This is a genomic window from Subsaximicrobium wynnwilliamsii, assembly GCF_007997225.1.
Lineage (GTDB): Bacteria > Bacteroidota > Bacteroidia > Flavobacteriales > Flavobacteriaceae > Psychroserpens > Psychroserpens wynnwilliamsii.
In genome coordinates, this window is the sequence record NZ_VORM01000001.1 from 1 (window position 1) to 115,343 (window position 115,343).

Genomic DNA, 115,343 nt, shown 5'->3' on the forward strand with positions numbered 1-115,343 from the left:
CAACAAAAACAACAAAAAAACCTGTAAAGAACTTCGCCAACGTTACCGTTTTTAGCGGCTGCAAATATACGCACCTTTCTTTCCATTATCCAAACTTTACAAGGTGTTATTTCTGGTTTTTTTTGCAACTAAACGCCTTCAGTCACGAAACCAAATGTTTAGGGCGAAAAAAAACTATCCTCTCGATAGCATAAGCTCTTTTTTATCTGTCCAGAACGAATTCTATAGCGCGATATAGCCTGAAAAGTTTCAGGGCATTAATTTCTTATACATCTGTATATTTCGTGTAATCCTTCCAAAACACATTGCAATTGAAAAATAGTCTAGCGTTTTTTCCGAAGTAAAAACTTTGCATGCACACTGCTCAACTCAAATGCAGACTTAATCGCGTACACTATATTATAAGGTAAATAGATTACTCACAAAACTTGAGAGCTTCAACTGTTCTCTCAATCTCAAATTGGCTGGTCTGTCTAAAGAAAGAAATTCCAAACAATACCAAACCTTATATTAAAGTCTCTATACGGATAGTTTGGAGCCGCGAAATAATCGTAGCCGGTAAAAGCCGCATTAACATGCTCTGCTTTAAGGAATATTCTGGTTTGTCTCACTTTGGCATTGACAAAAACATCCAATCTTGGGAAGTTGCCCAACTTGGTATTGTTTTGCACATAAAATTCAGCCAACAACGGATCGTAGGCGTTTGCATTAAATTCTGTAAAGTAATTAAAGGTAATGCCGGTTTGGAGGAAGAGCGCGTCATTCTTAAACAAACCATCGGAATAATACAGGCTATTTCTTAAAATCAAATCTGGCACATTGATCACGCCTTCAACACCACCAACCTGTTGATACATCACTTTATTGTCTAAGCTGAATTTACCAATCTCAAATTGGCGACCGGCGGAGAATTTCAGGTAACTTATGGCCTGTGCTTCTTGAAAGGGCTTTACCCCAGCATTTTCTTCAGAAAAAGCAAAATAGGTGTAGTCATTATATACTGTATAGTCCAATGAAAAATCTGCAATCTTATTTAGATTCAGGTCGAGCCCTATTTGGGAGGTCTTCTCATTGCTGAATCTATCCTTATTATACCAATTATAATTTATATAGTTACTTTGATACAATAAGGTATTAAAATTGGATGCCGCAGAAGCCGAACTGAAATTAGCTATAATCTCATTGTCTTCATCGAATTGGTAGGAAGCCTCCGCCTCAAATTGATATCCAGAGAATTCTCCCGAAACTATGGTCGATGCCTTTGTCCATAAATTCACATCGCCAAATTGTTTTTTATAGCTACCTTCTAGAGCGATCGTATTAGTCACTATTCGATTTATGATATACTCATTATCGATTATGGTTGAAAAGTCATATCCGTAATTTAATTTATTGTAGGTCACTCCAAAAGACACTTCACCTATAACACTTTTCCATAGAGCCGCCAGGTTTGCCTCAAAATTCTCTAGGGTGACGCGGTCCTTGATTCTCCTACTAAAAGCGGGTCCAAAATAATCGTCCCTCAAACTTTGATTGAATTGGTAATATTTATCTTCAAAAGAAACTCTGTTTTTCAAGATCAAAGTGCCTGAAGTAGAATCTGCTTCCCGAATTAGTGCATAACTGTGGTTCAAATAAAAACGTTTCCCCTCTAGAATATTATCTGCATTTTGAATGGCAGGATCAAATACCGATCGGTCCAAAAATTCATCACTACCAGAGGTAAATTGCTCAACGTCAAAATCTGTTAGGCCACCACTCTCATTATTGAGCAAATCTTGAAACGTGATATGCCCTTTAAGATGATAACGTTCATCTTTAGTGTGATAATTAGAAGTAAGCCGCAGATTACCTGTACTTGTTAAACTATTTTGGTAATTACCCAAAGACCGCATGCCTTTATAGGCTACCGACATATTGAACTGCCTCGAGGTGTTGATGGTAAAAAACGCGTCTAATATTTGACCTTGCTCAAATACGGTTTTGAAAAAAAGCTCTGAGAACGGAGTTGGAACTTCATAATAATCGATATCCTCAACCTCCATATAATTGTAATGTCTCGCCCTCGCGCCAAAAACTGGCAACAGTTTCGAATTACGATCTAACTTGAGTGCATTATAAGTTTGACCCGCATTAGCGAAGGGGATCAATCCAAACTCATCCCTTCTCAGGTAATTGAATTTGTAATCCTTTTTAATGGTTAATGAGGTGTCAACAATGGTGGTGTCGTTTTCTATTGAAATGATTTTATAATAAAATATACTTATGGAATCCTTTAGACCAAAGTTCTTTTGTCTTTTAACCTTTGAGCTATCTTTTGAAATGCCAGAAGGGAAACTTTGATTGTTATTTTTTTTTAATGTTTGGCAGTTCAAGGTTCCGAAACATGATAGAATAAAGAATGTAATAAAAATAGGATTTCGCATTTCAAGATATCATTCAATTCACGAAATTAAATATTAAATTAAGAAAGCGAACTTAATTAACTAATTTTTTAAATCCTCCTTTCAGGTCGTATATAATTATTTTGAGTCAAACACTTAGTATCTGGTTTGTTTCTCTATGGTAAACAGGTTTTGCCTTTACCATTCTTTCGATTGTTTTATGGAAAATGCTTTCCTTAAACTAAGAGCGATTTATTCTAAAACAAAATTCATCAAAATAAGTGTATATGCCATTTGCCGACATGGGTCAGTATTGCCCTTAGACATGACTTCAATTGCATGATCACGAGACGTAGCTCTTTTAAGTTCCTACTGTTGTCTTTGCATTTATGTTCAATCTTTTACAGCTTCTTTAAAGGCTCGTAGACTCTCCATCTATCAGTGACTATATGTGCTGTCGTGCTTATGTGCTCTTCGAATATCGCCGTTAATGATTTTGCAGAGTAGTCATCAATGCATTTGACATAAACCCGCTTTACCTGATGCCTCTCGCTAAAGACCACTGATATGACCGCTTTTTTTTTGGAGTCGTAACTCCTTCCCTGCTTCCCCTGTTCTTTTCCACAAACAGTGAATACGTCAACATGGACTAGGTCCAACAAATGATGGTTCTGACTGCTCTTCATGACACTTCTGACTTTTTGCATAAAATAACAGGCTGTTCCCTGAGAGATGTCAAAGCGTTTTCCCATTTGTATGCTCGAGACACTTTTACTGCTGGTACTTATTTAGAATACGACGCGGAATGTTTTGTGAAGTCCGAACTTGACATTGTGAAACAGCGTATTTTCGGTTGAACTCTCGACATGTTTGCAACCACAGCATTGGTATTTATTTCCAGTTTTTCACAGCCCCTGATGTGTCCATATTTCGTGCAGGTAATGCCATATTGCCATTTTATCTTTGCTAGTTAAGCCTTGAATGAATAATCGTTAGGTAGTTCTTTTATAAAGTTCAGTATACTTTGTCCTGAGAATTGTTCCCTAAGGCTTATTTTTATTCACGACAGAATTTAAGCAACTAAATAAATATGTTTTTTTAAAAGGATTTGTTTTAAGAATGAGTAGCATAATTTACAATTATTCTTTTAAAACCTTAATAAATCTCGATTTGGTATCATGCAAAATGTTGATGAGGTACATTCCATTCGCCAAACTTTTCAAATTAATAAAATCTACGTTACTTCTAGTTATGATTATATTTCCCGACAAACCGAAAACCTCAATTTTATCAATTTTCTTATAAGAACTAAAATATAGATAATCTTTTGTAGGGTTTGGGTAATACGTTAAATTAACTAAATCATTTTTAACTAAAGATAATGACTGAGAACAGTTTTCAGAAATAGAGTTTATATTCTCAATAATTCCTGAACTACTATTTAACGAAATATTCTCAAAACCGCTAAAACTCTCAGAATACCTATGGGCTCTAAAAGATCCATTTCCAATAGGCTCTGTAAATTGATCAAATTCTGAATTGTTACCAGCCGGAATTATATAAACCCAGACAACATTGCCTGAATTATCAATTTCTGAAAGTCTTCCATTATCAGATTCATTGATTAAAGCGTTCCCGTTAGACATAATTTGCACCCCACATTGAGCACCAGCATGCATAACTTCATTCATAATAGTCCCGTTCCAAGACCAAAAATAATCTTCAGGAAGAAATTTACCAGAATTAAGGCTATAGAAACCATTGGTATCGTTTTGGTCAATGATATGAACAGAAGAAGCTGTTAAATTTGAGCCGTAACCATCATTACTAAATACGGACATTTTACCTTGATTGGGGCCTTCAGTAATCCATTTTATATCATGTTGTCTACCTAGCTTTTTATTGTCAATTGTACCCATATCGTATACCTCTGGATTTCCCCATCTCCAGAGAAAATCACCGCCTTTTCCATAAATTCCGCCAGAGTGTGTTGCTGCTTCGGCAGTAGTCGTGCTGTGGTCAATTATAAATACTTCGCTCAGATGTCTTGCAGAAACCGCTATTTGATCTAAATCCTCATTATAATCAATAGCATTTGCATGTATAGGATTCGAACCGTGACCACCATCATAATTCATGTCTAATAATTGTACATTATCAGCAACGATTCCATAATTGGGCTTAGTGCTATCAAAATCCTGAACTAAATGATCAAAAAGTTTCCATTCCCAAACTATGTTAGCGGAGTTAGTCCCTACGGGTTCAATCTCTAAAATTCTTTCTAGTAGTAAAACATCATTAGGATATGAAGTATCCATTCCCTCAGCAAACATCTCGTTATTAGTGTATCCATCTCTAACTAAGACCAAAAAATTACCGTTTGGTAAAGGTTCTATATCATGATGTATACGAAAACCTAATAAAGCTTCGTAATCAATACTCCATAACACGTTATTATCCCAATCCCTTAGCTCAGCATAAAGGTCATTGGATTGCAACAATGTTCCATCCTCTAAAAAATAACAATTTCTACTGCCTTCTCCGAAAAAATTCCACTGATTAACCACCTCTCCGCAGTTATCAATTAAAAAGGCTCTATTATCAGAAGAAGGTTTAAACAGCGTATAGCCCTCTGATTTATTTTCATTAATTTCATTAAACACCAAGCCAACGGTCTCTTGAGAAATGGCACTTCCTGAAATAACAGCAAATAATATAAGTACTAACTTTTTCATAATCTTTTTAAATTAAAGTAATTGATAGAATTTTTATTCCCTTAGCAAATCTTAAAGTCTATTTAATTGCTAAAGAATTATCCCTATAAAGCTTTCACAATAGAGTAAAAAAGAAGATTCTATCCCCAACACTATCAAAAAATATTTTATAGGTTTCTTATTGCGTAACGGTAAAATCTTTCTTCCTATTTGTGCTCAATATATTTACAATACTTCACACCTCAAAAAAAGCTGTAATTTATCTCTTTATCACTATTTTTTTAATTGCAGATTGGTTAACACCCTTAATTTCCAGCAAGTAAATTGCTTCGGGCAAGTGGGATGTATTTAGCATGTAACTTCCTGATAAGAATTCGCTTGATTCCAGCGCTATTTCTGATATCAATCGACCCTGTATATCAAATAGGGACATATCCACCCTACCTGATTGTTTAATGGTAGAAAGACTTATATTAACATAATCCCCTGCAGGGTTTGGCCAAATATTAAAATCAGTAAAATCTTCATTGCCTGAACTTAAAGTCACATTGTTTCCTGTCAATATAAGTGAAAAATCTTGAGATTGGGGATCAAATGGCCCACCCACATTACCTCTAAGTGTACCTTTATGTGTTACTGTTAATGTGTAACTGCCAGCTTCGGGAGCCTCAATATCAATCCTCTCTATATTATCCACGAAATTATCGCCTGTATTGGTGTTAGAGAAACCTCCAGTTTGAGAATATTCTAACTTATAAGGGAAAAAAGTTTCTCCATTTCTAGTAATCCGTAAATCTAAGTCGTTAATTAACTTCGGCGAGAAACTATTCAACTCGTCAATGACGGCAGCCCCAGGCATATCTGTCCAACATATAGTAGCACTCAGCCTTTGTCCAGCTTGAGCGAAAAAAGTAAATGAAAATTCATCATTATTATATAAATTTAACTCTTCAATTTGAGATGCCCCTAAAGTTGAACTAGTAATAACATTCGCAGCCCCAAAAGCATTTAGAAACCCCCATCCAAATACAGGATCTGGACCACTTCTCATATTATCATCAATGGCGGTATGACATACCAGCCCTTTAATTGTCGACGCAAGCATATATTGCGAATATAACTGTTGATAGTACTCTTGAATAAGAACTAATGTACCAGTCACATTAGGAGCAGACATGGAGGTTCCTGTGTAAGTAGCGTATTCATCATTAGCAATAGGAGAAAACAAATTAGTTCCATCTCCAGCTATATCCGGTTTAATTCTTAAATCATCAGTTGGACCCTGACTACTCGAATTGTTAATAACCAAGTTAGTTAACTCATTTGTAAATGGAGCTATCGATGGATTGGCGTTTGCTATAACTAAATTATTCTTGGCATTTTTATCTGTCGTCAATTTATCAAAGCCGGCAAATAGACCACCTGGATAAGATTGGGTTCCAGAATTTCCGGCAGATGTTACCATTAGGTACTGAGGATTATTTTTGATTATCATATCAATATTTGCAGCACTAGAATTATACGCTCCCATAAGCCAAGAAGGCAATAAATCCTCGTTATTTTGAAGAATTGGCGTACCATAAGAATGATTTGATAAAATTATCGGTGCATCAATATCATTAATTGCGAGTAAGATTTCTGAATTATCATTGGTCCAATTATATGACTTAATCAAAACATCGGGCGCCATACCCTTGGCTTCTGAAACTACTCCTTTGGCACTAATTGTACCAGCAACATGGGTACCATGATTACTAAACCCTGTATCACCATCAACAACAACATTATCAATAATAGTTATTCTACTAGCCGTTTCGTTAGAGTTCGAAAACTCAGGGTGTGAAGCTTGAACTGGACCGCCATCCCATACGCCAACAGTCATACCACTCCCGGTAAGATTTAGATTTAATACTCCACCCGGTTGAAGTGTATTAGTTTTTGTTGCCATTGCTGCGTTATCGTTGGAGGTTGACACGTAAATTGGCTTATTATCGTAAATATCTCTAATTTCCATCACTCGACCTTTAGAATCTACGAATCGCCTCTTTGTGTCTGGATTATTAATGAGATAAGTAGAAATACGAGTTTCTATACGTGACTCTTCAATTAATAATTTTTCTAAAAGAATTTTATTTTCTTTGGAGAGGTTTTCTATTGTTTTGTCAGTCCTGTTTTGAGCAAAGAATGTTAAGCTCAAGAACAGAAACATAAATAGGGTGATATTTTTAATTTTCATAACAATACTTTTTTATACTAAAAGCCATCTTGATAGAAAACAAGATGGCTGTAGCAATTAATAAAAATTTGGAAATTGTTTCAATTTTTCTAATCTATTGTAAATTCAGATTGACCTGAGTCTCCTGCGACTACACCAGATACAAGAACAGTGCCACCGACACTGATGTTATAGTCACTTCCAGCATCGCCTATTCCATCTCCATAAGAGTCGTAAACCACTATTCCATAATCTCCAGAAGCCAAACAGAAGTCATACGACACCGTTTGCCCGTTATCTGCAGGCCTATTAAACGGGCCAAAAGACTCAATAATAGTAGGTGCTCCAGATAGATCATACAGCTCCCATCTTGTTTCGTCAGGATATATATCTAAGGTCAAGCTGAATGTAACAATTGTTTCCAAGCAACTCTCGGTTACACGGAGTTCAAATGCATCACTGAAGTCTAAACCCACCTCTTTCTCAAAATTAATCACTAATGACTGAGCAACAAATTGAAGGTTGTCGTCATCAGTAATAGAGACTGAAAAAGTTCCTACGTTACTACCTCCAGGGATCGTAACAGAAGCAGGAACGGTATAGGAAGTAGCTAAAGAAGATCCGCCATCAATAGCAAGACCATAGGTACGATCAGCCGAACTGGTTTCACTTGCATACACCTTGACTTCAAAAGATTGAGTAGCATTATTTTCTACAGTAACTCTCATAGGATTCATGATTTCAAAACCTACATAATTAGAGAGCTCAGTTTGAGTAGCATCATCTGTCTCGCAATTTGTGAAAAGCGCCACAAGACAGATAAACATAAAAATTCTAAAATATTTTCTCATAATCTAATTAATTATTTTGATCGTTAATACTTGGATTATTATTTATCTCTATTTGAGGGATTTGAAAACTTGCCTCATCTGAATCATAGGCATAAGATTCACCAGCTCTAAACACATGGTTAGTGCCTCTTTGAACTGTAGCCTGATTACGCTTCATTGCAAAATAACTCTTCCCTTCGCCCCAAAGCTCTATTTTAGTTTGAAGATATATTTCATCTAATAGAGCCTGCCCAGAAAGACCTGAAAGGTATGTTGCCGCTTCAGCAGAACCACCTAATCTAATTTCCAGCAAATCTGTTAAGCGACCTAGAGCCGTAGATTCATCACCAATTCTTGCGGCAGCTTCAGCACTCAATAAGTAAAACTCTTCAACTCTCATAAATAGCAAGTCAGTAGATATTACAAACTGTCCCCCTGGTGTTCTACCTGGATCAAAAAACTTATTAATTGGCTGTAAAGCAGCAAAGCCTTGTCCAAATTGTGTTTTTCTTATATCATTTGCAGGTATGTCAGCGAATAGATCATTGTCGATAGATTTAGCGTCTCCTGCCCATGCATAACTATAGGTAAAATAATCCATTTGACCCCACCAATCAATTAATTGGTGACCTAAATCAGTAGTCAAATCAAATCCCCAAATCCAGCTCGGTGTATTTATATCATTAAAACCAGAACCTGTACCAGGAAAAGCCAATTGACCCCGAGTCAATAACGGGACACCAGAATTGATGACTGCATCAGACTGAATTTTTGCGTCAATATAATTACCCATAGCGGCATAAGTATAAGCTAACAAGCCTTGGGCTACAGTCTTATTTATCTGACTTTTTTGCGTTCTAACATAACCGTCTAAAAAAGTAATAGACTGTGTTAAATCGCTCACAATAAGCTCATAAATACGTGAGGCCTCGACCTTACCAAACTCTGAAACATCTCCATCATAAAAAGGCAGAATAGGTTGCATAGGATCATAACTCGGCTGAAAAAATTGAGCTAAATTGAAATAAGCATACGCTCTGTAAGCTTTAGCCTGACCAATGATACGGCGTGTATTTTCATTTTCTGGAACAGCATCATTACCACCACTCGATAGTATTACTGTGTTAGCCGATTTAATTATTCTATAATAATAATCCCAAAGAAGTTGATTCTCTTGTCTTGTGAAATCAGTTGTTGCGAGCAAATTCGCTGTACCATTATACCAGCCGAATGAACTAGAAGCCAAAGCGCAGTCTCCAGTTACAATATCTGATAAAATATCAACTCCCTTTTGCCCAATATCGTAGTGACGATTAGCGCCAACACCTAAAGTACCTCTAGGTTCTACCATAAAATTGGCTATTCCATCAAGACTCCCTTCAACAAGAGCAGGGTTATTATCAACAGCACCTGCAATATCATCGTTTGTAAGAACATTAGTGTTTCTTACAGGATCTAAAAAATCTTCACTACAGCTAAAAATAGCGGCTGTGAATATCAATACATAAATTACATGTTTTTTCATATTATTTTTTTTTAAAATTCAACTTTTGCACCTAAGCTAAAGGTTGTTACTGGAGTATACGCTCCCGAATTAGTAGTTGCAATTGCCGTAGTAGGGTTAAGACCTCGTCTAGCAGACAACATCATTAGATTATCACCAGCAACAAACAATCTAAATGTAGACAGTCCAATTGCATCAATAGCAGCTTTTGGCAATGTATAACCCAAATTAATGTTATTTAAAGCAAAGAAGTCTGACCTGGTTAAAAACCGCGTGGAAAAAGCGTTTTGTTGGGCATCAGTGCCAAATTGAGCTGAAGTCCTTGGTACATCGGTAATGTCCCCAGGTTGCTGCCACGCATTTCTTATATCAGTATGGAAATTGTCTGCACCCACAAGATCATTACCCATTAATACTGAGTACCCTGCATCATAAGTGTATCCTCCTAAACTATAGCTAAATTGCGCTGAGACATCGAAGTTTTTGACTCCTAGATTTAATCTAAATCCCCCTCTTATTTTAGGAATAGCAGATTTCCCAACAAATCTTTGGGTAGCATTGGCATAAGTATCTGTAACAGTGCGGCCTATTTGAGCACCAGGATTTTCGTCTTGATAGGTAAATAAGTTTGATATTTGTGTGTCACCAGCGTTGAATATACCATCATTATTGATATCATCATAATAGAGATTCCAAAGTGCCGCACCATTTCCTGGATCTACACCTGCCCATTCTCTCATAAACCAGTCAAATATAGATTTCCCTTTGGCCAAGTTATTATTATCATCAAAAACCAATGGCTCTGATTGACCTCGTCCTGTAGGCATTCTAGTGATCTCATTATCAAAAATTTCACCATTTACATTAACCGATAACCTTAAATTCTCATTTTCGATAATTTTCCCTACGACATTAAATTCAATCCCTCGGTTAGTCAACTCTCCATCATTGTATTGAAAGAGCGAAGATCCGATAGAAGGAAACAAATTTTCTGTGAAAAATAGATTCGTAGTCCTCTTATCATAAAGATCAACATCAACATTCAATCGATTTCCCAACCATGAACTTTCAAATCCAACTTGAGCAATATTAGATGTTTCCCAAGTTAAGTCAGGATTAGCCAATGTTGCGCTTTCTGTAAAACTATAACTACCATCTGATGTTGAGTTAATTAGTTGGATTTGATATCCGTATTGTAGACTTGTACCTTGATCACCAATTGCCCCATAACTAGCTTTTAATTTTAAGAAATCTAAAAAGCGTATATCCGACATAAAATCTTCTTTCGTAACAATCCACCCTAAACCAACAGAACCAAAAGTTCCCCATTTATTATTCTTAAAACGAGAGGACCCATCACGTCTAATTGAACCCGTAACATAATACTTGTTATCGTAATTATAGTTCAATTGCGAAAAGTAACTATCTAAAGTCCACCCTTGAGTAAATGATGAAGCTCTTCCAAATGGAAATGTGTACTGATTTAAATCCAATGTATTTGGTAAAATTGCTGTCTGAGATCCAGCAGCAATAGTTTTAAATCTATCTTCCGTAGACTCATGAGCAACAAAAAATTCCACACTATGCTGACCAAATGATTGGTTATAGCGAAGTAATTGTAAGAAATTTTGATTGGTGCTTAAATCATCGTCCAAAAACAGATTTCCACCTGTAGCGGCAGCTCCTCCATAAAAAGAATTTCCACGACTTGCATTTTTAGCAGACTGAAATTGACCGCTATATCTCATCTCAAAATTTAACCAATCTGTCATTTTTACTCCTACATTAAAATTACCTAATAACGTCGTTATATCTGATTGAGATAAATCATAAGTTGCAACACCAACAGCATTTGTATTAGTCCATGCCCTTCTTCCTAAACCATAATCATACTGAGAACCCCCGAATATAGGGTCAGATACGAGGCTACCATCCTGATCTCTCAGAAACACATCATATATGGCCGGAGTAGTATTTACTAATGCGAATATATTGCCAGAACTTCCAGTATCGCCTTCGGCATCAGAAGAATTTCTAGAACGTGCTCCAGTATACGCCATATTAGCACCAACTGTTAACCATTCTGTTGGTTTGTGCTCTAAATTAAGCCTAGTGGAATATCTCGTATATCTAGAATTCAAGGCATACCCCTCATCATCAAGATAACCTATAGACCCAGCAAATTTTGTTTTTTCATCACCACCGCTAAATTGAACATTCGCTTCTGTTCTTTTACCAGTACCGAACGCCGCATCACCAAACGTAGTAGGTGTGAACCTTCGCTGAACATTAGGATCAAATCTACCTGTTGCAGGATTTATTAACTGATTACCTGGCACATTCCAAATATTGTATAGACTATTTATACCCACACCGCTACCATCTGCACTATATATATTTGAACTGGCATATTGCGCAGGGTTCGATAACCCATTTAAAGTAGCATTATTTCTTAAAGCTCGCCAAGAAATCTCTACATATTCCTCTGGCGACTCAATTATGTCATACTGAGGCAAAACTAATGAAGTTACACTTGTAGTAAAATCTGCGCTTATCCTAGAAGTACCAGCTTTACCTTGCTTTGTTGTAATAAGGATAACCCCGTTAGCACCTCTCGACCCATAAATTGAGGTAGCCGCCGCATCTTTTAGCACAACCATTGATTCAATATCAGCGGGATTAATAGCATTTAAATTGATACCAACCTCTTCACGACTATTATTTGTAAGTGGCGCACCATCTACAACATATAGAGGCAGCTGATTACCATTAACCGAGCCAAAACCTCTAATTCTCACTTCAGCCGTTGAACCTGGCGCACCAGACCTTTGGACAATATTAACCCCAGCGATCTCACCTCTCAAGGCTTGGGTAACATTAGAAACAATCTTGTTTTCTATTTCTTCAATATCTACAATGGAAGCTGTTCCTGTAAAGGCTTCTTTAGTGGTACTACTATAACCTACTACAACAACTTCTTCCAATGCATTGTCAAACTCCAAGGCGACATCATATACATTAGATGCACCCATTGTAATTTCGGCAGTTTTAGTTCCTACATAAGAAAAAACCAAAACATCCCCAGTATTGGCAGTGATGGAATATCTACCATCAAAATCCGTTTGCACCCCTCTTGTGGTGCCTTTAACAATTACTGATGCTCCTGGCAACGGCAAACCGTCTTCAGAAGTTGTAACTGTTCCTGTGACCGTCTTCTCTTGTGCGTAAGAGAAAGACATCACGCACGCCATAAATAGCGTCATTAACCATGTTAATTTTAATTTCATAAATCAATTATTTGAGTTAGTCTGGCGTAAAAATCATAATAAAAACTTAAAGTGACAAACTTTAATGCCAAAACTTTATTAAAATAGTTTGTTTTGAACACTATTTGGATGCCAGAGATTTGATTTGTGAATAAACGCAAAGGAAATCTCCATATTAAAATCTTAAATTTGTCGAAATTTCAACATATTGAAACTTTCTCCCAATTTTTCTGGAAATGCGCTTGAATGTGGCACAGATGAAGCCGGTCGTGGCTGTCTGGCCGGACCTGTTACCGCTGCTGCAGTTATTTTACCCAATACGTTTACCAATGAACTATTGAACGATTCGAAATTGCTTTCAGTAAAAAACAGAGACCTGCTGAAACCGATCATTGAAGCGCAGGCCCTATGCTTCGCTTACTTTCATATCTACCCAGATACAATAGATGCCATCAATATCCTGAATGCTTCCATTTTGGCAATGCACAAATCTTTGGCACTGTTGCAACCCCAAGCGCAATTCATCATCGTGGATGGGAACCGCTTCAAGTCATTCGGCGAAATTCCGCATCAAACCATTATAAAAGGGGACAGTAAATACCTATCCATAGCAGCAGCCTCAATACTTGCCAAAACCAATCGTGACGCCTATATGGCCGCCATCCATGAAGAATTCCCCATGTACAACTGGAAACAGAACAAGGGCTACCCCACAAAAGAGCATCGAGCAGCCATTCGCAAATTTGGCATCACAAAATATCACCGGAAGTCCTTTAGATTATTACCAGAAGAATTTAAATTAGAACGCTAACTTTCTATATTTGCAAAAACCCCCTGCATGAGAACATATTGGTTGCCATTGTTATGCCTACTCTTACTATTTAGCTGCAAAGATGACCGCAGTTCTAACGCAACGCTATTATCCAAGATTCCTGAAAACGCCGAAATCGTACTTAAAGCCAATAATTTAGATGGTTTTAAAAGCGTCATCCAAAACAATCAGCTTTTAAAAGAACTGAAAACGCTCGCAACTTTTCAAGACCTAGAACAGCAATTGAAACCCTTGGAGTACATCAATACTGCCAATCCTGTTTATATCGCCTTGGCAAAAGATGATAACGATAGTTTGGAGATTAGCGTCATTACTAAATATGATCCACAAATCATCCAATTTGATTCCGTTCCCAATATTATGGTGGAGCGCTTTGAGAGCAAAGACGAGTCCGTTCAAAAAATAAGCTTAAACAACACCATTTATTATAGTGCTTATAAAGACAGCATCCTTTTTCTGTCAAATCGATTGTATTTGGTGGAGCAGTCTTTTGACACCAAACCCATAGCTTCAGAATTACAACGCATCTACGAAACCTCCAACAGCGAGAAATCGGTTTCCGTTTTAATCAACCATAAACGTTTCGTCCAGAACCTTTTCATATCGACCAACGCGCATTTCAACGCCCAGCAGTTTACCAATTACAGTTTGCTGGACGCCGATATATCACAAAATGACATCATCATCAATGGCATCACTACTGCCAGGGATTCCTCAAAAAGTCTAATCAACATATTCAAGGGAAGCATTCCGCAGGAACATTTAATGCCAACGGTATTGCCTTCCAGCACCCAAGGGTTCTCTAGTTTTACTACAGACCAGATTAAAAAGCTGAAAACAAACCTACAGCTATTCAAAAACACAGATAGCATTGTTGAGATGGATCGGCTTTTTGATAATGTGATTGAGTTTGGCCAGGCAGAAATTGAAAATACTTCAGTCTTTTTGATGCGATCCATCGACCCAAGCATTACCATAGAAGAGTTAGCATCCCAAGATGTTAGCAGCAGCTATAGAACCGTTGATATTTATAGTCATAATGCTCCCGAAGCACTTTTCTCTACCTTTTCTCCTTTGGTCCCTAATTTAAGGACCTCCTATTTTATCAATTTGGATGACTTTTTTATTTTCGCGGAAAGCAGTGCCACCCTAGAAAACATCATCGCCGATTACCAAAACGGAAACATACTTGCTGAAGACGAACCCTACAAGGACATGATGAAACACCTCAGTGATGAATCTTCCCTGTTGTTCTACGGAAATTCTAAAAAACTGCAGGCCATTCTTGAGGAAAACATTGCAGGTGCGACAGACTTGAACCTTGACGCTTACAAAACAGCTGCCATACAATATATATATGACAGCGATTTTGCACATGTCAATGCTATTCTAGAAACCCATAAGAGCAGAGGCGCTAGCAAATCGGTTTCCGAAACTGTAAATGTCACTATAGATGCCAATTTGAGCGCGGCTCCACAATTGGCCAAAAACCATACTAATAACCAAATGGATGTCGCGATACAAGATATCAACAACAACCTTTACCTCATCTCAAACACTGGCAAGGTCTTTTGGAAGAAGCAATTATCTGGCAAAATTTTAGGTAAGATTGAGCAAATTGACATGTATAAAAACGGACGCTTGCAATTGGCCTTTGCCACGGCAAACCGAGTTTACGTTTTAGATCGAGATGGCAAGGATGTTGCGCCCTTCCCTTTGAAATTCAATGATGAGATTACGCAACCACTTTCAGTCTTTGATTATGACAATAAGCGCAATTACCGTTTAGTGGTCACCCAAAATAAAGCCTTACTCATGTATGACCAACTCGGGCAAGCGGTGACAGGATTTAATTTCTCTCCCGCAAACAACAGCATAAGCTCCCAGCCCAAACATTTTAGAGTAGGCCGCAAGGATTATATTGTATTTACTGAAGGCGACCACCTCGAAATTTTAGACCGTGTGGGCAAGCCCCGCATCAAGGTTAAGGAAAAGATCAGTTTTTCTGGCAATGAGGTTTACCTTTACAACGATCATTTTACTACGACAAACACCAGCGGTGAATTGCTGGAAGTGAATCAAAATGGCCGTGTGAAGCATGAGAATCTCAACCTCAATGCCAATCATAAAATAGCAACCACCAGCAAAACACTCGCTGCCATCTCAGATAATAATCTTACCATCAAATCGAAGACCATTGCTTTAGATTTTGGAAATTATACTGAACCTTCCATTTTCTATATCGACGATAAGATTTACGTGAGCATTACCGATCTACAGGCTAAAAAAGTCTATTTATTTGACAGCCAAGCCAAGCCCACCGCTAATTTTCCAATCTATGGCAATTCAAAAATTGAGCTGGCCAATATGGATGGCGATTCCAACTTGGAGGTACTCACCAAAGGCAGTGACAATAGTGTGATCATCTATAAAATCAATTAATCAAGACGATCTAAGCGCAGTACTATAAAACCTCAATCCTATTTTTTCTTCGGACGAAACCCAAAACAATTCAACTGTATTCTTTCAAAATGCTACTCAGTAATCCGCCCATAATGTTGTAGTATTGTGAACCTAATTCTTAGCCAAATAAAACATGATCAAACGCAATAAAGCCTCCATATCCAAATGCATCTTGCATAAAGTGGGCAATAAATTCAACAGCACCAAGAATGCTTTTTCTGAGCAACCCATAGATTTTGATGAGGAAAGCTATGATATCCTTGTGCCTTACCTCTTAAGACCATTTGGTAATCTGTCCGAAACTTACCGCTTTAACCACCACTCCAACGTTGACCTCAACGAGATCAATAGTTATGCCTCCCAATTGCTCAAGGACGACTCTGAATTTGTGGACATCTCCAAACACATCGTGACGCACCTATTTGAGCAATCCAACTCCTCACAGATCAAGATTGGCGATGTGATTATCTGTATGGTGCACGATTTGCAATATGAAGATTACGAGACCGATGCCATTGGTATTTTTAAAATTGAGAACAAGACCCACTTTTTTCAGACCTATTTGGAAAACAACAGTTACGACATCATTGCCCAGAAAGGCATTGGCACCAAAAAAGTGGACAAAGGCTGTTTGATACTGAATGCAGCCGATGGTGAAGGGAAAATCGTTTTAAGCGTTGACAACAACAACTACGACGCCCAATATTGGATCAAGAGCTTTTTGAACGTTAAATATCCCGACGATTCCAACGAGCATACCAAAAACTACATCGAGATGTGCCGAGACTTCTCAAAAGATGTGATGCAAGCCCAATTTGGCGGACAAGAGAAAAGCAACTTTCTCGCCAAGACCGTAGACTTTTTCAAGGAAAACGAGATTGCCAATATTGAAACCTTCAAGGAAGAGATCATAGCCGATGAAGATCGCATCCAATTGTTCGAAGATTACAAGAAGGTCTATGAAACCGATCATAATGTATTGATCAGAAATCAATTTGATGTTTCTGATATTGTCCTGAAAAAGCAAAAACAAAAAATAAAGACCGAAATCAAACTAGACACCAACATACAAATCAAACTCGATGTGGATGCGCCAGATGCTTCGGAAGAATTTTTAGAACGCGGTTACGACGAGGTCAAAAAGATGCATTTCTATAAGGTATTCTTCAATGAGGAAAACTAGAGGGTTTTCGATTGACGATTGACGATTTACGATTTGCCCCTAAATCCCAAAAGGAAACTTTTGCTTGCGTCATTGTATTTGGAATTTGGTCCCGATAAATATCGGGATGGAATTTGGAATTTTAAAATAGAACATTTTTCTATCTGAAGAATAATGCTTATTTTCAAGGGGAAACTCAATACCCATTGGAATTTAAGATATTATGAGCAGAGGATTTGTAAAGGAAGATGATCAGGAGGAGATTCCCATGGTGCCACCGAGAGCCGATTTGCCAGAAGGGCTCAAAAACTACGTGACCCAAACCGGGATGGATCAACTTTTAGCCGAAAAGGAAGCACTACTAAGCGAGATAAAAGCACTGGATAGCACGAATGAAAAAGATAAGCGCATTGCGCACAATCTTATAAACTCAAAATTAGACCTCTTAAACGAGCGGATTGTATCTGCAACAATTATTGACCTCAGTGCTCAGCCACAAGAGGAAGTTCGGTTTGGAGCGAGCATCACACTAAAAATAGGCAGTAACAGCAAGACGCAACAATTTCAAATCGTAGGTGTGGATGAAGCCGATATTGCCAAGGGTAAAATCTCCTTTGTTTCGCCCATTGCGAAAGCATTAGTTAACAAAAAAGTTGGAGATACCGCCGTTTTAAAGCGTCCCTCGGGAGATCTTCGCTATGAAATTCTAGGCATCAGTTATGAAGACTGATTGAAATTTACAACCCGTTCAGTATTTTAGATCATTATTGTCCGACAAAGACTTAAGACCCTGCCGGCAGGCAGGCATAAGACTTGATTCGTAAAAATTTGAGAATTAAGCCCATCTGATTTTCAATTTCAATTTCTAAACTTAAAATATCTTTTAGAGCTTTGAATTGATTTATAAGAAAACCGAAGCGAAAAAAAACATGATTTTGGGCTTTGTATTCTTCCGAAGCCTTGCCGGATTCATTTTAGTTCCCGTAGGCAACAACTCACTCTAAGAATTATTCCCTTCAAATAAAACCATAAAATGCTTCAGCAATTTCGCTTTGACTTCAGTTTCAGAAATTCTTTCAACGCCTAATTCTACATTTAGTGATGTTACTGCCTTGCCTTTAATTCCGCAGGGTACAATATTGTCAAAATAACCTAGATCGGCATTGACGTTGAGCGCAAAACCATGCATGGTCACCCACCTACTGGCACGCACGCCTAAGGCGCAAATCTTCCGAGCAAAAGGGGTGCCTACGCCCAACCAAACTCCGGTTTCTCCAGGGCTTCGCTCGGTTTCGAGTCCATATTCCGCCAAGGTCAAAATGATCATTTCCTCTAAAAGGCGCAGGTATTTATGGATGTCGGTAAAAAAATTATCGAGATCCAAAATGGGATAACCCACAATTTGACCGGGGCCATGATAAGTGATATCACCCCCGCGGTTTATCTTATAAAAGGTCGCACCTTTCTGCTCCAATTGCGCTTCATTTAGCAACAAGTTGGACATTTCGCCACTTTTACCCAAAGTGTAGACATGCGGATGTTCTACAAACAAGAAATAATTAGTGGTTTGCATAGCTGTGGCTTCCCGCCTATTCTTGATCTTTACATCCAAAATGCTTTGAAACAGCTGTTCTTGATAATCCCAAGTATCTTTAAAATCCTTGGTTCCTAAATCTTCTATGTTGATTTGTTTATTCACTTTTATTTATCTTCTAGTACCACTTCAAAATCCAAGATTTCTGGTGTTCTCAAAACCGACATAAAACTCAGGTCCATAATTACAGTCTTGCGATCTTCGCTAAACGTGACGTCTTCTTTGGAAACCGATTTAATGGCTCGTGGAAAGTGGTAATTCAATTTATATCTCGAAGACCCAAACATCATTGCGCTATCGCCAAGGCTATCCATCGCTTGTTGGTGCTTCTGTTGATCCACAATTTTAGCGCTTCTTTTGAAAGTCTTACCGTCAAAGGCGTAACTCACTTCTGTACTGGCATCGCCACCTAGAGTATTGAAGGGACTGCCAGCGCCGTTGCCATCTTGATTGACCTCTGTATTCATGCTACTCATGGCATTTAAGCCCTTAAACATCTTCTGTATTTCGCCAATTTTTTTAAATTCAGTAGACATATCGAATAGCATTTTTTTGGTCTCAGGATTTATGCTGATGTGCATCTTGAAGTCCTCCAAGGCTTTCAACTTTTCCTGATCCTCTGTTGGTAATTTTGAGATGCTGTCTTTTTTTTCCTCTAATAATTGCTTAAGCACAATGGTAGAATCCATTGTTTTGTCCAAACCTTTCTTCTCGCCTTCAGCACCCATGTTTGCTGCCATTTCCATAATCGCAGAAGCATCTACTGAAAATGTCATGCTGCCCGATCCGTCTTCATTGATATAGACATCTTCAGAAAATTCACAGCTCGTAAACAACAGGGAAAGCGAAACTACTAACAGCGTCAAAAATCTGTTCATGTCTTTTTCGTATTTAAAGTTGGAAAATTATTCAGGTTCACAAAGGTAAAGATTTTATCTCTCCTGAAGATTGAAATTAAAGCGGATCCCTCATTTTCAGTTCCTAAAAAAGTTTTAGTTTAGTGGCATGAAAACTTGGTTCATCATAATGTGCTTCTGTTGCTTCGGAAACTTGCTATACGCACAACATTGTTTCAATGGTTATATCGATAATGAGCGCTGGCACAATGAGGTATATCTTTCTGTAATTGATGATTATAGAACCTTGAAAGGCATCAATGATGAGCAGATCATTTCTAAAGCCATTTCTAACGCGCAAGGCTACTTCGAATTTCATGGGAACCAATTGGAAGGCAGCAATAAAATCTACAAGCTCCACGTTGATAATTGCTCCGATGGCGATCATGAGGCCAACCATTTTGAAGGCTACTGCAAAGACAGCAAGGATATCCTGTTCATCGCCAAAAGCGGGGATACCATCAACTTTCCGCTTGGTTTTGAAGATCAGGTGTTTTGTAATGTGAAATCTACAAATGCGAAAACCTCGGCCTTTATCAAGATCGACTCCTTAAAGGAAGACATGCGTTTTGATTATGCTGAATACCGAAGCAAGGCCAACCGAAATCTCAACAACAACAAATGGTTCAAGGCACTTCATGAGTATGGAAAATCACTGAAGGAACCTCTGGCAGAACTTTATATTTACGCTTACCTCTCTGACCGAAGCAATAACCTCCACGGTTATTATTTGGAAGACCTAAAGGTTAACACCTATTACGAGCATTTGTTAGAACGCCTTAAAACGGCCTATCCCAATTCTAGCTACACCAAGCAATACGAAGCAGAATTGAACGCAGACAAGTACATCATCTCTGCCATAAGTTCAGAAAAACCCGCGTTTAAATGGATGTATCTGGTTTTGGGATTGCTGCTGCTTTCCCTAATTACAAATGCCTATTTCTTGTATTCAGCAAAAAAAATAAAACCTAAATCCAAAACCGACGTTAAAGAACAACTCACCCCACAGGAGCTTAATGTTTTGGACCTTTTACTTAAGGAATACTCCAATAAAGCCATTGCCGATACGCTCTTTGTGAGCGTCTCTACCATTAAAACCCACATCAACAACATTTACAAGAAACTAAATGTCAACTCCAGGGATAAGGTTAAATCACTGTTTAATAGTGAATTAACAAAATAAATCGTGGTACTAGTCCCTATTTCCAACCTCGTTATTTAGGCATTTAGAAAGATTATGGTCAGATTTGTCTTTCTATAAACCACAAACCCTTCAAAGATGAATGCAATAAAAAACAATTTGAAAGCAGTAAGCACTTCACTCGTATTGGTATGCCTATTCATGAGTAGCATGATGATGGCACAAACCGAAACCATTGAAAAAGCAGCAACTAATGATGTATTGGGAGTATTAAGTTTTGAAAACGAGACCATTGATTACGGCACCATCCAACAAAACGCCGATGGCGTTCGCATTTTTAAATTCACAAATACTGGCGAAGCGCCCATTGTGATTAGCAAAGTAAAAAGCTCATGTGGCTGCACGGTACCAACTTATCCAAAAACTGCGATTCTTCCCGGTGAGACTTCAGAAATCAGCGTAAAATATGCCACCAATCGCATTGGAGCTTTCAAAAAAACAATAACAATTACGTCTAACGCCTCCGAAGCCAATAAAATATTGAGAATCAAAGGCAATGTATTGAAAAGCGATAGCTAATCATAAAATGCAATGACATCAATTCGGGACCGACAAGTTGGGAACGATTAATAGCAGTTTGATTATTAGATCTTCAAAATTTTGAAATTTCAGAATGGCGAAGGTCTTTTTTTCGTTTATAAAAATGCAATAGCTACTGTAAACTCAAACTTGATAAGGTTTAAATGCTTTTTATTAAGACGCTCAGCAGCGATTTTACAGCCATACAAAACGCTCCGTAAATTGACAAAACATCTGTTTATCAATTAGTTGAAAACATGCTTTAGTCCTTTTACCTAGTGATCATAACTGCAGTCGGGCTGGTCTTGATCATCAATCGAACAGTCGCTATAAAAAAGGGCTTCGATAATTACTTCAAAAACTGTAATTTCGTAACTTCAAAAAACATATAGCATGCAGCTTTCAGAAGTAGAATTGGTACGACGCGAGAAACTCGCCAAATTGAGGGAATTGGGTATAAATCCTTATCCCGCAGAATCCTTTGAGGTGGATCATACCGCCGCACAAATAAAGGAGCATTACGAAGAGGGCAAGAAAACAATCATCGCAGGAAGATTGATGACCCGTCGCATACAGGGTAACGCGAGTTTTGCGGAGTTGCAAGATAGCACTGGTCGCATCCAAGTGTATTTTAATCGGGACGAAATCTGCACCGGAGAGGATAAAAGCAAATACAACGAAATTTATAAAAAATTGCTAGATATTGGCGATTTCATTGGTATAGAAGGCGAACTTTTCACCACCAAAGTAGGCGAAAAAACGGTAATGGTCAAAGACTTTACCTTGTTGAGTAAAGCATTAAAGCCTTTGCCACAGCCAAGAGTGGATGCCGAGGGCAAGGTGCATGATGCCTTTACCGATCCAGAACAACGCTACCGCCAACGATATGCTGATTTGGTGGTCAATCCCAAAGTTAAGGATGTATTTATTAAGCGTAGCAAGCTGTTCACTGCCATGCGCGACTTTTTTAATGATTCGGGCTACTTTGAGGTTGAAACTCCTATTCTTCAGCCCATTCCGGGAGGCGCAGCAGCAAAACCTTTTGTGACTCACCATAACAGTTTGGACATTCCCTTATATATGAGAATTGCCAATGAACTTTATCTAAAACGCCTCATTGTGGGCGGATTTGAAGGCGTGTACGAATTCTCCAAAAACTTTAGGAACGAAGGGATGGACCGCACCCATAATCCGGAATTTACCGCCATGGAAATCTACGTGGCTTACAAAGATTACAATTGGATGATGGATTTTTGCGAGCGTTTGTTAGAGCATTGCGCCATGGCAGTTAACGGCACCACCAAAGCCACTTATGGCGAGCATCATATCGATTTCAAGGCACCTTACGCACGAGTGACCATGGCCGATTCCATCAAGCACTTCACAGGCTTTGAGATCACAGGTAAAACCGAGGCCGAAATACGCCAAGCGGCCAAAGACATGAACATCAGCGTTGATGACACCATGGGCAAAGGCAAATTGATTGATGAGATCTTCGGAGAAAAATGCGAAGGCAACTACATACAGCCTACTTTCATAACCGATTATCCCAAGGAAATGAGCCCCTTGTGCAAGGAACACCGTGAAAACCCAGAACTGACCGAACGTTTTGAACTCATGGTCTGCGGTAAGGAAATCGCGAACGCCTATTCAGAATTGAACGACCCTATTGATCAACGTGAACGTTTTGAAGCCCAATTGAAACTTGCCGCAAAAGGTGACGACGAAGCCACTGCATTTATAGATGAAGATTTTTTACGTGCCTTAGAATACGGGATGCCACCATCATCGGGCATGGGCATTGGCATGGATCGCTTGATTATGTTCTTGACCAATAACCAAAGTATCCAGGAAGTTTTGTTCTTTCCGCAGATGCGTCCAGAAAAGAAACAAGTGGAATTGAGCGAGAACGAGAAAGAAGTCTTTCAACTTTTGAAAGGGAATTCACCCATGGACTTGAATGCCTTAAAAGCAGAATCTGGATTGAGCAATAAAAAATGGGACAAGACCATCAAAGGATTGACCGCTAAAAAAGTGGTCAACGTTGCCAAGAACGATGAAGGTTTGTTCGTTGAAATGCTCTAACCAAATTAGTTTTTTTAAAAAGCAAAAAGCATAATTTCATGGAAGTTATGCTTTTTTTTAGGCCTTCAATCTAGTTAAAATCATCTTAAAACCAGGCTAAAAGTTCCGTTATGCGCTAAGTTTAAGTATTTTCATGGCATCATTTTAAAAACCAATCATCTTGAAAAAACTTTCCATTAAACTGCTCTTTGCAGTTTCCGTATGCGTTATGGTATCTTGTAATACCACAAAAAAAGCAGCAGCATCTGCTGAGGCTGAAAAATCCAAATCAGATTCTGAGAAAAAAGCCGGCAAGGATGACCCCAAACCTTATGATAAGGTCATCACAAAAGAAGCTATAAGTGACTCTGGTTTATTTACCGTTCACAAGCTGGATGAAAAATACTTTTACGAAATTCCAGATTCGCTATTTGACCGAGAGATGCTCATGGTCACAAGAATCGCCAAAACCGCGAGTGGACTAGGCTTTGGTGGTGGAAAACAGAACGAGCAAGTGCTGCGTTGGCAAAAAATGGATAAAAAAGTAGTCTTGAGAGTGGTTTCCTATAATGTGGTGGCTTCCGATTCATTACCAATTAGTGAAGCCGTGGCCAACTCTAATTTTGAGCCCGTACTTTATACGTTTCCGATAGAAGCCTTCAGCAAGGATAGCACAAGCACTGTAATAGACGCAACGCCTTTATTCGAAAAAGATGTGCAATCCCTTGGCTTGCCTTCCTTCCGAAGAAAACCTTATAAAGTCACAAAATTGGAAAGTGACAAATCCTTTATCGAGGCTATTAAGAGTTACCCCCGCAATATCGAGGCTAGAAGCGTAAAGACCTATGCTGCCGGAGAACCTCCTTCCAATTCGAGTACGGGAACCATCTCCATAGAAATCAACAATTCCATGATTTTGTTGCCAGACAGCCCAATGAAGCGTCGTTATTTTGATGAGCGCGTGGGCTGGTTTACAAGTAGCCAAACCGATTATGGGCTAGAAGCCCAAAGAAGCAAAGAACTTGAATACTTAGACCGCTGGAGATTGGAGGTCAAGGATGAAGATATTGAGAAATTCAACCGCGGGGAGCTTGTAGTGCCTAAAAAACAAATTGTCTATTACATTGACAGAGCAACACCTTACAAATGGCGCGAATACATCAAACAAGGGATTGAAGATTGGCAAGTCGCCTTTGAGGCTGCAGGCTTTAAGGAGGCCATAATCGCCAAAGATCCACCAAGCGCTGAGGAAGATCCAGAATGGAGCCCAGAAGATGTGCGCTACTCGGTAGTGCGATATTTAGCCTCACCAATTCCCAATGCCAATGGGCCTCATGTGAGCGATCCAAGAACTGGTGAGATTTTGGAAAGTGACATTAACTGGTACCACAACGTGATGACTTTATTACGTGGTTGGTTTTTTGTGCAAACCGCAGCAATCAATACCGAAGCCCAGAGTCCGGAATTTAGAGACGATGTCATGGGGAGACTCATCCGTTTTGTGTCTTCGCACGAAGTTGGGCACACTTTAGGCTTACCACATAACATGGGAAGTAGTGTTGCCTATCCCGTGGAAAGCTTACGTGATGCCGAGTTTACCAAGAAAAACGGAACTGCGCCCTCTATCATGGATTATGCACGTTTCAATTACGTCGCCCAACCTGGAGATGAAGGTGTTGCCTTAATGCCAGATATTGGCACTTATGATAAATACGCCATTTCTTGGGGTTACAGACCAATTTTCGATAAAACCGCGGAAGAAGAAAAACCCATTTTGAACGAATGGATCATGAAGCATGCCGGCGACCCAATGTACCGATTTGGGCATCAACAAGCAGGCGATGTGGTAGATCCAAGTTCACAAACCGAAGATTTAGGAGATGACGCCATGTTGGCCAGTTCTTACGGCATAAAAAACCTGAAACGCATTGTGCCCAACCTAATTACTTGGACTACAGAAGACGGCGAAGATTATGACGATCTTGAGTACATGTACGGACAGGTCGTTGCCCAGTTCAATCGCTATATGGGCCATGTCTCCAACAATATTGGTGGTGTTTATGAAATATACAAGACTGCCGATCAAGAAGGTGCGGTTTATACGCCAGTTGCCAAGGAAAAACAAGCAGAAGCAATGCAGTTCATTCAGGATAACTTATTTACAACTCCAGAATGGCTCTTGGATGAAACTATTTTCAACCGGATTGAATTTTCAGGTTCTGTAGAACGCGTTCGCGGATTGCAAGAACGCACACTTAACAACATCCTCGATTTAGGAAAAATGCAGCGTTTGACTGAAGCTGAAACTTTTAATGGCGAAGATGCCTATGCTTTGACCGATATGATGAGCGACTTGCGAAATGGCGTTTGGAGCGAATTGCAAAGCGGAAAAACCATCGATACTTACAGACGCAACCTGCAACGCGCTTATATTGATCGCATGGCATTTTTAATGACTGCCAAAGACAAAAGCGGACGCTCAAACAGCACTTATGTAAAAGCTACGGCGGTCAACGCTAGCCAATCGGATATTAGACCGATTGTGAGAGCCGAACTAAAATCCTTAAGCAGGTCGTTGAAAGCGGCTAGAGGCGCAGATACGATGAGTAAAATTCACATTGCCGATGCCCTTGAACGTGTTGATATGATTTTGAATCCCAATGGATAGAAGGATTGACGATTGACGATTGACGATTGACGATTGACGAATTTTAAGAACATCATGATAATATAAAAGCCCCAACTTAATTTGGGGCTTTTTATTTAGAAAATTTTTTTGAATGTCTTCGGAATAGCAAACACGATTCTACTTTCAAAACCATAAGAAACTGAAGATAACTTCTAATATACGGCATTGGTTTTCATCGAGTAGCACAAGCGCACCATTGCCTATTCAAGCCTTGGCCAATAGTCTAAGATGCCTGCAACAAATAATTTGTTCGTGGATAGCATTTGTAGATAGCATGTAAAACCAGCGTCGTTTTGCTTTCTTTCCAACCTTCGAGGCTGGATGGGGTGGTTTTGGCAAACACCTAACTCATTCTAACAAAATCTCATCCTAAGCAATCGTGCATCAATTTAGAAGTTTTGCTTAATTTCACAAGGTTTTCGTAAGCACCACTTTTTCTTTCTCCTTTTTTACCAAGACTTCAAAAAACTCTTTCAGAAAAGGATAATAGGTAGATGCCACTATTGGGGTGTTCAAGTCATAATCCACAGCGATCTGTATGGCATTTGCATCACTTTGAATGAGATACTTGAAAGTACCTAGATCATTTGGGAGCTCAAGCACCACAGATTCTGGCAAACTTTCTACTTGATACCCTTCAGGGATGAGAATATTGATTTTATAGGCGGAACCCGAAGGGTACCCAAAATCTACAGGGAATTCCCTGGATTCGAGTTTAAACGGATTTTCATTTTGTGTGAAAAAGAGCATTGGCGACAGGAACAATTTATCGCCTATCACTTCCAATTGATTATCTGTAGAAAAAGAATATGCCAAAATCAACGGTTTTGACAACTCCAAGTCATTGGTAGCTTCAAACCCCGATACCTCAATCCCACCATAGTCATTCTCAAGGGACTCCAAAAACTCATCTCTGTTTTTGTCCAGTAATGACATTCTATAATTTACGGCATCGTGATTTGTTTTAAACGTTCTGATCTTGCCTGTAATTGTGCCATCGCCTTCTAGGCTTACGTTCATGAATGTTTTGGTTTCAGCCTTCAACTTAGGGTAAAGATCCACCAATGCACTACTGCCATGCTCTCTAATAATTCGACCTTCCCAATTCAATGTTCTAAATGGTAGAATATTTGGGGTACTATACATGGAAGTGGCATCGAACAAAACCACTTGATTCTCTAACTCTATGGCACTAATCACATAGTTATAACCTTCTCTGGTCGGGAACAAAGGCACACCGTTATTTCTCGAACTCACTAAAACAGGGTTGGCTTTAAGCCCTGCATATCTGAGCATAGCGGTAAGCATTAAGTTTATTTCGGCTACATTGCCAACATGGTCTTTATAGGCACTCCTAACGCCAACATCTGTGTATTTGCCATAGTAACCGTTCCATTTAACATTGGCCTTTACATGATTGAAAATGAGTGCGGCTTTTTCCATGGGCACGCTTGTGTTGGCTAACAATGCATCCAAATCTTTTTCGAAGTAATTCGATTTGTCTAGTTCACCCCCAAAATTATCACTTTTATAAATCGTTTTTACAACATCATCCCAGGTAGTGGAGTAATACGAAATGGGATCATTTGGGAATTTGGTCCAGGATAATTCATATTTTACAGAGGCGCGGTAATTATCTATATTGTTCACATAAGGCTCATCTCTAAGCGCAGGTACATTATCCAATTCATACTTGGATGTGGTAATACTATATTGTTTTTTGGAATAGCTCATTCTAGAACTCACGACCGCACCGCTAGTTCTTGTTCTATTCGCGAAATTAATGGTTCCTGTTTTCCTTCCAGATTTTGGGGATACCGGCAAATAGCCTTTTGTATTTAGTTTATAGCTGAAGTATTCGGGCGATTCAAAGCTCATTTCCAACTTTTTGATCGGCACTTCGGCCTGCAACTCAAATTCATCAATGCTTGATATAAATGGGGATATGATATCGTATTTATATTCAATCACACAACCCGCTTTGATATCTGGCAAAGTGAAAGCCACTTCTTTAGTGTATTTGGATTTTTCATTTTCGAAGATCCCATCTTTTCTAAGTTTGGTATCTTCAACCTTACCATCAACCAAATCGTAGGTGTACCCTTTTAAACTCTCATACTTCTCCCTAGAAGAGCCATCTTCATGGAGCCAGAACTTTTTAGTGGCAAAATCGAAACCTTCTTGATTGTAAATTTTTATGCGTTCGTGAATTTCGGTCTTGAGAGAGAAACCTTCGTCCTGCATATAAGTGAAATAGGTTCTTCTGTACTTGTATAAATAGGTGGCACTTGCTGAAGAGTCATTGGGGTTGAATTGCTCCTCTAACTCCGCTTTGCTTACTTCGCCAAATTCATAATCTTGCGAATAGGTCATCGATCCTAAGAGAAAAATGATAATGCAGGTTATTTTTTTCATGGTTGATTGGTTTTAATAAGTGCCATTTTTGCATGGTCTTGATTGGTTATTTCTTTATAGAAATTTCTGAACTCTTTATAATCTTCTTTGGGAAAGTCACCATCGTTCCTGGTAAACTCACGTTTGTAGAGCAAGGTGCTGTCATTTACCTTTACAATTTTGCGCTTGTAGCTTCCAAACTTAGTACTGAGGTTCTCATCTTTTGGCAAGGCTTCAATAGTATAACCTTTAGGCAAATGCAGTTCTATTTCATCAACATCCTTAAAGCCTCTTTTTAATTTCAATGGTAGCATTCTATTGCGGTACCTGTCTGGCACATAATCAAATCGGTTAACCGCGTTCACAACCACCAGCATGCGCTCACCTGAAAGGTTGCCATAGTTGGTGGCTTTGAAGCTAAGATCCTCAGTGAAGGTCACGCTTTGTTTATCGTTGCCAATTTCAACCGCTTCTATGCTCATGTTATTGATATAAGACCAGCGCGCTTTATAAGCCTTCTCTAGCTCCCTCTCTGTTGAAGACGCCAGCAAATACTTCTTGTCGTATTGAATGCCCCTAGAAACACTGTTCAAACTTACATCGATGCTGCCATCCTGAAAAATCTTACAAGTGCTTTTAGTGGTTTGTGTGTTCTCTTTGGCAGTGTACTTCTTGGTGTGTTGAATTTCGCCGCCACTGGGAGTCACGACCAAAACATCACGGTCATCTGTAAAATCACCAATAAAACCAAATGGCAATTTTTGACTTGTACATTCCAGCCAAATGGTTTCATCCTCGTTTGGAATATTCAAAATAACATGGTTCCCTTGTAGGGATGCAAAATCATCTTGTATGTTTTTTTGGGAATTACCGGCAAAAACCACCGTGTAATATGAGGTAACGCCAACCACATTGAGCAGCGCCATTGTGTAATTGGTAAGCGCCTTACAATCGCCATAACTCAACCGGTCCACCTCGGCAGCGCTGAAGGGCTTCCATCCACCAATACCTACTTGCACGCTAATGTACCTGGTTTTGTTTTGCACATATTCATAGACCTTCTTTGCCTTTTCAATAGGATCGGTCACATTTTCAATAAGGGCATTGACTTCTAATATGGTTTTTTCAGGAAGTTCATGCGTACCATCAAGCAAGTCTTTATACATCCATTTACCAAAATCACTCCAGTTTTCAACACTGCCCGCTACACCTTTTAGATTGAATGTTTTTGTGGCAAACATGATTTTGGGCACCAAATCAGCAAGTAAGGGACTGTGATCCTCGGGCCGTATGGCCTCAATATGTTCGACTGAAAAATTATAACTGGCATCCTCGTGATGTTCTGTAAACGCATGAGCTTCAGCATTGAGAATTTTATAGCGTATAGCCAACTGCGAGGGATTGCTCAAGGAATACGTGCTTTTTTCAACACTCAAATGATAATCTGCCAAAGGATAAAACCAAGGAATAAAGGCTGTGTTTTTGGTCTCGGTTTCGTAAGTCAATTCAACCGTGTAAGGATAGGTAATAGCTGTGTATTCCAAATATTTCACTCGGGAATCGCCATATAAAGTGCCGCCATCAACTGCACTCACATCGTTAAAATCCCGGGTTTTTATTTTGTTGATTTCCTTTCCAAAGGCATCATATATTAAAACCTCGAGATCATTGATTTCCAAATCATCATCGTAATGCACAAAGGCATCAACGTGGCGATCTCCGTTCTTATTCAAGACGGTAATAATGCGTTTTACATTAATTATCATCTCATCGGAAGCCCTTAAATTGACCTTAACCTCGTTCAATCTAATGACCGCGTTGGCGTTTTGTTTGAGTTCTGAAGGAATCGAGAACGATTGGAGCAGCGCTTTGTCTTGTGCCATTGAATAAAATGACGCAAAAACAAGGCATAGTAGTAGGCTATACTTTGTGAGCATTTAGCTATTTTAGAGGATTAATGACTCAAAAATAGAGCTATTTGCATAAGAACCAAATTTTAAGCTTCTTAAAATTGTCTGGAGTTCTATAGCATCACGCAACAACTAATGATTGGTTTTAGATCTATTGAGCCTGCTAAAACTCCAAATAAAGTCCTAAGACTTCAAAGTATATAACCAATGCCCAATTAAGAAAATAGTAGATCCTGGAGTTTAAACGTACCTAAAATTAAAGTCTAAGCTGTAAATCAATACGCTCGGGGCAAGCCCACAAGGTATGAATTGAAATATGGCCTCTGTAGTTCGAGGCAAGCCTCGTAGCATAAAACACTCAGGAGGGATTCAAATTTCAGCACATCATGACTGAAGGTCGTTGCGTCTCTGGAATGGTCTATGTGATAGCATTCGTTAATTGAAGACATAACCAAGCAACCAATACAAAATAATGAAAACGAAAATAACGCCTATGCAGCCGCATCTCCCACCTCCTATTTTTTTTGCTCCCCAAAACGCGCCAATAAATCTTAAAATCTTGTTCATGCCAACCTTTAATTTAGGAGTTAAATTTAGTGCTTTATAAGTATTGAATACTACCAATATTCGATACAGACACTAATTAATCGAATAATTACAATGCTACAACACATCGAGCGATTACCTTTAATCGTTTAACCATTGTTTGATGTATTGGAACTTTTTCTATTAACTCAAAAAAACCCGCAATCCCAAAACTTAGGGATTGTGGGTTTTTAACGAATTGGACCTTTCAAACCAAGCACGCATCAAAATAAAAAAATCATGTATATGATCACACCTTCAGCGATACCGGTAATGATGCTCATCCCCAAAATATCCTTGATCTTACTCTTTAAAAAGAACACGATACTCAAAATGGCCATGATGGCTGCCAATAAAATTTCTAGCGCATCAATTTTGGTTAGCAAATAAGTAATCCCAGTAAAAGCTGCTGTAATCCCTGCAGTGATGAGGCAGAATTTAATAATTTCAGCTTTGTTATAATTGCCTTCCTTAAAGCCAGTCTTTAAGTCCCGAAGGATGGACAGAATAAAAAGCAGAGGCACAACCGACAAAAACGGAGCGAAAATCACCTTGATGCCCTTGACAATGGTCAAATCATAATATAAGAAAAACGCAATGGCAGTGAATGCCAATAAGCCAGTGACAATGATAGACTGAAATGTAAACAAGAGCTCACGTTTGTTGGCATTACTCTTTGGTTTTGGAGGTTCGATAATTGGATTCATGATTTTTAGATTTTAATTTGTATTAGTTTAGACTCTTAATTTTGGCTTTAATACTTTATAATTCAGGCCAATTGATCCTTTTCATGCTTTAAGGATTTAATCGCTCCCGAAATCTTTCGGGATTGGTACTATAAGCGACCTGTACCAGACAAAGTGGAAGCAAGCAGTCCTGATTCTTATATAAACACATGGATCGCCAATGCAAGCAGCACGCCACTTAAGACACCATTGACCCGTAAATTATTGTACAGCATAAAGTTGAGCACATAGCTGCTAATGGTCGTGGAATTGATGAGATGAGCAAAAATGAGATGGTCTTCCAGTGTTTGATGGGTCAACCACTCTATTAGCTGCATGACTCCCAAGCCAATCGCAATAGTGGCTATCAGCAAAATGGTTGCGGGCTTTTGGTGTTTTTGCTTGTAAGCATCTGTGTTTTTTGGCAAAAAATGTTCAATGACTAAAAAGCGCACAAACAACAATAAGGGAATGGGAAACACAATGGAAGCAATAATCTTGATCACATCTTTTAGATTATTGATCTCATCAAACCCCAAGAATACCAGATAAACAAACACCAGCACCGAAATACCAGTAGTAACCAAAAAAGCGCTATTGACCTGCTTGAGTTTCATCTTATCTGGCAAAAGCCAACCCATTTTGCATGGTGTTGTGAGATAAAAATGTGACGCATTGGTTGTAGCTTTCAATACATTCCCTTTGGATGGTTTTTGAAAACACCGTTATGGCCATCAATGCCATAAAAAATGCTGAAATCTTGATCATTCGTATCATATCATTTTGTTTTGATTAGGGTACAAATGTGAGAAGATTCAGTAAGAGTGCGAATCCAAATAATCGCATTTACTGACGATATAATTTAACTATTTAGTATATATTTTGCTTTTATCAGTATATTCAGTCAAATTTAAATGACGATATTTTGACAGACCTCAGCGCCATAATTGCCACATTTTCTTCGGAAGACTTGCAGCACTTCACAACTTATTTAGAAAAAAAGAACAAACGCCGCGACACCAAGAACATTGAATTGTTTCGTTTATTGGCTGAAGACAAGCTGAGCTCAAATGCAATTTGCGAACGTTTATATAAAGACAATAACAAAGTGGCCTACCATGCACTGCGCAAACGCCTTTACCAATCGCTCATCGATTTTATTGCCAATCGGAATCTGGAAGAAGAGAATTCCGTCGATATGCAGATCATCAAATACATTCTTGCAGCTCGTACTTTCTTGACCCATAAAGAATCAAAAATGGCCTATCAGGTTTTGGATAAGGCTGAAATGTTAGCACAAGAGCATCAGCTTTTTCCTATTTTGAACGAGATCTATCACACGCAAATCCAATATGCCTACTTAGAGCCTTCCGCAGATTTGGCGGCACTGATTTCTAAATTCCGAAGCAATCAAAAGCATCAGTTTATTGAGGAAGAATTAAACTTGGTCTATGCGAAAATAAGGCAAACACTTAATGCCATGGTTTATAGAGGAGCGGTTTTAGACTTTGAAACCATTCTGAAAGATGCGTTAACCGAGCATCACATCGACATTTCTGAAGCATTGTCCTTCAAATCCCTATACCAATTGATGACGATTGTAAGTCTTTCAGCATTTGTGACCAATGATTATCTCAAGATTGAATCGTTTTTATTGGATACTTATGACAAACTCAAAGACCATAAAACGAAAGACAAACAGCTGTTTTATCATATTCAAGTGGTCTATATCATTGCCAATACGCTGTTTCGAAACAAAAAATTCAGCGCTTCCTTGCAATTTTTGGAGCAGATGAAAAGCTTGATGCTTAAAAATCGCAAAAAACACTTCAACAGCTTCAAACCGAAATATGATTTGTTGACTGCCCTAAACCTCAACTACTCCAACAGACCAGAAGAAGCCATCTCACTTTTGAACGCAGTTAAGGACACTAAACATGCCGACAGCGAATCCCTTTTGGATATTAACCTGGCTTTGGTCATGTTTTACATGCAAAGCACCGACCTAAAAAAAGCCAAGCACTTGTTCTCAAAGTTTTACCATACAGATAAGTACTACAGTGAAAAAGCGGGACAAGAGTGGACTATTAAAAAGAACCTCGCCGAAATAATTCTATTCATGGAAATGGGCGAACTTGACCTGGTTGAATCGCGACTGCGCAGTTTTAAACGTTCCTTTTATCCGTATTTGAAAGCCATTGACCAAGAACGGGTAATTACCTATTTAAATCTGATAGCAGCGTATTATAAAGAACCCGAAAAAGTACGCTCTAAAGCCTTTGCAAACAAATTAGAACAATCTTTTGATTGGGTTGACAGCAGGCAGGAAGACATCTTTGTGATGAGTTTTTACGCTTGGCTCAAAAGCAAGATGGAATCGCGACCGCTTTATGAAACGACCTTAGACTTGGTGAAATCTGCACAGCTTATTTGAGGGGTTTGGGTTCATGTTCAAATTCAAGTTCACTTTTGAAGTTCAGAGTACTAATTTAAAAGGACCAATGCACCATGCAGCAGCTGGGATTATGATCTTGAAATTCAAATCACTCAACCAGCTCAAACAACTTTAATCCCAAAACCTCATCCCTACTCCCTCATGCCGCTTACTCCCTCAAAGCTAAAATAGGATCCTCGAAGTCCAAATCTTGATTTTCACGGCGCAATGCTTTTTTTATGCTAAAAAGTATTATTTTAGTGCTTTGTAAAAAATCCTTGACATGAAAAAATATCTTAGTCTCTGTTTGATTGCTTTCGCACTTTGTATTAGCACTCAAGATATGATGGCTCAAAATCGAATTGAAATCGATAGAGCTGCAAACCAAAAAACCAAAACCTTAAGAAAGACGCTTAAGTTTGACAGCACTAAAATGGAAGATGTCTATGAGGCCTATAAAGCCTACGAACTCATTTATCAAAACATCGATAACAATCTTGAGAAAAATACAGAGCGTTTAAAAGAAATAAACAACAGGCTTGATGAGAAACTCAAAGGCATCTTAACAGAAGAGCAATTTGAACTTTATCTAAACACCTATAGATCCTCTTAAAACTAGTTGTTATAATTTATAAAAAAATCCGGCAGAGGTCTTATTAACCTTCTACCGGATTTTTTTTACTTATAAGTTTCAACTTTTACAATGTCGAGGCTACTTTTTCTACTGCTTTTATGGTAGCGTCCAAATCTTCGTAAGACAAGGCATCGTTCAAAAAGTAGCTTTCAAATGCCGATGGCGGCAAATAAACACCTTCAGCCAACATGCCGTGAAAAAATTGCTTGAAACGCTCGTTGTTACCCAAAGCTGCTGTTTTGAAATCAACCACCTCTCCTATGGTAAAATGAATGGAAATCATGGAACCTTCCCTATTGATGACGTGCGGAATCTTATGTTTGTTCAAGGCCTTAGCACAGCCTTTATGCAGGTATTCTGTTTTATCGGCAAGTCTTTTAAAAAGTTCTTGGTCTTCAGCAATCGTTTCTAACATAGCCAACCCTGCGGCCATGGCCAATGGATTTCCGCTGAGTGTCCCCCCTTGATAAACACTGCCCAAAGGTGCCAAATGTTGCATGATCTCATCTCGGGCTGCAAAAGCGCCCACTGGTAAACCACCACCTATGACTTTTCCGAAGCATACAATATCGGCGTTGACGCCATAAAGTTCCTGCACGCCGCCTTTTGCCAATCTAAAGCCCGTCATGACCTCATCAAATACAAGTAATATATTATGTGCATCACAAAGCGTTCTCAATTGCTTCAAAAAATTCTTTTTTGGCGGAATACAGCCCATATTACCAGCAACAGGCTCTATGATGATACAGGAAATCTCATTCGCATTGGCTTCAATTAGCGTTTTGACACTATCAATGTCGTTATAAATGGCCATGAGCGTATCCTTTGCGGTGTTTTGGGTCACACCAGGACTATTTGGGCTGCCAAAAGTGACTGCACCACTGCCGGCTTCTATCAAAAATGAATCACTGTGACCATGATAACAACCTGCGAATTTGATGATTTTGTCCCGATCTGTAAAACCTCTCGCCAAGCGCACGGCACTCATGCAGGCTTCAGTCCCAGAATTCACAAATCTTATTTTATCAATGTTTGGGACCATCTCAACCGCCAATTTGGCGATTTTGGTTTCAATTTCAGTAGGCATTCCGTAAGAAGTACCATCCTTTGCTTTGGCGATCACCGCATTGACCACCGGCTCAAAGGCGTGCCCTAAAATCATGGGACCCCAAGAACTGATGTAATCAATATAGCGATTACCGTCCTCATCAAAAACATAGGCACCCTTAGCCGATTTGGCAAAAATAGGTGTGCCGCCAACCGCCTTGAAGGCTCTAACAGGGGAATTCACACCTCCTGGGATGTATTTTTCGGCTTCCTTGAATAAGGCACTACTGCGTTGGTATAACATATTGTATTTTTTAAATTCTATAGTTTATTTTGTGTGAGACTCCAGATACTTCGGAAGGCTTTTTGAACTAAAATCAGAACTTGACTGAAACCAAAGGACTGGCGATGAGCCCTCTTAAATCAAATTTGCAAATTGATATATTTGGTGTTTTTCATTTTCAATCCTGAAAGGGCTCCGCTCGAAGCAAACCTATCTAAAAAAACACAAGCTTTACTTTATGATCAAAATCTGACCTAAACTGATATCGTTATTTTTTAATTTATTGAGACGCTTAAGCAGTTCAACTGTGGTATTGTAACGTTTTGAAAGCCCATACAAAGTATCGCCTTTAACCACTTCATGACTAATATTAGAGGTGGCAATGACCTCTCGTTTTTGATCCAAAACCAAATCATCGTACTCATAAAGCTTATAGCGCTCTATCAAACTAATCAATTTCTCTGGATATTTTCTATCGGTTGCATAACCGGCAGCCCTCAAACCTTTTGCCCAACCCTCATAATCGTCTTGACGTAAATCGAATAATTTAGAGTAACGCCCGCGGGAAGTCAGAAAAATGGAATGGTCTTCAAAAGAGCTAATGGCATAATCGTATTTGCGAAAGCACTCTTGGTGCCTATCGTCGTCATGATAGATTTCTTTACCGGTCCATCCATGACACTTGATGCCAAAATGATTGTTGCCTTCCACAGATAAGCGCCCCTTACCAGAACCCGATTCCAAAATGCCCTGTGCTAAAGTAATACTGGCAGGAATTTTATACTTGCGCATCTCAATCATGGCAATGTCGCTAAAATTGCCAATGTATTCTTCAGTGGCATTTGCATAGACTTTTTTAGGAAGCTCGGGAACATTTGGTCTTACTTCAATCTCTTGTTCCACAGGTCTTTTTGAAGGCTCAATGACCACACGCTCGGTTTTGGGTTTCGAATTGCGTTTTTTGGTCACGATGCGTTTTTTAGAGCCACAGCTCAACACAAACAAACCTAATAATAAAAGTATAAGTAGTTTTTTCATCTCTATTTTTAAACGAGCAAAGACCTATTTTGTTGTTTCAATCTCATGTTCATCCCTTCGATACCTTGGAGTCCCCCTGTGTGAATCACTAATATTCTGGAGGTCTTACTAAAAAAGCCCTGCTGTATCATGTCATAAATTCCAAAAAGCATCTTTCCAGTGTAAATGGGATCTAAAGGCACATTGTATTTAAACTTGAAATCATTGATGAATTGAATCAACTCATCGCTCACTTTTCCGTAGCCACCAAAATGATGGCCGTCCATTAATTCCCAATGCTTTGAATGTGCAAATTTAGTGATTTCTTCTGTTAAAAAACCACCTTTCAAGGCAGGAAAACCAAGAACTTTTTGATGTGGCAACGCCGAATTGATGAGTCCTGAAATGGTGCCTCCCGTTCCCACAGAGCAGCATATAAAATCGAATTGGGCATCGGCCTCGGTTAAGATCTCCTCACAGCCTTTTATGGCCAGCGCATTGGTGCCTCCTTCTGGAATAAGATAGAACTGGCCATATTGAGATTTCAGCGCTTCCAAAAAGGAGTCTTCATTTTTTCTTCGGAAGTCACTTCGGCTCACAAACTTCAGTAGCATGCCGCAATCGGCTGCAAATTTAAGTGTAGGATTTGATGCCACTTCAGTAACCAACTCCTCGCCCCTTATGATACCAATGGTCTTGAATCCAAATTTTTTACCTGCAGCGGCCACCGCAGCAATATGGTTTGAAAATGCACCGCCAAAAGTAAGCAAGCTGTGCTGTTTCGTTTCCTGCGCCTTGAGAAGATTGTATTTTAACTTGCGGTATTTGTTGCCAGAAATGTAGGGATGGATCTTATATTCTGGTTTTATGGATAGCTGCTCGCTAATTCTAATATTTTTTTGATCCTTAAATTCCAACATTTTTTACTGTATCTTTTTATGGGACTAAAGCACAACACAAACCCGCTAGCAAAATTAACAATTAGGATTCAATTGGATAGCGTGTTTCTTAAATTCATCGGCTTCAGATAAACTTTATGAACCGCCAAAAGGGCCTAGATTTCAAATAATCAAGGTTCCCATCATTGGCATAAGCTTCCTTTTCAAATGAAATGCTTCTGTAAGCCTGGCTCCAATTCCGAAGAAAAAGCAATCGCAAAAAAAATTCCATCACGTAAATTATAAAAAAGGGAAGTATTAAGAGTTCCAACTGTTGTTGCAAGTGAATGCGTTCATGGTTCATAAATACGGCATCGCTTTTCAAATACTTATATTTGAGTACAATAAACGGACAGAGCGTTATGCCCAAATAACCTTTGGGCAGCATTGATTTAGAAACCACAACCTTCATATACACATCATAAAATTCCTTTCAATTTACGTTATCTTTGTGATATGAAGAAGATCATTCCTCTAGAAGACGGCGATTTTTATCTCACACCCGAGGGTTACCGTTGCTTTACCGAGCAGTACCACCTCAAACGCGGTTACTGTTGTGAAAGCGGTTGTAGACATTGCCCATACGGTTTCAATAAAAATAAATTTAAAACTGACTAATGCATACGTCCAGATTACATTTTAAAGATCAAGTACAAGAAGGCATCCCAACGCGGTTACCCGATGCGAGGCCCTATGATGACTCCATCAACCATGCGCCAATACGTAAAGCTATTTTAACTGCTGAAGAAAAGAAACTGGCGCTTCGTAATGCCCTGCGTTATTTCGAAAAACAGCAGCATGAAACCTTGTTGCCAGAATTTAAAGCAGAGTTGGATACCTACGGAAGGATTTACATGTATCGATTTCGCCCCGATTATAAAATGTATGCCAGACCCATTGAAGCGTATCCGGCTAAATCAAGACACGCCGCAGCCATCATGCTCATGATTCAAAACAATCTGGATCCTGAGGTGGCACAGCATCCGCATGAATTGATCACTTATGGTGGCAATGGTGCGGTATTTCAAAATTGGGGCCAGTATCGCTTGACCATGCAGTATTTATCTGAAATGAATGACGAACAAACCTTGGCCATGTATTCTGGTCATCCCATGGGATTGTTCCCTAGCCATAAAGATGCGCCTAGGGTGGTTGTGACCAACGGGATGATGATCCCAAATTACTCCAAGCCCGATGATTGGGAAAAATTCAATGCGCTTGGCGTTACCCAATACGGACAAATGACCGCTGGCAGTTATATGTATATTGGTCCGCAAGGGATCGTGCATGGCACCACCATTACGGTTTTGAATGCCTTTAGAAAATTAAATAAAAGCCCGAAAGGGCATCTCTTTGTGACCTCCGGTTTAGGTGGTATGTCTGGGGCGCAACCCAAGGCAGGAAGTATCGCCGGCTGCATTACCGTTTGCGCAGAAGTGAACCCTAAAATCACTCAAGTGCGCCTTGACCAGGGTTGGATCGATGAAAAAATCACCGACTTGAATGCACTTGTCACACGGGTTAAAAAAGCCAAAAACCACAAAGAAACGGTTTCACTGGCCTATTTGGGCAATATTGTAAACGTTTGGGAGAAATTTAGCGAGGCAAACCTACACATCGATATTGGGAGCGACCAGACCTCACTTCACAACCCTTGGGCTGGTGGTTATTATCCCGCAGCGCTCTCTTTTGAGGAAGCTAATATTATGATGGCTCAAGATCCTGAGCAGTTTAAAATTAAAGTTCAGGAAAGTTTGCGCCGTCAAGTGGCAGCGATTAACAAACATACCGCAAAAGGAACCTATTTTTTTGACTACGGAAACGCCTTTCTCTTGGAGGCATCCCGAGCTGGCGCAAGGGTTTATAAGGATTCGAACGAAAAATTTGTCGATAAAGACACGCTGGTTTCACTTGGAGAATCGACTGAGCACTGGGCATACCCTTCATACGTTCAAGACATCATGGGCCCAATGTGTTTTGATTATGGATTTGGCCCCTTCCGTTGGGTTTGCGCTTCAGGAAAACCGGAAGACCTTGCCAAAACCGATGCCATTGCCTGTGAGGTATTGGAAACGATCAAGAAGAATTCCCCTGAGGAAATCCAACAACAAATGACCGATAATATCCAATGGATCAAGGGCGCACAAGAGAACAAGCTGGTTGTTGGCTCCCAAGCGCGTATTTTATATGCCGATGCAGAAGGTCGCCTAAAAATTGCGGAAGCGTTCAATAATGCCATAAAAAATTCCGAAATTGGGATGGTCATATTGGGACGTGACCATCACGATGTATCTGGTACTGACTCACCCTATCGCGAAACCAGCAATATTTATGATGGATCACAGTTTACAGCAGATATGGCCATTCAAAATGTAATTGGCGATAGCTTTAGAGGCGCCACTTGGGTAAGCATTCACAACGGTGGCGGTGTAGGCTGGGGCGAAGTTATTAATGGTGGTTTCGGTATGGTTCTTGATGGGACTGATGATGCGGATCGACGCTTAAAATCCATGTTATTTTGGGACGTCAACAATGGCATTTCCAGACGCAGTTGGGCCAGAAATGAGCCTGCAGTTTTTGCCATAAAACGTGCGATGACCCGTGAACCACTTCTAAAAGTTACGCTACCAAACAGCGTCGACGAAAAATTACTGGACGCGTTATAACACACAAATAAAAAAGAAAAAGAAATGAAAAAGTTAATCAAATTCTTACCTGTGGTAATGATTGCAGCCGTTCTTACGTCCTGCAACTCGGTAAAGGTCGCTGCCGATTACGATAAACAAGTCGACTTCAATACCTACAAAACTTTCGCTTTTTTTAAGACCGGAATCGATAAAGCCGAAATCAGCGATTTAGATAAACGCCGCATCCTGCGCGCAATTGAGGCAGAGCTTTTTGCAAAAGGCCTTATAAAATCTGAAAACCCAGACATGTTAGTGAGCATTTTTACCAAATCCCAACAACGGGTTGATATTTACAATAACAACTGGGGCTGGGGCGGCTGGGGCTGGGGAGGCTTTGGCTGGGGAGGTTTTGGTCCTGGTTGGGGAGGTTTCGGTCCTGGTTTCGGCTGGAATAACCAGCCTCTAGTTTCCACAACTAACGAAGGCACCCTATTTATAGACTTTATCGATGCCAACAAGAAAGAACTCGTTTGGCAAGGTAGCGGCACTGGCTATCTTCCCTCTAAAATGGAAAAAAAAGATGAACGTATCAAAGAGTTTGTTTCTAAAATGATGGAAAAATATCCGCCGGGGATGAACAAGTAAGCCATTACAAATCAGTGTTGTGCAATAAAAAAAGGCTCTAGTTTAAAACAGGTATTATAATTGAGTACTACAATTTGCAGCAGCATATCGCCCTTTTGTCACGACATCTATCGGGAGGGGCAAGAACATGATGCCGAAAATTCAATTAATATGTCCTGACCCTAAAGGGAATAATTGAATTTTCTAGAATTGAGACAGCTCAAAATATCTGTATTTGAAATTATATTAAAGCATCAACGCTTGATTAAACTAGAGCCTGAAAAAATCAAGACCGCTCACTTCAACGCTGCGCAGTACACGGCGCTTTTAGAATCAAGACCAAAGACTTAATTTTAACGAGCTGATAATCAAATGTAATTTAAAAGTAAGATCGTCTGCTCTATCTCCATGGAACCATTTCGAAAAAGCAAGTTGGCATTTCAATAAACTCTTAGAAACACTCTGTTTGAAATGGGTTTTTAAAATCAAAAGCAATGCTAATCATGCACTACTGATTATAAATATAGCTTCAAAAGCACTGATCTTCAATCGACAGTGCTTTTTTTGTGTTCTTTTATGGGTTCATTTCTAAAAGCCTATCTTTGCCGCCTTTTAAAATCGATAACCAATGATATTAGGCCAAAAAACCCGAAAGAACTTTACCCAAAATCCAAAGAACGACATCCTTTCTGGATTAACCGTAGCACTTGCACTGGTGCCAGAGGCAGTGGCGTTTTCATTTGTGGCAGGTATTGACCCTCTCGTTGGGCTATATGGTGCCTTCATGGTGGGCATTGTGACCGCGCTCTTTGGCGGAAGACCTGGCATGATCTCTGGAGCCACAGGGGCGATGGCTGTTGTTATGGTGCACTTGATTCAAAAGGGAAACGATGTTGGTGTTGCCCTAGATACACCAATTGAGAACCTAGGCTTACAATGGCTTTTTATCACTTTATTGTTTGTTGGTGCCATCCAAATAATGGCTGGCGTTTTCAAACTGGGCAAATTTGTAAGGCTCATCCCACATCCCGTAATGATGGGGTTTGTGAATGGTCTGGCCATAGTGATTTTTCTTTCACAATTGGGTTTATTCCCCAATGCAGTGCCAAAGGATATTTCTTTTCTCAATGAGACTTCAGCTTGGTTTTCAGCACTGTTCTCAAATGCAGGTTTTTGGAAAATGATGGGCTTTATCGGGTTGACCATGGCGATCATGTATGGCTTACCAAAATTGACCAAGAAAATTCCTGCTGCCTTGATTGCCATAGTTGTGGTTGCCGGCATTACTATTTTGGGAGGCATTGAAATTAGCACCGTGGGCTCCTTTATAAAAGAAGGCGGAGGTACAGGACTGCAAGGTGGCTTACCAAGCTTTCAAGATCAAATTTTCGGACTCTTCGGAACATTGGCTGGACATTGGGACTTAATCATTTCCACAGCATTTATTCTAGCTGCTGTGGGCTTGATAGAATCATTGATGACCTTGAACCTCATCGATGAAATGACCGAGACTAGAGGTAATGGCAACCGTGAATGTGTGGCACAGGGTGGCGCCAATATGCTTAATGGTCTTTTTGGCGGTATGGGCGGTTGTGCCATGATTGGTCAATCTATCATTAACGTGGATTCTGGCGGACGTGGGCGCCTATCTGGAGCAGTGGCAGCAGTTGCTTTGTTGTGTTTTATACTTTTTGGAGCACCGTTGATTGAGCAAATTCCTATCGCAGCCTTGGTTGGTGTGATGTTTATGGTGGTAATAGGCACCTTTGCCTGGAGTAGTTTTAGAATCATTAAAAAAATTCCCATCTCTGATGCCATCGTCCTTGTTGCTGTTTCAGCCATAACGGTGTGGCAAGATTTAGCCATTGCAGTCATTGCCGGTGTCATCATATCGGCTTTGGTTTTCGCTTGGAAAAACGCGACCATGATTAGAGCTAGAAAACGCATTCAACCAGATGGCACCAAAACTTATGAAATCTGGGGGCCATTATTTTTTGGATCCATTCAAAACTTCAACAGTAAATTTGATATCAAGAACGATCCACAGAACGTGGAGATTGATTTTGTGGAATCCCGTGTAAGCGATCATTCTGCTTTAGAGGCCATTTTTAATTTAGTCAAGAAATATGAGGCGGAAGGCAAAACCATCAAGTTGAAACATTTGAGTGAAGACTGTAAATTACTCATGGCTAAAGCGAGTCCGAAATTTAAAGAGGTCATCGTAGAAGCCATTGATGATCCTAGATATCATTTGGCTGCAGACCCAGAAAAGTTCACCAAACCGCTTTCAGAGTATCCGCTTTAACCAATTATGGAGAATAGCGGCCCATGGCTTACAAAGCTTTGGGATGTTTGAAACCTGCCTACCAGAAGGCATAAAAAAAACGATTTGACACAAGTTTTAAACAAGTGACAAATCGTTTTTTAATAGACATCGTTTAAGTTTATAGCTTACTTTTTGTATAAAGTCCAAATTGATCTTCAGTTAAAATCCCCTTGAGCTGCTTGTCAATATACACTTGCATTTTTGCTTCCTTCTCAACTTTTTGTTTAGGATCTTCCAAAGTGGCAATTGCGCTGTATTTGCGCTGGTTATCATTAAACAAAGTAATGATGGCATCCTTTTGTTCTGCACTCACATCGGTACGTCTCGAGAACGTTTCAATGACTCTCATAGCTCTCATTTTGGGAGTGGCTTCAGAGCTGTACGCCTGATTTTGAACATTGGATGCCGCTTGGGCAAATGTGCTTTGACTTCCTAAAAATAAACAGACAGCAAAACTTAATAAGAGGAGTTGTTTTTTCATGATTTTATGTAATGGATTAATGGGTCAATATACAAAAATTGAAAATTTAATTAGATGATTCTGAAAAATTTAGTAATTCATCAAGGTTCTGATTTTAGCTTTTACTTTTTCTGTAGAAGGAATCATCGTTTCCTCTAAGACTGAATTTAAAGGAATCGCAGGCATGTTCTCACTCCCAATGGTCATTACGGGCGCATCTAAATACCTAAAGCATTCCTCTTGAATTTTCCCTGCCAAGGCTCTGGCAAAACTATTGTCTGAAGGCTCTTCAGTAACCACCAAACATTTACCGGTTTTTTTGACGGAAGCCATTATGGTCTTTTCATCTAAAGGAAACAAAGTCCTCAAATCAATAATTTCGATTTGTTTGCGCATATCCAACTCGCCGGAAGCATTATAAGCCCAATGCACGCCCATCCCGTAAGTCACGATGGTCATGGTTTCTACCTCTTCCTGCTTCCAGATTTCCTGTAACACCCATGCTTTTCCTAAGGGCAACACATAATCTTCCGCAGGTTCAATTGAGGTCGCACCTTTAGTTCCAGGCACTTTACTCCAATACAAGCCTTTGTGCTCCAAAATCACTACTGGATTCGGGTCGTAATACGCGGCTTTCATCAAGCCTTTTAAATCGGCGCCATTACTAGGATAGACAATTTTTATTCCGCGAATATTAGTGATGATGCTTTCTATGGAAGACGAATGGTAGGGCCCGCCGCTTCCGTAAGCACCAATAGGTACACGCAATATCATGCTTACTGGCCATTTTCCGTTGGAAAGGTAACAGCTTCGGCTTACTTCAGTAAACAATTGATTCAATCCCGGCCAAATATAATCGGCAAATTGCACCTCTACAATGGGTTTTAACCCAACGGCACTCATCCCAACCGTTGAACCCACAATAAAGGCTTCCATAATTGGGGTGTTGAACACCCGCTCATCGCCAAATTTTTGGGCCAAGGTCGCTGCCTCTCTAAACACGCCTCCCAATCGCCCGCCAACGTCTTGACCGTATAACAAACATTCAGGGTGCTTTTTCATCAATTCTTCAACTGCAAATAAGGCGCAATCGACCATCACGACTTTTTCCGCACCTTTTGGGGCGCGTTCGCCTTTTTCCTCTGTGATTGGTGTGGGTGCGAAATCGTGGGTGAATAAATCTTCGGGGGTTGGATCATCCTGTTTTTTAGACAGCATGAATGCTGTCTCTACCTTACGCTTCGCGTCGGTTTCTATTCTTTCTATTTCTTCGGAAGAAATGCCGTTATCCAACAACTGCTGTTTTAAAACCGGGTATGGGTCACGGGATTTTGCTTCTTCCAAATCATCGCGATACCATTCCATACGAACGCCAGATGTGTGATGATTCAATAAGGGCACCTTCGCATGCACCAAAAATGGGCGACGCTCCTCACGCATTGTTTTTATCACTTTTTCAATGGCCTCATAACTCTCTATAAAATTAGCACCATCGATGGTAATGGCTTCCAACCCGTGGAATCCTTTGGCATATTCAAAGGCGTTTTGGGCTCGGGTCTCTTCCGCATTTGCTGAAATATCCCAGTCATTATCCTGTATCAAATATAAGATTGGCAATTGCTTCAAGGCTGCCATTTGAAAAGCTTCAGCAATTTCGCCTTCGGTCACTGAGGCGTCGCCAAGGGAGCAGACGATAATCCCCCTAGCCCCCAAAGGGGGAACGTTGAATGGCGGTTTTTTTCCTTCGGAAAGGGTCTCTTTATATTTTAATCCCATCGCAGCGCCCGTAGCAGGAATGGCTTGCATGCCAGTAGCAGACGATTGATGCGGAATTTTAGGCTTGTCATCATCCCTTAAACTAGGGTGGGAATAATAGGTTCTTCCGGCAGAAAACGGGTCGTCTTTTTTTGCCAATAACTGCAACATCAAGTCATAAGGCGTACAACCGAAGGATAGTAACATCGCATCGTCCCGATAGTAGGGATACGCATAATCTTGAGGCAATAATTGCATGCCCAAAGCGGTTTGGATGGCTTCATGACCTCGTGAGGTGGCATGAACGTATTTGGAGACTTCCTTGAAATTTTCCTCGTACAAATCTGTCATTGCTTTTGCGGTGCAGAGGTTTGAAAATCCTTTTTTCAATATGTCTTTATTAAATCTGTTTGGTTTGTTTGCCACGAATACACGAATTTTTGAAACCCTTCTGTCCTGCGGACACCTTCCCTCAAAACGGAAGGAATTAAAGAGTAATGGTTATAATAAATAATTGCTCACTTGATTAAATCATATCTTTCTTTTCGAACCGACAAGGTTTTTAAAACCTTACAGGTTATATAGTTCTATCTGCATCAAATTGCTCAAAATAATCGGCGACCTTTCGCACGAAACTTCCGCCTAAAAACCCATCGACAACGCGGTGGTCAAAGGATAAGGATAAATACATCATGCTGCGAATCGCGATTTCGTCGCCTTTTTCGGTCTCGATGACTTCGGGGCGTTTTTTAATGATGCCCAAGGCTAAAATAGCGACTTCAGGTTGGTTGATGATTGGTGTACCCATCACACTTCCGAAGGTGCCCACGTTGGAGATGGTAAACGTACTTCCTTTCACATCGTCGCCAGTCAACTTATTTTCTCTGGCTTTGCCTGCCATTTCATTCACGTTTTCCGCCAAGGTTTTTAGGTCTTTTTGGTCGGCATTTTTTACGACCGGCACAATTAAATTGCCACTGGGTAATGCGGTTGCCATACCGATATTGATATCCTCTTTCACGATAATGTTAGCGCCATCTACCGAGGCATTTATATTCGGAAAATCCTTAATCGCTTTTGCCACCGCTTCCACAAATAGCGGCGTAAAAGTAAGTCGCTCGCCATATTTCTCTTGAAACGCTTTTTTGTTGGCATTCCGCCAGTTGACCATATTAGTCAAATCGGCTTCCACATAAGCAGTAACGTGAGGCGAGGTGTGGGTTGAATACACCATGTGGTCTGCAATCATCTGGCGCATGCGGTCCATTTTGATGATTTTCCCTTTGCCTTTATCGAAAGTCAGTTGCGGTATGCGATACGCAGTTGGGTCTTGTGGCGCCGCAAGTTGCGCAAATTTGTTGGGTCTGCCATCCTCGATATAATTGAACACATCGCTTTTTCGCAGTCGCCCATCATGACCCGTTGCAGGGATTCTTGCCAATTCCTCAAAACTAATGTGCTGTTCTTTGGCGATGGATTGAATGAGTGGTGAGAAGAAGGTGTTTGAATTCGAAATTGAAGTTGAAGTTGAAGTTGAACTTGAAGTTGAAGTTGAACTTGAAGATGACTTTGAAGATGACTTTGGTGTATCAATCTTTTCCTTTTCTTGATGAGATTCTTTCTCTTTGTTTGAAAAAGATTCTGATTTCGATTTCGATTTCCCCTCATCGGAAACTTCCAAAATAGCCAGTACCTCTCCCACGGGCACCACATCCTTAGCTTTATGAACAATTTCTTTTAAGGTTCCTGAAACTGGCGCAGGCACTTCGTTATCCACCTTATCGGTAGCAACCTCCAAAATGATATCGCCTTCTTCAAAGGTGTCGCCTTCGTTGACGAGCCAATTGATGATCGTGCCTTCAGTGATGCTCTCGCCCATTTTCGGCATCTTTAATTCTTGCGTATTTGGAATTCCCTTTTCTTTACTCATGTATTTTGTTTTCTCAGACCTAACAGGTTTTCAAAACCTGTGAGGTCTATTTTCAACGTTTCTATTTTTTCATAAAATCACGAAGCGTTTTATATACATCTTCCTGAAGTTTCCTGTTTTCTGGAACCGTTCTCAAAGGCTGCACTTCTCTTAAACTCTCGTGGCAATCGGTTGGCAATTGTTGATACAATTGCGTGCCCTTGGTTTTCCAAGCAATCATGTCATCACTCACTTGTTTAATCACTTTGGCGGGGTTCCCAACGACCAGGCTCCTCTTAGGGATTTTGGTTTCGGCCTTGACAAAAGACATCGCGCCTATGATACTTTCGTCGCCAATTTCGGCATCATCCATGATGACGGAATTCATCCCAATCAAGCAATTTCTGCCCAAGTTTGCACCATGAATTATTGCACCATGACCTACATGCGCGCTTTCTTTCAAGGTTATCGACTTCCCAGGAAACATGTGCACCGTACAATTTTCCTGCACGTTGACGCCATCTTCCAAAATAATCTGCCCCCAATCGCCACGTATCGCCGCTCCTGGACCGATGTAACAGTTTTTGCCAATAATCACATTTCCCGTTACCGCAGCGAGTGGATGCACGAAACTGGATTCGTGGATGACTGGGATGAAATCTTTAAATGAATAAATCATGTTCTAAGCTTTGAGTTGTGAGTTGTGAGCTATGAGTTTCAACATCTTCAAGATGTTAATTTCTTTCTTAATGAAGAAATCATCTTTCCGATTTCAGTAAGTAATTCTCGATTTGCTTCAAACTCTTCCATAGTAATATACTTTCTTAGATACGCTTTGGTATTCCAAGTGACACATTCGTGACTGCTATCCCACGCCATTTTCAAATATCTATTAAAGTTAGGATCAGTACTCGCTGAACCTTCAGAAATATTGGCTGGAATTGCGTCTGCTGCTCGGCTAAACTGGGAAGATAAGCGGAACATTTCATCTTTCGGAAAAGTCTTTACTAACTTGTCAATTTGCTCCCCAAATACAATTGCCTTTTGATAAACAATCAAATTTTCAAAACTAAAATGATACTTACTTTCGAATTGCATATAGTTTCATTCTAAATTATAAGGTTATCTACTCATGGCTAAAAGCTCATTACTCACAGCTATTTATACGTTTTCAACTTCTCCTTCGTAAAGGCACTTAATACCAATCTTCCGCTGGTTTCTGCGCGTTCGGCCAATAAATCGTCCCAATTATCAGTACCTGTCCAGAATACTTTTTTCATTTCTATCATGGCTTCAGGATTGTAAGTACATAAATGCTCGGCGGTTGCTTTTACGGCCTCATCCAAAGCTTCTGTGCTATCGTAAACCTGAGTGAACAACCCTTTTTGCTTCGCCCATTCTGGCTCATAAAAACTGTTGGCATCAATGGCGATTTGCGACATGGCGCTTAAGCCTATTTTGCGTTCGATGACTGGACCAACTACAAATGGGCCAATGCCCAAATTCAATTCACTTAACTTAATGGCTGAAAATTTAGTCGCCATGCAATAATCGGTTGAAGCTGCCAATCCAACACCTCCTCCAACAGTCTTGCCCTGGATGCGCCCAATGATAAATTTCGGACATTTACGCATCGCGTTAATGACGTTCGCAAAGCCTGAGAAAAACTCCTTTCCGGTCTCGGCGTCGTTGATGTTGATGAGTTCCTTAAAACTTGCACCAGCACAGAATGTCCTGTCGCCGCCACTTTTCAGGACGATGACTTTAATATCGTCATTCTCGCCTGCTTCGGTTATGGTTTTAGCCAATTTTGCCAATATATCTCCAGGTAAGGAATTGTGCGCTGGATGGAAAAATTCGATGTAGGCTACTTCACTTTCTATATTTTGTTTTACGTATGGTTTGGTCATGTTCTTTCTTTTGTCATTGCGCACTTGTTGCGCATTCGTATTAATCGTTATTCTTATTGTATTCTGAAAAACCCCAATTTGCGCTCAGGTCTTTCCATTCATGATTCATTTCTGTAATTATATTGATCTTCCATTGTCGTTTCCACTTTTTAATGGTTTTTTCTCTTCGAATGGCAACTCTAATATCTATGTGTTCTTCGAAGTAAACTAACTTTTTTATATTGTAATAACCCACGTGGGTCATGAGTAGCTGTTTTGTGTTCACTCATGCGTCTTTCAATATTGTTGGTTACCCCAACATAGAAAATATGATTTCTTTCATGGGTTAAAATGTAAGTGTAATATTTTTTCGACATTTCTCTGATATTTTAAGAAACCATGATTTGTGTATTCGTAATCAATCAAACGAATGCGCAATAAATGCGCATTGACTTATGAATGCTGCGCATTGACAATCATAATAGCCCAAATTGTTCAAAGTGGTGCGATAGGTGCTTTCTTTCAAGTAAATAAGATTCATAGCGATTCAATTCCCCAAAAACCAGATTTTTTAATTTGGCGTCGGGATTTTCTTTAAAAAACTCTAAATACTTTTCGCGTTGTGCCTTGAATTTATCTATAGCTGTTTGCAAATCGGGATACTTTAAATCCTCTAGTTTGTCTTTTTCCAACAGCGGGAAATTGGTGCCCTTCGGAAACTTCTCGTAATTATATAAGCTGTGATGCACTTTCTCCAAATACTTTTCGGGCGTCGCCACTTCAAAATCCTGAATCTCGCCGGAAGCAATCTTATAAGTGAATTCCAAATGCTCTATCATGTGCTGCGGCGTCATGATGCCCCATTTTGGTTTGGTGTCTTGGAAAAGATTATCAAGACATTCCTCTATTTTTTCCGAAGTCAACTCTACAAAAATTTCCTGTTTTTTCTGAACCATGGTCAATACGGTGGCAAAGGCAACTTTCTCGTCGGTAAGTGCATCAAAAACCTCAACGTACCATTTTACGATGCCGCTAGGGTGCTCGGCGGAAGCGACATCTCTGTCCACTTTTTGCTTGCAGGTCAATCTTACATAAACTGTATCGTTATGGTACAAGGGACGCAGAAATCGGCATTCTTCGAGACCATAATTGGCAGCGACAGGGCCTTTATTGGGATACACAAACAATCCTGCTGCTGCAGAAATAATAAAATAACCATGTGCCGTTCTATGTTCAAAAATACTTCCGTCGAGAGATGTGATATCGGTATGCGCATAAAAATGGTCCCACGTGAGATTCGCAAAATTGATGATATCGGTATCGGTAAAGGTTCGGTTATGTGTTTTTAGCGACATTCCAGGCTCAATATCTTCCCAATGGTATTTGAACGGATGCTGTTCAGCTTCCTTATATTTTGAATTTTGCTGATAAATACCAGTGATTTCGGTAATTGTGCTTGGCGAACCTTGAATGGCGGTGCGCTGCAAATAATGTTTTATACCTCTCATGCCACCCATTTCCTCGCCACCTCCAGCGCGCCCCGGACCTCCGTGCACCAAATAGGGCAATGGCGAACCATGACCTGTGCTTTCCTTGGCGCTTTCGCGGTTGAGTACTAAAATCCTTCCGTGGTGGCTGGCAGCATTAATCACATAATCTTTGGCGATTTTATCATCATTTGTAGCGATGGAAGACACTAAAGAGCCTTTCCCCATCTGTGCCAACTGAATGGCTTCGTCTAAATTTTTATAAGGCATAATCGTACTCACTGGACCAAAAGCCTCTCGCTCATGAATAATGCTATTCTGAAACGGATGGTCTGCCCTGAGTAAAATAGGACTAATAAACGCGCCTTTTTTGGCATCGGCACCTATGGTTTCAATCGTATCCAAATCCCCATAAACGATTTGAGCTTCCTTAGCCAAATCGGCAACCGAATCCCGAACCGCCTGCACTTGCTGTTGACTTACCAAAGACCCCATGCGCACTTCTTTCAATCTAGGGTCGCCAATGGTCACTTTATCCAAGGCTTTACCGAGTGAAATTTGTACGTCTTCAACCAAATGTTCCGGAACAATGACACGACGAATGGCCGTACATTTTTGTCCGCACTTTGAGGTCATTTCATTTCTAACTTCCTTGATAAACAAGTCGAATTCTGGTGTTCCTGGCACCGCATCTTCGCCTAAAACAGAAGCGTTCAATGAATCTGCTTCCATGGTAAAAGGCACCGATTCCTGAATCAATCGAGGGTGTGCCTTTAACAAACGTCCCGTTTTTGCAGAACCCGTAAAGGTTACGACATCTTGGGATTCAACGGTGTCCAAAATATTTTTAACCGTCCCGTTGATGATTTGCAGAGCTCCTTCAGGTAAAATCCCAGAAGCGATGATGCTTCGCGCAACAGCTTCTGCCAAATACGAAGAAGAAGGTGCCGGCAAGACCACTGCTGGTACGCCCGCCATCCAATTGACAGCGCATTTCTCCAACATGCCCCAAACTGGAAAATTGAAGGCATTGATATGAACCGCCACGCCTTTTTTAGGCACCATGATGTGGTGCGCCATAAAGCGTCCACCGCGGGATAAATCTATGGGTTCGCCTTCAACGTGATAGGCTTGATTGGGAAATAGTTTTCTTAGGGAAGCATTGGCGAATAAGTTACCGAAGCCCCCTTCAATATCAACCCAGCTGTCTTTGCGCGTGGCGCCTGTTCTATAGCTTAATTCGTAGAATTCTTCCTTGCGCTTGGTTAAATAAAAAGCCAGGCTTTTGAGCATATTACCACGCTCCTGAAAGGTCATTTTACGAAGTTTCTCGCCACCTTTTGTTCTTCCGTAGTTAAGGATTTCTGGGATATCAAGACCTTCAATGGCGATACTAGTGAACGCTTCGCCCGTGATGGCATCGTGTATTGGTGTGCCTTCTTCAGTTCCTGTGGTCCAGTTGCCTTGTATGTAGTGTTGTATTTTATTCATTACTATCCTTATTCCTTTCCTAAGAAAGGTAATTTGTTTATTCTTCTATTATGATCTATATAAAACCCTTATATTAAACGAACACTAAGAGCTCTATTTCATTATTTCTGTAAACCCTCAAACTGCAGGATTTAAAATCTTGCATGCATGACTCATGAACTTAAAAAACCATTAAATCATTTATCGTTACAAAAACGGCATCCATTTCCTTTGAAGAAATTGAACCAATCTTTTTTTTAAATCGTTCTTTGGAGATTGACCTCAAATGGAATATCATGATTTCTGATTTCAGTTTTAATCCGTTCTCAGCGTCTGGCTCAAGTATAGGATTTCCTTCAAACTTATGTATCGATGAGGACAAGGGACAAACCCACACCACATCCAAGTTTTTATTTAAGTTGTTTCCGCTAACAATTACCGCTGGTCTATTCCCTGCCTGCTCACTTCCTTGAACAGGGTCAAAATAGACGTTCCAAATTTCTCTTTGCCTCATTCTGTATCATGTTTCTGAAGCATTTCGAAATAATCTGCCATGCCTTCTTCCGCCATTGCCATGACATCCTTATCCTCTGAAGCGCGTCGAAAAGATTTCGCATATCGCGCTTTTTTCAATTCCTGTAAATACATGGTTAAGGCTTTCTCAATAAGCTTGTTTTTCGGAATATGAAGGTTTTTGGCTTCGTTGGCCAATTTTTCCAAAAGGTCGTCTGGTAAAGAAGATGTGAATGTTGCCATTTTATATTTATATTTTGTAAATATAATTCATATTTACAAATCGGAAAAATGCAAGATGTTAAAAATTAGCGTTTTCAATCACGCAGGCATAGCCTTGCCCAACACCAATACACATGGTAACCAAAGCATATCGTTTGTTTTGCTCCTTCAATTCAATAGCTGCAGAATAGGTAAGTCGAGCACCTGTGACACCTAGCGGATGCCCAATTGCAATGGAGCCGCCATTGGGATTCAATCTTGGGTCGTCATCGGCAATGCCCCAAGCTCTGGTGCATGCCAAAGCTTGGGCAGCGAAGGCTTCATTCAATTCAATAACGTCCATATCGGCCATGGTCAAGCCTGCTTTTTTCAAGGCTTTATTTGAAGCTTCCACCGGTCCAATGCCCATAACTCGAGGTTCAACGCCCACTACTGCAGAGCTTACAATCCTTGCTAAAGGCGTAAGATTATATTTTTTTATAGCGGCTTCGGAAGCAATAATCGTTGCCGCCGCACCATCGTTTAACCCCGAGGAATTTCCAGCAGTAACGCTCCCGTTTTCCTTTTTGAACGCCGGGCGCAATTTCCCTAAAATTTCTAGGGATGTTTTTGGTTTGACAAATTCATCTTTAGAAAATTGTATCGGGTCCTTTTTGCGCTGCGGAATTTCGACCGTCATGATTTCTTTGGCCAATCTTCCGTTTTCTTGTGCTTTTGTAGCCTTCATCTGGCTCCAATAAGCAAATTTATCTTGGTCTTCACGTGAGATTTTGTACTTCTCGACTAGATTTTCAGCAGTGGTTCCCATACCGTCGGTACCGTACATTTTTTCCATTTTCGGGTTGATAAAACGCCATCCGAAGGTAGAGTCGTACATCTTGGAATCGCCACCAAACCCTGTGGACGGTTTAGACATCACGTAGGGACCGCGGGTCATATTCTCAACCCCGCCAGAAATAAACACGTCGCCATCGCCGGCCTTTATAGCTCGGTTGGCATGAATCATGGCCGATAAGCCAGAACTGCACAACCGGTTCACTGTTTCTCCAGGCACCGTAAACGGCAATCCTGCTAAAAGCGAGGCCATTCTTGCCACATTTCGATTGTCTTCGCCAGCCTGATTGGCACAGCCCATAATGACATCGTCATAGGCCTCTGGTGGAATGTTTGGGTTTCGTTTTACGATTTCGGCAATGACCAAGGCTGCTAAATCGTCTGTTCGCACTGTCGATAATGTGCCTTTGTAGTTTCCTATTGGTGTTCTAATTCCGTCTATGATGTATGCTTCCATTGTTAATTGTGAATATCGAATTTTGATTACTGAATATCGAAGTAAAAAACCCCAAATCTCAAAATTCATTATTTAAGTTTAAATTTTATAGTTACCGCTAAGCCGATTTGTTACTCGTCATGCTTCGGTTATGCATTGGATATTGTTAATTATGAATATCGAATTTTGATTACTGAATATCGAAGTAAAAAAACTCCGAAATCTCAAATTTCATTAGTTTGGTTTAAATTTTATAGTTATCGCTAAGCCGATTTACTAATCATTATGCTTCGGTTCAGCATTGGATATTGTTAATTATGAATATCGAATTTTGATTACTGAATATCGAAGTAAAAAAAAACTCCGAAATCTTAAAATTCATGCTTTGATCTCAAACTCGTTGGTTATCAAGACGCCACTTCATTATTCATCATTCTTCAGTTCAATATTCGTTATTCTATTCGTCTAATTTAAAAGCGCTGAAAACGTATCGCCTTGTCTAATATCTCCAGTGTTATAGCCTTTCATAAACCATTGCATCCGTTGCTCGGAAGTACCGTGGGTAAAGCTATCTGGAGACACACTACCTCGTGTTCTTTTTTGAATGGCATCGTCGCCCACAGCATTGGCAGCACTCATGGCTTCTTCGATGTCGCCAGCTTCAAGGTATTGCTTGTTTCGATTTGCCCTAACGCCTGCGTAGAAATCGGCCTGAAGCTCTTGTGCCACCGAAAGTTCATTTGCCTCAGTCTCATTGGTTTGCTATTGTAATTGCCTTACTTTTTTGGAAGTGCCCATTAAGGTTTGGATGTGGTGCCCAATTTCATGGGCAGTGACGTAAGCAATGGCAAAATCGCCACCCTTGGCACCAAAACGGGTTTTCAATTCATCAAAGAAAGCCAAATCCATGTACAGTTTTTGGTCTGCCGGACAATAAAACGGGCCGGAGGCCGAACTGGCGTTTCCACAACCTGTGCTTACCGCATCTATAAATAATACCATATTCGGTTTTTGATAGGTTCCTAAATTATTTTCGCTGAAAATATCCGTCCAAGTATCTTCAGTATAGGCCAGAATAGTCGCCATAAAATCGCCCATTTCCTGTTCTTCGCTTGTCAGCTCTCTTTGCTCTACTTGCTGTGTGGATTGACCGCTACCCAACTGTTCGACGATGGGTGCCAATTGCTGACCTGTTTCGCCGCCAAAGAGCTGCAATGCGATTACTATAATCGCAATAACGCCGCCACCGGCAACGAGCTTGCCTTTGCCGCCCATCCCACGACGGTCTTCCACATTACCGCTTTTTCTATTACCCTGCCATTTCATTTTTTTAGTGTTTTGGTTAAACGCTTATAAAAGTAATAATTTTTTATTCCCATTCTTTATTAGTTCTGTAAACAATCCCTTTAAAAAGCGCAACTAATTCATTGTCTCGTTTAACCTCAACGATGTTAAATCCCAATTTATTTTTCACTTTTTCGATTACCGATTCCGCCACCAAATAATCGCCTTCTTCCAAAGCTTCAATATGGTTGATACTGGTTTCAATAGACACCGCATATTTTCCGTGGGAGTTGGCTGCAAAGCCACAAGCGGTATCTGCCAAAGCATAACTTATCCCGCCGTGTGCTTTGCCCATACTATTGAGCATGTCCTTTCTAATGGTCATCCCAACCTTACAGCGCCCGATTTCAGATTCCAGGATTTGGATGCCGAGCCAGGAGCTGAAGGCATCTTGACTTAGCATTTTATGGGATATGTTACTTTCGTTGATTGGCATTAGGGATTTGGGATTAGGGATTAGTTATGCTGATTCCTTTCTAGAATTTTTCTCATCAATGAAGACATCATCTTTGTCAGTTCTGACAACATCTTTCGATTCTCTTCATCTGTTTCAAATTCAAAATAGGAACGCCGTTTCGCTTTAGTGCTGCAACTAACGCATTCATTTGCGCTATAAATAGCATGATTCAAATGTTTAACGAATTGTGCATCAGAACCTGGATAACCCTCGGCTATATTTAATGCAATTGAGTCGGAAGCTCTTCTAAATTGAGAAGACAATGCATACAATTCATGATTTGGGAATTTTTTTACCAATGCATCCACTGTTTCTCCAAAATCCATTGCTTTTTGATAGACCTGTAAATCTTCAAACTTAAAATGATAATTACTTTTCATATACTCACATTTACTAATTCCTAATTCCTAATCCCTAATGCCTAGTCCTTAAATCTCAAACCCCACACCTTCTTTTAGTTTTTTCCGCAACAAAGGGCTGCATCGGTATCGGTCTTCGCGATAGGTGTTGTAGAGTTCGTCCATGTGGTCAACGCACCAAGCGATGCCTTTTTCGTTAGCCCAAGCCAATAGGCCTTTTGGATAATTGACGCCTTTGGTCATGGCGTTATCGATGTCTTCCGCGGAAGCGATATTTAGAAACAAAGCATCTGCTGCTTCGTTGATGAGCATGACGAGAACGCGGTTGAAGATTTGCTCCTGCAATTTGGTATCATGAGATTCCTTCGTTGCGCTCGGAATGACAGCCTTACCGTTTGAATCATAGTCGTAAAATCCTTTTCCAGATTTTCTGCCGAGGTAGCCAGCTTCTGCAAAGCGCTTTTGGGTAAGTGAGGGCTTGTACCTTGGGTCGAAATAAAAGGCGGTAAATACGGTTTCGGTTACGGTGTAATTGACGTCGTTGCCAATGAAATCCATAAGCTCGAAAGGCCCCATTTTGAAACCTCCCAGTTTTTTCATGGCTGCATCTATGCTCGCAAAATCTGCAATGCCTTCTTCATAAATCCGTAAGGCTTCGCCGTAAAATGGTCTTGCCACACGGTTGACGATAAAGCCGGGCGTGTCTTTGGCGATGGCGACGGTTTTTTTCCAGTCGGAAATGGTTTTTACTGCAGTTTCCAATACCGCTTTAGACGTCTGAATGGCAGGAATCACTTCTACCAACCTCATCAAAGGTGCTGGGTTGAAAAAGTGAATCCCGATACATCGCTCGGGTTTTTTGAGGGATGCTGCGATGGATGCAATTGACAAGCTTGAGGTATTTGAAGCGATGATGCAATCTTCGGAAACGTAGGTTTCCAATTCTGAAAAAACGCTCTTCTTGATGTCTAGATTTTCGACAATGGCCTCAATGGTCAAATCGGAATCTGATAAATCCTTTAACTGCGACACGTAAGTTATGTTATTCTGAATGCGCTGTTTTTCTTCGGAATCGATGCGTCCTTTTTCAATCAACCGCGCCAATATTTTTTCGAGGGAAGCTTTTGCTTTATCGAGAGCCGCCTGATTGGTGTCGAATAATTTGACATTGCACCCTGCTGTGGCTGCGACTTGCGCTATGCCGGAACCCATTGTTCCGCTTCCTATAATTCCTATGTTCATAATTCTAAAATATAAATATCGAATATCCAATTTGGAATGTTGAATTTCGAAGTTTTTCAATCTTGCTTCTATTTGAAGGTGGTGCTCACATCAGCATTTATTTAAGTCTTAAGTTTTCAATTAAGTGCTTTACCTTACTTTTTATTTTTGGATATTATTCTTACTCTGTGCCGTACGAATACTGGAAACGAAAATGGCAATCAATTCATTATTCTCCGATAGCAACTTATCTAAGCGCTCTATATCCTTAATTAAATTTGCGCCTTTCTGAATCTTTAAGTTGACTAAGGACTCTCTCAATTCCTTTAAGCAAATCTTCATTTTATGAAGAAAATCCCTTGAAGATTCTGCACCTTGCGCTTCGCCATAATTTAAGGCTGAAGCTGTGGCAGAACGAATCAATTGTTTTGCCAAATGCTGAGAGGCGAAATTTCCATCGATTTTTCCACAGATTAATATAACCTCCACAGCAAACTGAATTAAGCGTTCCTCTAAATCGTATTTATAGTTTGCCATTTTAAACTTCTTTTTTGGTTATTCGTTATCAACGTAAGTCGTTGACACCAAAACTTTTCGTTATTCAAATCGTTTTTTTACTTCTTTATTCGTTATTCAACAGTTCATTATTCAGTATTCATCTGTTCATTATTCGATATTCTTTGCAGCTGTGGCTGAACGAATCAATTGCTTTGCCAAATGCTGAGAGGCAAAATTTCCATCGATTTTTCCACAGATTAATATAACCTCCACAGCAAACTGAATTAAGCGTTCCTCTAAATCGTATTTATGGTTTGCCATTTTAAACTTCTTTTTTGGTTATTCGTTATCAAAATAAGTCGTTAACACCAAAACTTTTCGTTATTCAAATCCTTTTTTTACTTCTTTATTCGTTATTCAACAGTTCATTATTCGATATTCATCTCCCTTTAAACTCTGGTTTTCGCTTTTCCATAAACGCTGCGACGCCTTCTGCATAATCTTCAGTACTTGCTGCTTCGATTTGTAATTTGCTTTCTAATGCCAATTGGGCTTCTAAATCGTTGGTCATGGATTGGTTGTACAATTCTTTGATGAGACCCAAAGCCTTAGTCGGCATATTGGCTAATTTTAAGGCCAAGGCATTGATGGTTGTTTCAAATTCTTCCGTAGGCACACACTTATAAATCATTCCCATTTTTTCAGCTTCTTCCGCAGAAATCTTATCGCCCAACAGCGCTAATGCCAAGGCTTTTTGAAAACCGATAAGTCTTGGTAAAAAGAACGTCCCAGCACTGTCTGGAACCAATCCAATTAAACTGAAGGCTTGAATGAAGCTCACTTTGTCATGCGCTACCACAATATCACAGGCCAAGGCGATATTCGCACCGGCTCCTGCCGCCACGCCATTTACGGCTGCAATGATTGGTTTTTTAATGGCGCGGATTCTTGTGATTATCGGATTGTAATGCTCTTCCAGAATTTTTTTGAAGCCGGGATTCAAATCTGGGTTGGTCACTTCCTTTAAATCTTGGCCTGCGCAAAATGCTTTTCCGTTTCCGGTTAGCACAATGGCTCTTACCGCTGCGTTTTTTTCGCACTCATCTAATGTGTCCTGTAGCAGAAAAGCCATTTCCCGATTAAAACTGTTGAAGACTTCGGGACGGTTTAGCCTTATGGTTGCTACTTTGTTTTCTATTTTTACTTCTATTGAATTACTCATATATATTAATTTTTGGTTATAGGTTAAATCTATTGGGTAACCAATATCTTTTTCATTTTTTCCTTGATGAAAAAACGAAACAAAAAAATCAAGACTTGAGATACTTTTACTAAAAATTTCTTTCGCTTCGGCGCAAAAATAAAGTTTGCGTAGTTCAAGATTTATTTTGTAAGTATCAAGTTTTTATTTATATGATTTTTAAATGCGACGATTTTTGCTTAATCCTTCGCTTCAATTCATTTTTTACGTAAAATCCTCTTATGTCGAACTTAAACCTAATCAAAGAACACGATGTTATCATACCTACAATAAACCATATCGAGCTTTATTTTTATCCTATACGCAAAGGTTTTTAAATCCTGTGAGGCCTTTTGCGTTAAGGATTGCAGCGGCATCCTTTTTTGTTTTTCTCAAAAAAGATATAGCGGAAAGCCTGACCCTTTTTTTCCTTCAAAAAAGGGTAACGCCCTTAAGAATCTTTTTTCTATCTTGAGTTTTAAAACGCTCTATACCCGCTCTTGGTTTTTTCTTACTCGTAAAATTGGTTTGCTTTGGCCATTGACTTTTCTTTGTTTCTGTTATACTTGGCTGGAGATTCCTGCCTGCGCAGGACTATTACTTCAAGCATTTAAAATAATCAAAAGGCTCTTGGCAATCATCACATTGAAACTGTGCTTTACAGGCTGTTGAACCAAACTGACTCACTAATCGTGTGTTTTGAGAACCACAATTGGTGCATTTCACAATCCGTTTCCCGTTGAGCAAGACGTCAATATCGGCCTCGGCACCTAAGGGCGCCGCGATACCATAGTCTTCAAGAGCTTTTCTGCCACGAGGGGTAATCCAATCTGTGGTCCAGGCGGGATGAAGAATGAGCTCCACTTCAGCTTCATAACCTGCGTCTTCTAAAGCCGTTTTGATATCGTCGCCAATAACATCCATGGCAGGACAACCGCTATAGGTTGGTGTGATTTCAACTTTAACCTTGTTATTCTTAATGACCGCAGAGCGAACGACCCCCATATCCATAATGGACAGGACAGGGATTTCTGGGTCGGAAACGGCTTCCAGAATCTCTATTAGTTTTTTGTCTATATTTTGTTCTGTTGTGGTCATAATTAATAGGGAATGTCGAACTCTGAATATCGAATCATGAAGTTTTTAATTTCAAGTTCTGCATGTTTATTTAATTTATCTGCCTGAGAAATAGGTGCCGAATGAGAAGTTATAGGGCTGTTTCACTTCGGAATTCGTTATCTTAAATTCATCACTCAAAGCTCTATTTGGTTTCCCCCAAGGGGAAGAACTCTCACTCGATTGTACTATGTTTTCTTTTTTACTACTAATCAAACTTCCTCCCTTTGGGAGGATTGAGGTGGGCATTACCAATCCATATTTGGATAGGCGCGTTGCATGTACTGTAGCTCACTCAACAAAAAGCCTAAATGCTCTGTGTGGATGCCTTCTTTGCCGCCTTTTTGGAAGTATTTGGATTCTGGGATTTCCAATGTGGCTTGCTCTAAAATAGTGCTGACTTTTTCGTAATAGTCCTTTTTCAATTTTGTCACATCAACACCAATGCCTTCCTCAACCATGGCCTTATCTGCTTCGGTTTGATGGAACAATTCATCGGTATAGGTCCATAAATCGTTGATGGCTTGTTGCATTTTGGAATGACTTTCTTCAGTGCCATCGCCTAAGCGCTTGACCCAATCTGAAGAAAACCGCTGGTGGTAACGCACTTCCTTAATCGATTTTTTGGCGATGGCCGAAAGCGTTAAATCCTTGCTTTTTTCCAATTCGGTTAAAAACAATAAATGATAGACATCGAATAAAAATTGCCGACCAATGGTGTAGGCGAAATCGGTATTGGGTTGCTCTGCCAACAGCACATTGAGATAATCCCGCTCTTTCCGGAGCATGGCAATATCATCTTCGGTACGCCCATCATTTGCGATTTTTGCTGCATATTGAAAATAGCCGCGCACCTGTCCAAACAAATCCAAGGAAATATTGGTACAGGCGATATCGGTTTCCAAATTGGGACCATGACCGCAGAGTTCGCCCATGCGCTGGCCGAGGATTAGGGAGTTGTCGGCGATGCCGAGGATGTAGTTGTATAGATTTGTGTTCATATTATGAATTTGAAATTGAAGTTGAAATCGAAGATGAAGATGAAGATGAAGACGACTTTAGTATCGTTTCAAAATCGTGACTATAATTCTTATCAACTCATCGTTTTCTTTATTTAAACTTTCTAAATCTTCTTTTTTATAAATAAGCGCTTTTGTTTGAATATTTATATTTCTAATACTCTCTCTAAGTTCCTTGAGGACAATGCGAAGCTTATTTGCTTTATCTTTATCACTTGCTGCGCCTAAAAATTCTCCAAAATTAAGAGCCGCTGAACAAGAGGAACGAATCAACTGTTTAGCCAAATAATCTGCCGCAAAGGTTTTTGGATTATTCGAATAAAAACGAATTATCGATGCCGCAAAGTCTTCTAATCTATCATCTAAATCAAATTGCTTCATGATATGCGATTCATCTTCGTCTTCATCTTCATCTTCGTCCTCATTTTACATATGTTTTACCTCATCGGGCAAATCATAAAACGTGGGATGACGATAGACTTTGTCTTGAGCCGGCTCAAACAATTCGCCGTTGTGGTCTGGGTTGGAGGCTGTGATATTGCATGATTCCACAACCCAAATGCTCACACCTTCGTTGCGTCTTGTGTAAACGTCCCGAGCGTTTTCCATGGCCATTTCGGCATCTGCTGCGTGCAGACTACCAAAATGCCGGTGTTCTAATCCGTTTTTACTTCTTACGAAGATTTCCCAAAGGGGCCAGTTTTTTTTTTGTGACATGTGGTTTTATCTTTTAGATTATAGACGAATAGAATATAAAGGCTAGACGAATAAAATTGAGACTTATGAATGCTTCGCTTTTAGACGTAAGACTTAAAACAAAAATTTAAAATCAATTGTCTTAAGTCATAAGTCATTTCGTCTTAAGTCATTTTTTTAGACTGCTTGCTTTTCTTTACGCTCCTGATTTTTTGAAGCATAAGCCATAGCGGCATCACGCACCCATTCGCCACCTTCCCAGGCGTTGACTCTGGCTTTTATGCGTTCTTTATTCATTGGGCCATGACCTTTGACTACTTGCCAAAACTCGTCCCAATTGATTTCGCCGAAATCGTAGCTTTGACGTTCTTCATTCCATTTCAAATCTTTGTCTGGAATGCTAAGGCCTAAAATATCGGCTTGCGGAACGGTCTGGTCAATGAATTGCTGACGCAGCTCGTCGTTGGATTTGCGCTTGAGTTTCCATTTCATGGATTGCTCGGTATGCACCGATTCTGCATCTGTTGGGCCCAACATCATCAAACTTGGCCACCACCAGCGGTTCAAGGCATCTTGTGCCATGTCCTTTTGCTCTGGAGTGCCTTTGCACAATTTCAACATGATTTCATAGCCTTGTCTTTGGTGGAAACTCTCTTCCTTACACACCCGAACCATGGCTCTGGCGTAAGGTCCAAAAGAGGTGCTGCACAAGGGCACTTGATTGATAATCGCAGCGCCATCTACCAGCCAACCTACGGTACCCATATCGGCCCATGTGACGGTTGGATAATTGAAAATGGAGCTGTACTTCGCTTTGCCTGTATGCAATTGCTCATACATTTCTTCTCTTGAAATGCCCAAGGTTTCGGTTGCGGAATACAGGTATAATCCGTGACCTGCCTCATCTTGAACTTTTGCCAACAAGGCAACTTTACGTCTTAAGGACGGTGCTCTGGTAATCCAATTGCCCTCAGGCAACATGCCCACGATTTCAGAATGTGCGTGCTGCGACATTTGCCTAATGTGGGTTTTACGGTATTTCTCGGGCATCCAATCTTTAGGTTCGATTTTCTCGTCCCTTTCGATGCGCTCGTCAAATTGTTTTTCTAGACTTCTTACTTGTTCTTCACTCATCTTATTATCAGCTTTTAGCTTTTGGCTTTTGGCCAATAGCAGGTTGAACTTTATTTTTATTTTTCTTCGGAAAATGGATTCATAAACAATCACATTGTTCCGGATGATATCTTGTCGTTGGTTGACAGGTGCGTTAAGGATTGAGGCATTGTTGGAGCTCCTCGCAGAGAGCGACTGCCGAAAGCCTGACCACGCCTAAGCGTGGGAACGCCCTAATCAATATCAAAATCTTTATGCCTATTAAAGACCAATTAACCTTGAAGCAGCTCTACGGAAGGCACTTTTACTACATCAAAATTTGGGTGCTCATCATGAGATCCCTGCTTTCGTAGGGATGTTAGACGTCAAAATCAACCACTACTTTCTCTGAGGTTGGTACTGATTGGCAGCTCAACACATAATTCTGCGCCACCTCTTTATCTTCAAGCGCATAATTGACCTTCATTTCAACCGAGCCTTCCTTGACCTGGCACTTACAGGTGCTGCAAACGCCTCCTTTGCAAGCGAACGGCAAATCGGCTCCCGCGCCAAGGGCTGCGTCTAAAATATTATCGAAATCCTTGGTCATGGTAAAGGTAAATTCCTTGCCGCCATCTAAAATGGTCACTTTTACGCCTTCTACTTTTTGTTTTGAAAGTCGCGCTGTTCGCTCAATGTCTTCTTCTGAAAGTCCGCTAACAAACAACTCAAAATGAACCAAATCCTTAGGTAATCCTGCGGCTATCAAATAATTGCTCACGTAATTTACCATTTGTTCTGGGCCGCAGAGAAAGACTTCGCTGGTGTCTGGAATGTCGATAAAGGTTTTTGTGAGCACGTCCATTTTCTCATCGTCAAAACGCCCGTTGAACAGGTAGATATCCCGTTTCTCCCTAGTAAGAAAGTAGTAGATTTCCAACCTTCCGAAGAATCGATTTCGCAATTGCTCCAGTTCTTCCTTAAAGATAATGGATTTTGCGGTCTTATTGACGTAAAACAGCTTGCAAGTGGCTTTAGGCTCTGCCAATAAATGCGTCTTTACCATAGAAAGCACAGGCGTAATACCACTGCCCGCTGCAAAGAAGAGATAGTTTTTAGCGGCTTCCGGTTGTACCGAAACCCCAAAAGTACCGCTTGGCAACATGACCTCCATGGTATCGCCGGCTTTTAATTGCTCGTTGATGTAGGTGGAGAATTTTCCGCTTGGAATCAACTTTACCGCCACTTGCCACTTTTTATCTAAGGGACTCGAGCACAAGGAATACGAACGTCTCACATCTTCGCCATCAATCATGGTTTTAAGTGTGAGGTGCTGCCCTTGATTGAAATGGAAATCGTCCTGCAGCTCCTCAGGAATATCGAAAGTGACCACCGTGGTATCGTCGGTTTCCTTGTAAATATCGCCGATTTTTATGTTGTGAAATTCTGCCATTTTATGTTTCGCGTTGCGCGTGGTGTCTTTTTATCGTTTTGAATAGTTTTTTTTGCAAAAGGGCATTCCCGTATATTGTTTTCAATTAGACCTACAAGGTTTTGGAAACCCTGCAGGAGCACCCTGTCATAACTAACACTTGTTAGTTTATAGAAACAAATATACAAAAATCAATTCTTAATTACTTGTTAAATATGGTGGACAGCGGGATGCGGCAAATAAGCTTTCCATTGGATGACACCATTTGTTATGACTTTATTATCCCATCAATCATTATATCGCTTAAGTTTTGAGACAATTCTTGGCTATTCAACCGGCCTTTTTTTGGCATCCACAAATAGAGCGAGCGTAAGGTGGTAAGCATTGAGAACATGATGATTTCGGGATTGCTGGGTTTGATTTCTTCGGAAGCAATGCCGTGTTCAATGATGTCTAGGAAACTGGTTTCATACTCGGTTCTTAACTGAAGGTAATGCTCCAACTGGTCTTCAAGATGCATCCAATCGTTATTGAGCGCTGCCATACCATTGGTGTGTTTTGCGGTAATCTCAACGTGTAGCGCAACGATAGCCTTCAGTTTTGCAATGTTAGATTTTTCTGAAGCTTGTATCTGCCGCATTCCGTTTGTAAATTCTTCAGCAATAAAAACCACGATGGTTTTGAGCAGCTCCTGTTTTGAACTGATATGATTGTAAAGACTGGCAGCTTTCATATCCATCGCAGTGGCCAAATCGCGCATGGTTACAGCGCTGTAGCCTTTGCTTTTAAACAATTTAGCTGCAGTTTTTATGATGTCGTTCTTACGGGTTTCAGATTTCATGAGTCTTATACCATAGTTTAAAATAAAGGGGGTTAAATCGATATTTATTGCAAGGAAAGAATTTTCGTAAATTTAGGCAAAAAGAAATCCATGGGTGTTTTAGAGCTGTTATTTGGTTCGAAGAAAAAGAGAATCAAGGCATTTTTAGATAAGGACGCCGTGATTATTGATGTGCGCACCCAGCAAGAATGGGACAAAGGCCACATCAAAACCGCCAAACATGTGCCTTTGCACCTCCTAAAAGACAAGGTTTCTGAATTGAAAGCCCTCAACAAACCGCTCATCTTATGTTGCCAAAGCGGAGTGCGAAGCGTTAAAGCTGCCAAATATCTTCAAATGCACAATCTTGAAGCAACCGATGGAGGTGGCTGGAGGAGCCTGGAAAAGATTGTTTTGTCCTAATTTATCATAACCCTTTTTGAAGTTGAAGTTGAAATTGAAGATGAAGACGAAGACGAAGATGAAGATGAAGATGAAGACGAAGATGAAGATGAAGATGAAATTGAAGATGAAGATGAAGATGAAGATGAAGATGAAGTAATAAAATTAGAAACTGTTTATTGGCACGACAAAGGTAATCACACACAGCTTTGCGCCCCCTGCCTGCCGTAGGCAGGTTTGCGAGAAAAAAATCATTCCAACACCACCTTATTCAAATCAGTCCAGAAGCAATTGAAAGCGAAAGTGAATAAATGTGAACGCTAAACTTATATCTCATAAAGTTTCACAGCAAAACCTACTTAAGTTTTAAAAGTTTCAGGTTTTGAAAGCGCTCTACTTCCTCAAGGGACTTGACTTGTTGTTTGTTGTATTCTAATGTCCACCCCAAGGAGTTTGTTAGAATATAGAATTTTGAGAGTTCGCTAATCAGTCTGTTTTCTGCATTGTTCTTTAAATCTGAAGCGTTGATTTTTTTCATCAAGGATTTTTTGACGCTCTCTTTTATGTTGTTATAATCCTTGGCCTGGAACTGGTTGAGATAATCGGCCTGTACATCGTAATACTCAAAATCGGGACTGATTTTTATTTCTTCTTTGGGGATGCTAATAATGCGCAGTGTTTTTGTGGCTTCGTCAATTTCATATTCAATCTTACTTAAATCATAAGCCACGGTCACATCGGCGTTGACCACTACCAAGGCTTTTTTTTCGACTTCGAATAGATTGCCAAATATGGCTTTTGAGTTTTTATAGCTAAAGACCTCACTAAAATGGCCTTCAGTGACCACCAACTTGCCTACATTTTTGATTTGCTCTTGAATAAGCGCGGAATGCTCCTTAAGCACAATCCGATCCTCATTTTTATCGTCACAATATTTTATAGTCAGTAGCACGACTAAAGCAAGTAATATCCCTGTGATAATCTTTCTCATTGGGCTAAGTTAATTAAAATAAATGTACCGTGAAGGGCTGGTGAATATATGTGTCTTTTAGAATTCTAGCGAACCTGCAGTGAAATTGCTTCTCCCGATAGTTATCGGGATCGTAATGACCGTTTGGTTGAGATGAGAGCCAAAAAAACATTAGTTTCTTCTCTGTTCGAAGCCCAACTAATGTTTTTTCAATGGATTAATAGCAAGACAAATATAGAAATAATTTTCTGTGCTTGCGTTAGCTCCATATTAAGCTTGCTTTAATAAATTGCTTCTTTTAAACCGGTAAATGCTCAGGTCAAAATTATTGGAGCATAGATTTCAAAAAGAGAAAAACCTACAAGGAGATTTCTTTTCCCGATTAAGATCGGGATAAGAAATAACACCTTGCAAGTTAGGTCGTAACAACTAAGCCTAGAACCCCTTCGAGTTTTCAAAACCTAATCGATTTGGAAAGAATTTTAATGCCTATCTAGTTAAGCATACTAAATTGAATGAACTCAAACCTACAAGGTTTTTAAAACCTTGCAGATTTAGCCAAATACTACTTTTTAAGCTCCAGTTTTTCAGCAAAATAATCACAGAAATCCTTCATGGTTGCCGTCATTTTTTCGTCTTGGGTAGCGCGCTGGAAGGTATTGCTCATCTCTACCAAAGTTTGATGAAAAAACTGCTTCATCTCATCTACAGGCATATCTTTGGTCCAAAGGTCAATACGCAGGCTTTCCTTGGCTTTTGAATCCCAAACCGAGAGCATCAATGCTTTGGCCTCTTCGTTATCAATACCCCCGTCTTCAGCGCTCCAACGCAGCTTTTCAGGGATTCGATTTTCGTCCAATTCTACATTAAGCTCTATTTTTGAAGTATGTGTTTTCGCCATTATTTCTCGGGTTTGTAATTAGATTTGTTGAATATTTCCAGTGCATCGGTGTCCATCATCGTATTTAAATCCACTGTATTATTAGTCATGTAAGCTTTAACGATTTGCCAACCAATGTATTGCCCCAACCGGCCGGGTGTCTCGTTATCGATGTCGAGATAAAATTTGGTGAAAGGGGCTTCAGCAATAAAACGCGCCGATAAAGCAACATCTGTGCTAAAAAGTACTTCTTTGTTTACAAAATATGTCCAAATCATATTCTCGTTTTCTATGGCAAACTCCAATTGTTTTGGGGTGTATCCAATTTTTTCGGCATCAGTTTTAAACGGAATCACTTTATCTTTGAAGTACATTTGTTTTCCGAAGTAAATCATTTCGTCCAATAAGGTTTTTTTGAGGGATTGATGACTGTTGCGCTTGGCATATTCTGCAGCAAGATCCACAACAATCTGTGATTTGGTCATATTCGCTGTTATGTAAGCTGGAATATTTGCATAGAATTCGTGCGCGCTGCCCAAATAGTTATCCAATGCTAGCAGCACAATGGTATCGGTCACAACTACAGGGTATCTATAATCCACATCGTTGGTAAGCGTTATGACCCTTGGCGCAGTAAAACTCTTGTCATAAAATTTTATATGCTTGAAAAGACTTGTGATTTCTGCTTCCGTCTGTTTGAAATCGCCAAACTGTGCATCAACCTCCTCAAATAACTGTTGCTGTAAGGTGTCTTTCATTCGCTCAAGCCACACGGTATCTTCGACCTGTTTAGAGAAGAGGAACGGATAGGTTTTTTTTATTGACTCTAAATCTCTGGGTTTCGCTTTTGCAAACACCCTGTCAAAACGCTCTATAGAGACATTCATCTCAATTTTGGAAATCTTGTTTTCGCCCGAATCGTCATTTTTACAACCTAAGCAAAGCAATAGCAACACAGCAAAAACGTATATTAATCTCATCACGACTTTTTAAAAAACTTACTTACCGTATATTTACATAAACAACGGTATGGGTTTACTTTTGTTTCGCAAAGGTAGCACTCTTTACATAAAACGCTCTATAAATGAAAACAGAAAAAGTCGTAGATCATATTGTAAACTGGCTGAAGGAATATGCACAAAATGCTAAAGTCAAAGGATTTGTTATTGGTGTTTCCGGAGGCGTCGATTCTGCAGTGACGTCCACACTCTGTGCTAAAACAGGCTTAGAAACGCTATGTATAGAAATGCCTATTCATCAAGCAGAGAGTCATGTGAGCCGCGCAAACGAGCACATTGCTTTTCTAAAAAAAACATTTTCAAATATTAAAGAATGGCGTGTGGACTTGACGCCGGTTTTTGAGGAATTCAAGACCGAGGTATCGCTCGAAGCCCATGAAGATATCGTCAACATGGCATTGGCAAATACCAGAGCGCGATTGCGCATGACAACACTATATTATTACGCCGGTCTTCACGGCCTTTTAGTGGCAGGTACAGGAAACAAAGTGGAAGACTTTGGCGTTGGTTTCTACACCAAATATGGCGATGGTGGTGTCGATTTAAGTCCTATTGCAGATTTGATGAAGTCTGAGGTATTTGAATTAGCTCAATTTTTAAAAGTTCCAGAATCTATTATCAATGCTGCTCCCAGCGACGGACTTTTTGGCGACTCCCGAAGCGACGAAGCCCAGATTGGGGCCTCTTATCCAGAATTGGAATGGGCTATGAACTCCAAAGACAATGGTAAAACAGCTGTTGATTTTAAGGGAAGGAAGCGCGAGGTGTTTGAAATTTTCATGACCTACCATCAAAACAATCAACATAAAATGCTCCCAATACCAATTTGTGAGATTCCTAAAAATTTTAAGTAGTCGCTGTTATTTTATTAAAAAACAGGCCTTTGTAATGGTTTTTTTTATTAAGTTTACGATACAAATCTCCACATTCTCGACCTTAGCATTAAGTTTTGGTAACCTTTACTAACCATTTAAATTATACATTATGATTAAGGTATTAGTTGTGGACAATCATCCTATAGTTACTACTGGCTTTGAACTCTATTTTAAAAACCACAAGGATATTTCAATCATCAAAACCTTGGGCAGTGGTGTCGATATTTTTGACTTTGTTAGAAATCATGAAGTGGATGTCATTATTTCTGAAATAGAACTTCCAGAGCTCAACGGCATTACGGCTATACGGGCCATAAAGAAAGAATATGGCCATATAAACATCATCATGTTTAGTTATCATCCTGAAGAGATTTATGCCATTAGTGTCATTAAAGCTGGTGCATCGAGCTATATCCTAAAATCAGAACCGCTGGAGGTCATTGAAAAGGCCATTTACGATGTCAATAAGGGGAAAATACATCTCAGCGAAAAAATGTCCAAACATCTCAATTACAACGACACCAAAATGTCCAAGAGCAGGATCTACAAAAGGCTTTCGGCGCGTGAAGTGGAAGTGCTTAAACTTTTATCCTCTGGCAAGAAAAATAAAGAGATCGCAGTAGAGTTGGATATCAACGAGAAAACCGTAAGTACGTATAAGGCAAGGTTATTCAAAAAGCTCAATGTCAACAACCTCATCGATTTGGTAAATCAAGGCAAGCAAATTGACTTGAATTAGAAGCAGCTGTTTTATATTTTTCCGCCTACTACTTTGCCTAGTTTTCTGGACAGTAACATTTTGAGGCTCAAGTAATCCTTAACATCTTCCAAAATACTTCTCGTATTCGCATTTTCCCTCAAGGTATCATTTTGATACTCTGCCACTTTCCTATCGATTAGAAAACATCTCAATGTGAGAATGGTTTGCGTAACCAATTGTGGGATACTTTGTTTTTTTCCCTTCGGAATAATTTGATTTCGCTCCCAATCGTGCAAACGATAACGCTCATCATCCATTAAGATCGAAGTCACATCACTGGCTAATCCCTGCTCCAACTGATTCACGAAATTTTTCGTTGAAAACTCCGGAGTTTGGTTTAAAGTATCAATAATATTATAATAAAGCGTCTTGAAATTGGCATTGGTAAACTGCATCTCATCCTCTTGCAAGTCCATGTAAATTTTCTCAAAAACCTTGGCATGATGCACCACAGGCTCTAATTTGAGCGCTCCATCCTCAGTTTCCTTTAAAACCAAGTCTTCAAAATCCTCGGTTTCGGTGCCATACAGCAACAAAATCTCAATGATTTTTTTTTCCAGTTCAAATTGCAAATCCACTTTGTTGCTAGGCGCGTCGGATTTGATCACATCAAAGGATTTCTGTTTGGAGGGATAAGATTTATTGGCCTCCTGGGTTTCCTTCTTATTGAGTTGAGCCAAAGTATTGAAAAGCACTTCTTCGCTAATGGCCATTATTTTAGAGCACTCTTGGATGTAGATTTCCCTTTTGATTTGATCGGGAATTTTAGAGATGCTATTGACAATTTCACGAATGGTTTCGGCTTTTCTTATGGGATCATTTTTTGCCTCTTTCACCAACAATGAGGCTTTGAATTGAATGAAATCCTTGGCATTGGCTTCAAGATATTCAGTTAGCTCTTCCAAAGTATTTTGCTTAGCGAAACTATCGGGGTCCTCACCTTCTGGAAATCCGCAGACTCTCACATTCATACCTTGTTCCAAAATCAAATCTATCCCGCGAACTGAGGCGCGAATGCCAGCAGCATCCCCATCAAAAAGCACCGTGATATTATTGGTCAAGCGGTTGATCAATCGTATTTGTTCGGGGGTAAGCGCAGTTCCAGAAGAAGCCACGACATTTTCAATACCGGTTTGATAAAACTGGATCACATCGGTATAGCCTTCCACCAAATAACAATTATCCTCTTTGGCGATGGCTTGTTTGGCATGGTAAATCCCATAAAGCACTTTGCCTTTATGGTAAACTTCGCTCTCGGGAGAATTTAGGTACTTGGCCGCTTTTTTATCAGCCTTCAAAATACGTCCGCCAAAACCCAAAACGCGTCCGCTCATACTGTGAATGGGAAACATGACCCGACCCTTAAAGCGGTCGAATTTCTTATCGACCTTTACAATCGTGAGTCCCGTTTTGTCTAGAAACTCCAACTGGTAGCCTTTTTTCAAAGCCTCATCGGTAAAGGCTTGCCAATCGTCAAGACAGTAGCCCAAATTGAACTCCTTGATGGTTTCGTTGGTAAAACCGCGTTCTTTAAAATAGCTGAGCCCTACCGCTTGACCTTGATCGGTCTTGAGCATTATTTTTTGAAAATAGGTTTGAGCGAATTCGTTGACCAAATACATGCTCTCGCGTTCATTGGCTTCTTGCTTTTGCTCATCGCTTTGTTCGGTTTCCTCAATTTCTATATTGTACTTTTTGGCGAGATATTTTATGGCTTCCGGATAGGTAAAATGCTCATGTTCCATCAAGAAGGTAATGGCATTCCCTCCTTTTCCGCTAGAAAAATCCTTCCAAATTTGCTTTACAGGAGACACCATAAAACTGGGCGAACGCTCATCGCTAAACGGGCTCAATCCCTTGAAATTGCTCCCAGACTTCTTCAATTGCACAAAATCGCCGATAACCTCCTCTACGCGAGCAGTTTCAAATACATGGTCTATGGTGGCTTTTGCTATCAATTCTGAAGATTTTAAGAACGGTAAAAATACATAAATTTAAGCCGAATACGGAAGGATTGAAAATTGTTAAAAGTTTTAAAAATCAAAACACACAAGCATTTCTATGCAATACCTTTAATTTGAGCTGAAAATCAACCTTCAAATACCGTGGCCACTAAAATACCAATAGCTGGCAATGTCAAAAATGCGCAAGCAGTTATCTTAACTAAGGCAATTCATGTTTTTGGCAATGCTTAGATCAAGGCCTTAGAAGGCAACACAGAAGGTAAAATCGAAATCAATATCCTCGGGGCAAGCCCACATGGCATACAATGCAAGATGTTCGTTGTGTTTCGTAGCAAGCCCAGGGGAATTAACCCTCTGAAGGGATTTAAGAATGCCTTTAATAATGGGTAAAAAGAAAAAGCTAAGGAAGGCTAAAAGGAAGCCGATTAGTCAAAAAACAAATTCCAAATTCCAAAATATTAGCTTTAGAATTTGGAATTTGGAATCTGGACTAAAGTTTAGTCAAAATCAAAACGAACACCCAGTGACACGTTATTTTGGTCTATAAGTTGATCCTTGAAAACGGTATTGAGATCGTATTTGGCATAAAGGCTTATTTCATCGATACCAATATAAGCGCTCAAACCATACACAAAGTCGGAGGTATTGTAGTTGCGTCTTATTTTTTGTTTCACACGGTCGCCATCTTCCTTGTACTTCAATTTTTGTTGGGTGCCAATGTTAAAACCGCCATAAGCCCCAACGCCAAATTTGACCTGTTTGTGAGTAGTATATCTAAAATAATCTTCCTTTTCAATTTTTTTGGAAGGCCCAAATTCAAAAAAGATGGGCACTACCACATTGGTTACCCTAAATTGCGACTGCCTTAATTCTGATGGAAAAGTCTCTAAAGTAGTGCTATTGCCATTCTGTTCAAAATATTGGTCATCTTTTGGAGAGAATTTATTCCATTGAAATGAAAGTCCGTACTTGAAACGAATGGCGTTACTGTTTTTAAGCACCCTCGTATTCCAGGCCACTCCCAACTCCACAAAACCAGACCCCAAAAAACTATAGGTGTCACCCAAAGACTCGCCATCTATAATCGCGTTGTTCACACCAATGGCAAAAACCAAATTGCTGTACGTACGTTCGTCATACACTTTAGGTTTGCTTTTATTTTTTTCGATACTCCAAATCGATATGTCTTCCTCATCGTTCTCACCGCGAAACGTAATTGTTATTGCATTTTTTTGTTCATCAGAGTCAATTTCTGGATTGCGCTCCAACAGCGCAATTTTGTTATCGATAATAGCCAATCGGTTCTCAATATTCTGGGCGCGCTTTTGAGCCGCCTCACTTTTTAGGGCCTCAGCCTCATCTTTTGTGATTTTATCGTCTTCCAAACGTGCATTGATTGCCTCGACCTCAGACTTTAAAAACTCGCGTTCTTCGGTCTCAATGCGCTCTTTGAGCTCAACAAGCGATTTTATGCGATTTGAGGTTTGTGCGATTTTAAGGCTATCGGCTTGTTGTTCTTGTGCCGAAATTTCTAAACTGATTAGGCATAACAGGCCCAATACCACATACTTTGTAATTGTAGTCATAATCTTCGATTTTTAGTGCTGAAAAAACAGTTTTTCAGCAGAAGTTTAAAATTGATGTTAAATTGGCTTATTAAATAATGAGATTCCCGCTTTCGCTGGCACTAATCGTTACGCTCGGCAACTGCAGTTCTTACCGTCTTATAACTGGATATTAAAGCATCGAAAACTTTTGATCGAAACGAATGGTCCAAATCGGCCTCAACGTCTTGAAGCAGGGATTGGGCACTTACCGTCATTGTGTTTCCCTTTTGTAATCGCTGTTTTGTAATATCTTTTTCGGCTTGCTTTAAAAGCCTTTCAATCTCCTCGTCGCTGGCCATCCCTGCTTTGGTTTCAAGATTTTTTATTTCTGCAGCCACCGCCATCACATATTCTTCCTCCTGTATGGTGTTAGTGCTTGAAGGAGCTCCTTTATCTTGATGGATGGATTTTGTCACTGCCAATTTTTCGTCGGAAGGCTGTCTAACTGGTTTTTGTGTGTAAAGCTTCGTAGGCGTCGTATTTAGTTTTGAAGTTGCCTTTGGTGTTTCCGTTACTTCTGAAACATTCGCTTGCGGTTGCAAAATAGACTTCTGCTCAACTTTTTTGACAGACTTAGATTCATTTTCAGAGTTGGAAATGCTTGATGTACTTTCATTGGCCTCAGTAGCAACCGTATTTTGTCTTACCGGCAAGCCTTCCGAAGCTTTAAAAAATAAGCTGCTTACCAAAAGCACTCCCATCACACTGGCCGCGATGCCCATAAACCATATTAGCGGCTTAGACTTGTTCTTTTGCTCAGCGTCCAAGGCATGAGACAGTTTCTCCCAAGCATCCTCGCTGGGTTGAATCTTACGCTGCTCCATGCGTTTCTTGATATCTTCCTCAAATTTTATTGGTGCCATAACTGCTGCTGTTTAATTCTTTAATCTGTTTTTGTAGCATTTGCCTCGCCTTGAATAATTGGGATTTTGACGTCCCAACTGTGATCTTCAGCATCTTTGCAATCTCATCGTGCTTGTATCCTTCGATGGCATACATCACGAAAACCATGCGATACCCTTCTGGCAAGGCGTCAATGAGCATTTGAATTTGCGCCACCTCGATCTGGGAATCGATATTATTGTAATACTCGGCGGGCAATTGCACTTCATCCAAGGAAAACAGGACCTGCTTTGATTGCCTCAAATATGAAATGGATTCCCTAACCATAATTCGCCTTAACCAGCCTTCAAATGAACCTTTGTTTTCAAATTCGTTAAGATTTTTAAAGGCCTTCAAAAAAGCCTTGAGCATAACCGATTCCGCATTATGGATGTCCTTTATATAATACCTACATACACTCAACATTTTTGCTGCGTGCGTATTGAACAGCGCTTGCTGTGCATCTCGCTTGCCTTTGGCTGCCTTTTTTATGAGGTCAATGTTGTTATGATGTAAATGGATGACTTTCAAAGTTGCTTTTGTTTGGTCTTCTATTTATAAAGACGCTTAATTTCATAAAATGGTTGCCTGGGCACATGACAATTTAAGCTTCAGTGTTTGAATTCAAAGTTAATATTTTTCAAATATTTGATAATCAATTATTTATAGCTGCGCAAAAAATAAAAGAAAATTAGCCCTACTTCGCAATGCATGAACTTTATCTGCAATTAAAATTGAGTCTGTAGCTCAAAGGGGCTTATGATGCTCATGCATCCTTTAATAGGCCTAAAATAACGAAAGAGTCAATTTTATATTTTATTGAGCAAAGATACCAGCCTAATTGAAAGTACATTACAACACGCTTAAAAAGCAAGGTAGACTTTTAACTCTACCAACTAAACTGGGATTCCAGTTCGAATCACAAAACACTAACCCATGATAATAACAAAACTTTTAGGCCTTACAGGTGCCATTACCAAAGATAAAAAAGCTAAGATCATAATTCTGCTCATTGAAATCGCATTTCTTGCTTATGCCATTTCGCAACATGAAAATAATGAAAAGGATAATGATCTACCAGCCAAAAGACTAAATTAAGCAGCCCCACAATCACTTCTCGAAAAAAATTCAGAACTCCCATAAAAATGGGTATTCAACAGCTTTTATTATTCAAAATTCAAGTACATATTTTTTTGAACTTTTCATTTTTATTACGTTAAAAACGAGAAAATGAAAACCGGGTGCTTGATTTTCTCGTTAGTATCATAAATGACCCAATTCTCATGTCTCCATTGTTAAACCAAAACTAATGAAGACTAACAACCAAAAATAATCAATGTTTAACTTAAATAATAGGAATATGAAAAACGCAAGTAAAAACGAAAGTACTACAGAAGGTAAGACTTTTAAGAACCGACGCCAATTTTTGAAACTTAGCGGAATGGCGGTTTTAGGATCAGGTCTTTTAATTGCCTGTAGCGACGACGACGATATTATCAATACGCCAGATCCCATTTTTGATTTAGGCGCAGGCAATTTAGGTATTTTAAACTACGCCTACGCTCTAGAGCAATTGGAAGCCGCTTTCTATACCAAAGTTCTTGACGGCGGTTATTGGGCAGGTGCCGCGACCAATGAAAAAATCATTATGGAAGATCTTTATAATCACGAAATAATTCATAGAGAGTTTTTTAGAACAGCAATTACTTCAGTTGCACCAGATCAAATCGTACCAGATTTGGAATTTGATTTTAGTTCTGTGAATTTTGACAGCCGCGAATCAGTCCTCAACATCTCACAAATTCTAGAAGATACCGGCGTAAAAGCTTATAATGGCGCGGGACAGTTAATTGATGTAAGTGATGATGCTGGTCAGGCATACTTATTGTTGGCTGGGAAAATAGTTTCGGTAGAGGCTAGACATGCTTCTGCAATTAGAGACTTAATTGATCCAGGATCAATGGATTTTGCAGGAGATGATATTCTTATTAATCTTGGCGGGACAGGGCTAGCTTATGACAAAGCTGCAACTCCAACAGAGGTTCTTACAGAAGTTGGTGCTACAGGATTTGTAGTGACTCCATTTACTGCAAATAATTTACCAACATCGTAATCAATTAATCTTAATTTAAAAACAACATTATGGATTTTATAAAACTTTTAGACAGTCTCTCAAATAAAGACCTTTTGAATAAAAAAGGCTCTAGGAGAGAATCTTTCGGACAATTTTCAAAGTTCGGGAAAAACATGGCTTTGGCCTCCATCCCTTTTGGTTTGGCAGCAACAAGCTCTAAAGCAGGCGCAGCCACTAAAAAAATGGCTTCTGCCGCATTTATGGCAGATAATAACGATGTGCTGAATTTTGCATTGACTCTTGAATATCTGGAAAGAAATTTCTATCAAATAGCTTTAGACACCAATGGATTGATTCCAGCAGAGGACAGAGTTGTTTTCGAAACTATTTACAGGCATGAAAAATCCCACGTGGACTTCTTTTCAGCAGCTTTAGGCCCAAACGCAATTGATGAGCCTACATTCGATTTTTCTGGCGCACAAGCTGGATTAGATCTACCTACATTCACTGACTATCCAACATTTATGGCGCTCGCACAAGGCTTTGAGGATACCGGGGTTAGAGCTTTCAAGGGTCAAGCCGGAGCATTAGCTAACGATAATGAATTGCTGACATTCGCATTACAAGTGCACTCCGTTGAGGCAAGACATGCATCACAAGTAAGGCGCATGAGAGGCAGTAAAGGATGGATCACTCAGGCTGAAAACAACTTGCCTGCTCCATTTGCGCCTATTTATGCTGGAGAAGCAAATACTGTACAAGGTGGCGTAGATTTGGCCGGTATGTTCAGTGATTTTGGCGGCAATGACGCCGTAACCGAAGCGTTTGACGAACCTTTAACCATGGACGAAGTATTGACTATTGGTGGGATTTTTATTGTACCCGAATAAGACGTCGAATAACTTTAATGATATAATTATAAAACCGCCTTTTATAGGCGGTTTTTTTATGCCCTAATGTTTCAAAATTGTTTCAAATTGAGAATATCTTAAATATTGATAAAATTCAGTATTGTCTGGTAAAATTATTTGGGAGGGGGCGGGGCGCAATCATCCGCTATTTTAAAAAAGATTTAAACTCTCAAACATGTTGCGCTTACTTTTTGGAGATTTTCAAATACCTCAAAAATCAAATATTTATTTAAACTGTTTATCAGTCAATTACGAGCAAGTCTTTAATCTTTGTTCTTGAAGCGCTGCAATCTTAAGCCTTAAGTATAAATCAGTCCGAAAAAATCGTATCACACTATTTGGTAGTCACATATATAATCGTAAATTTGCAAACTCTTTTTAAGAGAGGAATGTTTAACAAGTCGCGCTCAACAGCGTGATGTAAATCAATAAGTGTGGACACATTAAGCTACAAAACGATTTCAGCAAACAAAGCTACCGTCAATAAAGAATGGGTACTTGTAGATGCTGCAGATCAAACGCTAGGTCGTTTGGCTTCTAGAGTTGCAATACTTTTAAGAGGCAAGCACAAACCTAACTTCACACCACATGTTGATTGTGGCGATAACGTAATTGTTATCAATGCAGAGAAAATCAACTTAACAGGAAACAAGTGGAATGACAAAACATACATTCGTCACACAGGGTATCCAGGTGGTCAAAAAAGTTTAACTGCGACAGAATTGTTTGGAAAAGATCCAACGAGAGTTGTAGAAAAATCAGTAAAAGGAATGCTCCCTAAAAACAAATTAGGTGCAGAGCTTTTCCGTAATCTAAATGTTGTTACTGGGCCAACGCACAAACACAGTGCGCAAAAGCCAAGAACAATGAAACTTAACGAAATCAACTAATGGAAGTAATTCACAAAATCGGTCGTAGAAAGACGGCTGTTGCACGTGTGTACCTTGCCGCAGGAGAAGGCAAGATCACGATTAACAAAAAAGACATGACGGATTATTTTCCATCTGCAACCTTGCAGTACAAAGTAAACCAACCTTTAGTCATGACTAACAACGATGGCAACTTTGATATTACAGTAAACGTTTTTGGTGGTGGCATTACAGGCCAAGCCGAAGCGATCCGTTTAGCATTTTCCCGCGCCATGTGCGAGATTGATGCCGAAAACAGATTAATATTGAAGCCAGAAGGATTGTTGACAAGAGACCCACGTATGGTGGAGCGTAAGAAATTTGGACAGAAGAAAGCCCGTAAGAAATTTCAATTCTCTAAACGTTAATCTGGAACATGTTTCAGGTGCCTTCAAAGGGATCCTGAAACATATTCTTTTTTTATTCCGAACGGTTTTCTTCAAAATAGAAAAATTTGAAATTGAGCTGAAACCATTTCAGTGAAACCAAAAAAATCCTGAAAACCATAAAAAGATTCAGGCTAAAGTTTAGCATCTAAATGTTAAAGGCGAGCGCAAGCAACCACTCTAACATTGCTAATTTAAAAGAACGTAAACACATTACAACATGGAAAAAACAACAGTAAAAGAATTATTGGAGGCTGGCGTACATTTTGGCCACCTTACAAGAAAGTGGGATCCTAACATGGCACCCTACATTTATATGGAGCGTAACGGCATCCATATCATCAACCTTTACAAGACTCAAGCGAAGATCAAGGAAACTGGGGAGGCATTGCAAAAGATTGCTGCTTCAGGTAAAAAAATCCTTTTTGTTGCTACTAAAAAACAGGCTAAAGACATTGTTGCCGAAAAAGCAGGAAACGTCAATATGCCATATATCACTGAAAGATGGCCTGGCGGAATGTTGACCAACTTTGTAACGATTAGAAAAGCGGTCAAGAAAATGGCCATGATCGATCGTATGAAGAAAGACGGCACATTCAACTCGCTTTCTAAAAAAGAACGTTTGCAGGTAGATCGCCAAAGAGCGAAATTGGAAAAGAACTTAGGTTCTATTTCAGACATGACCCGTTTGCCAGGAGCTTTATTCGTAGTGGATATCAAGCGTGAGCACATTGCAATTGCAGAAGCACAGAAATTGAACATTCCAATCTTCGCAATGGTAGATACCAACTCCGACCCTCGTGAGGTGGATTATTTAATCCCTTCCAACGATGATGCTTCTAAGTCTATCGAGAAAATCATGTCTGTAGTCACTTCAGCGGTCGCCGATGGTTTAGCGGAACGAAAATCAGAAAAAACTGAAAAGGACGCTAAAGACGAAAAATCCACTGGTGATAAAAAAGACAAAAAAGAATTGACTCCAGAGGAAAAAGCTGAGAAAAAGGCTAAAAAGGCAGAGAAAGCAGAGAAAGCTGATGATGTAGAGAAAGCAGAAGGCAAAGAAGCTAAAGCTGAGAAAAAAGAGGCTAAAGCAGGAAACAGCGAGGCAATAGTTGAATCAACCGCAGCCAAAGCTGAAAACAGCGAAGCAAAAGTTGAAAAGACGGAAGCTAAAACTGAAAAAGTTGAAGCCAAAGACGAAAAGACTGAGGTAAAAACTGAGAAAAAAGCAGGCACTGACGTCGCAGCTAACGAAGAAGAATAAATCAATAATCACACAGTATAAGGCAGTCGTTTAATTCTTTTCTTAACGGAATAAAAATTAAACGACTGTTTTAAATTAAACACCTATTTAAATCATGGTTAAAGTAACAGCAGCAGAAGTAAATAAATTAAGACAAGCTACAGGAGCAGGCATGATGGACTGCAAAAAAGCATTGGTTGAGGCAGAAGGTAATTTTGACAAAGCCATTGAAGTATTACGTAAAAAAGGGCAAAAAGTTGCAGAGAAGCGTGCCGATAGAGATTCCTCTGAAGGTGCAGCTGTCTCAAAAATCAATGCCGATGAAACTGCAGGTGTCGCAATTGTATTGGGTTGTGAAACCGACTTTGTTGGAAAAAATGAAAATTTTGTGGCCTTGGCAGAACAGCTTGGCGATATTGCCTTGAACTGCAAAACTAAGGAAGAACTTTTGGATGCCGATTTTGAAGGCATGACCGTAAGCGATAAATTGACGGAACAAACCGGCGTTATTGGAGAAAAATTAGACATCACTGCTTTTGAACGTCTTGAAGCGCCATTTGTTGGTACTTATGTACACATCAATAAGATTGCAGCCCTAGTTGCACTCTCGGCTAAAGTGGACAAAGCAGAAACCTTGGTAAAAGACGTTGCAATGCAAGTGGCTTCTATGGGGGCAACAACTTTGTCTTTTAAGGATTTTGATCCCGGTTTCATCGCTTCTGAAACTGAAGCAAGAATCGCTGTGATTGAAAAAGACAACATTGAATTGGGTCGTTTGGGTAAAACCTTGAAAAACGTACCATCTTACATCTCAATGGCGCAACTCACGCCAGAAGTGGTTGCAGAAGCAGAAGCAGCAGCAAAAGCAGAATTGAAGCACGAAGGCAAACCAGAGCAGATTTGGGATCGCATCCTTCCTGGGAAAATGGACCGTTTTATTTCAGATAATACGACCTTAGACCAAGAAAAAGCCTTATTGGACCAAAAATTTATCAAAGATGATAAAATGACGGTTGCTAAATACATCGAAACTTATGGCAACGTTGAAGTTGTTGGGTTTAGACGTGTGAGCGTTGGATAATTAGTAAACCACGCATTACCTATTTCAAAACAAAAACCATTAGGGCATTAGCGCTAATGGTTTTTTTTATTTAGCAACTCTTGTTTTAAAATAAAAAAAGATATTGACTATATTTGCCCAACTTGTGATGGTCGTTCTTTTTTTCAGGATTTCATCATAACGCAACTTAGAAAAAACCACTTCAACACATGAAATACAAAAGAATCCTTCTCAAATTATCTGGCGAGGCGCTCATGGGATCCCGCCAATATGGTATTGATCCAGAACGGCTATCAGAATATGCTCGTGACATCAAGGAAATCACAGATCTTGGCGTTGAAGTCGCCATCGTTATTGGAGGAGGAAATATTTTTAGAGGGGTTGCTGGCGCCATGAATGGCATGGACCGCGTTCAAGGCGATCATATGGGCATGTTGGCAACCGTGATCAATGGCTTGGCATTACAGAACGCTCTAGAAGATCAAGATGTAAAGACACGCTTGCAAACCGCCATAAAAATAAACGAGGTTGCCGAGCCTTTTATTAGACGTAAAGCCATGAGCCACCTCAACAAAGGCCGCGTGGTTATATTTGGTGGTGGCACGGGAAATCCCTATTTTACTACAGATTCCGCAGCAGTTTTACGTGCCATTGAAATTGAGGCAGACGTTATTCTAAAAGGAACGCGCGTGGATGGCATCTATGATAAAGACCCTGAAAAAGATCTCAACGCCATAAAATTTGATCATATCACTTTTGCGGAAGTTCTAAAAAAAGGACTTAAAGTCATGGATACCACTGCCTTCACATTGAGCCAAGAAAATAATTTGCCAATCATTGTTTTTGATATGAACAAAAAAGGAAATCTTCTTAAAGTAGTTTCCGGAGAAAATATTGGCACAAAAGTGAATCTCTAAATTTCAACCGAAATTTTTATCTTTACATCTTAAATCAGCGTCGAAATATTAAAGTTTTATAACCATGAACGAAGACATTAAATTTATATTGGATTCAACTAAAGAATCCATGGATAGTGCCATCAAGCATCTAGAAAAACAATTTGTGAATATTAGAGCCGGTAAGGCAAGCCCTTCTATGTTGGGAAGTGTTATGGTGGATTATTACGGTTCAAAAACACCTTTATCACAAGTGGCCAACGTCAATACCCCAGATGGAAGAACCATCACCGTACAACCTTGGGAAAAAGGCATGTTACAGGAAATTGAGCGCGGCATCATGCACGCTAACCTCGGTTTCAATCCCATGAACAATGGCGAGACCATCATCATCAACGTACCACCACTCACTGAGGAACGCAGAAAAACCTTATCCAAACAAGCCAAAGCTGAAACTGAGGATGCCAAAATAGGGATTAGAAGTGCCAGAAAGGATGCCAACAACGAAATCAAGGATCTAGAGGATGCCTCTGAGGACCAGCAAAAGAATGCAGAGATTGATGTGCAACAAATGACCGACAAGTACGTTAAAAAGGCTGATGATCTCTATGATGTCAAAGAAAAAGAGATCATGACCGTATAAATAGTACAGCGACTGAAACATGTCGCTTTTTTTAGCTATTAATTTAACATATCCCTCATTGCTCATGCTTAGGCATCTCTGTCTTGTAATCTTTTTATTGTTTGCTTATGCCACGAACGCCCAAGTACCCACAACCGAAATAGATACTGTTGGCGTTGATCAAGATTCGCTGAGCAAAACCCGATTTATTAAACAATTGGGCAACGGGTATTTCCCCACACAATTCTTGGATATTGACTTGCGCTACCTGGTCAAGTTCAATCAATACGAAGGCTTCCGTACAGGGCTTGGTGGCGTGACCAATGATGCGTTTTCAGCAAAATACCGCATTAACAGTTACGTCGTATATGGCTTTAGGGACCATCGTTTCAAATATCGTATTGGTGGCGGTTTCAGGGTAAATGCGCCAACCAATACCTGGATCAATTTATCCTATACTGACGATTTGCAAGAAACTGGAAGTTCAGATTTTATCACGGATAAGCGTTTTTTCTCCTTTTTTGAACCACGTTTACTAAATATCAACTTATTTCACAAATATATTACCAAAGCGGTTTCAGTAGAACACAGCATTAGCTATCATTTGCTATCGGAAACAGAATTGGCGATAAGCAAGATCGATCCCACTTATGACTACCTGTATCGACTTGATGGAATTGACTATAAAAATTGGCACGTCTCCACCGCCAAAATCGCTTTGCAGTGGAGCCCTTACAGCACATATGAGGTTAAGGCAAACGACGCTATTGTTGAGAAAGAAGATGGTTATCCCAAATTCACACTGCAATTGACCAAAAGCTTTAAAGATGTCGTCAAAGGTGATTTCAATTTCTTTAAAACCGATTTTAGAGCCATCCATAAATTTAAATACAATGAACAGAGCTTTACTGAAGCGACCCTAACCACGAACATCGCTTTTGGGGATGCACCACTTTCTCATTTATACCATGCCTACCCCAACAATGTCAACAAGCCCACCATCATTAAACGGTTTTCGGTAGCTGGCATCAACAGTTTTGAAACCATGTTTTTCAACGAATTTTTTTCAGACCGTTTGGCCACCCTTCAGTTAAAGCATTATGTCAAACCTTTTGATATCGGAAAAAGATTCAAACCACAATTGGTACTCATTTCACGCTTTGCTTTGGGAAACATGAACAATATAGCGCGGCATCAAAACATAGATTTCAACACCTTGGATCGCGGTTTTTCTGAAGCTGGGCTGGAAATCAACAAACTGTTATTCGGTTTTGGGCTTAGTTTTGCCTACCGCTATGGCGCTTACCATCTACCAACTTTTGAAGACAACTTAGCGCTCAAATTCACCTTCAACATCAGCTTGTGATTTTGAAGGTTTCTATTTTGAACTGCGCGGTTTTTATGCTGAAAAAGGAGATTTTCAAAAAATAATATATCCCTAAAAACACAAGCCATTTCCCTTGCTTTTTCTATACCTTTGCGCTTGTCTTAAAACTTAAACACTTAAAGCATTGACAACTGGGTTTTGGAAGGTTGTTGCGCGATTGATCTTGCGTAACAAAATTAGTATTTTGATCTTCATTATATTGGCAACTTTGTTATTTAGTTCCCAATGGAAGCACATGCGCTTTACCTTTTCTGAAGCCAACCTATTGCCAGATGACCACGAAGTCAATCTCATTTACAATGATTTCTTAAAGATCTTTGGAGAAGAAGGCAATCTCATTGTGTTAGGCGTCAAGGATTCAACGCTATTTTCAGTTGAAAAATTAAACGCCTGGAACCAGCTTTCAGAAGATTTCAAAAAATTCAACGCGGTTGAATCTGTTGTTTCCATTAAGGACCTTCAAAAGTTGGTCAAAAATGATGAAGAACAGAAGTTTGATCTCGAGCCTTTTATAAAAGATTCTCTAAGTTCTATGGCTCAAATAAACCGTTTGAAAAAACAGCTATTTGAGCAATATCCATTTTACGACAATTTCCTGTTCAACAAAAAGACCGAGACGGTAAGAACCGCGATCTACATCAAAAAGGACATTGTTAATACCGAAGCCCGTAAAGATTTTATAATCAACGAGCTCGAACCTCTCATTCAAGACTTTGAGACTGCTACAGAAATGGATGTACGCGTGTCTGGCATGCCCTACATTCGCACACTCAATTCCCAATACATCGTAGATGAAATTGGTCTGTTTATTGGTGGCGCCCTACTTGTGACCTCTTTTATCTTCTTTTTATTTTTTAGATCGTTTCGGGCAACCTTCATCTCATTGATTGTAGTTTGTATTGGTGTGATGTGGACCTTTGGTATTTTAGGTTTGCTCGGGTATGAGATCACTGTTTTAACAGCGCTCATACCTCCATTGATTATCGTTATTGGCATCCCCAATTGTATCTTCTTGATCAATAAATACCAGCGCGAGGTAAAATTACATGGCAATAAAGTGCGGTCGCTGCAACGGGTGATCACTAAAGTTGGCAATGCGACTTTGATGACCAACATCACAACCGCTTCGGGTTTTGCAACGTTTATATTGACAGAAAGCACACTCTTAAAAGAGTTTGGTGTCGTGGCATCACTGAGTATTCTCTCCATCTTTTTATTGTGCTTGCTCATCATCCCTATCATTTATACCTTTTTGCCCTACCCAAAAGAACGGCATTTAGAACATTTAAATAAGCGTTGGATTGGTGGTTTTGTCAATTGGATCGAGCACATGGTCAAAAACCAGAAGATTGCCATTTATGGCACCTCGCTACTGTTGATCATTTTGAGCATTATTGGGATTTATCAAATAAAAGTATCAGGCAGCCTCATTGAGGACATGCCACAGGATGCCGAATTTTTTCAGGACATTCGCTTTTTCGAAGAAGAATTCAATGGCATCATGCCCTTGGAAATCATGATTGATACCAAGCGCAAGAAAGGTGTGATGAAACTAAATACCTTAGAGCGCATGGAGAGACTTGAGGAACTCATCAATGATATCCCAGAACTCTCTAGACCAATCTCGGTGGTAAGTTTAGTGAAATACAGCAAACAAGCCTACTATAACGGGAATCCTAAATACTATCAACTCCCAACCAGGCAAGAAAATAGCTTTATTCTTTCTTATGCCAAAAACTCTTCAGGCAATGCAGATATGCTGAAGAATTTTGTGGACAGCACCGGCCAATATGCGCGCATCACGACCTTTATGAAGGATATAGGCACCGATAATATGCAGCGTATTGAAGAAGATCTTCTTACCAAAATCAACAAGGAGTTTCCTAAAGATCGCTATGATGTTATCCTAACAGGGAAAGCCTTGGTTTTTCAAAAGGGCACCAATTATTTGGTAAAAAATCTGGTGATTTCACTGTCACTCGCCATTTTCTTGATTGCGCTATTTATGGCCTATATGTTTAGATCGTTCCGTATGATTATTGTCTCACTCATTCCCAACTTATTGCCATTGCTTATTACCGCTGGCCTAATGGGATATTTGGGTGTGCCTATAAAACCCTCAACCATCTTGGTATTTAGCATTGCCTTCGGGATATCGGTAGATGACACCATTCACTTTTTGGCAAAATACCGTCAAGAATTGCAAGCCAACCATTGGAAGATTCGTAAATCGGTATTTGGCGCTTTGCGGGAAACTGGTGTGAGTATGTTTTATACCTCTATCGTATTATTCTTCGGGTTTAGTGTGTTTACCATTTCCAGTTTTGGCGGCACGGTGGCTTTAGGTGCATTGGTATCAGCAACCTTACTGTTTGCGATGTTATCCAATTTACTCTTGTTGCCTTCACTCTTGCTGGGCTTAGAACGCAGTATCGCCAATAAGGACACCCTACGAGAACCAAGCATCAATATCATTCCAGGGGAAAATGACGAGGAAGACGACGAGGAGGATGATTCCGCAAAAAAAATAAAATCCTAGATATTTATATTTCTATTTAAAAAAAAATCAATAATGACGTATTCTGTCTCACAATTACTAAAACAAGATTTACCACTACAACCCATAGAAATCAACGGTTGGGTAAGAACCTTTAGAGCCAATCGATTTATCGCGCTTAACGATGGCTCAACCTTGAACAACATTCAATGTGTTGTTGATTTTGAACAAACCGATGCAGCCATCTTGAAACGCATTACCACAGGTGCTGCCGTACACATTGAGGGAGAATTGGTGGAAAGTCAAGGCAAAGGGCAAAAGGTGGAGATCAAGGTCAATAGCATCGCAATTTTAGGCGATTCACATCCTGACGATTACCCCATTCAGCCAAAAAAACATTCCTTTGAATTTTTAAGGGAAAACGCCCACTTGCGCACAAGAACCAATACGTTTAGTGCCGTGATGCGTTTGCGCTCTTCGCTGTCTTTTGCCATTCATAAGTATTTTAATGACAACGGCTTTTATCATGTGCACACCCCTATCATCACGGGTAGTGATGCGGAAGGTGCCGGCGAAATGTTTAGAGTAAGTAATCTCGATGCCAAAAACCCGCCTTTAAACAAGGACGGATCAGTTAATTATAAGGAGGATTTCTTCGGAAAGGAGACCAATTTAACCGTATCTGGCCAGTTGGAAGCAGAATCCTACGCCATGTCACTGGGTAAGGTCTATACTTTTGGCCCAACCTTTAGGGCTGAAAACTCCAATACCTCTCGCCATTTGGCTGAATTTTGGATGATTGAGCCAGAGGTCGCCTTTATGGATCTTGCAGGGAATATGGACTTGGCGGAAGCTTTCATGAAATCGGTGCTAAACTACGTCTTAGAACACAACCGTGAGGATCTCGAGTTTTTGGAACAACGCCTTTTGGATGAGGAAAAAACCAAGCCTGCAGCCGATCGCTCGGAAATGAGTCTTATCGATAAAATCAAATTTGTGGTAGATAACAACTTCAAGCGCGTGAGTTATACCGAAGCCATTGATATCTTAAAAGACAGCAAGCCCAACAAGAAAAAGAAATTCAAATACATCATCGAAGAATGGGGTGCCGATCTTCAAAGCGAGCACGAACGCTTCTTGGTTGAAAAGCATTTTAAATGTCCCGTGATCTTATTTGATTACCCAGCCAACATTAAAGCCTTTTACATGCGTTTAAACGAAGATGGCAAAACCGTACGTGCCATGGACATCCTTTTCCCTGGAATTGGCGAAATGGTGGGCGGTTCTCAACGTGAAGAGCGTTTGGAAGTGCTTAAGGAAAAGATGAAAGCCTTGGATATTGACGAAAAGGAATTGTGGTGGTACCTCGATTTACGTAAGTATGGTACTGCGGTTCACTCCGGTTTCGGACTCGGCTTCGAGCGATTGGTCATGTTTGCCACAGGAATGGGGAATATTAGGGACGTGATCCCTTTCCCGAGAACACCACAGAATGCGGATTTTTAATTTGCTCGCAATTTAGCGACGTTTCAAAATCAGAAATTTGTTTGGCGCCCACCCAACAGATAAACTAAAGCTTTAGTAAAACCTCAGAGTTCCCTCAATGCGGAACTGTGGGGTTTTTAGTTTAAGCATTCTCCTTTTTACATCACTATCCTGTAAAAAGAATCTCATCAAAACCGCTACTATCAACAGTTTTTTATTAATTTTACTTTCAAACAGGTTTACAACAGACGATGCTGAAGCAATTTCTTCAATTTAAATTATCACAGAAACTCTCTCCTCAACAAATCCAGTTGATGAAGTTGATTCAACTGCCTACGCAAGCTTTTGAGCAGCGCTTAAAGCAGGAGATGGAAGACAATCCTGCCTTGGAAGGCGGTAAGGAAACTTCCGATGAGTTTGAAGATAATTTTGAGGAGTTCGACAATTCTGAAGACGATTACAACGATAACGAAACCATTGAGGCTGAAGACATCAATGTCGATGAATATTTGAGTGATGACGACGTCCCAGACTACCGCACCAGAGCCAATAACTATAGCGCCGATGATGAGGAAAAGAATGTGCCTTACGCGGCTGGCACTTCATTTACCCAACATTTAAATAGCCAACTCAACACCTTTAGGTTGAGCGATGAGGAACGCGAGATCGCTGAATTCTTAGTGGGTAGTGTGGATGAGAGTGGTTACATCAGGCGATCCCTAAGTGATATTATGGATGATTTGGCCTTTACCCAAAACGTATTCACTTCCGAAGAAAAAATAGAAAAAGTACTAAATAAAGTACATCAGTTGGATCCTTCGGGCGTTGGTGCACGCAATTTACAAGAGTGCTTAAGCATTCAGTTGCATCGCAAAGAAAAAAATCCCGATGTGGAATTGGCCATCGAACTCATTGATAAAGCCTTTGATCCATTTAGTAAGAAGCACTACCAAAAGCTCATCCAAAAATTTGACATTACAGAGCAACAACTCAAGGATGCCATTGACGAGATTGAGCATCTTAATCCAAAGCCAGGAGGTTCTTATGCCGGCAATAACCGTATCGTTGAGCATGTCATCCCAGATTTTGCAATAACCATTGTAGATGGGGAATTGGAGCTTACCCTGAACGGCCGAAATGCGCCAGAACTTCATGTTTCACGAGAATATAGCAACATGATGAAGGGCTACAAAGAAGCCAAGGATAAAAGCAAATCACAAAAGGATGCCGTGCAGTTCATCAAGCAAAAATTGGATGCTGCCAAATGGTTTATTGAAGCTATCAAACAGCGGCAGCAAACGCTTTTCGTGACCATGAGTTCTATCATGCATTATCAAAAAGCATACTTTCTGAGCGGTGATGAACGCAAATTGAGACCCATGATCTTAAAAGATATCGCCGACGAAATCGAAATGGACGTTTCAACGGTCTCCCGTGTGGCCAACAGCAAATATGTAGACACACCCTACGGAACGAAGCTTATAAAAGAGTTTTTTAGTGAGTCTATGACCAACGACCAGGGCGAGGAAGTATCTACTAGAGAAATCAAGAAAATCCTTGAAACGGTTGTGGAAAAAGAAAACAAACGCAAACCGTTGACCGACGAGAAACTTGCCAAAATTCTAAAAGAAAAAGGCTATCCAATTGCACGTAGAACCATAGCGAAATATAGAGAGCAGTTAGACATCCCTGTGGCACGATTGCGGAAGAAGATTTGATGAACAAGCTCTTAGCCAGTATTTCCTACATATTCCATCCCTTATTGATGCCTCTGTTGGGTGTGGTCTTTTATTTTTCAAAAACACCGCGATTTGTTCCTGAGCCTGTGATCAAGGCGAAGTTATTTTCAATCGTAATACTAACGATTGTCCTACCCATACTGCTCTATGTGCTGCTGAAAACATTAAAAAAAGTAAAATCGCTACACCTTCAAACTACTGAAGAGCGCCGCTTACCATTGCTTATCAATTGTGCCATCATACTGCTCATTGTGAATCGGGTTTTTCCGTTGGGAGAAATTCCGGAGTTATACTTTTTCTTTTTAGGTATTTTAATCTCCACAATAACCTGCCTTGCATTGGCATTGATTCAATTTAAAGCGAGCATCCATATGATTGGAGCTGCAGGATTTTTTATGTTTGCGGTCGCGGTTGGGATTCATTTTAAGATCAACATCAACGGAAGCCTTGCCTTGATGTTCATCATACTGGGCGCCATAGCAAGCTCAAGACTGCACCTCAAAGCCCACTCACCCTTGGAGCTCATCATGGGGTTTTTTGTTGGGCTACTGCCACAGTTGATCATTTTGAACTATTGGATGTAGCATTATAGAATATAAAACATCAAGCCTATCTTTATGGCGTTCATCCCTACTGGCTCCTGACTACCACTAACAATGGCTTCGGGTTTAAACATTTTATTGAGCCCATAATATATGTAAAAACTGATGTTCGAATAGCCAGCACTAAACGTCAAACCGTATTGAAACCTATTGATATCTTCAACACCAGATAACTGGATATCCCCTTCCCCACTTTGAAACTTGGTTGAACTGTAAACCACATACCCAATCTTCAATCCTGTATAGATACGCCAAAAATCATAACTTGTTGCTGTTGATGTACGCCATCTAAATTCTATTGGCAACTCAAAGGCATAGTTGGTAAACTTATTTTTATCGTAAGAAACATCCTCATCGTTTAACACATTGTAGCTTAATTTTGAACCAGCCTTAGAAATCAATAAGGTATTATTATAAGAATTGGAAGTGACACCAAGTCCCACGCCAATAGCCACATTGCGTCGTTGATTGATTGGGAAGTCCCTAATAAAACCAAAGTGATACCCACTGGAAAAACCACTCTGACTGACCCCACTGGGCTTAGCTCCCAATAGATTATAGGTAATGCCCGCATAAAACTGATCTTCGCGATACTCGGTATCAATCACTTTTATGGTATCATTTTTTACTGCTTCGGCAATAGGCGGTTTTTTATTTTGGCAAAACGCAAAGCAAGCCATCAAAGTGCATATAAAGACTAAGTAAAAGGACTTCTTCATAAAACAAATATAGCGGAATAAACACTAAAATTAAGACAGTGCCAAAACAAAAAAAGCACCCATAAGGTGCTTTTTAAATTGAAATTTTTAAACTCTACTAGTCCATATTCTGAGATACATCACCAGTACCAGTTGTATAATTGATTTTAAGCGCATTTGCCTTTCTAAGTTCCTGCTTCACGTCCATGACGACGCCCATATTGGCGTCTTTATCCACTTTAAGAGAGACAGTTAAATAGGGAATCATTTCTTCACGCAGTGCTAAGCGCTCTGCATTGATAAACGATTGAACTTCTGAGATTTCAGCAAATTTATCATTTAACTGGATTCTTGCAGCCTCACCAAACTTCTCGTAACCTTTCGCTGGCTGCCCCATGTAGATGTAACTTATTGGATATTTCTTGTCCAATTTTTCCACTTGATTTGCCACGGGTAAAATGTTTTCTATAAGCAATGTATCTTCTCGCATCACGGTAACAACCATGAAAAAGAATAAAAGCATAAAAACGATATCTGGTAAGGACGCAGTGTTCATTGCTGGTAAAGCATTATCTTTTTTACTCTTGAATTTAGACATCTACTAAGTGCTTTTAAGTTATTGTACTTCTGAAAGTTTCTCTGGGTATTCGGTTCTAATTTGATCAACAAGATCCTTCAGTTTTTCCTTATTGCCGTTAAATTTAGGATCTTTTAAATTGGTTTCCATTTCCACAAAATCCATCTCGGCAAAACCTCGTTTTGGACCAATTTCTTTGGCACGTATGTTACGCAACGTATTATAAGCTGCTACCAATTCATTTTGAACAGAAATGTAAGCTGCATAAGAAGTCTCTCTTTCATTTTTCAAGGAGATAATCGCCTTATCTGGATTGTCTGAGGACTTTGGATCGCGCTTCCCTTTACAGTAAGAGCAACTACCGTCACCACCATTATCCAAAAATGCAATTGCAGCTGGTCTCACATCCTTGAGTTCCATAACCTGATCTTCCACCAACAATTGATCCTTATTATTGATGAGTACCGTAAAAACGTTTTTTTCCTTAATTATTACATCCTGCTCAGTATCATCAATAGGAGGTAATTTTCTGGGGATTCCAGAGTCTTTGGGAATGGTCGTAGTCACTAAGAAAAATATAAGGAGTAAGAACGCAATATCTGCCATAGATCCTGCATTCACTTCTGGTGCTGCTCTTTTTGCCATAATTGATTTTTATTTACTGAACATTTTCTTAACTCCAAATGCAAGCATTAAAAATGCCGCCAATAGTATTAAGATATAAAATGCCTTGATACCTGCTTCAATGAGTTGAGACTGCCCTGCTGTTAAAGTAGTGCCATCACTCAATTGTCTTGCTTCTCCTGAGGATATAAAATAGGCCACCACCAATATTACTGCAAAAACAGCAAACGATAGGAGCGACTTTTTAAGCTTGTCTGGATTACTTACCAAGTTAATAAGACTAAATACAACCGCAGAGAAGGTCGCTATAGCTAGTACAATGTAAGCCAATGTTGCAAAATTGGACAATACAGACTGATTAGCCACATCTGCCTCAATAGCTTCATCACCAATCATCATTATTCTTACCAAGAAGAATATTGCGATCAATCCTATTACCAAAGCAATAATTTTGATTATTTTTTGAATAGTCATATTTGTGTGTGATTTATTTTATAACGGTTTTGGTTGTTTTGACCTTGTATCTTACCAACAAATCCATTAAAGTGATAGACGCATCTTCCATATCATTAACGATACTGTCAATCTTAGCAATAATGTAATTGTAAAAGATTTGTAGGATAATCGCAACAATAAGTCCAAATACTGTAGTCAAAAGTGCTACTTTAATACCACCAGCTACAAGAGAAGGGTTCATATCACCAGCTGCTTCAATTTTATCAAAAGCATCAATCATACCTAATACCGTACCCATGAAACCAAGCATTGGTGCCAAGGCGATAAATAAGGAAATCCAAGACACATTCTTTTCCAACTGCCCCATTTGAACACCTCCATAAGCCACGACGGCTTTCTCGGCTGCATCTATGTCTTCATCTGCTCTATCCAAACCTTGGTAGAAAATTGAGGCCACAGGTCCTTTTGTATTTCTACAAACTTCCTTAGCTTCTTCCACACCACCAGAGTTAAGTGCATCTTCCACATCCTGAGTTAATTTTTTAGTGTTTGTAGTGGCAAGGTTCAAATAAATGATTCTTTCAATACAAATAGCCAATCCTAGAATCAAAGTCAGCAATACAATGCCCATAAAGAAAGGACCACCTTCAATAAAGCGTTCTTTTACTTGTTGGGTAAATGACAACTCAGTATCAGCAGTTGTGGCTGCTTCTTCTGTTGCATCTTGAAATGGTGTTGCCACTGCTGCAGATGTTGCAGTTTCAACTGTGAAAGCATTGGTACTTGCGTTTACAGTACCGGAGGCCATGATGGTTGCTATGGCTAAGATAGAAAATAGTCTTTTCATCGTTCTTGTTCTTAATTTGATTAGTTTAAGCGTTAAAGATATAAAAAAATTGTAATTAAAAAATAAAAATACAATTAGGTTACTGCGGTAAAACCTGCTTTAGGCTACCTTAACCACGTTTTGTGTGGACGAATTTAAATAAAATGTTTTGGATTTCTAGGCACATTACAGGAAAATGTTTTGAAACGCCTGTAATTTATTGATTTTGTACTCATTTTTGCACAACACGCATTTTCAAAAGGACAAATTATTGGGTTTCCCAAATGTCTGTTCTGTAGTTCTCATCATCATTTTCTATAATTTGAACATAACTCTTATATCTAGAATAAGCGACCTCATCTTTATCCAATGCGTTTTTAACAGCGCAATTGGGCTCTTCAATATGTAAACAATTGTTGAATTTGCAATCTTGTTTTAATTTGAAGAATTCTGGAAAATAATCGCCAACTTCTTCCTTGTCCATATCTACAATCCCAAACCCCTTGATTCCTGGCGTATCGATAATCTGGGCGCCAAAGCTCAAATCAAACATCTCTGCAAAGGTTGTGGTATGTTGCCCTTGTTGATGTTGCGCCGAAATAGCCTTGGTCTTAAGATCCAAGTTTGTCTCTATGGCATTGATCAAGGTAGATTTACCAACGCCTGAATGTCCCGCAAACATGCTTACCTTATCTGCCATTAAAGCTTTTACTTGATCCACATTCTTCCCTGTCTCTGCGGAAATGCCTATACACTCATACCCTATTTTTCGATACACATGCGCCAGAAAACGCACCTCATCTAAAGTATCGTTGGAATAAGTGTCTACTTTATTGAATAAAATGACCGTTTTGATGGAATAGGCTTCCGCAGTGACCAAAAACCGATCTATAAAACTTGTAAAGGTGGGCGGATTATCTATTGTGACCAATAAAAAAACCTGATCGATGTTGGACGCAATGATATGTGTTTGCTTAGATAGATTGACCGATTTCCTAATAATGTAGTTCGTTCGATCGTGAATGCGATGGATAACACCAGTAACCACATCATTATTGGTTTCCAGTTCAAAATCCACATGGTCTCCAACCGCAATGGGATTGGTGCTTTTTATGCCCTTCAATCTAAATTTACCCTTGATTCGGCATTGGTAGCTCGCACCAAGATCTGTGTTCACGGTGTACCAACTGCCGGTGGATTTATAAACGGTTCCTGTCATTGATTACTATTGAAAAACAAAATAACGAATTTTATTGTTGCCATATCCCATCTTGGTCTTATTATTCTAAAAAACCAGACGATAAAAAGTTCAGAAGACCAAGCTAAAATAAGTACACAAGCATTTATTTTTACCCTTTTAAATCAAAAGAGCACTCCTTAATATATAATCGCTTTTTTTGAAGCGATCTTTTCACCTTCAGCATATAGATTTACAAGATATATGCCAGCGGCTTCATTGGATAGGTCAATCCATAACTTAGCATTTGACGCGTCATAATTTTCTTCGGAAATAATCCTGCCTGAAATATTGGCCACTATCACTTTCAATTCTGAAAAAGGCGCTTCTGTTTTTATTTGGAAGAAACCGTCTTTTGAAGGATTTGGAAAAAGCTTTGTTTTGGGCGATTCCTTTAGCTCTTGAGCTTCAGAAGAATCATGAGCTACCATACAACAAATGCTGCATTGGATCGTATGACATGACATAGTTCTGGAGCCAAAACCATAGATAACCACTTCGTCCAGGGCCTCATACTCATCCAATACAACAGTTATGCTTTCGGCTTGCCCAACAGGGATGTGCTTGGTTGCAAATCCCAAATAGGAAATAATCAAGGTATCTGCAGGTTTTGCCGAAATCAAAAACCGCCCTTCATGGTCGGTAGCTGTTCCTTTAGTTGAATGTTTTACCAAAATATTGGCCAAAGGCAAGGCGCCATTAGGGTCATAAACTGTTCCTTTAATCAATGTTTGTCCATATATAGACAAGCTCATTAAAACCGATACAATAAGTAGTGTTTTTTTCATGATGGTGCTTTTTAAATTTGAATGTCAAACTTAGCAGAGTACTTGACAATTAAAAAGCAACAATGAGTGAACCGGGCAGTTCATTGCGTAAAGCGCATAAAAAAAGCCTCAATAACATGAGGCTTTTGATGCTTATCCGTTAATAACCTTTTCTTGGTGGTTAATCGATTCTTGGTGGATGGCTTTGAAAACTCGAAGAATAAACTCCTCGCTCAAGTTTTTTTCCTCGCCTTGCAGAATCATTTTGCCCAAAATCTCATTCCAACGTTTGGTTTGCAGTACCGCAACGTTTTTCGTCTTTTTAAGTGCTCCAATCTCATCGGCAACTTTCATTCGTTTGCCCATCATATCAATAAGTTGATGGTCAACCACGTCAATTTGTGTTCTTAAGGTATTCAACTTGTTATTATAGTCGGCACCTTCCGCAGTTTCCTTTTTGATTTTAAGATCTTTAGTGATTTGAATCAAGGTCTCTGGCGTAATTTGCTGGGCGGCATCGCTCCAGGCATTGTCTGGGTCGTAATGGGTTTCCACCATCATTCCGTCGTAATTGAGGTCCAGTGCGGTTTGGCACAGATCAAAGATGATATCGCGACGTCCTGCAATGTGCGAAGGGTCTAAAATCAATGGCAAATCTGGAAAGCGATTTTGCAGATCTACTGCAATCTGCCATTCAGGATTGTTACGGTATCTCGTTTTTTCGTAGGTTGAAAAGCCTCTGTGAATTACGCCCAAATTCTTGACATCGGCCGTGTGAAAGCGTTCTACGGCACCAAGCCACAAAGCTAGATCGGGGTTTACTGGGTTTTTGATAAGCACTATTTTATCTGTTCCTTTCAAGGCATCTGCAATATCCTGCACAATAAACGGACTCACAGTGGTTCTTGCTCCAATCCACAAAATATCAACATCGTGTTTAAGCGCCAAATCCACATGATTGGCATTGGCAACCTCTGTAGTGGTTAACATACCGGTTTCCTGTTTTGCTTTTTGCAACCATTTGAGACCCAAAGCACCAACACCTTCAAAATTTCCTGGACGTGTTCTTGGTTTCCAGATGCCTGCACGTAAAACGGTGGCATCACTCTCTTTAAGTTGGTGCGCTATCTTTAGCACTTGTGCTTCGGTTTCGGCACTGCAGGGTCCTGCAATGACCAATGGATGGTTTAATCCGAAATTATCTAACCAACCTCTAAGTTCTTTCTTGTTTTCCATGCGTTTTGTTTTTCAGATATTTCATCTTAAAATATCTTGATTCACTATTGTTTTTGAATTCTAAATCTCTTTCTCTATTATATGCGGTCCCTTCAGGATTAGAAAATTGTATTTCGTCGCTTCGGGACTTTTGGGCCCAACTTGATTTGCACATTCCCAACCAATTCCAAACATATACTTCTATTCTACTACCCCCTACCAACTACCCACTACCAACTACCCACTACCAACTTCTAAGCACCCACTTCACTTTATCCCCTTCAAGATCTCTTTAATATGATTGGTGTTTTTCATCTCATTAAAGATACCTTCAAAATCATCGGCCTCCATATAATTTTTGAATTGCTGTAAGTTGCTGATGTATTCCTCCAAGGTTTCAATCACGTTGTCTTTATTCTGCTTAAAAATGGGAGTCCACATATTTGGGGAGCTTTTGGCCAAGCGCACGGTGCTTTCAAAACCACTCCCCGCCATATCAAAAATGTCTCGTTCGTTTCTTTCTTTATCAATTACCGTTTTACCCAGCATAAAAGCCGAGATATGGGAGAGATGCGATACATAAGCGATGTGTTTATCATGAGCCACAGGATTCATGTAACGAATGCGCATGCCCAAATCACTGAACAATTGCAAGGCTTTTTCCTGCAGCTTAAACGCGGTTTTTTCAACCTCACAAATAATATTGGCTTTAGCGTTGAACAACCCGGGAATTGCCGCACTTGGCCCAGAAAACTCGGTACCTGCAATGGGGTGCGCCGCCAAAAAATTACGCCTTCTGGGATGCTGCTCCACGGCTTGGCATATTGGTGATTTTGTGGAACCTACGTCAAATACCAAAGTAGTATCAGCAATATGGTGCAATACTTTTGGCAGTTCCAACAAGGCCACATCCACAGGAATCGCGAGCACTACCAAATCGGCATTTTGCAAATCCTCCAGTTTCGCCTCTGCATCTATGACTTTTAAAGCTATGGCTTCCTCAATATGCTTTTGGTTGTTGTCAATGCCGAAAACCGTTACGTTCTCATACTTGGACTTGATATCCAAGGCCATGCTTCCGCCAATTAACCCTACACCTATTATATATATCTGTTTCATATTATCTCAATCTTGCCAATGCCTCTTCCATTTCTTCCAATTCCGCACAAAGCGAAATGCGGATATACCCTTTGCCATTGCTGCCAAAAATAGTGCCTGGAGCGATAAAAATAGACCGTTCTTTTAATATGGTATCGACGTAATCTTCCGCATCAATATGCTCGGGCAGTTTTGCCCAAATAAACAAACCCGTGGCATTTTTATCATAAGTGCATTTTAAGACATCGGCAATTTTCCAAGCGACTTCACGACGTTCTTGATAAACGCTGTTTAAGCTACCATACCAAAGTTCGGAACAGTCCAATGCTTCAATGGCACCGCGCTGAATGCCCAAAAACATGCCAGAATCCATATTGCTCTTCACTTTGAGCACTGCTTTTAAATAGGTCTCATGCCCCAAAAGCATGCCAACACGCCAACCTGCCATATTAAAGGTTTTGCTCAACGAATTGAGTTCGAGACACACGTCTTTCGCCCCTTTGTATTTTAAGATGCTTCTAGGCTTTGGGTTGAGCACAAAGCTATACGGATTATCATTGACCAATAAAATATCATTACGTTTGGCAAAGCCAATCAAATCTTCAAATAATTTGTTGGACGCTGTAGCTCCTGTTGGCATGTGCGGATAATTGACCCACATCAATTTGACCTTTTTAAGACCCCTTTTTTCTAAGGCCAGCAAATCGGGATGCCAATCGTTGGTTTCAGTCAAATCATAAAATACTGGCGTGGCGCCCACCAAATTAGTGACCGAGGCGTACGTGGGATAGCCAGGGTTTGGGATAAGCACCTCGTCTCCCGGATTTAAAAAAGCCAAGGAAACATGAAAAATACCTTCCTTGCTGCCCATGAGTGGTAAAATCTCATTATCGGCGTTCAAATAGGTTTTGAACTGGGTTCTATAAAATTTGGCAATAGCCTCTCGAAGTTCTGGAATCCCTTGATAACTTTGATACTTATGTGCGCTGGGTTCTTCAAAAGCCTCCACCAAGCCATTGAGCACGCGCTCTGGCGGGGCAAGGTCGGGACTCCCAATACCCAAATTGATAATGGGTTTGCCCTTTGCTTTTAAGGCAGCGACTTCCCTCAATTTCTTTGAGAAGTAGTATTCTTCAACGTGCGCTAATCGGTTGGCAACAGCTATCATAAACTTGTGTTTTTATATTCGCCCAAAATCTTAAAATCCTGCGCCATAAGCGCAACAATGGCTTTGGCCTTTTCAAAATCGGAGTAAGACTCGAAAGTCACATCAACAAAAAAGGCGTATTTCCAAGGGGTTTCAATCTTTGGGAGGGACTGTATTTTGGTAAGGTTCAACTTGCAATCGCTTAGCACATTCAACAGCGCCGCCAAACTCCCACGTTTGTGGTCGAGTTCAAATTTTAAAGAAGCTTTGTTGAAATGAGCAGTATCCAGATTGGATACCTCTCGCTCTACAATTACAAATCGGGTTTCATTGTTTTTTATGGTTTGGATGCTGTGCTCCAAAATCTCGAGTTCAAAAAACTCTGAAGCCAATTGAGACGCAATGGCTGCCACATTTTTCAATTGTTTTTTCTGAATGCGCTCCGCCACTTCGGCGGTATCCTTATCCTCAATAAGTTTGATATGAGGATGCTTTCTAAAAAAAGCCTTGCATTGCAACAATGCCATTGGGTGGGAATATACTTCCCTAATATCGGCGATTTCCTGACCAGGAAGCGCCATCAAGCAATGTTGAATGTCGAGATAATGCTCACCAATTATGTGTAGGTTATGGTCATCAATCAAGGCGTAATTAGGCAAAATAGACCCTGCGATGGAATTTTCCAAAGCCATTATAACCGCGTCACTTTGACCAGTCAACAAACTATCGACCGCCTCAGCAAAGGTCATGCATTCATTAACCTTTACACTGGTATCAAAATACTGTTGCGAAACAATATGGTGGAATGAGCCCTTCACACCTTGTATGGCAACCGATTTAATGGTTTTTACTGGTTGGGTTTGTTTAACCGCCGTCGTTTCAGGATGGGATTTACTCAAAATTATCGTGTTTTGTTTCAACTTAAAATTGCTTTGCAAACTATATGGTAAAAAAAAAGTCCCGATTTTCATCGAGACTCCTATTATAAATTGTTATGTCATTTATACATATAAGGCCTCGCTCTTTTTGCTGAAAAAGAAATAAAACCAGTTAAAATATGTAGTATTTGCTAACATTGATTCGCTAATTGACTGCTAAAGTAATTATATTTTCAACAAATAGAAATGGATAGTTGCTATTTTTTTATTTTTTTTAGCAGTTTTAAAGAATTGTCATTAAAAACAAACCTGTTTACGAATAATCCCTATTTTTGAGTAAATATCCAAATCATGTCTATTGAAGTTGAAAACATCTCAAAGGTCTATGGCGAACAGCGTGCGTTAGACCATATTTCATTCAAGATCAATAAGGGTGAGATCGTAGGTTTTTTAGGCCCAAATGGTGCTGGAAAATCCACATTGATGAAAATATTGACCACTTATAGTTCTGCTTCGGAAGGCTTTGCCATAGTAACCGGCAAAGATGTGGTAACTAATAAACAGGCAGTGCAACAAAGTGTTGGTTATTTGCCAGAACACAACCCGCTTTATCTGGACATGTATGTGAAGGAGTATCTCAACTTCAATGCGGGCATTTATAAGGTTTCCAAAGCGAGAATCGCGGAAGTCATCACACTTACCGGATTGACCCCCGAAGTGCATAAAAAAATCGGACAACTATCTAAAGGCTATCGCCAACGGGTTGGCCTGGCTAATGCTCTGCTGCACAACCCAGATGTGCTTATCTTAGACGAACCCACAACGGGCTTGGACCCAAATCAACTGGTTGAGATTAGGCATTTGATCAAAAATGTGGGTGCCGATAAAACGGTATTTCTTTCAACGCATATCATGCAAGAAGTCGAGGCCATTTGCGACCGCGTCATTATCATCAACAAAGGCCAAATCGTTGCCGACAAGAAACTGAAGGATTTGCGTGATGACACAGAACAAACGGTTATTGTTGAATTTGATTATCGTGTAGAAGATGCTTTCTTATTGAGACTCCCCAAAGCGAAATCGGTAAAGAACACCCATGATTTTACATATGAAATCACCTTTGCCACTTCGGACGACATGCGCTCAAAGGTTTTTGACTTTGCACATGACAATGAGTTGAAAATCCTTCAGCTCAACCAGAAAAATGCGAGCTTGGAAAGTTTGTTTCGGGAATTGACGAATTAGGTTTCAGTTTTCAGTCTTCAGTTGGCAGTCTTCAGTCTCAGTCTCAGTCTCAGTCTCAGTAAAATTATTCATTTATTCCATTGTTCCTCTGCGCCTTTGCGCCCCTGCCTGGCGGCAGGCAGGTTTGCGAGAACAATAAGTTTATGTCTCAGTTTTCAGTCTTCCTTTTTCCTTCTTTCGTCTTCGGTCTTCGGTCTTCCGTCTTCGGTCTTCCTTTTTCCTTCTTTCGTCTTCGGTCTTTCGTCTCCCATCTTCCGCCTTCCAACCAACCAAAATCCAACTCAATTCTCATAAATCAACTTCCCTGTATAAAACTGTTCCACCGCAACTATTGGTGGTGTGTTGACAAGTATGACGTCACCTGTACTTCGTATCTCACCCTTTAAAGATTGTTGGGCATTAATAATCATATCGTTACTACTACGCTGAAAAATAGTCACATTTTGGGCTATAAAATTTCGACCTTCAAAACGAGCATCACCCGAAAAGAATCCAATTGTGGCATTGGTGGTTTGGCCGCTGATATAACAACTTGACAAATTATTGACCACAACCGAAAAATCGATGCAATTGACCTCCAAACGAAAATCTCCATCGGTATGAAACGTGTCTTCTCCGTTGGCGTCTTCAGAAATCAAGGCGAGCCTATCAAAATTGAGGACACCCTCATTTCTTACCGCCAATCCTGAGCTGTTGCGTATTTCAGTTAGATTTGGGACGCTCACAAAAATCTTGGTCAAGCCATAATCACGAGTGATATTGCAGGCATTATTATTGTAGAGTTTGAGTCGGCCATTTTCAACTTTGACTTCGATATCGTTCATGAGATATTCGCCAGTTTCAACCGTCACTTTTTGCTCGGGAGCTTGAGTAATGATGAGCTCGATACGCTCAAATACGGTAATTTGGGTAAAAGGTTCTACCGCAAATTCCTTTTGGATGAGATCCCCTGCATTTTGAAAACAATTGGGCACGTTCTCGCCATTGCAGGATAATAAAAAAATGGGCATTAGCAAATAAAAAAAGTTTCTCATTAAATTTCTAATTCAAATAATTATAGCAGGAGTCAAATACATTTGACTAATCGTTCAACAACTCTTCATCAAAAGTCTTCAACACCTCATTGAGAAGGCCTATGGAATAATATCTTTTATTTTCTAAGAAGCCCTTGAATATTGGTCGCAAGTCTTTTATGAAATTCCTGCGTCTGGCAGGTATGAGTATTCCTAAAGTTCCTATGCAGTTTATTTTGGAGTTTTCAGCAATGCTTCGGGCTTTTTTATCATCAATCAAAAGAAAGTCTGCTTTGAGTTGCCTATATAATATTAAAGCTTCTGAATCACCATAATCCATTATAAATGAAAGCTCATTAAAACCCTCAATCTCAACAACTCTCTTTTCAAGAAACCGTTCTATTATTTCATAGCTCTCAGTTGTTTGATGAAACGTGATTTCTTGCCATACTGCTTTCGGAATAACAGCCTTATCAAATAAGGAGTCAAGCATTTCTAACCTATTAACACTTGCCAATGAAAATATAGGGCCAGAATCTAAAATTACAAGTCCGTTTTTCATTATTTCAACTTCTCTAAATCTCGAAAGACGTCCTCTTTTCTAAGATTTGAAATTGAAATTTTTTGATTAGATAATTCGGTTTCAAACTCTAATCGAGACATTTCTGATAGTTGCGCAGCTTTTCCAATTGTCAACTTCTGCTTTTTATACAATTCAATGGCTAGGGTCAACTTAATCCGTTTCTTTAAATCATTCGCCGTCTCATTTAGCGCCAAAAGAATATCGTTCGGAATATCTATAGAAATATTATGCGTTTCCATTTTGATTGCTTTTTTCAAATTTAGCCATTTCACTCAAACTTAATTCTTTTTTTAACATTATCAAACCCAAGCAATTCCTCCAAATAAAAACTCAATTATCACGTTTGACAACCTACAACCGAACGCCAATCCCAAACTCAACTCCTTCCGCTTTGGCACCATGGGATTTTACAGTTATCGCTCCAAAAACGGTATCACTAAAATAACGTTTCAAGCCAATTCTATTATACACGCGCCCCTCAAAATCGTAGTCGTAGTAGGCGTAATAACCTACTTGGGTAATTAAAGAGGTCTTATTTATAAACAGTTCGTGACCCACAAATATGCCCCAACGCCTCCAATCTTCTCTTCCGCTCACGTCTAGTTCAGGAAAACCTACCGAATAAAAATAAATCAATTCCTTTAAAAATGTCGCGAAGAATAGATCCGTTCCCACTTGTATCGCGCTCTTTCTATTGAGCCGCTTATCGGCATACATCGATAAATTATAAAATGGAAACTGCCCGGTACCAATCACGTCACTCTCGTTGATGCCCGCTCTAAAGACAAAATTATATTTTACGGGTTCTGTGAATTTCTTTTCTTCCGTAGAAGCGATATAGTCAGGTTCTTTTTCGTGATTGAACAAATAATTGGCACCTACATTAAACACAAATGTGTTGGTGGAATTGTTGGGCGCCTTGACATTGGCGTTGGAATAATGAATGATCGAAACCCCGCCATGAAGCCCAAATCCTTCAAAAATATTCTCTTTTTTATAATTGAGCATGATGTAAGTGGTGCTCAAAAAATCACTTCCGTAGGCATTATTGACAAAATTGGTTTCCTTATCGTAAGGTTTTGTGGCATAGGCAAGACCTTGACCAACCCTGAAATTTAAATTACGCTTGAGTAAGTAAAAATTGAAATGCGCATACACACTGTAATTCTCGCCCAAATAATGATTTTTCAGGTCCTGATGGATGAAAGAAAATCCCCAGTCCGGATAATTATATCGGCTTTCCCAGGCCTTAAAGCCGTAAGTTTTTTTGTTGAAACTCAACATTAAACCTGTTGGATGGGCGGTAATGAGGTGCGAAATATCGGGATTGTGCTCTAAAATGGTTCCGTAGAAATAACTGGCATCTACATTGAATATATTAGGGTCTTTGTCTTGTGAAAAGGATAGCAAACCACAAAAAAACAGAAGAACGGATAAAAAACGTTTCATTAAAATCGATTAGGCCGCAAATGTAAAACAATAATCAAAATACAGCACTTGCCACCGCTTTAATATTATCGCTTTTCCCCATAGAATAATAATGCAGAACGGGAATTCCTGCTTTTTGGAGCTCCTTAGATTGCTCAATGCACCATTCCACGCCCACTTGTCGCACTTGGGCATTGTCTTTACATTTTAAAACTTCACTAATAAGAGCTTCAGGCAAGTCCACATGAAAGCGATGCGGCAACATATTGAGCTGTTTTTTGGTCGAAATCGGTTTCAGCCCAGGAATTATGGGAATCGTAATACCCTCCTTTTGGCACTTATCCACAAAATCGAAGAATTTTTTATTATCAAAAAACATTTGGGTCACGATGTATTCCGCACCATTCTTGATTTTCTTCTTCAAAAAATGAAGGTCGCTGTACATGTTTGGCGCTTCCATGTGTTTTTCAGGGTACCCCGCCACACCGATGCAGAAATTAGTTTTACTGGCGTTTTCAAGTTCGGCGTGCAAATAATTTCCTTTGTTCATATCACGAATCTGTGCCACCAAATCTGTAGCATAGCAATGCCCCTCTTTTTCTGGCTTAAAATAGGTTTCACTTTTTACCGCATCGCCGCGAAGCGCCACCACATTGTCAATCCCCAAGAAATCGAGGTCAATGAGAAAGTTCTCAGTGTCTTCCCTTGTAAATCCGCCACAGAGAATGTGTGGGATAGCATCAATGTTGTACTTATTCTGCAAAGCCGCGCAAATCCCAACCGTTCCCGGACGCTTTTTAACCACTAATTTCTTCAGCAAGCCGTTTTCCAGTTCTTTATAGATGTATTCCTCACGGTGGTAGGTCACGTCGATAAATGGCGGATGGAATTCCATCAACGGGTCTATATTATTGAATATGGATTGGATATCATGCCCTTTTAAAGGCGGCAATATTTCGAACGAAAACTGCGTCGTACTATTGGCTTTTTTGATGTGTTCTGTTACTTTCATTCCCCTAAATCCCCAAAGGGGACTTTTCTTTTTATCTTATTTTGATTTTTTTTGGGCGTAGTACGGACAAGTCGCGACTTGTCCGTACGCGACTTGTCCCTACGTCGCCAAATTCGGACTCAACCATTTCTCGGCCTCCTCATTTGAAATCCCTCGTCGTTTCGCATAATCCTTCAATTGGTCATCGGTTATTTTTCCCAAGCCAAAATATTTCGCTTCCGGATTCCCGAAATAATACCCGCTCACACTTGCCGATGGCCACATGGCGAGACTCTCTGTTAATTTCACACCGATACGTTCTTCCACATTGAGCAGTTTCCAAATGGTAGATTTCTCCAAATGGTCTGGGCAGGCAGGATAACCGGGTGCTGGGCGAATGCCTTTGTAACTTTCCTTTATCAAATCGGCATTGCTCAAACTTTCGTTTTTGGCATAGCCCCAATGGTTTGTTCTTACTTCTTTATGGAGGTATTCCGCAAAGGCTTCCGCCAAACGGTCGGCCAAGGCTTTTATCATTATGGAATTATAATCGTCAAGATTCGTTTGAAACTCCTTGGCCAGCGCTTCACAACCAAATCCTGTGGTCACACAGAAACAACCCATGTAGTCTTCCTTTCCAGAAGATTTAGGCGCAATAAAATCTGCCAATGCAATATTGGGGACGCCATCACGCTTTTGCAACTGCTGTCTCAGGGTTAAAAACCTAACGTCGTGCTTGCCATCTTGACCATAAACCTCAATATCGTCATCGTTGATGCTGTTCGCGGCGAAGAGTCCGAAAATGGCTTTTGCCTCTAATAATTCCTCATCAAAAATACGATTCAGCAAAACTTTGGCGTCCTTAAAAAGCTCCACTGCCTGTTCCCCAACGACCTCATCTTCCAGAATATCTGGATATTTTCCGTGGAGGTCCCAACTTCTAAAAAACGGACTCCAATCGATAAACTCCTCCAATTTTTTCAAATCAAAATCCTCAAGAACCTGAATGCCTAAATGTTTGGGCTTTATCAATTCCGAAGTATTCCAATCAATCTCAAACTTGCGTTTTCGTGCATCTTCAATCGTTCTGTAATCTTTCTTTTTGCCACGCTTTAAAAATTGCTCGCGGAATTTATCATACTCTTCCCTGATTTGCTCCTTGTAAACCTTATTATTCTTGTTCAATAAATCGCCAACTACGGTTACTGCTCGCGAGGCATCATTGATATGCACCACCGTATTGCTATAATTGGGCGCAATTTTTACAGAGGTATGTGCTCGAGAAGTTGTTGCGCCACCAATAATCAATGGGATTTTAAAACCTTGTTTCTCTAAGGATTTTGAGACATAAACCATCTCGTCGAGCGAAGGTGTTATCAATCCGCTAAGCCCAATAATATCCACATTCTCGCGGATTGCGGTTTCCACAATTTTTTCTGGTGGCACCATCACGCCCAAATCTATAATCTCATAATTATTACAACCTAAGACCACGCTCACGATATTTTTACCAATATCATGCACATCGCCTTTTACGGTAGCCATTAAAATCTTGCCAGCGAATTCTTGCTTGCCCCCTTTTTCGGCTTCGATAAAAGGCTGCAAATAAGCCACTGCTTTTTTCATCACTCGTGCCGATTTAACCACCTGCGGAAGAAACATTTTCCCACTCCCAAACAAATCGCCAACCACATTCATCCCAATCATCAAATTGCCTTCAATAACCTCAATAGGCTTACCGCTGGCCAATCTTGCCTCCTCAACATCCTCAATAATAAATCCATCAATGCCTTTTACCAAGGCATGCGAAATGCGCTCCTGCAATGATGCATCGCGCCATGCATTTGCCAATTGCATGCGATCGGCATTGCGCCCGGATGCCCGCCCGCCCACGCGCCCAAATCCGCCCGCCGATGCGCGTACGGACAGGTCGCGACCTGTCCCTACAGGCGCATCCATCAATTCTTCCGCGAAATCCAACAACTTCTGCGTGGCCTCCTCGCCTCTATCAAATAACACATCTTCCACCAACTGCAATAAATCCTTGGGAATTTCATCATAAACCTCCAACATGGCTGGATTCACGATTCCTAAATTCATCCCATGCTGAATCGCATGATATAAAAATGCTGAATTAATCGCTTCCCGCACCACGGTATTTCCTCGGAAGGAAAACGACACATTACTCACCCCTCCTGAAACATTGGCATAAGGCAAATTTTTACGAATCCATTTTGTGGCCTTGAAGAAATCGAGCGCATTCAAACGATGCTCATCCATCCCTGTGGCGACTGGAAAAATATTGGGGTCGAAGATAATATCTTGGGGGGCAAAATGCACCTCATTGACCAAGATATCATAAGAACGCTTGCATATATCAATACGTCTTTGGTAAGTATCGGCTTGTCCATTCTCATCAAAGGCCATCACAATCACCGCGGCTCCATAACGTTTGACCAAAGTGGCTTGGCGTTTGAATTCTGTTTCGCCTTCCTTTAAACTTATGGAATTGACCACACATTTACCCTGAGCCACCTGCAAACCAGCTTCGATAATCTCCCATTTAGAGCTATCAATCATTAGTGGGATTCTGGCAATATCGGGTTCTGAAGCAATCAAATTCAAAAATTTGACCATTGCCTCTTTGCCATCCAGCATGCCTTCGTCCATATTCACATCGAGAATCTGGGCACCGCCTTCCACTTGGTCTCTGGCGACCGATAAGGCCTCATCGTAATTATCGGCTTTGATGAGCCTAAGAAATTTTTTTGAACCCGTGACATTGGTGCGCTCTCCAACGTTTATGAAGTTGGATTCTGGAGTGACCACCAAAGGCTCCAGACCCGAAAGGGTCAAGTATTTTTGCACCGCAGTCTCTCGCAAACCTGCAACATCTACTTTAGTTTTTATGGCATCTTCTTCTAACATCATCTTTCAATCATTAAAAAGTCCCTTCCAAATGGGAAGAGACTAGGGCTGGTACTCGTGGTGGATAATTGGCAGCAACTTCAGCAATAGCTTTGATGTGCTCCGGATTTGTTCCGCAGCAACCGCCAATGATATTCACTAAATTTTCCTTTAAATAAGATTCAATAAAAGCCTTCATTTCTTCTGGCGATTCGTCGTATTCCCCAAAGGCGTTTGGCAAGCCAGCATTGGGATGCGCCGAGGTATAAAAATCGGTTTCTCGAGATAAGCGCTCCAAATAAGGTTGCAATTGCTCGGCGCCCAAAGCGCAATTAAAACCAACGCTCAACAATGGTATGTGTGAGACCGAGGTCAAAAAAGCTTCAACCGTTTGACCAGAAAGTGTTCTCCCCGAAGCATCGGTAATGGTGCCGGAAACCATGATTGGGATATCGATTTGGCGCTCTTCCTTGACTTCTTCAATAGCGAACAAAGCCGCCTTGGCGTTGAGCGTATCGAAAATGGTTTCCACCAAAAGCAAATCCACACCACCATCAATCAAAGCTTCCACTTGTTGTTTGTATGCCACGCGCAATTCGTTAAACGTGACCGCGCGATATTCTGGCCGGTTGACATCTGGCGACATACTTGCGGTCTTATTGGTGGGGCCGATACTGCCGGCGACAAAACGAGGTTTTTGCGGATTAGCATTTGTAAATTCACTGGCTACTTTTTTAGCGATTTTGGCGGACTCATAATTGAGCTCGTACACTAAACCTTCCATGTTATAGTCTGCCATCGCGATGGTGGTGCCAGAAAAAGTGTTGGTCTCCACAATATCGGCGCCTGCTTCAAAATATTTGCGATGAATGTCGGCAATGGCTTGCGGTTGGGTCAAGGACAATAAATCGTTGTTTCCTTTAAGCGAGCTCGGATACGCCTTGAAACGTTCGCCCCTAAAATGGTCTTCGGAAAAATTATAGCGCTGCAACATAGTCCCCATGGCACCATCGAGCACTAAAATCCGTTTTTTAAGTTCTTCTTTTATGTTAGTCATATATATAGGTATCGAATGAAGTTTATAGCCTTCCGAAGCTACTATAAGTTAAGTTTGAATTTTTCAAGGTTTCGGATTGCATTATGTCTTGTAAACATTTTTAATTTTAACAAATTGAGTGTGCCAGACCTTTCAGTCCCGAAAGCTTTCGGAACCGAAAGGTCTCAATTTCCTGCGTAGTTTCAAATAGACTTTTTAGCCTTCCGTAGCTACTTTTTATTTTATGTTTACTGTTCCAAAGCTTGTTTCAAATCGGCAATCACATCTTCTACATGTTCCAGCCCAACTGAAATACGAACCATGCCGCCAGAAATCCCTACTTCCAACAATTCTTCCTCGCTCAATTTACTGTGGGTGGTTGAGGCTGGATGTGTTACAATGGTTCGGGTGTCGCCCAAATTTGCTGACAGCGAGCACATCTCGAGTTTATTTAAAAAATTACGCCCAGTTTCCACGCCTCCTTTCAGCTCAAAAGCCACAACGTTTCCGCCCAATTTCATCTGCTTTTTGGCGATTTCATATTTTGGATGCGATTTTAAAAAGGGGTATTTCACGAGCTTGACTTTATCCTGAGTTTCGAGATACTCAGCCACTTTCAAAGCATTTTCGCAATGCTTATCCACCCGAACCGCCAAGGTCTCTAAACTTTTGGAAAGTACCCAAGCATTGAATGGCGACAATGCAGGCCCTGTGTTTCTGGAAAACAGATAGATTTCCCGAATCAAATCGGCACGACCAACAGTAACACCGCCAAGCACTCTACCTTGCCCATCGATTAACTTCGTGGCAGAATGGATGACCAAATCGGCTCCAAATTTAATGGGCTGTTGTAAATAAGGGGTGGCAAAACAATTATCGATGACCAATAACAACTTGTGTTTTTTGGCAATCGCGCCCAAATGTTCCAAATCCAGAATGTCCACAGCGGGATTTGTTGGACTCTCCGCATAAAGGATTTTGGTGTTTGGCTGAATCAAACCTTCAATCGTATCTATTTTATTGACATTGAAATAACTGGTCTCAATATTCCACTTCGGAAGAAATTTGGTAAATAAGCCATGCGTAGAACCAAAAACGCTTCGGGCAGAAACAATGTGGTCGCCTGCATTCAATAAGGCCGCGAAGGTTGAAAAAACCGCAGACATGCCAGTAGCAAAAGCATATCCCGCTTCGGCTTGTTCCATTTTGCAGATTTTCTCCACAAATTCCGAAGTATTGGGGTTTATAAATCGGCTGTAAATGTTGCGTTGTTTTTCTTCAGCAAAAGAAGCGCGCATGTCTTCCGCATCCTCAAAAACGAAGCTCGAGGTTAGATACAAAGGCGTCGAATGCTCCTGAAACTGGGAACGCTCGGTTTGTGTTCTTATGGCTTCGGTTTCGAAATGTTTCAAACTATGCGGTTTTTAGAGCTTCAACATGGACTTCAAACTGATTGGTTTGCTGCTTTTTTTTGAAAATAGGTTTTAAAAATTTTGCCAATTGGTTAAATTCTATCAAAAAAGCATCATGCCCGTGCAAGGATTTAATTTCAGAAATGCTCACGTTATCCTTAACCGATTTGAGTTCTACATAGGTATTCCAGTTCTCTTCAGACTTGAAAAACAAATCGGAATTAATGGTCACTAAATGGATGTTCGACTCAATTTTAGAGGCGATTTCCAAAAAACGCGCATTATCGCCTTGCGTAATATCAATGGTTCGCAAAATCTGGTTCATCAATTTATAGGCCGAAACCTGAAAACGCTTATTCAAAACCGTGCCGTGATGGCTCAACCAACTTTCCACATTAAAAAAGCCTTTTTCGCGTTCGGTTCTTTTAAATTTTTGGGTAAAGGATTCTGGCGTGCGGTATAAAGTCATGGCATGCAATCGCGCATCAAACAAAGGGTTGTTGGAATTGTTCAAAATACTATCCTGAATATGGCAATTTGCAATGACCCAATCGGTCGCTTTCCAATCGGTCGCAATAGGAATGAGGTGTTCTATCAATTTTGGACGAATGGCAGCCAACTCCCAAGCGATACCACCACCCACAGAACCGCCAATAACCGCAAACAAGGTCTTGATTTGCAATTGGTCAATCGCTTCGGAAAAAATCCGGGCAATATCAACAGCCGTAAAGGCTTTGTAATTTTCTATAAGGTGCGATGGATTCCCGTCATAGCCGTTTCCTGGAATGTCAAAGGCCAAAACTGTATAATCCTGGGTATCGATGCATTTGTCCTTTCCAATAAGGTCGGTCCACCAGCCTTCATTGCCACAAACTGTAGAATTACCTGTAAGTGCGTGGTTAACCAAAACAATCGGCGCAGTGTTCAAGACTTTACCGAAGCTGTGATAAGACAAGTGAATGTTGGACTTAAAGCCGCTGTTGGTCGTGAAATCCTTAAGTTCGATATATTTTAAATCTTTCATTTGTTTATATGTTATGTTTTATGGATACACCGGCAGGCAGTCACTTGCAGTTCGCTATCAATCATTCCGCAAAGGGTTTGAAAATTTGAACATGCTTGTTTCATAATCTAATGCAGTATATCAGTTACGCCAAAGCAAACCGCAGTAATTTGCAGTTTGCTGGGGCAACTTTTAGTAAAACTTGAAATGCCTGTTTTAGGCCAGGACTTTTTTGTCGATATGGGCAAAGGCAGCTTTCAAATCGGCCTTCAAATCGTCGATATTCTCGATGCCTACAGATAGTCTTACCAAATCCTTGGTCACACCCGCCCCTTCTTGCGCTTCATCGCTCAATTGTTGGTGTGTGGTGCTGGCAGGATGGATGATCAGGGATTTTGTGTCGCCAATGTTCGCCAACAAGGAAAAGATTTTCGTAGTATCTGCAATTTTTTTAGCCGATTCGAAACCACCCTTGGCACCAAACGTGACGATGCCACTCTGGCCCTCAGGCAAGTATTTTTCTGCCAGAGCTTTGTAAGCACTAGATTCCAATCCTGGATAATTGACCCATTCAACTTCGTCTTGCTGCTCCAACCATTTGGCGAGGGCCAACGCATTTTCGCTGTGTTTTTTGATACGGATTTCCAAAGTTTCCAAACCTTGAATGATTTGAAACGCATTAAACGGACTCAAAGCTGCGCCATAATCGCGTAGCCCTTCAATTCTCAATTTGGCAATAAACGCCGCATCGCCAATGGCCTCGCTGTAAACCAGACCGTGATATCCGGCGGAAGGCTCTGTGAATTCAGGGAATTTTCCGTTGGCCCAGTCAAAAGTCCCCGCGTCGATAATGGCACCACCTAGAGAGGTGCCGTTGCCGCTGATGTATTTGGTTAGTGAGTGAATCACGATATTCGCACCGTGTGCAATGGGATTGGTCAAATAAGGTGTTGCCACCGTATTATCAACAATAAATGGCACTTTATGCGCTTTGGCTGCCTTGGAAATTTTTTCAAGGTCCAAGACATCCAATTTTGGATTACCTAAGGATTCCACGAAAAAAGCACGGGTATTTTCCTTGGCGGCCTTATTAAAATTTTCAGGGTCTGAGGCATCCACAAATGTGGTGGTAACCCCATGTCTTGGCAAGGTCACACTCAACAAATTGTAAGTGCCGCCATAGAGACTGCTGGAAGCGACAATATGGTCGCCAGCCCTAAGCAAAGTCAATAAGGTTGTGGAAATTGCTGATGCTCCTGAGGCGGTAACGACAGCGGCAATGCCACCTTCTAGCGCCGCTAAACGCTGCTCGAGAACATCGTTGGTTGGGTTGTTGAGTCTTGTGTAAATGTAACCGGGAACGGAAAGGTTGAATCGACCCGCAGCATCGTCCGAATTGTCAAATACATAAGAAGTGGTTTGGTAAATTGGTACTGCCCTTGTACCTCCGTTTTGACTTACGTCGTGGCCTGCATGCAACGCTTTGGTTGCGAATTTTTGTGTACTCATTTTTCTTGTTTTAGAAACGCCAGAATGGCGAATTACTTAATTAATAATTAAGACAAACCAGAAAAATGTTATAAGAAAAAAGTAATTACAGATGGGTAATTACGTGTGGTTATCTATCTAACACCCGATAAATGAATCGCGTTTATTAGTAGAATGTAGCACCTTCTTTGATGAATTCAAAGGGTTGCTAAGGCTTCAACGGGTCTAATCCCTCGGCCTTTCTTGATAACATTTCAGTAAGTGTTTGAACTTTGTGAATACAAATATTGCAATACAAAAGTTAGAATTCCAAATTTATAGATACTTTTTTTTAAAAAATCCATTACCTCGGGGCAAGCCCACAAGGTATGAATTGAAAAATGTTCTTTGTATTTCGAGGCAAGCCTCGGGGAATAAAACCCTCTGGAGGGATTTAAAGATTATTAAAATTTGGCGCCCAAATTATGACATTCATGAAATCATCAGATTTTATGAATGTCATCCTTGAGCAGCAGTCATCAATGAAATTATGATTGTATCAAGAACACGCTTTGAGTCCTAATACAGAAGCGCTTGTACCCCTAGAAATGCATTCAAATCTTATTTTTAGCATGAAATTTTTCCCTAATAATTTGGCCTACTGGCTTATTTTGAATCTTACTTTCCAGCCATGAAATAATATCCAAATATAGAAAGGCACGACGTTCGTAGGGATGGTCTTCATAAGTTTTCAGCGTGGCATGCAAGCCGATAAAAGCCTTTTTGATGTCTTGCGGATAAATGTCCTGCAAACCTCTAATGAATTTTATCATCTCTTTTTGAACCTCATACAGATCGTTGATTTTTAGCAAGAATTTGTACGTGCTTCTCAACAGGGTCTCGATGTGATAATCCAAGCCAGCCTCATAATGCGCTACCAAATTGAGCACACGAGCAAAGCATTGTAAGTCCTCACGCATCAACAAGGATTTATTGCTAATTATTTTATCCAGATAAAAAATACACTCTTTATTATTGCCCGCCCCAAAATGCATGCTTGCAAATTTGTAATAGAAGATCATCAAGTGATGCTCGTCTAAGCGGTCCTTAAAATTTTGGAGTTCCTTTTCAATCTTCGGAATGATTTTTAGACCATCATCAAAGCTTCCGTCAATAAAATAAAGATTTATGGAGTTGATATTGAGGTACAAGAAAGTAAGTGCCTGAACGTTTTCATCCTTCGGAAAGCTTTTTTCCGAAGTAATGATTTGAAATTTCAACAAGGCATTCTGGAATTTTTCCTTATTCTGAACATAAAAAAGTGCTTCCAATAAATAATTGTGACCCTTCAGAAGAAACACTGGGTTGAGCCTAAGCATGTTGGGATGCTCATTGAACAATTCTACCCATTTAGAGGCGT

The 115,343-nt window shown here is 40.1% G+C and carries 103 protein-coding genes, 3 pseudogenes and 1 riboswitch (1 of these 107 running past the window's edge); of the genes and pseudogenes, 32 read left to right on the forward strand and 74 right to left on the reverse strand.

Annotated features, from left to right (window positions below; all coding sequences use genetic code 11):
- Positions 1-473 precede the first annotated feature (473 nt).
- From ESY88_RS00005 to ESY88_RS00035, 7 genes and pseudogenes are all read right to left on the reverse strand, one after another.
- On the reverse strand, positions 474-2,375 hold the full coding sequence (locus ESY88_RS00005) for a putative porin (RefSeq protein ID WP_189702469.1): 1,902 nt from the start codon (positions 2,373-2,375) through the stop codon (positions 474-476).
- Positions 2,376-2,532: 157 nt separating this feature from the next.
- Positions 2,533-3,438: pseudogene (locus ESY88_RS00010) on the reverse strand (IS1595 family transposase).
- Positions 3,439-3,523: 85 nt separating this feature from the next.
- Positions 3,524-5,119 carry an arylsulfotransferase family protein gene (locus ESY88_RS00015; RefSeq protein ID WP_147084808.1) on the reverse strand — a complete coding sequence of 532 codons (1,596 nt, stop codon included), beginning with the start codon at positions 5,117-5,119 and terminating at the stop codon, positions 3,524-3,526.
- Positions 5,120-5,357: 238 nt separating this feature from the next.
- On the reverse strand, positions 5,358-7,334 hold the full coding sequence (locus ESY88_RS00020; protein ID WP_147084809.1) for a S8 family serine peptidase: 1,977 nt from the start codon (positions 7,332-7,334) through the stop codon (positions 5,358-5,360).
- Positions 7,335-7,423: 89 nt separating this feature from the next.
- Complete coding sequence (locus tag ESY88_RS00025) at positions 7,424-8,164, reverse strand: hypothetical protein (protein WP_147084810.1); 741 nt, start codon at positions 8,162-8,164, stop codon at positions 7,424-7,426.
- Positions 8,165-8,171: 7 nt separating this feature from the next.
- Positions 8,172-9,668: a RagB/SusD family nutrient uptake outer membrane protein gene (locus ESY88_RS00030; RefSeq protein ID WP_147084811.1), complete on the reverse strand. Its 1,497-nt coding sequence runs from the start codon at positions 9,666-9,668 to the stop codon at positions 8,172-8,174.
- A gap of 11 nt (positions 9,669-9,679) precedes the next feature.
- Positions 9,680-12,934, reverse strand: a complete 3,255-nt coding sequence (locus ESY88_RS00035; protein ID WP_147084812.1) for a SusC/RagA family TonB-linked outer membrane protein — start codon at positions 12,932-12,934, stop codon at positions 9,680-9,682.
- A 187-nt stretch (positions 12,935-13,121) separates the two neighbouring features.
- On the opposite strand from ESY88_RS00035, the gene ESY88_RS00040 reads away from it, so the two are divergent.
- The 4 genes from ESY88_RS00040 to ESY88_RS00055 all read left to right on the forward strand — a co-directional run bounded on the left by ESY88_RS00040 (position 13,122) and on the right by ESY88_RS00055 (position 18,100).
- The gene (locus ESY88_RS00040) at positions 13,122-13,724 is read left to right on the forward strand and encodes a ribonuclease HII (RefSeq protein WP_394343943.1); all 603 of its coding nucleotides are present in this window, start codon (positions 13,122-13,124) and stop codon (positions 13,722-13,724) included.
- A 27-nt stretch (positions 13,725-13,751) separates the two neighbouring features.
- Positions 13,752-16,187 carry a DUF3352 domain-containing protein gene (locus ESY88_RS00045; RefSeq protein WP_147084814.1) on the forward strand — a complete coding sequence of 812 codons (2,436 nt, stop codon included), beginning with the start codon at positions 13,752-13,754 and terminating at the stop codon, positions 16,185-16,187.
- Positions 16,188-16,341: 154 nt separating this feature from the next.
- Positions 16,342-17,391 carry a nucleoid-associated protein gene (locus tag ESY88_RS00050; protein ID WP_147084815.1) on the forward strand — a complete coding sequence of 350 codons (1,050 nt, stop codon included), beginning with the start codon at positions 16,342-16,344 and terminating at the stop codon, positions 17,389-17,391.
- Positions 17,392-17,593: 202 nt separating this feature from the next.
- Complete coding sequence (locus ESY88_RS00055; RefSeq protein WP_147084816.1) at positions 17,594-18,100, forward strand: GreA/GreB family elongation factor; 507 nt, start codon at positions 17,594-17,596, stop codon at positions 18,098-18,100.
- Between the two features lie 270 nt (positions 18,101-18,370).
- Here ESY88_RS00055 and lipB read toward each other — a convergent pair whose 3' ends face one another.
- Positions 18,371-19,069 (reverse strand): lipoyl(octanoyl) transferase LipB, encoded by a 699-nt coding sequence (gene lipB, locus ESY88_RS00060; RefSeq protein WP_147084817.1) that lies wholly within the window; start codon positions 19,067-19,069, stop codon positions 18,371-18,373.
- A 2-nt stretch (positions 19,070-19,071) separates the two neighbouring features.
- The gene (locus tag ESY88_RS00065; RefSeq protein WP_147084818.1) at positions 19,072-19,842 is read right to left on the reverse strand and encodes a hypothetical protein; all 771 of its coding nucleotides are present in this window, start codon (positions 19,840-19,842) and stop codon (positions 19,072-19,074) included.
- A gap of 127 nt (positions 19,843-19,969) precedes the next feature.
- Here ESY88_RS00065 and ESY88_RS00070 point away from each other — a divergent pair, with 127 nt between their 5' ends.
- From ESY88_RS00070 to ESY88_RS00085, 4 genes are all read left to right on the forward strand, one after another.
- Positions 19,970-21,043, forward strand: a complete 1,074-nt coding sequence (locus ESY88_RS00070; RefSeq protein ID WP_223270665.1) for a helix-turn-helix domain-containing protein — start codon at positions 19,970-19,972, stop codon at positions 21,041-21,043.
- A gap of 96 nt (positions 21,044-21,139) precedes the next feature.
- The gene (locus ESY88_RS00075) at positions 21,140-21,580 is read left to right on the forward strand and encodes a DUF1573 domain-containing protein (protein ID WP_223270666.1); all 441 of its coding nucleotides are present in this window, start codon (positions 21,140-21,142) and stop codon (positions 21,578-21,580) included.
- Positions 21,581-21,973: 393 nt separating this feature from the next.
- Entirely contained in the window at positions 21,974-23,665 is a 1,692-nt protein-coding gene (gene lysS, locus ESY88_RS00080; RefSeq protein ID WP_147084819.1) for a lysine--tRNA ligase, read from the forward strand.
- A gap of 208 nt (positions 23,666-23,873) precedes the next feature.
- Positions 23,874-26,312, forward strand: a complete 2,439-nt coding sequence (locus ESY88_RS00085; RefSeq protein WP_147085057.1) for a zinc-dependent metalloprotease — start codon at positions 23,874-23,876, stop codon at positions 26,310-26,312.
- Between the two features lie 429 nt (positions 26,313-26,741).
- Here the strand turns inward: ESY88_RS00085 and ESY88_RS00090 are convergent, their stop codons facing one another.
- The 5 genes from ESY88_RS00090 to ESY88_RS20775 form a co-directional block, all read right to left on the reverse strand.
- The gene (locus ESY88_RS00090; RefSeq protein WP_147084820.1) at positions 26,742-28,748 is read right to left on the reverse strand and encodes a DUF3857 domain-containing protein; all 2,007 of its coding nucleotides are present in this window, start codon (positions 28,746-28,748) and stop codon (positions 26,742-26,744) included.
- Positions 28,745-30,610 (reverse strand): DUF3857 domain-containing protein, encoded by a 1,866-nt coding sequence (locus tag ESY88_RS00095; RefSeq protein ID WP_189702470.1) that lies wholly within the window; start codon positions 30,608-30,610, stop codon positions 28,745-28,747. The genes ESY88_RS00090 and ESY88_RS00095 overlap by 4 nt, the downstream gene beginning before the upstream one ends.
- An 836-nt stretch (positions 30,611-31,446) precedes the next feature.
- Positions 31,447-31,929, reverse strand: coding sequence for a hypothetical protein (locus ESY88_RS00100; protein WP_147084822.1), 483 nt, complete (start codon positions 31,927-31,929; stop codon positions 31,447-31,449).
- Positions 31,930-32,105: 176 nt separating this feature from the next.
- Positions 32,106-32,588, reverse strand: a complete 483-nt coding sequence (locus ESY88_RS00105) for a hypothetical protein (protein ID WP_189702471.1) — start codon at positions 32,586-32,588, stop codon at positions 32,106-32,108.
- Entirely contained in the window at positions 32,566-32,724 is a 159-nt protein-coding gene (locus ESY88_RS20775) for a hypothetical protein (protein WP_189702472.1), read from the reverse strand. Before ESY88_RS20775 ends, ESY88_RS00105 begins: the two co-directional genes overlap by 23 nt.
- A gap of 148 nt (positions 32,725-32,872) precedes the next feature.
- Here ESY88_RS20775 and ESY88_RS00110 point away from each other — a divergent pair, with 148 nt between their 5' ends.
- Both ESY88_RS00110 and ESY88_RS00115 read left to right on the forward strand, forming a co-directional pair.
- On the forward strand, positions 32,873-34,381 hold the full coding sequence (locus tag ESY88_RS00110) for a hypothetical protein (RefSeq protein WP_147084824.1): 1,509 nt from the start codon (positions 32,873-32,875) through the stop codon (positions 34,379-34,381).
- Between the two features lie 283 nt (positions 34,382-34,664).
- Entirely contained in the window at positions 34,665-34,994 is a 330-nt protein-coding gene (locus tag ESY88_RS00115) for a hypothetical protein (RefSeq protein WP_147084825.1), read from the forward strand.
- A gap of 85 nt (positions 34,995-35,079) precedes the next feature.
- Here the strand turns inward: ESY88_RS00115 and hemL are convergent, their stop codons facing one another.
- The 4 genes from hemL to ESY88_RS00135 form a co-directional block, all read right to left on the reverse strand.
- The gene (gene hemL / locus ESY88_RS00120; RefSeq protein ID WP_147084826.1) at positions 35,080-36,366 is read right to left on the reverse strand and encodes a glutamate-1-semialdehyde 2,1-aminomutase; all 1,287 of its coding nucleotides are present in this window, start codon (positions 36,364-36,366) and stop codon (positions 35,080-35,082) included.
- A 210-nt stretch (positions 36,367-36,576) separates the two neighbouring features.
- Entirely contained in the window at positions 36,577-37,383 is an 807-nt protein-coding gene (locus tag ESY88_RS00125) for a glucosaminidase domain-containing protein (RefSeq protein WP_147084827.1), read from the reverse strand.
- A gap of 8 nt (positions 37,384-37,391) precedes the next feature.
- A complete protein-coding gene (locus ESY88_RS00130; RefSeq protein WP_147084828.1) occupies positions 37,392-38,282 on the reverse strand; it encodes a 1-aminocyclopropane-1-carboxylate deaminase/D-cysteine desulfhydrase in 891 nt (296 codons plus the stop codon).
- Positions 38,283-38,385: 103 nt separating this feature from the next.
- Positions 38,386-38,688 (reverse strand): hypothetical protein, encoded by a 303-nt coding sequence (locus tag ESY88_RS00135; protein ID WP_223270667.1) that lies wholly within the window; start codon positions 38,686-38,688, stop codon positions 38,386-38,388.
- Positions 38,689-38,756: 68 nt separating this feature from the next.
- Here ESY88_RS00135 and ESY88_RS20780 point away from each other — a divergent pair, with 68 nt between their 5' ends.
- The 4 genes from ESY88_RS20780 (at position 38,757) to ESY88_RS00150 (ending at position 43,856) form a co-directional block, all read left to right on the forward strand.
- Positions 38,757-38,918 (forward strand): DUF5522 domain-containing protein, encoded by a 162-nt coding sequence (locus tag ESY88_RS20780; RefSeq protein WP_189702473.1) that lies wholly within the window; start codon positions 38,757-38,759, stop codon positions 38,916-38,918.
- Positions 38,918-40,966 (forward strand): urocanate hydratase, encoded by a 2,049-nt coding sequence (locus ESY88_RS00140; RefSeq protein WP_147084829.1) that lies wholly within the window; start codon positions 38,918-38,920, stop codon positions 40,964-40,966. The genes ESY88_RS20780 and ESY88_RS00140 overlap by 1 nt, the downstream gene beginning before the upstream one ends.
- A gap of 24 nt (positions 40,967-40,990) precedes the next feature.
- Entirely contained in the window at positions 40,991-41,572 is a 582-nt protein-coding gene (locus tag ESY88_RS00145; RefSeq protein WP_147084830.1) for a DUF4136 domain-containing protein, read from the forward strand.
- A 607-nt stretch (positions 41,573-42,179) separates the two neighbouring features.
- Entirely contained in the window at positions 42,180-43,856 is a 1,677-nt protein-coding gene (locus ESY88_RS00150; RefSeq protein WP_147084831.1) for a SulP family inorganic anion transporter, read from the forward strand.
- Positions 43,857-43,995: 139 nt separating this feature from the next.
- Here the strand turns inward: ESY88_RS00150 and ESY88_RS00155 are convergent, their stop codons facing one another.
- The 26 genes and pseudogenes from ESY88_RS00155 to ESY88_RS00270 all read right to left on the reverse strand — a co-directional run bounded on the left by ESY88_RS00155 (position 43,996) and on the right by ESY88_RS00270 (position 66,167).
- Positions 43,996-44,358, reverse strand: a complete 363-nt coding sequence (locus ESY88_RS00155) for a hypothetical protein (RefSeq protein WP_147084832.1) — start codon at positions 44,356-44,358, stop codon at positions 43,996-43,998.
- A gap of 69 nt (positions 44,359-44,427) precedes the next feature.
- Positions 44,428-46,443, reverse strand: a complete 2,016-nt coding sequence (locus ESY88_RS00160; protein ID WP_147085059.1) for an alpha-ketoacid dehydrogenase subunit alpha/beta — start codon at positions 46,441-46,443, stop codon at positions 44,428-44,430.
- Positions 46,444-46,669: 226 nt separating this feature from the next.
- The gene (locus ESY88_RS00165; protein WP_147084833.1) at positions 46,670-48,022 is read right to left on the reverse strand and encodes a dihydrolipoamide acetyltransferase family protein; all 1,353 of its coding nucleotides are present in this window, start codon (positions 48,020-48,022) and stop codon (positions 46,670-46,672) included.
- Between the two features lie 61 nt (positions 48,023-48,083).
- Positions 48,084-48,680 carry an acyltransferase gene (locus ESY88_RS00170; RefSeq protein ID WP_147084834.1) on the reverse strand — a complete coding sequence of 199 codons (597 nt, stop codon included), beginning with the start codon at positions 48,678-48,680 and terminating at the stop codon, positions 48,084-48,086.
- A 47-nt stretch (positions 48,681-48,727) separates the two neighbouring features.
- Positions 48,728-49,099: a four helix bundle protein gene (locus ESY88_RS00175; protein WP_147084835.1), complete on the reverse strand. Its 372-nt coding sequence runs from the start codon at positions 49,097-49,099 to the stop codon at positions 48,728-48,730.
- Positions 49,100-49,158: 59 nt separating this feature from the next.
- Positions 49,159-49,911 (reverse strand): enoyl-CoA hydratase/isomerase family protein, encoded by a 753-nt coding sequence (locus ESY88_RS00180; RefSeq protein WP_147084836.1) that lies wholly within the window; start codon positions 49,909-49,911, stop codon positions 49,159-49,161.
- A gap of 40 nt (positions 49,912-49,951) precedes the next feature.
- On the reverse strand, positions 49,952-50,176 hold the full coding sequence (locus ESY88_RS00185; RefSeq protein WP_223270668.1) for a GIY-YIG nuclease family protein: 225 nt from the start codon (positions 50,174-50,176) through the stop codon (positions 49,952-49,954).
- Entirely contained in the window at positions 50,091-50,267 is a 177-nt protein-coding gene (locus ESY88_RS21300) for a GIY-YIG nuclease family protein (RefSeq protein WP_223270669.1), read from the reverse strand. Before ESY88_RS21300 ends, ESY88_RS00185 begins: the two co-directional genes overlap by 86 nt.
- A 99-nt stretch (positions 50,268-50,366) precedes the next feature.
- Positions 50,367-52,868: a phenylacetic acid degradation bifunctional protein PaaZ gene (paaZ, locus tag ESY88_RS00190; protein WP_147084837.1), complete on the reverse strand. Its 2,502-nt coding sequence runs from the start codon at positions 52,866-52,868 to the stop codon at positions 50,367-50,369.
- Between the two features lie 160 nt (positions 52,869-53,028).
- On the reverse strand, positions 53,029-53,361 hold the full coding sequence (locus ESY88_RS00195) for a type II toxin-antitoxin system PemK/MazF family toxin (protein WP_147084838.1): 333 nt from the start codon (positions 53,359-53,361) through the stop codon (positions 53,029-53,031).
- The gene (locus tag ESY88_RS00200; RefSeq protein WP_147084839.1) at positions 53,358-53,603 is read right to left on the reverse strand and encodes a ribbon-helix-helix domain-containing protein; all 246 of its coding nucleotides are present in this window, start codon (positions 53,601-53,603) and stop codon (positions 53,358-53,360) included. The genes ESY88_RS00195 and ESY88_RS00200 overlap by 4 nt, the downstream gene beginning before the upstream one ends.
- Before the next feature lie 58 nt (positions 53,604-53,661).
- Positions 53,662-54,873, reverse strand: coding sequence for a 3-oxoadipyl-CoA thiolase (pcaF, locus tag ESY88_RS00205; protein WP_147084840.1), 1,212 nt, complete (start codon positions 54,871-54,873; stop codon positions 53,662-53,664).
- A 444-nt stretch (positions 54,874-55,317) separates the two neighbouring features.
- Positions 55,318-56,178 (reverse strand): annotated as a pseudogene (gene ypfJ / locus ESY88_RS00210) (KPN_02809 family neutral zinc metallopeptidase).
- Between the two features lie 43 nt (positions 56,179-56,221).
- Complete coding sequence (locus ESY88_RS00215) at positions 56,222-56,632, reverse strand: PaaI family thioesterase (RefSeq protein ID WP_147084841.1); 411 nt, start codon at positions 56,630-56,632, stop codon at positions 56,222-56,224.
- A 20-nt stretch (positions 56,633-56,652) separates the two neighbouring features.
- The gene (locus ESY88_RS00220; RefSeq protein WP_147084842.1) at positions 56,653-57,033 is read right to left on the reverse strand and encodes a four helix bundle protein; all 381 of its coding nucleotides are present in this window, start codon (positions 57,031-57,033) and stop codon (positions 56,653-56,655) included.
- Positions 57,034-57,081: 48 nt separating this feature from the next.
- Positions 57,082-58,254, reverse strand: a complete 1,173-nt coding sequence (locus ESY88_RS00225; RefSeq protein ID WP_147084843.1) for a 3-hydroxyacyl-CoA dehydrogenase NAD-binding domain-containing protein — start codon at positions 58,252-58,254, stop codon at positions 57,082-57,084.
- 141 nt (positions 58,255-58,395) lie between these two features.
- Positions 58,396-58,770 carry a four helix bundle protein gene (locus ESY88_RS00230; RefSeq protein WP_147084844.1) on the reverse strand — a complete coding sequence of 125 codons (375 nt, stop codon included), beginning with the start codon at positions 58,768-58,770 and terminating at the stop codon, positions 58,396-58,398.
- 129 nt (positions 58,771-58,899) lie between these two features.
- Positions 58,900-59,052 carry a hypothetical protein gene (locus tag ESY88_RS20785; protein ID WP_189702474.1) on the reverse strand — a complete coding sequence of 51 codons (153 nt, stop codon included), beginning with the start codon at positions 59,050-59,052 and terminating at the stop codon, positions 58,900-58,902.
- 118 nt (positions 59,053-59,170) lie between these two features.
- Complete coding sequence (locus tag ESY88_RS00235) at positions 59,171-59,953, reverse strand: enoyl-CoA hydratase-related protein (RefSeq protein WP_147084845.1); 783 nt, start codon at positions 59,951-59,953, stop codon at positions 59,171-59,173.
- A 615-nt stretch (positions 59,954-60,568) separates the two neighbouring features.
- Positions 60,569-61,069 (reverse strand): 1,2-phenylacetyl-CoA epoxidase subunit PaaD, encoded by a 501-nt coding sequence (paaD, locus tag ESY88_RS00240; protein ID WP_147084846.1) that lies wholly within the window; start codon positions 61,067-61,069, stop codon positions 60,569-60,571.
- 266 nt (positions 61,070-61,335) lie between these two features.
- On the reverse strand, positions 61,336-62,088 hold the full coding sequence (paaC, locus tag ESY88_RS00245) for a 1,2-phenylacetyl-CoA epoxidase subunit PaaC (protein WP_147084847.1): 753 nt from the start codon (positions 62,086-62,088) through the stop codon (positions 61,336-61,338).
- A gap of 57 nt (positions 62,089-62,145) precedes the next feature.
- Entirely contained in the window at positions 62,146-62,487 is a 342-nt protein-coding gene (locus ESY88_RS00250) for a four helix bundle protein (protein ID WP_147084848.1), read from the reverse strand.
- Between the two features lie 45 nt (positions 62,488-62,532).
- Complete coding sequence (paaB, locus tag ESY88_RS00255; RefSeq protein ID WP_147084849.1) at positions 62,533-62,823, reverse strand: 1,2-phenylacetyl-CoA epoxidase subunit PaaB; 291 nt, start codon at positions 62,821-62,823, stop codon at positions 62,533-62,535.
- A 156-nt stretch (positions 62,824-62,979) separates the two neighbouring features.
- Positions 62,980-63,936, reverse strand: a complete 957-nt coding sequence (paaA, locus tag ESY88_RS00260; RefSeq protein WP_147084850.1) for a 1,2-phenylacetyl-CoA epoxidase subunit PaaA — start codon at positions 63,934-63,936, stop codon at positions 62,980-62,982.
- 337 nt (positions 63,937-64,273) lie between these two features.
- On the reverse strand, positions 64,274-65,347 hold the full coding sequence (locus ESY88_RS00265) for a 2Fe-2S iron-sulfur cluster-binding protein (protein WP_147084851.1): 1,074 nt from the start codon (positions 65,345-65,347) through the stop codon (positions 64,274-64,276).
- Between the two features lie 247 nt (positions 65,348-65,594).
- Positions 65,595-66,167 carry a TetR/AcrR family transcriptional regulator gene (locus ESY88_RS00270; protein WP_147084852.1) on the reverse strand — a complete coding sequence of 191 codons (573 nt, stop codon included), beginning with the start codon at positions 66,165-66,167 and terminating at the stop codon, positions 65,595-65,597.
- Positions 66,168-66,257: 90 nt separating this feature from the next.
- Between ESY88_RS00270 and ESY88_RS00275 the strand changes: the two genes are divergently transcribed.
- On the forward strand, positions 66,258-66,569 hold the full coding sequence (locus tag ESY88_RS00275) for a rhodanese-like domain-containing protein (RefSeq protein WP_147084853.1): 312 nt from the start codon (positions 66,258-66,260) through the stop codon (positions 66,567-66,569).
- 334 nt (positions 66,570-66,903) lie between these two features.
- On the opposite strand, the gene ESY88_RS00280 is transcribed toward ESY88_RS00275, so the two are convergent.
- The 3 genes from ESY88_RS00280 to gldB form a co-directional block, all read right to left on the reverse strand.
- On the reverse strand, positions 66,904-67,539 hold the full coding sequence (locus ESY88_RS00280) for a DUF4230 domain-containing protein (RefSeq protein WP_147084854.1): 636 nt from the start codon (positions 67,537-67,539) through the stop codon (positions 66,904-66,906).
- 544 nt (positions 67,540-68,083) lie between these two features.
- On the reverse strand, positions 68,084-68,419 hold the full coding sequence (gene gldC / locus ESY88_RS00285; RefSeq protein WP_147084855.1) for a gliding motility protein GldC: 336 nt from the start codon (positions 68,417-68,419) through the stop codon (positions 68,084-68,086).
- The gene (gldB, locus tag ESY88_RS00290) at positions 68,419-69,378 is read right to left on the reverse strand and encodes a gliding motility lipoprotein GldB (RefSeq protein WP_147084856.1); all 960 of its coding nucleotides are present in this window, start codon (positions 69,376-69,378) and stop codon (positions 68,419-68,421) included. The genes gldC and gldB overlap by 1 nt, the downstream gene beginning before the upstream one ends.
- Before the next feature lie 104 nt (positions 69,379-69,482).
- On the opposite strand from gldB, the gene nadE reads away from it, so the two are divergent.
- Positions 69,483-70,271, forward strand: coding sequence for an NAD(+) synthase (gene nadE, locus ESY88_RS00295; protein ID WP_147084857.1), 789 nt, complete (start codon positions 69,483-69,485; stop codon positions 70,269-70,271).
- A 130-nt stretch (positions 70,272-70,401) separates the two neighbouring features.
- Complete coding sequence (locus tag ESY88_RS00300) at positions 70,402-71,031, forward strand: response regulator (protein ID WP_147084858.1); 630 nt, start codon at positions 70,402-70,404, stop codon at positions 71,029-71,031.
- 11 nt (positions 71,032-71,042) lie between these two features.
- Here the strand turns inward: ESY88_RS00300 and dnaG are convergent, their stop codons facing one another.
- The 4 genes from dnaG to ESY88_RS00320 all read right to left on the reverse strand — a co-directional run bounded on the left by dnaG (position 71,043) and on the right by ESY88_RS00320 (position 76,036).
- Positions 71,043-73,010: a DNA primase gene (gene dnaG / locus ESY88_RS00305; RefSeq protein WP_147084859.1), complete on the reverse strand. Its 1,968-nt coding sequence runs from the start codon at positions 73,008-73,010 to the stop codon at positions 71,043-71,045.
- A 503-nt stretch (positions 73,011-73,513) separates the two neighbouring features.
- Positions 73,514-74,602, reverse strand: a complete 1,089-nt coding sequence (locus tag ESY88_RS00310; protein ID WP_147084860.1) for a hypothetical protein — start codon at positions 74,600-74,602, stop codon at positions 73,514-73,516.
- Positions 74,603-74,703: 101 nt separating this feature from the next.
- A complete protein-coding gene (locus ESY88_RS00315) occupies positions 74,704-75,486 on the reverse strand; it encodes a hypothetical protein (RefSeq protein WP_147084861.1) in 783 nt (260 codons plus the stop codon).
- Positions 75,467-76,036 carry an RNA polymerase sigma factor gene (locus ESY88_RS00320; protein WP_147084862.1) on the reverse strand — a complete coding sequence of 190 codons (570 nt, stop codon included), beginning with the start codon at positions 76,034-76,036 and terminating at the stop codon, positions 75,467-75,469. Before ESY88_RS00320 ends, ESY88_RS00315 begins: the two co-directional genes overlap by 20 nt.
- A gap of 405 nt (positions 76,037-76,441) precedes the next feature.
- On the opposite strand from ESY88_RS00320, the gene ESY88_RS20790 reads away from it, so the two are divergent.
- From ESY88_RS20790 to ESY88_RS00385, 14 genes and pseudogenes are all read left to right on the forward strand, one after another.
- The gene (locus tag ESY88_RS20790; RefSeq protein WP_189702475.1) at positions 76,442-76,603 is read left to right on the forward strand and encodes a hypothetical protein; all 162 of its coding nucleotides are present in this window, start codon (positions 76,442-76,444) and stop codon (positions 76,601-76,603) included.
- A 262-nt stretch (positions 76,604-76,865) separates the two neighbouring features.
- Positions 76,866-77,618 (forward strand): ferritin-like domain-containing protein, encoded by a 753-nt coding sequence (locus ESY88_RS00325; RefSeq protein WP_147084863.1) that lies wholly within the window; start codon positions 76,866-76,868, stop codon positions 77,616-77,618.
- Positions 77,619-77,647: 29 nt separating this feature from the next.
- The gene (locus ESY88_RS00330) at positions 77,648-78,469 is read left to right on the forward strand and encodes a ferritin-like domain-containing protein (RefSeq protein WP_147084864.1); all 822 of its coding nucleotides are present in this window, start codon (positions 77,648-77,650) and stop codon (positions 78,467-78,469) included.
- Between the two features lie 455 nt (positions 78,470-78,924).
- On the forward strand, positions 78,925-79,380 hold the full coding sequence (gene rplM, locus ESY88_RS00335) for a 50S ribosomal protein L13 (protein ID WP_147084865.1): 456 nt from the start codon (positions 78,925-78,927) through the stop codon (positions 79,378-79,380).
- Positions 79,380-79,766, forward strand: a complete 387-nt coding sequence (gene rpsI / locus ESY88_RS00340) for a 30S ribosomal protein S9 (RefSeq protein ID WP_147084866.1) — start codon at positions 79,380-79,382, stop codon at positions 79,764-79,766. Before rplM ends, rpsI begins: the two co-directional genes overlap by 1 nt.
- Positions 79,767-80,004: 238 nt before the next feature.
- Positions 80,005-80,811: pseudogene (gene rpsB, locus ESY88_RS00345) on the forward strand (30S ribosomal protein S2); the annotation flags it as partial.
- A 331-nt stretch (positions 80,812-81,142) separates the two neighbouring features.
- Entirely contained in the window at positions 81,143-82,108 is a 966-nt protein-coding gene (gene tsf / locus ESY88_RS00350) for a translation elongation factor Ts (RefSeq protein ID WP_147084868.1), read from the forward strand.
- Positions 82,109-82,296: 188 nt separating this feature from the next.
- Positions 82,297-83,004 (forward strand): UMP kinase, encoded by a 708-nt coding sequence (gene pyrH, locus ESY88_RS00355; RefSeq protein ID WP_147084869.1) that lies wholly within the window; start codon positions 82,297-82,299, stop codon positions 83,002-83,004.
- Between the two features lie 64 nt (positions 83,005-83,068).
- Positions 83,069-83,626 carry a ribosome recycling factor gene (gene frr / locus ESY88_RS00360; RefSeq protein WP_147084870.1) on the forward strand — a complete coding sequence of 186 codons (558 nt, stop codon included), beginning with the start codon at positions 83,069-83,071 and terminating at the stop codon, positions 83,624-83,626.
- A 19-nt stretch (positions 83,627-83,645) separates the two neighbouring features.
- Complete coding sequence (locus ESY88_RS00365; RefSeq protein ID WP_223270670.1) at positions 83,646-84,971, forward strand: hypothetical protein; 1,326 nt, start codon at positions 83,646-83,648, stop codon at positions 84,969-84,971.
- A gap of 205 nt (positions 84,972-85,176) precedes the next feature.
- On the forward strand, positions 85,177-87,531 hold the full coding sequence (locus ESY88_RS00370) for an efflux RND transporter permease subunit (protein WP_223270671.1): 2,355 nt from the start codon (positions 85,177-85,179) through the stop codon (positions 87,529-87,531).
- Between the two features lie 33 nt (positions 87,532-87,564).
- A complete protein-coding gene (asnS, locus tag ESY88_RS00375) occupies positions 87,565-88,995 on the forward strand; it encodes an asparagine--tRNA ligase (RefSeq protein WP_147084872.1) in 1,431 nt (476 codons plus the stop codon).
- Between the two features lie 230 nt (positions 88,996-89,225).
- Complete coding sequence (gene rpoN, locus ESY88_RS00380; protein WP_147084873.1) at positions 89,226-90,692, forward strand: RNA polymerase factor sigma-54; 1,467 nt, start codon at positions 89,226-89,228, stop codon at positions 90,690-90,692.
- Positions 90,692-91,297, forward strand: coding sequence for a hypothetical protein (locus ESY88_RS00385; protein ID WP_147084874.1), 606 nt, complete (start codon positions 90,692-90,694; stop codon positions 91,295-91,297). Before rpoN ends, ESY88_RS00385 begins: the two co-directional genes overlap by 1 nt.
- A 2-nt stretch (positions 91,298-91,299) precedes the next feature.
- On the opposite strand, the gene ESY88_RS00390 is transcribed toward ESY88_RS00385, so the two are convergent.
- The 11 genes from ESY88_RS00390 to ESY88_RS00440 all read right to left on the reverse strand — a co-directional run bounded on the left by ESY88_RS00390 (position 91,300) and on the right by ESY88_RS00440 (position 100,802).
- Positions 91,300-92,034: a porin family protein gene (locus tag ESY88_RS00390; RefSeq protein WP_223270672.1), complete on the reverse strand. Its 735-nt coding sequence runs from the start codon at positions 92,032-92,034 to the stop codon at positions 91,300-91,302.
- A 97-nt stretch (positions 92,035-92,131) separates the two neighbouring features.
- Positions 92,132-92,611: an ExbD/TolR family protein gene (locus ESY88_RS00395; RefSeq protein ID WP_147084875.1), complete on the reverse strand. Its 480-nt coding sequence runs from the start codon at positions 92,609-92,611 to the stop codon at positions 92,132-92,134.
- Between the two features lie 18 nt (positions 92,612-92,629).
- Positions 92,630-93,235: an ExbD/TolR family protein gene (locus ESY88_RS00400; RefSeq protein WP_147084876.1), complete on the reverse strand. Its 606-nt coding sequence runs from the start codon at positions 93,233-93,235 to the stop codon at positions 92,630-92,632.
- A gap of 9 nt (positions 93,236-93,244) precedes the next feature.
- A complete protein-coding gene (locus ESY88_RS00405; RefSeq protein WP_147084877.1) occupies positions 93,245-93,688 on the reverse strand; it encodes a hypothetical protein in 444 nt (147 codons plus the stop codon).
- Between the two features lie 13 nt (positions 93,689-93,701).
- Complete coding sequence (locus ESY88_RS00410) at positions 93,702-94,517, reverse strand: MotA/TolQ/ExbB proton channel family protein (RefSeq protein WP_147084878.1); 816 nt, start codon at positions 94,515-94,517, stop codon at positions 93,702-93,704.
- A 247-nt stretch (positions 94,518-94,764) separates the two neighbouring features.
- Complete coding sequence (gene rsgA / locus ESY88_RS00415; protein ID WP_147084879.1) at positions 94,765-95,715, reverse strand: ribosome small subunit-dependent GTPase A; 951 nt, start codon at positions 95,713-95,715, stop codon at positions 94,765-94,767.
- A gap of 158 nt (positions 95,716-95,873) precedes the next feature.
- Positions 95,874-96,521, reverse strand: a complete 648-nt coding sequence (locus ESY88_RS00420; RefSeq protein ID WP_147084880.1) for a carboxypeptidase-like regulatory domain-containing protein — start codon at positions 96,519-96,521, stop codon at positions 95,874-95,876.
- Between the two features lie 132 nt (positions 96,522-96,653).
- Positions 96,654-97,736 carry a bifunctional 3-deoxy-7-phosphoheptulonate synthase/chorismate mutase type II gene (locus ESY88_RS00425; RefSeq protein ID WP_147084881.1) on the reverse strand — a complete coding sequence of 361 codons (1,083 nt, stop codon included), beginning with the start codon at positions 97,734-97,736 and terminating at the stop codon, positions 96,654-96,656.
- A gap of 246 nt (positions 97,737-97,982) precedes the next feature.
- Positions 97,983-98,834, reverse strand: a complete 852-nt coding sequence (locus ESY88_RS00430) for a prephenate dehydrogenase (RefSeq protein ID WP_147084882.1) — start codon at positions 98,832-98,834, stop codon at positions 97,983-97,985.
- A gap of 1 nt (position 98,835) precedes the next feature.
- Positions 98,836-99,981 carry a pyridoxal phosphate-dependent aminotransferase gene (locus ESY88_RS00435; RefSeq protein ID WP_147084883.1) on the reverse strand — a complete coding sequence of 382 codons (1,146 nt, stop codon included), beginning with the start codon at positions 99,979-99,981 and terminating at the stop codon, positions 98,836-98,838.
- On the reverse strand, positions 99,978-100,802 hold the full coding sequence (locus ESY88_RS00440; protein WP_223270678.1) for a prephenate dehydratase: 825 nt from the start codon (positions 100,800-100,802) through the stop codon (positions 99,978-99,980). Before ESY88_RS00440 ends, ESY88_RS00435 begins: the two co-directional genes overlap by 4 nt.
- Positions 100,803-101,189: 387 nt before the next feature.
- Between ESY88_RS00440 and gldA the strand changes: the two genes are divergently transcribed.
- Positions 101,190-102,083, forward strand: coding sequence for a gliding motility-associated ABC transporter ATP-binding subunit GldA (gene gldA / locus ESY88_RS00445; RefSeq protein WP_147084885.1), 894 nt, complete (start codon positions 101,190-101,192; stop codon positions 102,081-102,083).
- 141 nt (positions 102,084-102,224) lie between these two features.
- Here gldA and ESY88_RS20795 read toward each other — a convergent pair whose 3' ends face one another.
- The 12 genes from ESY88_RS20795 to ESY88_RS00505 all read right to left on the reverse strand — a co-directional run.
- Complete coding sequence (locus ESY88_RS20795) at positions 102,225-102,368, reverse strand: hypothetical protein (RefSeq protein ID WP_189702476.1); 144 nt, start codon at positions 102,366-102,368, stop codon at positions 102,225-102,227.
- Positions 102,365-103,093: a head GIN domain-containing protein gene (locus ESY88_RS00455; RefSeq protein WP_223270673.1), complete on the reverse strand. Its 729-nt coding sequence runs from the start codon at positions 103,091-103,093 to the stop codon at positions 102,365-102,367. The genes ESY88_RS20795 and ESY88_RS00455 overlap by 4 nt, the downstream gene beginning before the upstream one ends.
- Before the next feature lie 70 nt (positions 103,094-103,163).
- Complete coding sequence (locus ESY88_RS00460; protein WP_147084887.1) at positions 103,164-103,658, reverse strand: DUF3368 domain-containing protein; 495 nt, start codon at positions 103,656-103,658, stop codon at positions 103,164-103,166.
- On the reverse strand, positions 103,658-103,936 hold the full coding sequence (locus ESY88_RS00465) for a UPF0175 family protein (protein ID WP_223270674.1): 279 nt from the start codon (positions 103,934-103,936) through the stop codon (positions 103,658-103,660). Before ESY88_RS00465 ends, ESY88_RS00460 begins: the two co-directional genes overlap by 1 nt.
- 94 nt (positions 103,937-104,030) lie before the next feature.
- Entirely contained in the window at positions 104,031-105,128 is a 1,098-nt protein-coding gene (locus ESY88_RS00470; RefSeq protein ID WP_147084888.1) for an acyloxyacyl hydrolase, read from the reverse strand.
- A gap of 34 nt (positions 105,129-105,162) precedes the next feature.
- Positions 105,163-106,119, reverse strand: coding sequence for a methylenetetrahydrofolate reductase [NAD(P)H] (metF, locus tag ESY88_RS00475; RefSeq protein WP_147084889.1), 957 nt, complete (start codon positions 106,117-106,119; stop codon positions 105,163-105,165).
- Positions 106,120-106,218: 99 nt separating this feature from the next.
- Positions 106,219-109,026: a vitamin B12 dependent-methionine synthase activation domain-containing protein gene (locus ESY88_RS00480; protein ID WP_147085064.1), complete on the reverse strand. Its 2,808-nt coding sequence runs from the start codon at positions 109,024-109,026 to the stop codon at positions 106,219-106,221.
- A gap of 13 nt (positions 109,027-109,039) precedes the next feature.
- Positions 109,040-110,062 (reverse strand): homocysteine S-methyltransferase family protein, encoded by a 1,023-nt coding sequence (locus ESY88_RS00485; RefSeq protein WP_147084890.1) that lies wholly within the window; start codon positions 110,060-110,062, stop codon positions 109,040-109,042.
- Positions 110,063-110,289: 227 nt separating this feature from the next.
- Positions 110,290-111,453, reverse strand: coding sequence for a trans-sulfuration enzyme family protein (locus tag ESY88_RS00490; RefSeq protein WP_147084891.1), 1,164 nt, complete (start codon positions 111,451-111,453; stop codon positions 110,290-110,292).
- 1 nt (position 111,454) lies between these two features.
- On the reverse strand, positions 111,455-112,477 hold the full coding sequence (locus tag ESY88_RS00495; protein ID WP_147084892.1) for an alpha/beta fold hydrolase: 1,023 nt from the start codon (positions 112,475-112,477) through the stop codon (positions 111,455-111,457).
- A gap of 195 nt (positions 112,478-112,672) precedes the next feature.
- Positions 112,673-113,965, reverse strand: coding sequence for an O-acetylhomoserine aminocarboxypropyltransferase/cysteine synthase family protein (locus tag ESY88_RS00500; RefSeq protein WP_147084893.1), 1,293 nt, complete (start codon positions 113,963-113,965; stop codon positions 112,673-112,675).
- A gap of 106 nt (positions 113,966-114,071) precedes the next feature.
- A riboswitch (SAM riboswitch) is annotated at positions 114,072-114,197 on the reverse strand.
- A gap of 340 nt (positions 114,198-114,537) precedes the next feature.
- A protein-coding gene (locus ESY88_RS00505) for a hypothetical protein (RefSeq protein WP_147084894.1) crosses the window boundary here: on the reverse strand, positions 114,538-115,343 show its 3' portion. The gene runs 742 nt beyond the window's last position; only the last 806 of its 1,548 coding nucleotides appear in the window; its start codon lies off the right edge, out of view — the gene reads right to left on this strand; the stop codon is at positions 114,538-114,540.

What these genes read in the sequence shown, in the direction of transcription:
- ESY88_RS00015 (WP_147084808.1), bottom strand. Translation starts at nt 5,119, where the DNA reads ATGAAAAAGTTAGTACTTATATTATTTGCTGTTATTTCAGGAAGTGCC.
- ESY88_RS00020 (WP_147084809.1), bottom strand. Translation starts at nt 7,334, where the DNA reads ATGAAAATTAAAAATATCACCCTATTTATGTTTCTGTTCTTGAGCTTA.
- ESY88_RS00025 (WP_147084810.1), bottom strand. Translation starts at nt 8,164, where the DNA reads ATGAGAAAATATTTTAGAATTTTTATGTTTATCTGTCTTGTGGCGCTT.
- ESY88_RS00030 (WP_147084811.1), bottom strand. Translation starts at nt 9,668, where the DNA reads ATGAAAAAACATGTAATTTATGTATTGATATTCACAGCCGCTATTTTT.
- ESY88_RS00035 (WP_147084812.1), bottom strand. Translation starts at nt 12,934, where the DNA reads ATGAAATTAAAATTAACATGGTTAATGACGCTATTTATGGCGTGCGTG.
- ESY88_RS00045 (WP_147084814.1), top strand. Translation starts at nt 13,752, where the DNA reads ATGAGAACATATTGGTTGCCATTGTTATGCCTACTCTTACTATTTAGC.
- ESY88_RS00050 (WP_147084815.1), top strand. Translation starts at nt 16,342, where the DNA reads ATGATCAAACGCAATAAAGCCTCCATATCCAAATGCATCTTGCATAAA.
- ESY88_RS00055 (WP_147084816.1), top strand. Translation starts at nt 17,594, where the DNA reads ATGAGCAGAGGATTTGTAAAGGAAGATGATCAGGAGGAGATTCCCATG.
- ESY88_RS00065 (WP_147084818.1), bottom strand. Translation starts at nt 19,842, where the DNA reads ATGAACAGATTTTTGACGCTGTTAGTAGTTTCGCTTTCCCTGTTGTTT.
- ESY88_RS00070 (WP_223270665.1), top strand. Translation starts at nt 19,970, where the DNA reads ATGAAAACTTGGTTCATCATAATGTGCTTCTGTTGCTTCGGAAACTTG.
- ESY88_RS00075 (WP_223270666.1), top strand. Translation starts at nt 21,140, where the DNA reads ATGAATGCAATAAAAAACAATTTGAAAGCAGTAAGCACTTCACTCGTA.
- lysS (WP_147084819.1), top strand. Translation starts at nt 21,974, where the DNA reads ATGCAGCTTTCAGAAGTAGAATTGGTACGACGCGAGAAACTCGCCAAA.
- ESY88_RS00085 (WP_147085057.1), top strand. Translation starts at nt 23,874, where the DNA reads ATGGTATCTTGTAATACCACAAAAAAAGCAGCAGCATCTGCTGAGGCT.
- ESY88_RS00090 (WP_147084820.1), bottom strand. Translation starts at nt 28,748, where the DNA reads ATGAAAAAAATAACCTGCATTATCATTTTTCTCTTAGGATCGATGACC.
- ESY88_RS00095 (WP_189702470.1), bottom strand. Translation starts at nt 30,610, where the DNA reads ATGGCACAAGACAAAGCGCTGCTCCAATCGTTCTCGATTCCTTCAGAA.
- ESY88_RS00100 (WP_147084822.1), bottom strand. Translation starts at nt 31,929, where the DNA reads ATGAATCCAATTATCGAACCTCCAAAACCAAAGAGTAATGCCAACAAA.
- ESY88_RS00105 (WP_189702471.1), bottom strand. Translation starts at nt 32,588, where the DNA reads ATGGGTTGGCTTTTGCCAGATAAGATGAAACTCAAGCAGGTCAATAGC.
- ESY88_RS20775 (WP_189702472.1), bottom strand. Translation starts at nt 32,724, where the DNA reads ATGATACGAATGATCAAGATTTCAGCATTTTTTATGGCATTGATGGCC.
- ESY88_RS00115 (WP_147084825.1), top strand. Translation starts at nt 34,665, where the DNA reads ATGAAAAAATATCTTAGTCTCTGTTTGATTGCTTTCGCACTTTGTATT.
- hemL (WP_147084826.1), bottom strand. Translation starts at nt 36,366, where the DNA reads ATGTTATACCAACGCAGTAGTGCCTTATTCAAGGAAGCCGAAAAATAC.
- ESY88_RS00125 (WP_147084827.1), bottom strand. Translation starts at nt 37,383, where the DNA reads ATGAAAAAACTACTTATACTTTTATTATTAGGTTTGTTTGTGTTGAGC.
- ESY88_RS00130 (WP_147084828.1), bottom strand. Translation starts at nt 38,282, where the DNA reads ATGTTGGAATTTAAGGATCAAAAAAATATTAGAATTAGCGAGCAGCTA.
- ESY88_RS00135 (WP_223270667.1), bottom strand. Translation starts at nt 38,688, where the DNA reads ATGCTGCCCAAAGGTTATTTGGGCATAACGCTCTGTCCGTTTATTGTA.
- ESY88_RS20780 (WP_189702473.1), top strand. Translation starts at nt 38,757, where the DNA reads ATGAAGAAGATCATTCCTCTAGAAGACGGCGATTTTTATCTCACACCC.
- ESY88_RS00140 (WP_147084829.1), top strand. Translation starts at nt 38,918, where the DNA reads ATGCATACGTCCAGATTACATTTTAAAGATCAAGTACAAGAAGGCATC.
- ESY88_RS00145 (WP_147084830.1), top strand. Translation starts at nt 40,991, where the DNA reads ATGAAAAAGTTAATCAAATTCTTACCTGTGGTAATGATTGCAGCCGTT.
- ESY88_RS00150 (WP_147084831.1), top strand. Translation starts at nt 42,180, where the DNA reads ATGATATTAGGCCAAAAAACCCGAAAGAACTTTACCCAAAATCCAAAG.
- ESY88_RS00155 (WP_147084832.1), bottom strand. Translation starts at nt 44,358, where the DNA reads ATGAAAAAACAACTCCTCTTATTAAGTTTTGCTGTCTGTTTATTTTTA.
- ESY88_RS00160 (WP_147085059.1), bottom strand. Translation starts at nt 46,443, where the DNA reads ATGACAGATTTGTACGAGGAAAATTTCAAGGAAGTCTCCAAATACGTT.
- ESY88_RS00165 (WP_147084833.1), bottom strand. Translation starts at nt 48,022, where the DNA reads ATGAGTAAAGAAAAGGGAATTCCAAATACGCAAGAATTAAAGATGCCG.
- ESY88_RS00170 (WP_147084834.1), bottom strand. Translation starts at nt 48,680, where the DNA reads ATGATTTATTCATTTAAAGATTTCATCCCAGTCATCCACGAATCCAGT.
- ESY88_RS00175 (WP_147084835.1), bottom strand. Translation starts at nt 49,099, where the DNA reads ATGCAATTCGAAAGTAAGTATCATTTTAGTTTTGAAAATTTGATTGTT.
- ESY88_RS00180 (WP_147084836.1), bottom strand. Translation starts at nt 49,911, where the DNA reads ATGACCAAACCATACGTAAAACAAAATATAGAAAGTGAAGTAGCCTAC.
- ESY88_RS21300 (WP_223270669.1), bottom strand. Translation starts at nt 50,267, where the DNA reads ATGTCGAAAAAATATTACACTTACATTTTAACCCATGAAAGAAATCAT.
- paaZ (WP_147084837.1), bottom strand. Translation starts at nt 52,868, where the DNA reads ATGAATAAAATACAACACTACATACAAGGCAACTGGACCACAGGAACT.
- ESY88_RS00195 (WP_147084838.1), bottom strand. Translation starts at nt 53,361, where the DNA reads ATGAGGCAAAGAGAAATTTGGAACGTCTATTTTGACCCTGTTCAAGGA.
- ESY88_RS00200 (WP_147084839.1), bottom strand. Translation starts at nt 53,603, where the DNA reads ATGGCAACATTCACATCTTCTTTACCAGACGACCTTTTGGAAAAATTG.
- pcaF (WP_147084840.1), bottom strand. Translation starts at nt 54,873, where the DNA reads ATGGAAGCATACATCATAGACGGAATTAGAACACCAATAGGAAACTAC.
- ESY88_RS00215 (WP_147084841.1), bottom strand. Translation starts at nt 56,632, where the DNA reads ATGCCAATCAACGAAAGTAACATATCCCATAAAATGCTAAGTCAAGAT.
- ESY88_RS00220 (WP_147084842.1), bottom strand. Translation starts at nt 57,033, where the DNA reads ATGAAAAGTAATTATCATTTTAAGTTTGAAGATTTACAGGTCTATCAA.
- ESY88_RS00225 (WP_147084843.1), bottom strand. Translation starts at nt 58,254, where the DNA reads ATGAACATAGGAATTATAGGAAGCGGAACAATGGGTTCCGGCATAGCG.
- ESY88_RS00230 (WP_147084844.1), bottom strand. Translation starts at nt 58,770, where the DNA reads ATGGCAAACTATAAATACGATTTAGAGGAACGCTTAATTCAGTTTGCT.
- ESY88_RS20785 (WP_189702474.1), bottom strand. Translation starts at nt 59,052, where the DNA reads ATGGCAAACCATAAATACGATTTAGAGGAACGCTTAATTCAGTTTGCT.
- ESY88_RS00235 (WP_147084845.1), bottom strand. Translation starts at nt 59,953, where the DNA reads ATGAGTAATTCAATAGAAGTAAAAATAGAAAACAAAGTAGCAACCATA.
- paaD (WP_147084846.1), bottom strand. Translation starts at nt 61,069, where the DNA reads ATGACCACAACAGAACAAAATATAGACAAAAAACTAATAGAGATTCTG.
- paaC (WP_147084847.1), bottom strand. Translation starts at nt 62,088, where the DNA reads ATGAACACAAATCTATACAACTACATCCTCGGCATCGCCGACAACTCC.
- ESY88_RS00250 (WP_147084848.1), bottom strand. Translation starts at nt 62,487, where the DNA reads ATGAAGCAATTTGATTTAGATGATAGATTAGAAGACTTTGCGGCATCG.
- paaB (WP_147084849.1), bottom strand. Translation starts at nt 62,823, where the DNA reads ATGTCACAAAAAAAAAACTGGCCCCTTTGGGAAATCTTCGTAAGAAGT.
- paaA (WP_147084850.1), bottom strand. Translation starts at nt 63,936, where the DNA reads ATGAGTGAAGAACAAGTAAGAAGTCTAGAAAAACAATTTGACGAGCGC.
- ESY88_RS00265 (WP_147084851.1), bottom strand. Translation starts at nt 65,347, where the DNA reads ATGGCAGAATTTCACAACATAAAAATCGGCGATATTTACAAGGAAACC.
- ESY88_RS00270 (WP_147084852.1), bottom strand. Translation starts at nt 66,167, where the DNA reads ATGAAATCTGAAACCCGTAAGAACGACATCATAAAAACTGCAGCTAAA.
- ESY88_RS00275 (WP_147084853.1), top strand. Translation starts at nt 66,258, where the DNA reads ATGGGTGTTTTAGAGCTGTTATTTGGTTCGAAGAAAAAGAGAATCAAG.
- ESY88_RS00280 (WP_147084854.1), bottom strand. Translation starts at nt 67,539, where the DNA reads ATGAGAAAGATTATCACAGGGATATTACTTGCTTTAGTCGTGCTACTG.
- gldC (WP_147084855.1), bottom strand. Translation starts at nt 68,419, where the DNA reads ATGGCGAAAACACATACTTCAAAAATAGAGCTTAATGTAGAATTGGAC.
- gldB (WP_147084856.1), bottom strand. Translation starts at nt 69,378, where the DNA reads ATGAGATTAATATACGTTTTTGCTGTGTTGCTATTGCTTTGCTTAGGT.
- nadE (WP_147084857.1), top strand. Translation starts at nt 69,483, where the DNA reads ATGAAAACAGAAAAAGTCGTAGATCATATTGTAAACTGGCTGAAGGAA.
- ESY88_RS00300 (WP_147084858.1), top strand. Translation starts at nt 70,402, where the DNA reads ATGATTAAGGTATTAGTTGTGGACAATCATCCTATAGTTACTACTGGC.
- ESY88_RS00310 (WP_147084860.1), bottom strand. Translation starts at nt 74,602, where the DNA reads ATGACTACAATTACAAAGTATGTGGTATTGGGCCTGTTATGCCTAATC.
- ESY88_RS00315 (WP_147084861.1), bottom strand. Translation starts at nt 75,486, where the DNA reads ATGGCACCAATAAAATTTGAGGAAGATATCAAGAAACGCATGGAGCAG.
- ESY88_RS20790 (WP_189702475.1), top strand. Translation starts at nt 76,442, where the DNA reads ATGATAATAACAAAACTTTTAGGCCTTACAGGTGCCATTACCAAAGAT.
- ESY88_RS00325 (WP_147084863.1), top strand. Translation starts at nt 76,866, where the DNA reads ATGAAAAACGCAAGTAAAAACGAAAGTACTACAGAAGGTAAGACTTTT.
- ESY88_RS00330 (WP_147084864.1), top strand. Translation starts at nt 77,648, where the DNA reads ATGGATTTTATAAAACTTTTAGACAGTCTCTCAAATAAAGACCTTTTG.
- rpsI (WP_147084866.1), top strand. Translation starts at nt 79,380, where the DNA reads ATGGAAGTAATTCACAAAATCGGTCGTAGAAAGACGGCTGTTGCACGT.
- tsf (WP_147084868.1), top strand. Translation starts at nt 81,143, where the DNA reads ATGGTTAAAGTAACAGCAGCAGAAGTAAATAAATTAAGACAAGCTACA.
- pyrH (WP_147084869.1), top strand. Translation starts at nt 82,297, where the DNA reads ATGAAATACAAAAGAATCCTTCTCAAATTATCTGGCGAGGCGCTCATG.
- frr (WP_147084870.1), top strand. Translation starts at nt 83,069, where the DNA reads ATGAACGAAGACATTAAATTTATATTGGATTCAACTAAAGAATCCATG.
- ESY88_RS00365 (WP_223270670.1), top strand. Translation starts at nt 83,646, where the DNA reads ATGTCGCTTTTTTTAGCTATTAATTTAACATATCCCTCATTGCTCATG.
- asnS (WP_147084872.1), top strand. Translation starts at nt 87,565, where the DNA reads ATGACGTATTCTGTCTCACAATTACTAAAACAAGATTTACCACTACAA.
- rpoN (WP_147084873.1), top strand. Translation starts at nt 89,226, where the DNA reads ATGCTGAAGCAATTTCTTCAATTTAAATTATCACAGAAACTCTCTCCT.
- ESY88_RS00385 (WP_147084874.1), top strand. Translation starts at nt 90,692, where the DNA reads ATGAACAAGCTCTTAGCCAGTATTTCCTACATATTCCATCCCTTATTG.
- ESY88_RS00390 (WP_223270672.1), bottom strand. Translation starts at nt 92,034, where the DNA reads ATGAAGAAGTCCTTTTACTTAGTCTTTATATGCACTTTGATGGCTTGC.
- ESY88_RS00395 (WP_147084875.1), bottom strand. Translation starts at nt 92,611, where the DNA reads ATGTCTAAATTCAAGAGTAAAAAAGATAATGCTTTACCAGCAATGAAC.
- ESY88_RS00400 (WP_147084876.1), bottom strand. Translation starts at nt 93,235, where the DNA reads ATGGCAAAAAGAGCAGCACCAGAAGTGAATGCAGGATCTATGGCAGAT.
- ESY88_RS00405 (WP_147084877.1), bottom strand. Translation starts at nt 93,688, where the DNA reads ATGACTATTCAAAAAATAATCAAAATTATTGCTTTGGTAATAGGATTG.
- ESY88_RS00410 (WP_147084878.1), bottom strand. Translation starts at nt 94,517, where the DNA reads ATGAAAAGACTATTTTCTATCTTAGCCATAGCAACCATCATGGCCTCC.
- rsgA (WP_147084879.1), bottom strand. Translation starts at nt 95,715, where the DNA reads ATGACAGGAACCGTTTATAAATCCACCGGCAGTTGGTACACCGTGAAC.
- ESY88_RS00420 (WP_147084880.1), bottom strand. Translation starts at nt 96,521, where the DNA reads ATGAAAAAAACACTACTTATTGTATCGGTTTTAATGAGCTTGTCTATA.
- ESY88_RS00425 (WP_147084881.1), bottom strand. Translation starts at nt 97,736, where the DNA reads ATGGAAAACAAGAAAGAACTTAGAGGTTGGTTAGATAATTTCGGATTA.
- ESY88_RS00430 (WP_147084882.1), bottom strand. Translation starts at nt 98,834, where the DNA reads ATGAAACAGATATATATAATAGGTGTAGGGTTAATTGGCGGAAGCATG.
- ESY88_RS00435 (WP_147084883.1), bottom strand. Translation starts at nt 99,981, where the DNA reads ATGATAGCTGTTGCCAACCGATTAGCGCACGTTGAAGAATACTACTTC.
- gldA (WP_147084885.1), top strand. Translation starts at nt 101,190, where the DNA reads ATGTCTATTGAAGTTGAAAACATCTCAAAGGTCTATGGCGAACAGCGT.
- ESY88_RS00455 (WP_223270673.1), bottom strand. Translation starts at nt 103,093, where the DNA reads ATGCCCATTTTTTTATTATCCTGCAATGGCGAGAACGTGCCCAATTGT.
- ESY88_RS00460 (WP_147084887.1), bottom strand. Translation starts at nt 103,658, where the DNA reads ATGAAAAACGGACTTGTAATTTTAGATTCTGGCCCTATATTTTCATTG.
- ESY88_RS00470 (WP_147084888.1), bottom strand. Translation starts at nt 105,128, where the DNA reads ATGAAACGTTTTTTATCCGTTCTTCTGTTTTTTTGTGGTTTGCTATCC.
- metF (WP_147084889.1), bottom strand. Translation starts at nt 106,119, where the DNA reads ATGAAAGTAACAGAACACATCAAAAAAGCCAATAGTACGACGCAGTTT.
- ESY88_RS00480 (WP_147085064.1), bottom strand. Translation starts at nt 109,026, where the DNA reads ATGTTAGAAGAAGATGCCATAAAAACTAAAGTAGATGTTGCAGGTTTG.
- ESY88_RS00485 (WP_147084890.1), bottom strand. Translation starts at nt 110,062, where the DNA reads ATGACTAACATAAAAGAAGAACTTAAAAAACGGATTTTAGTGCTCGAT.
- ESY88_RS00495 (WP_147084892.1), bottom strand. Translation starts at nt 112,477, where the DNA reads ATGAAAGATTTAAAATATATCGAACTTAAGGATTTCACGACCAACAGC.
- ESY88_RS00500 (WP_147084893.1), bottom strand. Translation starts at nt 113,965, where the DNA reads ATGAGTACACAAAAATTCGCAACCAAAGCGTTGCATGCAGGCCACGAC.